Annotated in this window: 99 protein-coding genes and 2 pseudogenes (1 of these 101 running past the window's edge); 53 read left to right on the top strand and 48 right to left on the bottom strand. The window is 72.7% G+C overall.

What is annotated here, in order from left to right; genetic code table 11:
• Nucleotides 1–240: 240 nt before the first annotated feature.
• From ACFZCP_RS22260 to ACFZCP_RS22315, 12 genes and pseudogenes are all read left to right on the top strand, one after another.
• Nucleotides 241–501 carry a hypothetical protein gene (locus tag ACFZCP_RS22260; RefSeq protein WP_391429179.1) on the top strand — a complete coding sequence of 87 codons (261 nt, stop codon included), beginning with the start codon at nucleotides 241–243 and terminating at the stop codon, nucleotides 499–501.
• A gap of 75 nt (nucleotides 502–576) precedes the next feature.
• Nucleotides 577–897 carry a hypothetical protein gene (locus ACFZCP_RS22265; protein WP_391429181.1) on the top strand — a complete coding sequence of 107 codons (321 nt, stop codon included), beginning with the start codon at nucleotides 577–579 and terminating at the stop codon, nucleotides 895–897.
• A gap of 134 nt (nucleotides 898–1031) precedes the next feature.
• Entirely contained in the window at nucleotides 1032–1568 is a 537-nt protein-coding gene (locus ACFZCP_RS22270) for a DUF5994 family protein (protein WP_391429183.1), read from the top strand.
• A gap of 71 nt (nucleotides 1569–1639) precedes the next feature.
• Entirely contained in the window at nucleotides 1640–2095 is a 456-nt protein-coding gene (locus ACFZCP_RS22275; protein WP_391429185.1) for an STAS domain-containing protein, read from the top strand.
• Nucleotides 2092–2508, top strand: a complete 417-nt coding sequence (locus tag ACFZCP_RS22280; protein ID WP_362689234.1) for a DUF5994 family protein — start codon at nucleotides 2092–2094, stop codon at nucleotides 2506–2508. The genes ACFZCP_RS22275 and ACFZCP_RS22280 overlap by 4 nt, the downstream gene beginning before the upstream one ends.
• 211 nt (nucleotides 2509–2719) lie before the next feature.
• Nucleotides 2720–3058, top strand: a complete 339-nt coding sequence (locus ACFZCP_RS22285; protein WP_391429188.1) for a MerR family transcriptional regulator — start codon at nucleotides 2720–2722, stop codon at nucleotides 3056–3058.
• A gap of 242 nt (nucleotides 3059–3300) precedes the next feature.
• Nucleotides 3301–3504, top strand: coding sequence for a cold-shock protein (locus ACFZCP_RS22290; protein WP_069779708.1), 204 nt, complete (start codon nucleotides 3301–3303; stop codon nucleotides 3502–3504).
• A gap of 207 nt (nucleotides 3505–3711) precedes the next feature.
• On the top strand, nucleotides 3712–5208 hold the full coding sequence (locus ACFZCP_RS22295; RefSeq protein WP_391429191.1) for a DEAD/DEAH box helicase: 1497 nt from the start codon (nucleotides 3712–3714) through the stop codon (nucleotides 5206–5208).
• A gap of 151 nt (nucleotides 5209–5359) precedes the next feature.
• Complete coding sequence (locus ACFZCP_RS22300; RefSeq protein ID WP_391429561.1) at nucleotides 5360–5695, top strand: CBS domain-containing protein; 336 nt, start codon at nucleotides 5360–5362, stop codon at nucleotides 5693–5695.
• 34 nt (nucleotides 5696–5729) lie between these two features.
• Nucleotides 5730–6017: an SCO5918 family protein gene (locus ACFZCP_RS22305; RefSeq protein ID WP_391429193.1), complete on the top strand. Its 288-nt coding sequence runs from the start codon at nucleotides 5730–5732 to the stop codon at nucleotides 6015–6017.
• 14 nt (nucleotides 6018–6031) lie between these two features.
• Nucleotides 6032–6237 (top strand): annotated as a pseudogene (locus ACFZCP_RS22310) (type II toxin-antitoxin system VapB family antitoxin).
• On the top strand, nucleotides 6234–6428 hold the full coding sequence (locus tag ACFZCP_RS22315; protein WP_391429195.1) for a hypothetical protein: 195 nt from the start codon (nucleotides 6234–6236) through the stop codon (nucleotides 6426–6428). Before ACFZCP_RS22310 ends, ACFZCP_RS22315 begins: the two are co-directional and overlap by 4 nt.
• 111 nt (nucleotides 6429–6539) lie before the next feature.
• Here ACFZCP_RS22315 and ACFZCP_RS22320 read toward each other — a convergent pair whose 3' ends face one another.
• Nucleotides 6540–6704: a hypothetical protein gene (locus ACFZCP_RS22320; protein WP_391429197.1), complete on the bottom strand. Its 165-nt coding sequence runs from the start codon at nucleotides 6702–6704 to the stop codon at nucleotides 6540–6542.
• Between the two features lie 19 nt (nucleotides 6705–6723).
• Here ACFZCP_RS22320 and ACFZCP_RS22325 point away from each other — a divergent pair, with 19 nt between their 5' ends.
• Both ACFZCP_RS22325 and ACFZCP_RS22330 read left to right on the top strand, forming a co-directional pair.
• Nucleotides 6724–6924, top strand: coding sequence for a hypothetical protein (locus tag ACFZCP_RS22325; RefSeq protein ID WP_391429199.1), 201 nt, complete (start codon nucleotides 6724–6726; stop codon nucleotides 6922–6924).
• Between the two features lie 41 nt (nucleotides 6925–6965).
• Nucleotides 6966–7493: a TetR/AcrR family transcriptional regulator gene (locus tag ACFZCP_RS22330; protein ID WP_391429201.1), complete on the top strand. Its 528-nt coding sequence runs from the start codon at nucleotides 6966–6968 to the stop codon at nucleotides 7491–7493.
• 289 nt (nucleotides 7494–7782) lie between these two features.
• Here the strand turns inward: ACFZCP_RS22330 and ACFZCP_RS22335 are convergent, their stop codons facing one another.
• Nucleotides 7783–8331: a DUF4232 domain-containing protein gene (locus tag ACFZCP_RS22335; RefSeq protein WP_362689206.1), complete on the bottom strand. Its 549-nt coding sequence runs from the start codon at nucleotides 8329–8331 to the stop codon at nucleotides 7783–7785.
• Between the two features lie 627 nt (nucleotides 8332–8958).
• Here ACFZCP_RS22335 and ACFZCP_RS22340 point away from each other — a divergent pair.
• A complete protein-coding gene (locus tag ACFZCP_RS22340) occupies nucleotides 8959–11109 on the top strand; it encodes a PQQ-binding-like beta-propeller repeat protein (protein ID WP_391429204.1) in 2151 nt (716 codons plus the stop codon).
• A 144-nt stretch (nucleotides 11110–11253) separates the two neighbouring features.
• Here the strand turns inward: ACFZCP_RS22340 and ACFZCP_RS22345 are convergent, their stop codons facing one another.
• The 4 genes from ACFZCP_RS22345 to ACFZCP_RS22360 all read right to left on the bottom strand — a co-directional run bounded on the left by ACFZCP_RS22345 (nucleotide 11254) and on the right by ACFZCP_RS22360 (nucleotide 15913).
• The gene (locus tag ACFZCP_RS22345; RefSeq protein WP_391429206.1) at nucleotides 11254–12093 is read right to left on the bottom strand and encodes a hypothetical protein; all 840 of its coding nucleotides are present in this window, start codon (nucleotides 12091–12093) and stop codon (nucleotides 11254–11256) included.
• A 183-nt stretch (nucleotides 12094–12276) separates the two neighbouring features.
• Nucleotides 12277–12516 (bottom strand): acetolactate synthase small subunit, encoded by a 240-nt coding sequence (gene ilvN, locus ACFZCP_RS22350; RefSeq protein ID WP_391429208.1) that lies wholly within the window; start codon nucleotides 12514–12516, stop codon nucleotides 12277–12279.
• A gap of 7 nt (nucleotides 12517–12523) precedes the next feature.
• On the bottom strand, nucleotides 12524–14404 hold the full coding sequence (locus ACFZCP_RS22355) for an acetolactate synthase large subunit (protein WP_391429211.1): 1881 nt from the start codon (nucleotides 14402–14404) through the stop codon (nucleotides 12524–12526).
• 477 nt (nucleotides 14405–14881) lie between these two features.
• Nucleotides 14882–15913, bottom strand: a complete 1032-nt coding sequence (locus ACFZCP_RS22360) for a hypothetical protein (RefSeq protein WP_391429213.1) — start codon at nucleotides 15911–15913, stop codon at nucleotides 14882–14884.
• Between the two features lie 375 nt (nucleotides 15914–16288).
• On the opposite strand from ACFZCP_RS22360, the gene ACFZCP_RS22365 reads away from it, so the two are divergent.
• Nucleotides 16289–17806 carry an MFS transporter gene (locus ACFZCP_RS22365; RefSeq protein ID WP_391429563.1) on the top strand — a complete coding sequence of 506 codons (1518 nt, stop codon included), beginning with the start codon at nucleotides 16289–16291 and terminating at the stop codon, nucleotides 17804–17806.
• On the top strand, nucleotides 17806–20382 hold the full coding sequence (locus ACFZCP_RS22370) for an AMP-binding protein (RefSeq protein ID WP_391429215.1): 2577 nt from the start codon (nucleotides 17806–17808) through the stop codon (nucleotides 20380–20382). The genes ACFZCP_RS22365 and ACFZCP_RS22370 overlap by 1 nt, the downstream gene beginning before the upstream one ends.
• 190 nt (nucleotides 20383–20572) lie before the next feature.
• On the opposite strand, the gene ACFZCP_RS22375 is transcribed toward ACFZCP_RS22370, so the two are convergent.
• The 5 genes from ACFZCP_RS22375 to ACFZCP_RS22395 all read right to left on the bottom strand — a co-directional run bounded on the left by ACFZCP_RS22375 (nucleotide 20573) and on the right by ACFZCP_RS22395 (nucleotide 25416).
• Nucleotides 20573–21217, bottom strand: coding sequence for a response regulator (locus ACFZCP_RS22375; protein ID WP_391429217.1), 645 nt, complete (start codon nucleotides 21215–21217; stop codon nucleotides 20573–20575).
• On the bottom strand, nucleotides 21205–22455 hold the full coding sequence (locus tag ACFZCP_RS22380) for a histidine kinase (RefSeq protein WP_391429219.1): 1251 nt from the start codon (nucleotides 22453–22455) through the stop codon (nucleotides 21205–21207). The genes ACFZCP_RS22375 and ACFZCP_RS22380 overlap by 13 nt, the downstream gene beginning before the upstream one ends.
• A gap of 671 nt (nucleotides 22456–23126) precedes the next feature.
• On the bottom strand, nucleotides 23127–23615 hold the full coding sequence (locus ACFZCP_RS22385; protein WP_391429221.1) for an FAD-dependent oxidoreductase: 489 nt from the start codon (nucleotides 23613–23615) through the stop codon (nucleotides 23127–23129).
• Between the two features lie 347 nt (nucleotides 23616–23962).
• Nucleotides 23963–24337, bottom strand: coding sequence for a hypothetical protein (locus ACFZCP_RS22390; protein WP_391429223.1), 375 nt, complete (start codon nucleotides 24335–24337; stop codon nucleotides 23963–23965).
• A 212-nt stretch (nucleotides 24338–24549) separates the two neighbouring features.
• Nucleotides 24550–25416 (bottom strand): helix-turn-helix domain-containing protein, encoded by an 867-nt coding sequence (locus ACFZCP_RS22395; protein ID WP_391429225.1) that lies wholly within the window; start codon nucleotides 25414–25416, stop codon nucleotides 24550–24552.
• Nucleotides 25417–25668: 252 nt separating this feature from the next.
• On the opposite strand from ACFZCP_RS22395, the gene ACFZCP_RS22400 reads away from it, so the two are divergent.
• Nucleotides 25669–26928, top strand: coding sequence for a S8 family serine peptidase (locus ACFZCP_RS22400; RefSeq protein ID WP_391429227.1), 1260 nt, complete (start codon nucleotides 25669–25671; stop codon nucleotides 26926–26928).
• Between the two features lie 193 nt (nucleotides 26929–27121).
• Here the strand turns inward: ACFZCP_RS22400 and ACFZCP_RS22405 are convergent, their stop codons facing one another.
• The 4 genes from ACFZCP_RS22405 to ACFZCP_RS22420 form a co-directional block, all read right to left on the bottom strand.
• Nucleotides 27122–29383 carry a transglycosylase domain-containing protein gene (locus ACFZCP_RS22405; protein ID WP_391429229.1) on the bottom strand — a complete coding sequence of 754 codons (2262 nt, stop codon included), beginning with the start codon at nucleotides 29381–29383 and terminating at the stop codon, nucleotides 27122–27124.
• 95 nt (nucleotides 29384–29478) lie between these two features.
• Nucleotides 29479–31698 (bottom strand): glycosyltransferase, encoded by a 2220-nt coding sequence (locus ACFZCP_RS22410; RefSeq protein ID WP_391429231.1) that lies wholly within the window; start codon nucleotides 31696–31698, stop codon nucleotides 29479–29481.
• A 14-nt stretch (nucleotides 31699–31712) separates the two neighbouring features.
• Nucleotides 31713–32450: a hypothetical protein gene (locus ACFZCP_RS22415; protein WP_391429233.1), complete on the bottom strand. Its 738-nt coding sequence runs from the start codon at nucleotides 32448–32450 to the stop codon at nucleotides 31713–31715.
• A 155-nt stretch (nucleotides 32451–32605) separates the two neighbouring features.
• Nucleotides 32606–33124, bottom strand: a complete 519-nt coding sequence (locus ACFZCP_RS22420) for a DUF1877 domain-containing protein (protein WP_391429235.1) — start codon at nucleotides 33122–33124, stop codon at nucleotides 32606–32608.
• Between the two features lie 257 nt (nucleotides 33125–33381).
• Between ACFZCP_RS22420 and ACFZCP_RS22425 the strand changes: the two genes are divergently transcribed.
• Both ACFZCP_RS22425 and ACFZCP_RS22430 read left to right on the top strand, forming a co-directional pair.
• Nucleotides 33382–34014 (top strand): sigma-70 family RNA polymerase sigma factor, encoded by a 633-nt coding sequence (locus ACFZCP_RS22425; protein ID WP_391429237.1) that lies wholly within the window; start codon nucleotides 33382–33384, stop codon nucleotides 34012–34014.
• A gap of 87 nt (nucleotides 34015–34101) precedes the next feature.
• A complete protein-coding gene (locus ACFZCP_RS22430; protein ID WP_391429240.1) occupies nucleotides 34102–34986 on the top strand; it encodes a hypothetical protein in 885 nt (294 codons plus the stop codon).
• A 191-nt stretch (nucleotides 34987–35177) separates the two neighbouring features.
• Here the strand turns inward: ACFZCP_RS22430 and ACFZCP_RS22435 are convergent, their stop codons facing one another.
• The 5 genes from ACFZCP_RS22435 to ACFZCP_RS22455 form a co-directional block, all read right to left on the bottom strand.
• A complete protein-coding gene (locus tag ACFZCP_RS22435) occupies nucleotides 35178–36500 on the bottom strand; it encodes a M64 family metallopeptidase (RefSeq protein WP_391429242.1) in 1323 nt (440 codons plus the stop codon).
• A 350-nt stretch (nucleotides 36501–36850) separates the two neighbouring features.
• Entirely contained in the window at nucleotides 36851–38212 is a 1362-nt protein-coding gene (locus tag ACFZCP_RS22440) for a C1 family peptidase (RefSeq protein WP_391429244.1), read from the bottom strand.
• 318 nt (nucleotides 38213–38530) lie between these two features.
• Nucleotides 38531–39727: an FAD-dependent oxidoreductase gene (locus ACFZCP_RS22445; RefSeq protein ID WP_391429246.1), complete on the bottom strand. Its 1197-nt coding sequence runs from the start codon at nucleotides 39725–39727 to the stop codon at nucleotides 38531–38533.
• 93 nt (nucleotides 39728–39820) lie between these two features.
• Entirely contained in the window at nucleotides 39821–40765 is a 945-nt protein-coding gene (gene sigJ / locus ACFZCP_RS22450; protein ID WP_391429248.1) for an RNA polymerase sigma factor SigJ, read from the bottom strand.
• 153 nt (nucleotides 40766–40918) lie between these two features.
• Nucleotides 40919–42976 carry a cell wall-binding repeat-containing protein gene (locus ACFZCP_RS22455; RefSeq protein WP_391429250.1) on the bottom strand — a complete coding sequence of 686 codons (2058 nt, stop codon included), beginning with the start codon at nucleotides 42974–42976 and terminating at the stop codon, nucleotides 40919–40921.
• A 298-nt stretch (nucleotides 42977–43274) separates the two neighbouring features.
• Here ACFZCP_RS22455 and ACFZCP_RS22460 point away from each other — a divergent pair, with 298 nt between their 5' ends.
• Together ACFZCP_RS22460 and ACFZCP_RS22465 are read left to right on the top strand one after the other, a co-directional pair.
• A complete protein-coding gene (locus ACFZCP_RS22460; protein WP_391429252.1) occupies nucleotides 43275–43487 on the top strand; it encodes a hypothetical protein in 213 nt (70 codons plus the stop codon).
• Between the two features lie 285 nt (nucleotides 43488–43772).
• Nucleotides 43773–44333, top strand: coding sequence for a hypothetical protein (locus tag ACFZCP_RS22465; protein WP_391429254.1), 561 nt, complete (start codon nucleotides 43773–43775; stop codon nucleotides 44331–44333).
• A gap of 148 nt (nucleotides 44334–44481) precedes the next feature.
• On the opposite strand, the gene ACFZCP_RS22470 is transcribed toward ACFZCP_RS22465, so the two are convergent.
• Nucleotides 44482–45759 carry a serine hydrolase gene (locus ACFZCP_RS22470; RefSeq protein ID WP_391429256.1) on the bottom strand — a complete coding sequence of 426 codons (1278 nt, stop codon included), beginning with the start codon at nucleotides 45757–45759 and terminating at the stop codon, nucleotides 44482–44484.
• Between the two features lie 354 nt (nucleotides 45760–46113).
• On the opposite strand from ACFZCP_RS22470, the gene ACFZCP_RS22475 reads away from it, so the two are divergent.
• The gene (locus tag ACFZCP_RS22475) at nucleotides 46114–47574 is read left to right on the top strand and encodes an FG-GAP-like repeat-containing protein (protein ID WP_391429258.1); all 1461 of its coding nucleotides are present in this window, start codon (nucleotides 46114–46116) and stop codon (nucleotides 47572–47574) included.
• Nucleotides 47575–47745: 171 nt separating this feature from the next.
• Here ACFZCP_RS22475 and ACFZCP_RS22480 read toward each other — a convergent pair whose 3' ends face one another.
• Together ACFZCP_RS22480 and ACFZCP_RS22485 are read right to left on the bottom strand one after the other, a co-directional pair.
• Nucleotides 47746–48735 (bottom strand): NAD-dependent epimerase/dehydratase family protein, encoded by a 990-nt coding sequence (locus ACFZCP_RS22480; protein WP_391429260.1) that lies wholly within the window; start codon nucleotides 48733–48735, stop codon nucleotides 47746–47748.
• 141 nt (nucleotides 48736–48876) lie between these two features.
• Nucleotides 48877–49935, bottom strand: coding sequence for a helix-turn-helix domain-containing protein (locus ACFZCP_RS22485; RefSeq protein WP_391429262.1), 1059 nt, complete (start codon nucleotides 49933–49935; stop codon nucleotides 48877–48879).
• A 245-nt stretch (nucleotides 49936–50180) separates the two neighbouring features.
• Between ACFZCP_RS22485 and ACFZCP_RS22490 the strand changes: the two genes are divergently transcribed.
• The gene (locus tag ACFZCP_RS22490) at nucleotides 50181–52487 is read left to right on the top strand and encodes a flotillin family protein (protein ID WP_391429264.1); all 2307 of its coding nucleotides are present in this window, start codon (nucleotides 50181–50183) and stop codon (nucleotides 52485–52487) included.
• Between the two features lie 238 nt (nucleotides 52488–52725).
• A complete protein-coding gene (locus tag ACFZCP_RS22495; protein ID WP_391429266.1) occupies nucleotides 52726–57588 on the top strand; it encodes a DNA repair ATPase in 4863 nt (1620 codons plus the stop codon).
• 81 nt (nucleotides 57589–57669) lie between these two features.
• Here the strand turns inward: ACFZCP_RS22495 and ACFZCP_RS22500 are convergent, their stop codons facing one another.
• Complete coding sequence (locus ACFZCP_RS22500; protein WP_391429268.1) at nucleotides 57670–59613, bottom strand: protein kinase; 1944 nt, start codon at nucleotides 59611–59613, stop codon at nucleotides 57670–57672.
• A 197-nt stretch (nucleotides 59614–59810) separates the two neighbouring features.
• Nucleotides 59811–60146 (bottom strand): hypothetical protein, encoded by a 336-nt coding sequence (locus ACFZCP_RS22505; RefSeq protein ID WP_362689097.1) that lies wholly within the window; start codon nucleotides 60144–60146, stop codon nucleotides 59811–59813.
• Between the two features lie 225 nt (nucleotides 60147–60371).
• On the opposite strand from ACFZCP_RS22505, the gene ACFZCP_RS22510 reads away from it, so the two are divergent.
• On the top strand, nucleotides 60372–60665 hold the full coding sequence (locus tag ACFZCP_RS22510; RefSeq protein WP_391429271.1) for a hypothetical protein: 294 nt from the start codon (nucleotides 60372–60374) through the stop codon (nucleotides 60663–60665).
• Between the two features lie 26 nt (nucleotides 60666–60691).
• Here ACFZCP_RS22510 and ACFZCP_RS22515 read toward each other — a convergent pair whose 3' ends face one another.
• Together ACFZCP_RS22515 and ACFZCP_RS22520 are read right to left on the bottom strand one after the other, a co-directional pair.
• Entirely contained in the window at nucleotides 60692–61804 is a 1113-nt protein-coding gene (locus ACFZCP_RS22515; RefSeq protein ID WP_362689091.1) for a HAMP domain-containing sensor histidine kinase, read from the bottom strand.
• Nucleotides 61805–61806: 2 nt separating this feature from the next.
• On the bottom strand, nucleotides 61807–62763 hold the full coding sequence (locus ACFZCP_RS22520; protein ID WP_391429274.1) for a response regulator: 957 nt from the start codon (nucleotides 62761–62763) through the stop codon (nucleotides 61807–61809).
• A 105-nt stretch (nucleotides 62764–62868) separates the two neighbouring features.
• Here ACFZCP_RS22520 and ACFZCP_RS22525 point away from each other — a divergent pair, with 105 nt between their 5' ends.
• From ACFZCP_RS22525 to ACFZCP_RS22535, 3 genes are all read left to right on the top strand, one after another.
• The gene (locus tag ACFZCP_RS22525; RefSeq protein ID WP_391429276.1) at nucleotides 62869–63603 is read left to right on the top strand and encodes a glycosyltransferase; all 735 of its coding nucleotides are present in this window, start codon (nucleotides 62869–62871) and stop codon (nucleotides 63601–63603) included.
• 443 nt (nucleotides 63604–64046) lie between these two features.
• Nucleotides 64047–64658 (top strand): DUF2064 domain-containing protein, encoded by a 612-nt coding sequence (locus ACFZCP_RS22530; protein WP_391429278.1) that lies wholly within the window; start codon nucleotides 64047–64049, stop codon nucleotides 64656–64658.
• Nucleotides 64655–65395: a methyltransferase domain-containing protein gene (locus ACFZCP_RS22535; RefSeq protein WP_391429279.1), complete on the top strand. Its 741-nt coding sequence runs from the start codon at nucleotides 64655–64657 to the stop codon at nucleotides 65393–65395. Before ACFZCP_RS22530 ends, ACFZCP_RS22535 begins: the two co-directional genes overlap by 4 nt.
• Here the strand turns inward: ACFZCP_RS22535 and ACFZCP_RS22540 are convergent.
• Together ACFZCP_RS22540 and ACFZCP_RS22545 are read right to left on the bottom strand one after the other, a co-directional pair.
• Nucleotides 65284–65742: a hypothetical protein gene (locus ACFZCP_RS22540; protein ID WP_391429282.1), complete on the bottom strand. Its 459-nt coding sequence runs from the start codon at nucleotides 65740–65742 to the stop codon at nucleotides 65284–65286. The genes ACFZCP_RS22535 and ACFZCP_RS22540 overlap by 112 nt on opposite strands.
• A complete protein-coding gene (locus tag ACFZCP_RS22545; RefSeq protein WP_391429284.1) occupies nucleotides 65742–66986 on the bottom strand; it encodes a molybdopterin-dependent oxidoreductase in 1245 nt (414 codons plus the stop codon). The genes ACFZCP_RS22540 and ACFZCP_RS22545 overlap by 1 nt, the downstream gene beginning before the upstream one ends.
• A gap of 155 nt (nucleotides 66987–67141) precedes the next feature.
• On the opposite strand from ACFZCP_RS22545, the gene ACFZCP_RS22550 reads away from it, so the two are divergent.
• The 3 genes from ACFZCP_RS22550 to ACFZCP_RS22560 all read left to right on the top strand — a co-directional run bounded on the left by ACFZCP_RS22550 (nucleotide 67142) and on the right by ACFZCP_RS22560 (nucleotide 69456).
• Nucleotides 67142–68485 (top strand): hypothetical protein, encoded by a 1344-nt coding sequence (locus ACFZCP_RS22550; RefSeq protein ID WP_391429565.1) that lies wholly within the window; start codon nucleotides 67142–67144, stop codon nucleotides 68483–68485.
• 168 nt (nucleotides 68486–68653) lie between these two features.
• Nucleotides 68654–69118 (top strand): hypothetical protein, encoded by a 465-nt coding sequence (locus ACFZCP_RS22555; protein ID WP_362689074.1) that lies wholly within the window; start codon nucleotides 68654–68656, stop codon nucleotides 69116–69118.
• The gene (locus ACFZCP_RS22560) at nucleotides 69115–69456 is read left to right on the top strand and encodes a transcriptional regulator (protein WP_391429287.1); all 342 of its coding nucleotides are present in this window, start codon (nucleotides 69115–69117) and stop codon (nucleotides 69454–69456) included. The genes ACFZCP_RS22555 and ACFZCP_RS22560 overlap by 4 nt, the downstream gene beginning before the upstream one ends.
• A 23-nt stretch (nucleotides 69457–69479) precedes the next feature.
• On the opposite strand, the gene ACFZCP_RS22565 is transcribed toward ACFZCP_RS22560, so the two are convergent.
• From ACFZCP_RS22565 to ACFZCP_RS22575, 3 genes are all read right to left on the bottom strand, one after another.
• Nucleotides 69480–70418 carry an MIP family channel protein gene (locus ACFZCP_RS22565; RefSeq protein WP_391429289.1) on the bottom strand — a complete coding sequence of 313 codons (939 nt, stop codon included), beginning with the start codon at nucleotides 70416–70418 and terminating at the stop codon, nucleotides 69480–69482.
• Between the two features lie 109 nt (nucleotides 70419–70527).
• Nucleotides 70528–71193: an SDR family NAD(P)-dependent oxidoreductase gene (locus ACFZCP_RS22570; RefSeq protein ID WP_362689065.1), complete on the bottom strand. Its 666-nt coding sequence runs from the start codon at nucleotides 71191–71193 to the stop codon at nucleotides 70528–70530.
• 216 nt (nucleotides 71194–71409) lie between these two features.
• Nucleotides 71410–72081, bottom strand: coding sequence for a DUF4328 domain-containing protein (locus ACFZCP_RS22575; RefSeq protein WP_391429292.1), 672 nt, complete (start codon nucleotides 72079–72081; stop codon nucleotides 71410–71412).
• Between the two features lie 290 nt (nucleotides 72082–72371).
• Between ACFZCP_RS22575 and ACFZCP_RS22580 the strand changes: the two genes are divergently transcribed.
• Nucleotides 72372–73106 (top strand): DUF4232 domain-containing protein, encoded by a 735-nt coding sequence (locus ACFZCP_RS22580; RefSeq protein ID WP_391429294.1) that lies wholly within the window; start codon nucleotides 72372–72374, stop codon nucleotides 73104–73106.
• A gap of 91 nt (nucleotides 73107–73197) precedes the next feature.
• Here the strand turns inward: ACFZCP_RS22580 and ACFZCP_RS22585 are convergent, their stop codons facing one another.
• A complete protein-coding gene (locus ACFZCP_RS22585; RefSeq protein ID WP_391429296.1) occupies nucleotides 73198–73905 on the bottom strand; it encodes a DUF6445 family protein in 708 nt (235 codons plus the stop codon).
• Nucleotides 73906–74178: 273 nt separating this feature from the next.
• Between ACFZCP_RS22585 and ACFZCP_RS22590 the strand changes: the two genes are divergently transcribed.
• Entirely contained in the window at nucleotides 74179–74922 is a 744-nt protein-coding gene (locus ACFZCP_RS22590) for a DUF4142 domain-containing protein (protein WP_391429567.1), read from the top strand.
• On the opposite strand, the gene ACFZCP_RS22595 is transcribed toward ACFZCP_RS22590, so the two are convergent.
• A complete protein-coding gene (locus ACFZCP_RS22595) occupies nucleotides 74919–76598 on the bottom strand; it encodes an alpha-amylase family glycosyl hydrolase (protein WP_391429299.1) in 1680 nt (559 codons plus the stop codon). The genes ACFZCP_RS22590 and ACFZCP_RS22595 overlap by 4 nt on opposite strands.
• Before the next feature lie 102 nt (nucleotides 76599–76700).
• Between ACFZCP_RS22595 and ACFZCP_RS22600 the strand changes: the two genes are divergently transcribed.
• Nucleotides 76701–77048, top strand: coding sequence for a nuclear transport factor 2 family protein (locus ACFZCP_RS22600; RefSeq protein ID WP_391429301.1), 348 nt, complete (start codon nucleotides 76701–76703; stop codon nucleotides 77046–77048).
• Here ACFZCP_RS22600 and ACFZCP_RS22605 read toward each other — a convergent pair.
• The gene (locus ACFZCP_RS22605; protein WP_391429303.1) at nucleotides 77045–78010 is read right to left on the bottom strand and encodes a nucleoside hydrolase; all 966 of its coding nucleotides are present in this window, start codon (nucleotides 78008–78010) and stop codon (nucleotides 77045–77047) included. The two genes, ACFZCP_RS22600 and ACFZCP_RS22605, sit on opposite strands and share 4 nt — an antisense overlap.
• A gap of 220 nt (nucleotides 78011–78230) precedes the next feature.
• Nucleotides 78231–79445: a threonine--tRNA ligase gene (gene thrS, locus ACFZCP_RS22610; protein ID WP_391429569.1), complete on the bottom strand. Its 1215-nt coding sequence runs from the start codon at nucleotides 79443–79445 to the stop codon at nucleotides 78231–78233.
• A gap of 471 nt (nucleotides 79446–79916) precedes the next feature.
• Here thrS and ACFZCP_RS22615 point away from each other — a divergent pair, with 471 nt between their 5' ends.
• Entirely contained in the window at nucleotides 79917–80699 is a 783-nt protein-coding gene (locus tag ACFZCP_RS22615) for a hypothetical protein (protein ID WP_391429305.1), read from the top strand.
• A gap of 115 nt (nucleotides 80700–80814) precedes the next feature.
• On the opposite strand, the gene ACFZCP_RS22620 is transcribed toward ACFZCP_RS22615, so the two are convergent.
• Complete coding sequence (locus ACFZCP_RS22620; RefSeq protein WP_391429307.1) at nucleotides 80815–81627, bottom strand: L,D-transpeptidase; 813 nt, start codon at nucleotides 81625–81627, stop codon at nucleotides 80815–80817.
• Complete coding sequence (locus ACFZCP_RS22625; RefSeq protein WP_362689037.1) at nucleotides 81617–82120, bottom strand: SigE family RNA polymerase sigma factor; 504 nt, start codon at nucleotides 82118–82120, stop codon at nucleotides 81617–81619. The genes ACFZCP_RS22620 and ACFZCP_RS22625 overlap by 11 nt, the downstream gene beginning before the upstream one ends.
• A 202-nt stretch (nucleotides 82121–82322) precedes the next feature.
• Here ACFZCP_RS22625 and ACFZCP_RS22630 point away from each other — a divergent pair, with 202 nt between their 5' ends.
• The 3 genes from ACFZCP_RS22630 to ACFZCP_RS22640 are packed head-to-tail and all read left to right on the top strand — an operon-like array spanning nucleotide 82323 to nucleotide 85034.
• Nucleotides 82323–82784 carry a sigma factor-like helix-turn-helix DNA-binding protein gene (locus tag ACFZCP_RS22630; protein ID WP_391429310.1) on the top strand — a complete coding sequence of 154 codons (462 nt, stop codon included), beginning with the start codon at nucleotides 82323–82325 and terminating at the stop codon, nucleotides 82782–82784.
• Nucleotides 82774–83448, top strand: a complete 675-nt coding sequence (locus ACFZCP_RS22635; RefSeq protein ID WP_391429312.1) for a hypothetical protein — start codon at nucleotides 82774–82776, stop codon at nucleotides 83446–83448. The genes ACFZCP_RS22630 and ACFZCP_RS22635 overlap by 11 nt, the downstream gene beginning before the upstream one ends.
• Nucleotides 83445–85034, top strand: coding sequence for a transglycosylase domain-containing protein (locus ACFZCP_RS22640; RefSeq protein WP_391429315.1), 1590 nt, complete (start codon nucleotides 83445–83447; stop codon nucleotides 85032–85034). Before ACFZCP_RS22635 ends, ACFZCP_RS22640 begins: the two co-directional genes overlap by 4 nt.
• A gap of 21 nt (nucleotides 85035–85055) precedes the next feature.
• Here the strand turns inward: ACFZCP_RS22640 and ACFZCP_RS22645 are convergent, their stop codons facing one another.
• The gene (locus ACFZCP_RS22645; protein WP_362689025.1) at nucleotides 85056–86399 is read right to left on the bottom strand and encodes a tetratricopeptide repeat protein; all 1344 of its coding nucleotides are present in this window, start codon (nucleotides 86397–86399) and stop codon (nucleotides 85056–85058) included.
• 202 nt (nucleotides 86400–86601) lie between these two features.
• Here ACFZCP_RS22645 and ACFZCP_RS22650 point away from each other — a divergent pair, with 202 nt between their 5' ends.
• Complete coding sequence (locus tag ACFZCP_RS22650) at nucleotides 86602–86787, top strand: hypothetical protein (RefSeq protein ID WP_391429318.1); 186 nt, start codon at nucleotides 86602–86604, stop codon at nucleotides 86785–86787.
• Between the two features lie 162 nt (nucleotides 86788–86949).
• The gene (locus ACFZCP_RS22655; RefSeq protein WP_391429320.1) at nucleotides 86950–88191 is read left to right on the top strand and encodes an amidohydrolase; all 1242 of its coding nucleotides are present in this window, start codon (nucleotides 86950–86952) and stop codon (nucleotides 88189–88191) included.
• Between the two features lie 70 nt (nucleotides 88192–88261).
• On the opposite strand, the gene ACFZCP_RS22660 is transcribed toward ACFZCP_RS22655, so the two are convergent.
• Both ACFZCP_RS22660 and ACFZCP_RS22665 read right to left on the bottom strand, forming a co-directional pair.
• Nucleotides 88262–89989 carry a hypothetical protein gene (locus ACFZCP_RS22660; RefSeq protein WP_391429322.1) on the bottom strand — a complete coding sequence of 576 codons (1728 nt, stop codon included), beginning with the start codon at nucleotides 89987–89989 and terminating at the stop codon, nucleotides 88262–88264.
• 65 nt (nucleotides 89990–90054) lie between these two features.
• Complete coding sequence (locus tag ACFZCP_RS22665) at nucleotides 90055–91197, bottom strand: SpoIIE family protein phosphatase (RefSeq protein WP_391429571.1); 1143 nt, start codon at nucleotides 91195–91197, stop codon at nucleotides 90055–90057.
• A 153-nt stretch (nucleotides 91198–91350) separates the two neighbouring features.
• On the opposite strand from ACFZCP_RS22665, the gene ACFZCP_RS22670 reads away from it, so the two are divergent.
• Both ACFZCP_RS22670 and ACFZCP_RS22675 read left to right on the top strand, forming a co-directional pair.
• Nucleotides 91351–91812: a hypothetical protein gene (locus ACFZCP_RS22670; RefSeq protein ID WP_391429324.1), complete on the top strand. Its 462-nt coding sequence runs from the start codon at nucleotides 91351–91353 to the stop codon at nucleotides 91810–91812.
• 228 nt (nucleotides 91813–92040) lie between these two features.
• On the top strand, nucleotides 92041–92979 hold the full coding sequence (locus ACFZCP_RS22675; RefSeq protein ID WP_391429326.1) for a hypothetical protein: 939 nt from the start codon (nucleotides 92041–92043) through the stop codon (nucleotides 92977–92979).
• Here the strand turns inward: ACFZCP_RS22675 and ACFZCP_RS22680 are convergent.
• Nucleotides 92879–94225, bottom strand: coding sequence for an aminotransferase class I/II-fold pyridoxal phosphate-dependent enzyme (locus ACFZCP_RS22680; protein WP_391429328.1), 1347 nt, complete (start codon nucleotides 94223–94225; stop codon nucleotides 92879–92881). The genes ACFZCP_RS22675 and ACFZCP_RS22680 overlap by 101 nt on opposite strands.
• Before the next feature lie 104 nt (nucleotides 94226–94329).
• Here ACFZCP_RS22680 and ACFZCP_RS22685 point away from each other — a divergent pair, with 104 nt between their 5' ends.
• The 5 genes from ACFZCP_RS22685 to metG (ACFZCP_RS22705) all read left to right on the top strand — a co-directional run bounded on the left by ACFZCP_RS22685 (nucleotide 94330) and on the right by metG (ACFZCP_RS22705) (nucleotide 102859).
• A complete protein-coding gene (locus ACFZCP_RS22685) occupies nucleotides 94330–95124 on the top strand; it encodes an alpha/beta fold hydrolase (RefSeq protein ID WP_391429330.1) in 795 nt (264 codons plus the stop codon).
• 298 nt (nucleotides 95125–95422) lie between these two features.
• Complete coding sequence (locus tag ACFZCP_RS22690; RefSeq protein WP_391429332.1) at nucleotides 95423–97399, top strand: FUSC family protein; 1977 nt, start codon at nucleotides 95423–95425, stop codon at nucleotides 97397–97399.
• 100 nt (nucleotides 97400–97499) lie between these two features.
• Nucleotides 97500–99239, top strand: coding sequence for a VWA domain-containing protein (locus tag ACFZCP_RS22695; protein ID WP_391429334.1), 1740 nt, complete (start codon nucleotides 97500–97502; stop codon nucleotides 99237–99239).
• A 242-nt stretch (nucleotides 99240–99481) separates the two neighbouring features.
• Nucleotides 99482–101197 carry a methionine--tRNA ligase gene (metG, locus tag ACFZCP_RS22700; RefSeq protein ID WP_391429337.1) on the top strand — a complete coding sequence of 572 codons (1716 nt, stop codon included), beginning with the start codon at nucleotides 99482–99484 and terminating at the stop codon, nucleotides 101195–101197.
• Between the two features lie 45 nt (nucleotides 101198–101242).
• On the top strand, nucleotides 101243–102859 hold the full coding sequence (gene metG / locus ACFZCP_RS22705) for a methionine--tRNA ligase (RefSeq protein ID WP_391429339.1): 1617 nt from the start codon (nucleotides 101243–101245) through the stop codon (nucleotides 102857–102859).
• Between the two features lie 4 nt (nucleotides 102860–102863).
• Here the strand turns inward: metG (ACFZCP_RS22705) and ACFZCP_RS22710 are convergent, their stop codons facing one another.
• The gene (locus tag ACFZCP_RS22710; RefSeq protein ID WP_391429341.1) at nucleotides 102864–103088 is read right to left on the bottom strand and encodes a DUF397 domain-containing protein; all 225 of its coding nucleotides are present in this window, start codon (nucleotides 103086–103088) and stop codon (nucleotides 102864–102866) included.
• A gap of 220 nt (nucleotides 103089–103308) precedes the next feature.
• Here ACFZCP_RS22710 and ACFZCP_RS22715 point away from each other — a divergent pair.
• Both ACFZCP_RS22715 and ACFZCP_RS22720 read left to right on the top strand, forming a co-directional pair.
• Nucleotides 103309–103617: pseudogene (locus tag ACFZCP_RS22715) on the top strand (Uma2 family endonuclease); the annotation flags it as partial.
• A gap of 179 nt (nucleotides 103618–103796) precedes the next feature.
• Complete coding sequence (locus ACFZCP_RS22720) at nucleotides 103797–104486, top strand: nucleotidyl transferase AbiEii/AbiGii toxin family protein (RefSeq protein WP_391429343.1); 690 nt, start codon at nucleotides 103797–103799, stop codon at nucleotides 104484–104486.
• Between the two features lie 84 nt (nucleotides 104487–104570).
• Here the strand turns inward: ACFZCP_RS22720 and aspS are convergent, their stop codons facing one another.
• On the bottom strand, nucleotides 104571–106334 hold the full coding sequence (aspS, locus tag ACFZCP_RS22725; protein ID WP_391429345.1) for an aspartate--tRNA ligase: 1764 nt from the start codon (nucleotides 106332–106334) through the stop codon (nucleotides 104571–104573).
• 333 nt (nucleotides 106335–106667) lie between these two features.
• Here aspS and ACFZCP_RS22730 point away from each other — a divergent pair, with 333 nt between their 5' ends.
• Nucleotides 106668–108842: a SpoIIE family protein phosphatase gene (locus tag ACFZCP_RS22730; RefSeq protein WP_391429347.1), complete on the top strand. Its 2175-nt coding sequence runs from the start codon at nucleotides 106668–106670 to the stop codon at nucleotides 108840–108842.
• 178 nt (nucleotides 108843–109020) lie between these two features.
• On the opposite strand, the gene ACFZCP_RS22735 is transcribed toward ACFZCP_RS22730, so the two are convergent.
• The gene (locus ACFZCP_RS22735; RefSeq protein ID WP_391429349.1) at nucleotides 109021–110067 is read right to left on the bottom strand and encodes an AI-2E family transporter; all 1047 of its coding nucleotides are present in this window, start codon (nucleotides 110065–110067) and stop codon (nucleotides 109021–109023) included.
• Between the two features lie 247 nt (nucleotides 110068–110314).
• Here ACFZCP_RS22735 and ACFZCP_RS22740 point away from each other — a divergent pair, with 247 nt between their 5' ends.
• Nucleotides 110315–110740: an SRPBCC family protein gene (locus tag ACFZCP_RS22740; RefSeq protein WP_362688983.1), complete on the top strand. Its 426-nt coding sequence runs from the start codon at nucleotides 110315–110317 to the stop codon at nucleotides 110738–110740.
• Nucleotides 110741–110832: 92 nt separating this feature from the next.
• On the opposite strand, the gene ACFZCP_RS22745 is transcribed toward ACFZCP_RS22740, so the two are convergent.
• The 3 genes from ACFZCP_RS22745 to ACFZCP_RS22755 all read right to left on the bottom strand — a co-directional run bounded on the left by ACFZCP_RS22745 (nucleotide 110833) and on the right by ACFZCP_RS22755 (nucleotide 112886).
• Nucleotides 110833–111099 carry a hypothetical protein gene (locus ACFZCP_RS22745; RefSeq protein WP_362688980.1) on the bottom strand — a complete coding sequence of 89 codons (267 nt, stop codon included), beginning with the start codon at nucleotides 111097–111099 and terminating at the stop codon, nucleotides 110833–110835.
• Nucleotides 111100–111294: 195 nt separating this feature from the next.
• Nucleotides 111295–112266, bottom strand: a complete 972-nt coding sequence (locus tag ACFZCP_RS22750; RefSeq protein WP_391429352.1) for a pirin family protein — start codon at nucleotides 112264–112266, stop codon at nucleotides 111295–111297.
• Between the two features lie 146 nt (nucleotides 112267–112412).
• The gene (locus tag ACFZCP_RS22755) at nucleotides 112413–112886 is read right to left on the bottom strand and encodes an SseB family protein (protein WP_362688974.1); all 474 of its coding nucleotides are present in this window, start codon (nucleotides 112884–112886) and stop codon (nucleotides 112413–112415) included.
• Between the two features lie 143 nt (nucleotides 112887–113029).
• On the opposite strand from ACFZCP_RS22755, the gene ACFZCP_RS22760 reads away from it, so the two are divergent.
• A protein-coding gene (locus tag ACFZCP_RS22760; protein WP_391429355.1) for an acyl-CoA dehydrogenase C-terminal domain-containing protein crosses the window boundary here: on the top strand, nucleotides 113030–113742 show its 5' portion. It continues 1114 nt past the right edge of the window; the window shows 713 of its 1827 coding nt (coding positions 1–713); the start codon lies at nucleotides 113030–113032; its stop codon lies beyond the right edge, outside the window.

A 113742-nucleotide genomic window follows, 5' to 3' on the forward strand; every position in this document is an offset into this window, starting at 1 on the left:
GGGCGGTCGGGCGGTCGGGCGGTCGGGCGGTCGGGCGGTCGGGCGGTCGGGCGGTCGGGCGGTCGGGCGGTCGGGCGGTCGGGCGGTCGGGCGGTCAAGGAACGCATGGCCGGCCTCAACCGGCATATCCTTCAAAAGGGGGCGGCCGTGGAAACGCGACGCAGCCCCCGCACCGTCGCCCGGTGTTTCGGGCAGCGACCGGAGTCATGGTTCGTATCCGTCGCCTGCCAGGAGGTCCTTATGGAGCACGAGCCCCTGCCCTCCGAGGGCCACGCCGAGGTCCGCATCGTCGCCGCGACGCCGGACGTCGCCCGTCGCGTCGCCGAAGTGCTCCGGCGCTGCTTCGACTCGACCGAGCAGCGCAGCTACCCTGCCGGGCGCGAAGGAGGGACCCGGCTCCATCTCACCCTGGACACCGATCACGCCGCAGAACCCGCACGGTCCTGGCTCGCGACCAGCAAATCGACAGAGCAGGCGCACGCTCACGCCGACGAGGTATGAACCGGGTCCGTGAGGCCACGCGGATCCACCGTCGCGTCCGTCCCCGCGCGGCCGTCACCCCGGAGAACGACAGCCATGACGAAACTCCGCGAACGCAAGAACAACCGGGAGGCGGTTCTGCGGTCCCTGTACGGGGCCGTCGCATTCAATCGCCCCGAGGTCAGCGGATCGGCGCTCCACGCCGAGCTGGGCCTGCCCGACGAGGACCTCTCCGCCGCCTGCGCCTATCTGGCCGACGAGGGCTTGATCAGCGTCGACTGGACCTCGCACCGGACCCCCGCGGCCGTCTCGCTGACCCATGAGGGCATCTGCCTGATGGAGGAGCTGGAGGAAGAACAGGAGGAAGAACAGGAGAAGGAACAGGAGAAGGCGGAGACGACGGAGCCGGACGGCTGACGCGGCCGCTTCTGCTCGGCCAGGAGTAGCCTGAGCGCACCGAGGGCTTTTCGCGCAGCGCTTCCGGCGGTGCCGTTCCCGGTGACGGACGAAACGGGCAGTCGTCCCCACGGCTCCCGGGACGGGACCGCACGATGGAACCCACCAGAACGCCGGCCGAAGGCGCGTCCGGTGCCGACGCGCAGACGTACCGCATGCCCCTGCCCCGTCCGACCCTCACCCCGGACGTCAGCCACGGCCCGCTGGACGGGGCCTGGCGGCCGCGCTGCGACGCGCTGGAACTCGAACTTCCCTCGCTCGTCGGCTCGTTGGAGCCGGAGCCGGAGCCGGAGCCGGGAGCCGCGATACGGGTCACCGTGGACCCGGCCGCATGGCCCGACGCCCCGCACACGGTCATGGCGCCCGGCCGGACGATCGCCGTGGAGTCGGCTGGGCCCGGAAGCGACGCGCACGTGATCACCCTGGACTGCGGCACCGTGGGACGCTGGGTGCTCCTGGTCGTCCCGCCCGAGGAGCCCGCCGGAACAGCCGCCCGGTTGCTGGCCGCCGCCGCCGACCCCGAGAACCCGCTGACCGCCGCGCGCATGCTGAACCTCGCCTGGGGGTGCCCCCAGGCCGTTCAGACACTGGGGGAGGGTCGCCCGGTACGCGCGACCGGAGAGACGGAATGAGGCACGGGGCCCCTCTGGAGCCCTCGGCAGGGCCGACCGACCGGCCCCAACCACCTTCCTCGCACGAGCCGTTGCCCACCCAGGACGAAGCGCCTGCGCTCTTCGAGGAGTGCCGCATCGTCCGCGCACACGGCGAACTGGACGCGCGGACCGTGGCCCCCCTGGTCCGCGCCTTGGCCGAGGCCCGCGCGGCCCGGCCCGGACGGCTCCTCCTGATCGTGGACCTGAGCGAGGTGACCTTCACCGACTGCAGCATCCTGACGCCCCTGTGCGAGGCGTGGTCCCACTGCCGCGCCCGCGGCGGCTGGATACGCATCGTGTACGACAACCACACGACCGACCTGGTCTTCCGCCACACCGGCCTGCTCGACCGCTTCCCCGCCTACGCGAACGCACAGGACGCCTGGGAGGGCCGAACGGCCGACGCCGCACTCCGCCTCACCGCGAGCGCGCTCCTGGCCGCCGAGGCGCACCGTCCGGCCGAGGACGACGTACCGCGCCGAACCACTCGACAGGACACCTCATGAGCGAACGACTACGGCGCCCGCCGCCGGCCCCGCCCCTCCTCCGCCTGTACCTCGCGCCCGAGAGCACCGTGCCACGCCGTATCGACGGGGCCTGGTGGCCGCGTACCTTCGATCTCCTGGCAGAACTCCCGCCGCTGCTCTCCGGTCTGCCCCGCGCCTGGGGCCAGATCACCGGTGTCCTGGTGAACGACACGGGGTGGGCCGGGGCGCCGGGCCGCATGCTCGTCTGCAACCAGGTCGTCCGGCTGCGCAGGACCCCCACGGCGCGCGCGCCGAGCACCATCGTCCTGATGGCTCCCGCCCATGGGCGCCGGGACCTGCTGGTCGTGCCACCGGAGGCCACCGAGCGGGCCGCCGGATCCCTCATGTCCGCAGTGGGACTCGCACCGGAGCAGGACCACTTCGCGAGCTGAGCGCGCGGGTTCGGTCCATCCGGCGGCACGGGCAGGGGGAACTGCGGCGACTCGTCCGGCTGTGCGCGGAAGGAGATCTGTCACGGCGAGTCCACATCTCCGTGCCTGCCGGAGTTAGGGTTGTCGCGCGACGCGGATGGCGCTGAATCCTTCGGAGACCGGCGCCAGGCACGTCCGGGTCCGTCGCCGCGTCCCCGAAAACGAAGGTGCCATGCCCGCTGAGAACATCTCTGCCGCAGGCAGCCTCGACGATGACGACTATCCCGCCTACACCATGGGGCGAGCCGCAGACGTTCTCGGCACCACCCCCGCCTTCCTCCGCGCCGTCGGTGAGACCGGGTTGATCGCTCCGCTGCGTTCGGAAGGCGGTCACCGCCGCTACTCCCGCCGTCAGTTGCGCGTCGCCGCCCGCGCCCGGGAGCTGGTCGAGCAGGTCACCCCCGTCGAGGCCGCGTGCCGCATCATCACCCTGGAGAACCAGCTCGACGACGCCCTCCGCCTGAACCGGGAAATGCGACGGAGGCTGGAGGAGCGCGGCGCGAATATCTAGTCTCACCAATGCAGATACACGGGCGCCAGCGGGATGAGAATGGGCGGGCGATCCCGAAAAAACATGACCGCTTCCACCTGCCTGTGTTAGCGTGATACCAGTTGCAGTTTTGGTTGCCAGAGATGTTGCTGGAAATTTTTTTCTTTGCAGAGCTTTCCGGATCTTTCCGGAGGGATGATCATCGCGGCGACTCGGCTCCGCAAAGTGCGGAGTCCGGCACTGCCCCTCAAGGGAGATTCAATATGGCATCTGGCACCGTGAAGTGGTTCAACGCGGAAAAGGGCTTCGGCTTCATCGAGCAGGACGGCGGCGGCGCTGACGTGTTCGCCCACTACTCGAACATCGCCACCCAGGGCTTCCGCGAGCTTCAGGAAGGCCAGAAGGTTACCTTCGACGTCACGCAGGGCCAGAAGGGCCCGCAGGCCGAGAACATCGTTCCCGCCTGACACTGACGTGAACGTCGCGAGCCACCGGCTCGCGCATCATGTGGCTGGGGCCCGCACTCTTGGGGTGCGGGCCCCAGCCCATTTTTTTTCTACTCCGTAAGGCCGTGAGGAACGTCAACCCGAGGTCTTCGGATTTCACTCGGCCATTCCTGTGATTCCCCCCTCAAGGAATTCCTCGATACGTGCCGCATCGAGGAAGGCCCCATCGTGCACCGCACCCGTTCCAGTAGCTCCAGCAGCTCCAGCCGCTTCCGGGCCCAGGAACCGCACCGTCGAAATTCCGGTCCGGGCCCCCGGCACAGGAGCGGCCAACGAGCACACCCCGCCGCGCGCCGGCAGGAGTTCGCCCTGCCGGTCACCCTCACCGAGCCGCTGCCCGCGGTCGGGACGTTCGCCGAACTGGACATGCCCGCACGGCTGTCGGCCGCGCTCCGCGCCGAGGGCATGACCGTTCCCTTCCCGATCCAGGCGGCCACCCTGCCGAACGCACTGGCGGGCCGGGACGTCCTGGGGCGGGGTCGTACGGGCTCGGGCAAGACGCTCGCCTTCGGCCTGCCGGTACTGGCCCGCCTCGACGGGCAGCGGGCCCAGCCCAAGCAGCCGCTCGCACTCGTCCTCGTCCCCACCCGGGAACTGGCCCAGCAGGTCACCGACGCACTCGCCCCGTACGCCCGCGCCCTGCGGCTGCGTCTCGCCACCGTGGTGGGCGGCATGTCGATCGGCCGCCAGGCGAGCGCGCTGCGCGGCGGAGCAGAAGTCGTCGTCGCCACGCCCGGCCGGCTCACGGACCTCATCGAGCGGGGAGCCTGCCGGCTGGACCAGGTCGCCGTCACCGTCCTGGACGAGGCCGACCAGATGGCCGACATGGGCTTCATGCCGCAGGTGACCGCACTGCTCGATCAAGTCCCCTCCCGCGGCCAGCGGTTGCTGTTCTCGGCCACCCTGGACCGCAACATCGACCTCCTCGTGCGCCGTTACCTCCATGACCCCGTAGTGCATTCGGTCGACCCGTCCGCGGGAGCCGTGACCACCATGGAGCACCATCTGCTGCACGTGCGCGACGCCGACAAGGAAACCGCCGCGACCGAGATCGCCGCCCGCGACGGACGCGTGATCATGTTCCTGGACACCAAGCACGCGGTGGACCGGCTCGCCCAGCGCCTGCTGTCCGTCGGGGTACGCGCCTCGGCCCTGCACGGCGGAAAGTCCCAGCAGCAGCGCAACCGGACGCTCGCCCAGTTCAAGGACGGCCACGTCACGGCCCTGGTGGCCACCAACGTCGCCGCTCGCGGAATCCACGTCGCGGGCCTCGACCTCGTCGTGAACGTCGACCCTCCCGGCGACCACAAGGACTACCTGCACCGCGGCGGCCGTACCGCCCGTGCCGGCGAGTCCGGCACCGTCGTCACCCTCGTCCTGCCGCACCAGCGGCGCGCGGTGGACCGCCTGATGGCCGACGCCGGCATCACTGCGCGTACCGCGCAGATCCGTCCGGGCGAGGCCGAACTGCAGCGCATCACCGGCGCCCGGACCCCCTCCGGCCTGCCCGTCACCCTCACCGCGCCGGTCGACGGACGAAGCGAGGGCAGACGCGAGGGCAAGGGATCCGCCGGCCGGAGCCGCAGGGGCCGGGCCGCCGGCAACGGCGGGAGCGGCCAGGCTGCCGCCCGCGCCCGTCGCTCCGCCCCGAGGAACACCCCGTAGCCCAGGTACGGGGATGTACTCCCAGCAGTCAGGCAGATCCGTCGCCCGTCCCGCCCGCCCCGACGAAGAGGAGAAGCCCTTGACGCAGAATCCGTCCCGAACACAGCAGACCGACAATGCCGACGGCACCGGTCTGACCGCCCGCGACGCCATGCACGCTCCCGGGCCCCAGGTCGACGACCACATGACGGTCGATGTGGCCCTGTCCGTGCTCATCGGTGCCCGCGTCCCGCACCTGCTCCTCCAGGACGAGGACGGGCGGTGCGCGGGACTGGTCACCCGGGCCCAGCTCACCGCGCACCGCGGCGGCTCGTGGTACAGCGACCGGACACGGCTGCGGGACATCCCGCTCGACCGCGGACCGTTCACCTCGTCCGTCGCCGTACTCGGCGAGGCGGAGACCGCCATGCGGAACCGGACCCTGGACGCGTCCCCCGTGATCGACGAACACGGCTACGCCCTGGGCGTCCTCGCCCTCACGTCCTGAGGCATCACCCCCTGACCGCCCTGCGGAGGCATCCATGCGCTGTGTCATCGCCCGTTTCCCCTTCGACCTGACCAAGATCGAGGTCGAGCAGTCGCTGAGCGGCATCACACCCGAACCCGCCACCGGCGTGTGCGTGACCATCGGCCGCCGCGTCTACCCCGTGATGCAGGTCGGGGAAGCGATCACCAGGCAGAGCCGCCGCGACTTCACCTCGGTCGAGATGCACCGAGCACTGACCCGCCTCGGCTTCACCTGCCACGACGCGCGCCCGGTCACGCCGCACTGGGACGCGCGAGCCGACGAGCGTGCGCTCGACTGGTGACGTCTTCCCGTGCGATGCAGCACCGCGTCGACGCGCTCGCGGACGCGTGCATCCTCAGTGCCCTCGGCACCAGCACCAAGAAGGAGACGGTGAACACGGCGCTGCGCGAGGTGCTGGAGAACCGAGGCGGGCCCTGGCGCTCACCCGCCTACGGGCGTCGGCGGGAGAGGGCGCCTTCGACCTCGGCCTCTTCGAGGACAAGGGGAACTACCGCCGGTGAACGCCGCGCAATGCCTGATCGACACCAGTGCGCTCGCCCGACTGCTTCACGGCGACGCCGAGCAGTACGGATGGGACCAGGCGGCAGCCGCCGGGCTCATCGCCACCTGCCCCACCCCCCGGGATTTCGAGTGCATCGCCGCCGTCACTGGCCAGGCACTCCAGTGGTACGGCCCTGAAGCCGGCAAGTGAACCAGGTGCAGGCGGGACACGTCGCCGGATGGCTCTGCACTCGCGAAGCGCTCCCCGAACCGGACATGCGACAGTGGTGAACGGTGCCGACAGCTAGGCCTCTGTCTCCTTTTAGCAGTTGAACTTCTCCACCTTGCCGTTGTGGAGGTACCAGAAGTCGGCGGTCGGCGCGTCGACCTTCGCGCCGGTCGGCTCGACGGTGCCCGCCGGCGTCCGGAGCGGCCCCTCGAACGTGCCCTGGATCGACAGCTCGAGGCTGACCACGTCGCCGTTCACGGTGATGCGCTGCGAATGTTTGATTTACCTGCTGGGACGGCTGTCGCGCCCCGAGGGTGCGGGCTTCGGCCTGGAGTTCTGCGGTCGCCCGGCGCGCCGCCCGTCGGGCGACCGGCTGCTTGACAGCAAAATCAAGCAGCTGTTTGAGTTCTGCGCATGGCGCCAGAACGGACAGATCAACGCCGCGAGGCAGGCCGGCGGACGCGGGACGGCCTGCTGACCGCCGCGCAGGAGTTGCTCGCGCGACGCGGCCAGGAGGGGGTGACCCTCCGCGAGATCACGGATCGCGCGGGAGCCAACGTCTCCGCGGTGAGCTACCACTTCGGGTCGCTGAAGGGGCTGTGCGATGCGGCGATCGAGAACGCGCTGGAGCGGTATCTGGACGCGCAGATCGACGAGGTCGCCTCGCTCGACACCGCATCCGGCCTCGAGGATCTGGCCGCGGCGTTCGCCGGGCCGATGATGCGTGCGCTGGCGGCCGACGGACGGGATCTGGCGGTCATGCGGACGGTGGCTCGCGTCGGGATCGACCCGCCGGAGGGCTGGGGCCGGCTGACAGCGAAGTTCCAGCAGTCCCGGCGGGACATCGTCCGGCATCTGTCGGCGAGGATTCCCGGAGTCGACGAGCGGGAGCTGGAGTTCCGCATCCGGTGCGCGGCCGGCCTGCTGAACTGGCTCGTGCTGGCGCCCCTAGGTAGCGAACTGGCCGCCGAGCCCCCTGAGCAGATCGAGCGGTGGCTGGTCCCCGTGCTGGCCGGGGCGTTCCGCGGCTCCCCGAGCACCGGCTGAACCGGGCTGACACGCCGGCCCGGACGGGAGATTCAGGAGAGCGGGGCACGCCGTCGAGGTGTGCATCCGCGACGACGCCGCCCGCTGGCCGTACGAGCCGAGGTCACCCGTGACCGGGCAGGCGCCGCCGCTTCCCGGGCCGAGAGCGCGCGTTCGGTTCTCGTCCCCCGCTCCACAGAGAAGCCCCAGGTCGGTGGCCTGGGGCTGTTGTCGCTACTCCGCGTTGTGGGGCGCCCGCTGCGTCATCGCCGTCGTCGGCGGGGTGGACCGGCCGCGAGAGCCGGGGCGACTACCAGGAGAGGGCGTCCTTGGCGTTGTCCTGCCAGTAGGTGACGATGGCACCGCTGTTGAAGAAGACACCGTTGTTCGGCAGCTGCAGGGTCTTCTCCTTGTCGGTCGCGTTGCCGTTCCTGTCGGTGAAGATCACGCCCAGGGTCTTCTCCTTGGCTCCGCCTTCGCCTTCGGGGGTGGAGGTCGTGATGCCCGCGTACGCCGACTGGCCGTGCTGGAGCGTCACCACGGCCTGCGGCGTGGTCTCGTCGGCCCACGCCAGGGGGGCCTGGGCGTCGGCGCCGGCCCTCAGGTCGGGGGCGATGTAGGCGTAGCAGGGCTTGGTGCCGGTGTTGGTGGCCTTGAGCAGCAGGTGGTTGATCGGGCGGGACACCTCGGTGACGGTCAGCTTGGTGTTCGCGGCGGTGCAGGTGACGACCGAGGGGGCCTTCACGGTGGCGGCGGACGCGGTCTGCTCGGTGGCCTGGAAGCCGACGAGCGCGAGGGCGGCGGCGGCGACCATGGAGGAGGCGGTCGCACGGGAGACGAAACGAGGGGCGATACGCATGGGTGGGCTGCTTTCTCTGAAATATCCGGAAGAGGATCTTCCGACTGTGGGCTGTACCGGTCGGTCTTGTGCTGGTTGTGCTGCGTGTGGTGTGCGTGGGCGCGCCGGAAGTGCGGCCATGAACGCGGAGTCGAGCGAGGACGATCACCAGGTCCGGTGAGGCGCCGCGCTTGGACGACCCGAGCCTGTGCCATGCGGCGTTCCATCCGCCATTCCCTGCGGGAGTTTCGGGATGCTGGAATGCTCGCACCAGCTCTGACCTGCGCAAACGCGGCCTTCCTGGGATGCCGAATGGAATGCAGGACGGTGGGCGCGGGCGACGGGACCGCCGTCCGTGGGGAAACGGGCACACAGGAACACCTCGGCGCACCTCGGCGCAGCTCGACGTACTTCGGCGCACCTCGGCGCAGCTCGACGTACTTCGGCGCACTTCGACATCGACTTCGACAGCGACTTCGACAACAGCCTGGACGGGCGGGAGTTGAGCCCTCGTCCGGACGGACGACCCGTCGCACGGCTCAGGGACCCAGGGACACCGCGGCGCGATATGCGCTCCTCCGTTCCCTGGGCGGCAGGGCCTAATCTGATCCCGATGAGGCAGACAGGCGCTGGGAAGGACGATCGGCGATGACGCCCCTGAGCACCGGGGACCCGGAGTCCATAGGCGGGTACACCCTTCTCGGTCGGCTCGGGGCGGGCGGCATGGGAGTCGTCTATCTGGGGGTCTCCGCCTCGGGACGGCAGGTCGCGGTCAAGCTCGTGCACGGGCCGTATGCCCAGGAGGAGGAGTTCCGGACGCGCTTCCGGCAGGAGATCGCGGCAGCGCGCAGGGTGAGCGGTGCCTTCACCGCACCTGTCGTGGACGCCGACCCGGACGCCGACCGGCCGTGGATGGCGACGCTCTACGTGCCGGGGCTCAACCTTGCCGAAGCCGTGGAGAAGGACGGCCCGCTGAACCAGCGGGAACTGCGCGCACTGGGGCTGGGGCTCACCGAGGCGCTGCGCGACATCCACCGGGCGGGCCTGGTGCACCGGGACCTCAAACCGCGCAACGTCCTGATGACCGGGGACGGGCCGCGCGTCATCGACTTCGGCATCTCGCGCACTTCCGACAACCAGGGCCTGACCACGACCGGGCGGATGATCGGCACTCCGCCCTTCATGTCGCCGGAACAACTGGAAGCCCCCCGGGACGTCACCCCGGCCTCGGACGTGTTCTCGCTGGGGTCACTGCTGGTGTTCGCGGCCGTCGGCACGGGACCGTTCGACGCCGGCAGCCCGTACATAACCGGCTATCAGGTGGTGCACGGGACACCGGACCTCGGCGGGGTGCCCGAAGCTCTCCTGGGCATCGTCGAGCGCTGCCTGGACAAGGATCCGGCCGCACGGCCGGAACTGACGGACATACACCGCATGCTCCGGGCGCTGCCGGAGTCCGACGCCGCCGAGTCCCCGACGACCGGACAGTCCGCGCAACCCCGGCGCCGCCCGAGCGCGGCCGGCACCTCCCCGGGTGCCACGACCGGCACCGGCACCGGCACCGGCAAGCGCCGCCGGGCCCGGATGCTCACCGGCCTCGGCGTGGCGCTGGCCGTCACGGGACTGTGTGTCGGGGTGGGTGTCTTCGTGGCCGACCGGGACACCACCACCTCCTCCGAGACCGCCGCCACGGCCACCGCCCGTGCCTCGTCACTGCCCGACGGCTGGCGGCCGTGGCGCACGGAGCTGCGGCACGACGTGAGGGGTGTCCCTCTCGACTACGACAGCCCCGGATGCTCGGCGGAGGGAACCGCCCTGTTCTGCGGCGGTACGGGCTACACGGTCGCCAGGATCGACGCGGCCTCCGGCCGCACCCTGTGGCGGACCGGCACCCGCCCTCAGGGGGCGCAGCCGATCGGGGTTCGCGACGGGCTGGTCTATGTGTACGAGGATCCCAACGACAGCATCAAGCGTGTGGTGGCTCTCGACGCCACTACCGGGAACCGGCGGTGGCAACGCGACATCAGCAAGTCCGAGGACGCGGTCCTGTACGACGGCGGGCTGCTGACCCTGTCTCCCGACCACGCGTCGTTCGTGGCCTACGGGCCTTCCGGCAAGGAACTGTGGCGGGCGCCCTCGCGGGACACGTACTGCGCTCCGTCGGCGCTGGGAGGCGTCCCCTATGCCCTGTGCTATCGGGGCACCGAGCCCGACCAGTCCCCGTTCGAGCTGATGAAGCTCGGACCCGGCAGCCTGACGGGGACCGCCAGACTGCCCGAGAAGGCGCAAGCGCTCGGCACGGTCGGCGGGCAGCCCCTGTTCCTCGCCCCCCAGACCGCGAAGGACGTGTACGACGCCGGGTACGAACGGCCGTACAACGCGCTGCTGCGGGTGGCCTCGGAAACCGGGCGGATCAGACGGATACCGCTGGAACGTCCGCTGACCGGCGCGGCCACCCTGGTGGACGGCGTCGTCTACTTCGTCCGGTCCGACGGGCTGGTCACGGCGGTGTCGGCGGACAGCGGCAGACAGCTGTGGCAGAAGGTGACGGACGTGGAGAGTCTGTCCGCGCCCGCGGTGTCGGCGACGTACCAGCGGGTCTATTTCTCCAACCGCTTCGGCCGTCTGCTGGCACTGGACAGCCGCACCGGAGCGCAGGTCTGGCGCACCTCCGCACTGGACGACCCCGGGGACAAGACGCAGGACTACCCGCCGCGCGTGCTGCTGGTCAAGGACGCGATCGTGGCGATGGCCGGCGACACGGCCTTCTCCCGGAGCCCGGACGGGCCGCCCACCTGACCGTGGCGCCGCAGGAGGCCGTCGGTGTCGTAGGGGAAGACCTGTTCGTCCGGTTCGTCGCCGGGTGCCGGCCCCGACTGCCGTCTCGGCGGTCCTCGGGGCAAGACCGGGTGAGCCGGGTCCGGCGCAAGTGTCCCGGCGCTCTCACAACACCTGGGGAAGCACGCTGAGCATGTTCGGCTCCGTGGTGAGCTGGGCGATGATCAGTGCTGACCCGATGGGAGTCAGGACATGCCTGACCGCCTTGCCCACACGATGCGTGGCGACGAGGCCGCCGTTGCGCAGAGCGGCGACATGCACCGACGCCGTGCCGGCGCTGACGCCGAGCCGGTCCGCCAGATCGCCGGTGCCACAGCCGTCGCCGATGTTGAGGAGCGCCGCCGCACGTCCGCGCCCGAGCAGGGCGCCGAGCCGGGTGGGGGCGACCACCTCGTCGCGGTCCCACAGGCTGCGATGCCCGGAGGCCGGGTAGGTGATCACGGTTCCCGTCCTGTTGGCCAGGAGCACGCGCGTCGACCGGAAGACGGAGGGCACCAGGACCAGGCCGCCCGCCCCGCCCTCGATCCCGTCCCGGGCGTCGCGGACGGTGAGACCGGGCAGACGATCGACGACGTGACGCACTCCGTAGGCGGCCAGGTGGTGAGCGCGCAGCGCGACGTCCGACTCCAGGACGGTCCTGATACGAGGCCAGTCGCCCATCAGACAGTCCTGGAAGAACGCGCGCGCCGGCTCCTCCAGCGGCCCCAGGGCAGTGATGTCGAGCTCCTGACGGCGTGCTGCCGCGTCCGGGCGGTGGAGCAACTGCCCGGCCACGGAGCGGATCTGCTGACGCAGTGCGGCCGGCGGAAGGCTCGTCGCGTGACGCTGTGCCGACTCCATACCGCGCCGGCGCCGCCCCTGCCGGACCGGGTACTGCCCGCGCAGGACCTCGGCTGCCGACAGCACCTCCAGGAGCGGCGAGACCAGAAAGCGGCATCCGGACAAGGCACTCGTCGTGATGGCCAGCGGTACCGGACCGTGCGACCCCGGCCGGCCGGGTTCCCGGTCCGTTTCTCGTCCGCGGACCTGTCCCGGCAGGGGACGGGTGGGGGCAGTGGGCATCCGGTGCGGTCCTCCTCCGCTCGGCCTGCGTGACTGTCGGCGACCTGCTCCTTTCGACAGGGAGGGCTATGCGCTCCGTTCCTGGACCGAGATGACGTTCACCAGCTTGTCGAGCTGCTGGATGATCTGCTCCAAAGGACGCTCGTCCACGTCGACGACGATCGACATACGGGACGTGGCGGGCTCGTCGGACGGGCCCACGGACAGCGACTCGATGTTGAATCCCCGGCGGGAGAAGAGTCCGGCCACCCGTGTGAGGGCTCCGGCCTTGTTCTCCAGGCTTATGGTGAGGGTGTGTTTCGACATGGTGCGCCTATTCCTCGTTGTCGCCGAAATCGGGCCGGACGTCGCGAGCGGCCATGATGTCGTCGTTGGAGGTCCCGGCGGCGACCATCGGCCAGACCATGGCGTCCTCGTGCACGATGAAGTCGATGACCACCGGCGCGTCGTTGAGTGACATCGCCTTCTCGATCGTGGCGTCGAGCTCGTCCGGAGATTCGCACCGCAGCCCGTGGCAGCCCATGGCATCGGCGAGTTTGACGAAATCCGGAATGCGCGTACCGGTGTTGGGGCCGCTCGTCGTCGTTTCTCCGGCGTGGAGCACGGTGTTCGAGTACCGCTGTCCGTAGAACAGGGTCTGCCATTGGCGCACCATGCCCAGGACGCCGTTGTTGATGATCGCGACCTTGATGGGAATCCTGTTGAGTGCGCAGGTGACGAGTTCCTGATTGGTCATCTGGAAACAGCCGTCGCCGTCGATCGCCCAGACGGTTGCCTCCGGCTGCCCCAGCTTTGCGCCCATCGCGGCCGGAACGGCGTACCCCATCGTGCCGGCCCCACCGGAGTTGAGCCAGCTTCGCGGCCGTTCGTGGTCGATGAACTGGGCGGCCCACATCTGGTGCTGGCCCACGCCCGCGGCGAAAATGGTGTTCTCGCCGGACAGCCGGCCGATGCGCCGGATGACGTGCTGCGGGGAGAGGGCACCGGCCGGGGCCGGTTCATGGCCCAGCGGATATGTCCTGCGCCAGGTGTTCAGCTGCTCCCACCAGGCCGTGTAGTCGAAGGCGTTCTGCTCGCGCTCCTGTTCGTCGCGGACGGCCGGTACGAGGCCGGCGAGCACTTCACGGGCGTCACCGACGATCGGGACGTCCGCGGCCCGGTTCTTCCCGATCTCCGCCGGGTCGATGTCGGCGTGCACGATCGTGGCGTGCGGCGCGAAGCTGTCCGGCTTCCCGGTGACACGGTCGTCGAACCGGGCGCCCAGAGCGAGGATGAGGTCGGCTTTCTGAAGGGCCGTGACGGCCGTGACGGTGCCGTGCATGCCCGGCATGCCCAGATGCTGGGGATGCGTGTCGGGAAAGGCACCGAGACCCATGAGTGTGGTGGTGACAGGGGCACCTGTGAGTTCTGCCAGCGTTCTCAGCTCGTCGGTGGCCTGCGCCTTGAGCACACCACCGCCGACGTAGAGGACCGGACGCTCGGCTCGGGCGAGCAACCGGGCGGCCTCGCGGATCTGCCGGGCGTGCGGTACGGCGGACGGGCGGTAGCCGGGCAGCCGGTGCTCGGCCGGCCAGCGGAAGACCGTGTCCCGCTGCAGTGCGTCCTTGGTGATGTCGACCAGGACCGGCCCGGGGCGGCCGGTGGAGGCGATGTGGAAGGCCTCGGATATCGCACGCGGGATGTCGTCCGGATCGGTGATCAGGAAGCTGTGCTTGGTCACCGGCATGGTGATGCCGCAGATGTCGGCTTCCTGGAAGGCGTCCGTGCCGATCGCGGAGCTGATCACCTGTCCGGTGATGGCCACCAGGGGAACCGAGTCCATGTAGGCGTCGGCGATCGGAGTGACGAGGTTGGTCGCGCCCGGGCCGCTGGTCGCCATGCAGACACCGACCCTGCCGGTGGCCTGCGCATAGCCGGTCGCGGCGTGGCCCGCGCCTTGTTCGTGCCGCACCAGGACGTGCCGCACCTTGGTCGAGTCCATGAGGGCGTCGTACGCCGGAGTGATCGCTCCCCCCGGGATGCCGAACGCGGTGTCCACACCGACCGCTTCGAGGGACCGCACGAGGGACTGTGCACCTGTCATGGGTTCTTCGAGGTGGTGGGGGGCGGGAGTTTCGGCGATCTGCGTCATCGGTTCTGTTTTCCCTTGCTGGTGTCGCTCCTGGCAGGAGGGGCTGCCCGGGCGGCGGCGCATGTGTTCGGCTGCGAGCCCTGGATCGAGGTCGTCCGGGGCTGCTGGGCCGCCGGTGAGCCAGGGGCTGCGGCACGGGAGGGCCCGGACGTCATGCGTTGCTTGTGCGGATAGGCAAGATGAGCCAACACTGCGGTCCGTAGGCCGACGCGTGGTCCGCGCGCATACCGGACGAGGAGCACGACAGAGCAAGTCCGTTGCCGCGCAAGGTGTGTATCCGCTGGTGAGCGGGTTTTGATTTAAACATAGTCGATCTTGGTGCCGTCCATGGCCGTCTCAGATGCCGGAAGCTCACCGGCCACTCTCGGCCACGGCCGACCGACGCCCTCCCCTCTCGACGGGAACCCGCATCTTGTTTGCGACAGGTAATTCCGAGGGCGTTGCGGGAGCCGCCCGACAGCACAGGGCCCCCGTGCCGCCACAGGGCCGGGTGGCCTCGACGTGACGGCACGAGGGCCTCGTTGGCGGTGTCCGAGCGGTTCAGCCGTTGATCAGGTGGTCGGTGCCCGGCACCAGATGGGGCTGATGAGGCGCCATGTCGTCCACGTTCACTGTCTTGATGATCCAGCGGGTCTGCAGCGCCTCGGGGTCGCCGACGTTGACGACTTCCTTGGCGTGGATCGTGTGGTTGTTGTAGGTGATGACGAAGTCGCCGGGCTCGATGAACACGCGCTCCTTCAGCCTGTGCAGGGTCTCGGCGACCTTGGGGACGATGGCCTTGGCGGCGTCCGTGACGCCCACCGTCCGGTTCTCGAAGAACCGGAGATCCTCCGGGCCGCGACCGCCGATGATCGGGTGCAGGTCCGCCTCGCCGAGCTGCACGCGGCCGCCGCCCATGGTGCTCAGGTCGTCGAAGGGCGTGTAGAACTCGGCGGAGCGCAGCAGCGCCAGCTCGTCCTCGGTGAAGGACTCGATGACGTCGATGTTGCGGACGAAGGAGGTGTAGACCTCGTTCACGGGGTTGCTCCGCATACCGACCATGTACACCTGGTCGGGGCGGACGAAGTGGTTGGCGAGGTCCTTGTGGAAGTGGATCTGCTTGAGCGCTTTCTGCGACTGGCTGGCCTGCAGCCGCCGTTGCGGGTAGATGTCCTGGAAGACGTCGCCGTCGTTGACGTTGACGTACCCGATCGCCGGCGTGCCCGCCAGCAGGGCGAACAGCGCGAGGAACCCCTCCGCGACGAACGTCGTCTTCAGCTCGTACTTGGAGCGCACGGGCTGGTCGAAGTCGAACACCGGCACATCCCGGTCGTACGGAACGTTCTTCAGGACGACGACGGGCTCGACGGTCCGGTCACGGGTCGTCAGAGAGTCGACGTACGCACGGAATCGCTCCGGTACCACACCACCGGCTATGAGCTGTCCCACCTGGAAGCGGTGGGCCTCGTAGAGGCGGTACGGGTTCGCGGTGACGCCCTCCAGCGCGGCCTCCAGGGCTTCGCGCTCCGCATCGGTGAAAACGAACTCAGGAGTGATGGTCCAGCTGGTCCCGGCAGTGGCTTCGACAGTCATGTGTACCCCTTTGACGGATTCCCCCACCGGCAGTGGGGCCGGCACTTGTTGCTGCGCGCAGCCGTATTCCGGGCTCCGCGCCTCGGCGACGGAGTCAATCCGGCCACTTACCTGCTGTCCATGTATTTGAGACAGAGTCAAAACCTTCGCGCGGGCACTGTGATGCAAGCCACCCACGCATTGATCTTCGTCGCTGCCGACTGCTAGGTTCTGAATCCAGCGCGGCGAAAACCGGCTCGCGCGAGCGGGGTGCACAGGACCACGACCCAGGAATGTGCCCCAACTGCTGCGGCGTAGAACAGCGACACTTCTGTTTCAACCGCTCAACATCCGCATGTTCACATGGCCGGAACCGAGAAACGAATGTCGCTGACAATGAGCCGCCCCAGAACAACGCCTCGTACGCGCGGCGTTGTCGCCACCGCCTACCTGAGCCTTTTCATGGTCTCCGCGGACAATTCCATCATCAATACCGCGGTCCCCAGAATATCGGCGTCCTTGGGTGCGGGTACGCCGGACGTGCAAATGGCGATCGACGCCTACATGCTGGTGTTCGCCTCGTCCCTGATCATCGCCGGCAGTCTCGTCGACCGGATGGGCGCGCGGCGCTCCTACGCCCTGGGGGTCGGCGTGTTCACCGCCGCCTCGCTGCTGGGGGCGTGCGCGCCCTCGGTACCCGCGCTGGTCCTGTCCCGCGCCGGAATGGGGGTCGGGGCGGCGTTCGTCGTGCCGAGCATCTTCGGGCTGTTCGCCGCGGAGTTGACCGACGACGGCAGACGGCGGGTCCTGGCGCTGTGGCCGGCGGTCGTCGGTCTGGGCGTGGCCGTCGGCCCGGTCCTCGGCGGTCTGCTGCTGACCCGTTTCTGGTACGGATCCATCTTCCTGCTGAACGTCCCCGTGGGGGTGCTCGCCCTCATCGGTACCGCCGTCCTGATCCTGCCCGTTGCCCCGGCACCCGCCGCGCGGCGTCCCAGCCCCGTCGGAGCGGTGCTCCTGCTCATCGGTATCGGCCTGTTCGCCTCGGCCGTCATCTTCGCCGTCGACGACCGGGTCCCCGGCTGGCTGCGGTTCGGCCTCGGCGCGGCGGGCCTGCTGACACTGGTCGGATACACGGTCCACGAGCGGCGCACGGACCGGCCGCTGTTCGACCTCGGCTACTTCCGCGAGCGGAAGTTCACCGGCGCCGTCGTGGCCATGTCCGGGCTGTTCTTCGCCCTCTTCGGCACGGTGTTCCTGGCCGGCCAGTTCACCCAGTACGGGCTGGGCTGGAGTCCGCTGCAGGCCGGTGCCGGTCTGCTCCCCCTCGCGGTGGGGCTGACCTTCGCCTCGCTGACCTGCGTCAGGTTCACCACGTGGCGCGGCCCCAGGGCGGTCGTGGCCACCGGGCTCGGCCTCGGCGCCCTCGGCTGTGCCCTCTGCGCGGCTGCGGCCACGGATCTGCGCTACCCGCTGCTCGCCGCGGGGCTGCTGTCCTGCGGACTCGGCATGGGATGGTCCGTCGGCCCCGCACTGACGCTGATCGTCACCAGCCTCCGGCCGGCCGACGCCGGTGTCGGCTCCTCCGTGAACGCCATGTTCCAGCAGATCTGCGGCGCCGGCGGTGTTGCGGTGATGGGCCTGGTCTTCTCCGCCGGGTACGGAGCGAAGATCGCCGACACGCCCGGCCTGCCGACGGCGGCGCGAACGGTCGGCGGCGGCTACGACCTGCTCGCCCACGGATCGCGGCAGTCCACGTCGTGGTTCGTCCACGGGATCGGCTCCGGCCTTCTCACCGCCTGGATCATCGGCGCCGTGGTGGCATCGGCCGCCGTGGTCACCGTCCTGCTGGTCCTGCCCTCTGCCCCCACGACCGCGGCCTCCCTCACTCCCGGATCGCGAAAGGTGAACGTCTGATGACTTCCGAAACGGGCGCCCTGCTGTACTCCGCGATCGCCGGACATGCGCACGAGAGGCCCCACGCCACGGCGTTGTCCCACGGCGATCACCGACTGACCTACCGTGAACTCGCCGATGCGGCCGATTCCCTGGCCCTGCGGCTGGGCGGTCTCGCCGTTGCGCCGGAGACCGTGGTGGTCATCGATCTCCCGGTCGGTCCCGAGACCGTCGTCGCGATGGCCGCGGTCAGCAAGCTCGGCGCGGCCTTCACTCTGCTGGAGCCGGATCTGCCGGAGCCCCGCAAGCAGTTGATCATCGAGGACTGCCTCCCCGTCGCGTTGATCACGGAGTCCGGGGTGACGCGTGGTCCGCGGCCCGGGTCCCCGCTGGACGAACGGCTGGTCCGCCGCACCTCACCCGCCGCGTACATCGGCTACACGTCCGGCTCGACCGGTGTCCCCAAGGGCGCCGTCATCGAGCAGGCCGCACTGGAGAACCACGTTCGCGGAACGGTCGACTGGTACGGCCTGGGGCCGTCCGACAGGCGGCTGTTCTTCTCCTCGATCGCGTTCGACCTCGCGCTGGAGCAGATCTGCACGTCCATGGCCGTCGGCTGTGAGCTCGTCTTCCGGGACGAGACCTTCGTCTACGGCGGAGCCGACGACTTCCTCCACCACTGCCGCCGCCTCGGTGTGACCGTGCTGAGCCTGCCGACCGGCGTGTTCAACGGGTTCGGCGCCGAACTGGCCCAAGCGGCCGATCACTCGGCTCCCGACGTGCGGCTGGTGATGGCCGGCGGCGAGGCACCGACGCAGGCGGCGGTGGCGGCGTGGGCGAGGATCTCCCCCACCGGCACCCGCGTGGTCAACGGGTACGGCCCGACCGAGACGGCCGTCGTCGTCTGTTACCGGGATCTGATGCCCGGCGATGCCGTCGCGATCGGCGCACCGCTGGACAACATACGCTTCCGGCTGGAACCCCTGGACGCTCAGAGCGGGGCGACCGGGCTGGTCATCCAGGGTGTCGCGGTCGGCCGTGGCTATCTGGGGCACGCGGCGTCGTCCTCTGCGTTCTGCATGATCGACGGGGAATGGTCCTACCGCACCGGGGATGCGGCCACAGCGCGCAGCGACGGCGGCTACGACCTGCACGGCCGCTTCGACTCGCAGGTCAAGGTGCACGGCGGATTCCGCGTGGAACTCGGCGAGATCGTCTCCCGGCTGCTGTCGGTGGACCACGTCCTCGATGCGGTCGTCGTCCCCTTCGACGGCGTCGGCAGCCGCCTGCTGGCCGCATGGGTCCGGCTCGACAGGACCCTCGCGCCCCAGGGGAACACCGAGACGGACCTGCTGCGGCGGCTCTCCGCCACGCTTCCCGAGTACATGGTCCCCTCCCGCGTCACCGTGCTGGACGAGTTCCCGCTGACGTCACGCGGCAAGGTCGACCGCGCCGCGCTGCGCGAGCTCGCACAGGCCCGGGCGGGCGCCGGCGCCGAGGAGGACGCCGACCCGGCCGACGTGGGCGAACAGCTCCGTCTGGCATGGCGCCACGTGCTGGGCAGTCCGCCCCCGGACGAGTCGGCCAGTTTCTTCGCGGTCGGCGGCAACTCGGTCAGGGCCATCGAGCTGATCACCCAGGTGCGCGTCAGGCTCGGCGTGCAGCTGCGCGCGGCCGAGCTGTACCGGACCCCCCGTTTCGACGCCCTCGCCCGCCTTCTGACCGATCGCCGTGCGGGGATACCCACCGCGCACCACACCACCGGCACCACCCTCGTGACGATGCGCCCGGGGGACCGGGACAGGTTGTGGGTCTTCCTTCCACCGCTGTCCGGGGCCGTCACCCGGTACGCGGCGATGTCCCGGATGCTGCCCGCGGGAGACACCGTGTGGGCCATGGAGACTCCCCCCGAGCTGTCCGGCAAGGGAATGGCGACGCTCGCCGACGGGCTGGCCGAAGTGCTCCTGGCCCAGGGCGCCGACCGGTTCGGCAGCATCTGCGTGTCCGGATTCTCGCTGGGTGGCGTGTTCGGCTACGAGGTCGCCCGCCGGCTCCGTGACCGCTGTGGTGATGCGGTGCGCGCCCTGCTCATCGACCCGCCGGATCCCGGTGCGCACCGCGTGAGCGTGTACGACGCCTTCGACATCTTCGTCCGGGTCGGGTGGTCGATCCCCACGCCCGCGCAGCAGTTCGTCCACGAGGACGGCGGCTTCGACCTCGCCGCGGTCACGGTCGCGGCCAAGGACGCGGGGACGCTGGCCCGGGACGCCGACCAGCAGGAGATCGCGGACGCCTGGACCGTGTACGAGTCCAACGCGCGGATTCTCGACGGCTGGGTGCTGAGCCGGCCCGACGGGCTGCACGTGCGCCTCCTGCAGGGCGACACCGGTGGCGAGATCGACTACAGCCGCCGCGGCCCGGCCACCGTCGCCGGCCACGGGGACCGGCCGTGGACGCGGGGACGAGCCATCGGCCAGTGGCGGGACATCCTGCCGGACGACGTGGTGGACAGGCTGCCGGTCGACCACTTCGCCCTGCTGGAGGCCCCCAACGACGAACTGGTCCGGGACTGGCTCGCGGCACGGGCGCACCGGTGAGAGCAGCGAGGCCGATCGCCCTGGGCCCGTCCGGTCCCGGCAGGACGTCCGATGGCCCCGGGCCGCGGTGGACGCTCCCCGCGACGTGAACCGTCCCCGGCGCCCGGGCCGGGGGACAGGCTGGTGGGGACGGGTACGGCCGGGGTAGTCCGTGGTCGACCGGGATGCCGGCGCTGACGCTCGCGGTTTCTCAGGACACACCGAGGAACCGCAGTACGGCCAGCACCCTGCGGTGGTCCGCGTCCGCCCGCGGCAGATCGAGCTTGGCGAAGATGCTGTTGATGTGTTTCGCGACCGCGCTCTCGCTGACCACGAGCTGTTCGGCTATCCCGGCGTTGGACCGGCCGCCCGCCATGAGCTCCAGGACCTCGCGTTCCCGAGGGGTGAGCCGGTCCAGCGGATCGCTGTGGCGGCGCACCAGCAGCTGGGAGACCACCTGCGGGTCCAGCGCGGTGCCGCCCGCCGCCACCCTGCGCAGCGCACCGGCGAACTCCTCGACGTCGGCGACGCGTTGCTTGAGCAGATAGCCGATGCCCGACGTGTGGGCGGACAGCAGATCGGCCGCGTACCGCTCCTCCACGTACTGGGACAGGAGCAGGACCGCCGTGTTCGGCCACTGCCGCTTGACGACCAGCGCGGCCCGCACCCCCTCGTCCGTGAAGCCGGGAGGCATACGGACGTCCACCACCGCGATGTCCGGCCGGTGCTCCTCCACCACCGACAAGAGCGTTGCGGCGTCGCCGGCTTCGGCGACCACCTCGAACCCGGCCATCTCCAGGACCTTGACCACGCCGATCCGGAGCAGCACGGAATCCTCGGCGATCACGGCACGCACGGCAGCTCCACGGTCATCACGGTCGGCCCCCCGACGGGGCTGTCGACCGACAGAGTGCCATCCACCGATGCGACCCGCTTGGCCAGCCCCGCGAGCCCGGTGCCACCGGCGGGGTCGGCGCCGCCCACACCGTCATCGCTGACGGCGACCAGCAGGACGGACCCGAAGCGCTCCACGGTGACCTCGGCCCGGGACGCCTCGGCGTGCTTCACCACGTTCGTCAGCGCTTCGGAGACGACGAAGTAGGCGACGGCCTCGATCGTGGGCGACGGCCGCGACGGCAGGTCCACCTTCACCCGTACCGGAAGGGGCGCCCTGGCCGCGACACCCGAGAGCGCCGCGTCGAGGCCACGGTCCTCCAGGACGGCCGGGTGCAGCCCGCGCACCAGCCCGCCCAGCTCCTCCATCGCCTCCTTCGCCTCCCGGTGCGCCTCGTCGATCACGCGGCGGGCGTCCTCGGGCAGGTCGACGAGCGTTGCCCGGGCCAGTCCGAGGTTGACCGCCAGGGAGACCAGCCGCTGCTGGGCGCCGTCGTGCAGGTCCCGCTCGATGCGCCGCCGTTCGGCGTCGACGGCGTCCACCAGGCCGGCCCTGCTCTCGGTCAGGTCGTCGACCCGGCGTGCCAACTGCTCCTCACGGCTGGGCCCGAGCAGGACGGTCGCGATGCGGGTGTCGAGCCGGGAAAGGGCGCCGGACAGATACGCCGCCGCGTAGAGCAGAGCGAGGCCGGCAGCGGTGACATAGGCCGCCCAGGTGGTGTACCCGGGGAGGTCCAGGCGCCAGTCGAGGGGCACCAGCCACAGCCACGCGTAGACCGAGACGGCCGTGGCGGCCGCGCCCCACATCAGGAGGACGAGGGCCGCCGCGAGGGCCAGCAGGGGTCCGTCCAGCAGGTGGTACATGAGCTGCCGCCGTCCCGCCGGGGTCCGTATCCATGCGCGCGGTGCGGGACGCCGCCCCGCGTGGGGCGAGGGGATGTCCACGCCGAGCCGGTTACGGAAGCGGCCGTGCTGCGCCGCGGTCACCAGCTGCCCGGCCAGCACGACGGCGGTCAGCGGGACGAGGACCGCGAGCAGAATGGCCCACATCGCTGTCGGCACGAAGAGCATCCATGGCAGTGCCATGACGAGCAGCACACCGAGCTGGATCAGGACACCGGTGGCAAGGAACGCCACCGCGCGGCCGACTCCACGGAACGGCCGCAGGATCACGTGCCGCAGACGGGCGGTTGTTTGCATGGGAAGACGGTATGTGGCGGGCTCAGGGGTGTTCCATGGCGCAGACATCCGCCCCGGGGGTGCAACTGGTGCCACCCCGGAACGGACATCCGGGTTACTGACTGTGATCGCCGCGCGGTGAAGGCTGGAGGTCGCAGCCAGAGCCGGAAACGCGAGGAGACCGATCCGATGAGCGCGCCGAGTGACCGTCGAGGACATGATGCCGGGTGCCGGCCGGCGGCGGGGCCCGCCGCCGGTACCGGAGGGAACACATCCTGGTCGTCTGCGGGCTGGCCCTGCTGCCCTGGCTGGTCGCGTTGGCCGAGGGCCTGCCCGGAACCGCCGACGCGGAAAACGGGCACCTTGTCTGGATCGGTCTGGACGCCTTGGAGGCCCTGGGCCTGATCGCCACGGGGCTGCTCGCCGGACGCGGCCACCGCCTGCACCCGCTCACGGCGACCGCCACCGCGACGCTGCTGGTGGTCGATGCCTGGTTCGACACGATGACGGCGGCGCCGGGCACGGACCGGATCTCCGCGGTGGCGATGGCACTCGGTGCGGAGCTGCCGCTGGCGGTGCTGTGCGTCCTCATGGCGGCACGGGGGCTCACCCGCACCGTGGCGGACGGGCCGCTTCCCGGTCCGGCTCCGGGTGACGGGCACGGGCGGGAGAAGCGGCACGTCGCCCGCGTGTCAGGCGGGGACCACGGGTGCGTGCCAGTCGATGCGGTAGCGGTGGGCCCAGCCGAACATCCGCTCCGGTTTCAGGAACGTCCGTGTCGCCAGGGGCATCAGCAGGGAGATGGCCTTCGTGGCGAGCGGGCCCATCGACTTCTGGCTGTTGGTCCTCACTCCGGTCAGCCGCTTGCCGTACACGGTCGGCACGCCCGTCGCGGCGGCCCGTTCGCGCACGGCCCGGTACAGGTCGGCGCGCCACATCACCCGGCTGGGCGGCAGGCCCGTCAGCCCGCCGAACTCGCCCATCCGCCCGCCCCGTCCGTCGGTCATGACCATGCGGCGGATCGGCTGACCGGCCAAGCCCCGGTCCACACCGGCGACTTCCCGCGCGCCGAGCCCGTTGGGTGCGACCATCAGCATGCCGCCGAGGCCGTCCGCCGTGTTCTCGTAGGCCTCGTAGACGGTGGCCTCGATGCCCGCCCTGCGCAGTGCGAGGGCCGTCACCGGTCCGGCTATGCCGCTCCGACGACGGCCGCCGGTACCGGCCCTCGCCGGTGCCCGGCGGATCCGGACCTGCGCAGCGGCCGGCTCAGCTGGACCTTCGAGGAACTGACCGCTTTCGCCCGGAGCACCGGGCAGCAGGCGCCGGCCGGCCGGACACCCTCGAAGCCGGACGCCGACCTGCGCTGACCGCGCGCCACGGCGCAGGCGCCGTAGCCACCCGGCCCGGGGGGTGAGGGCACGAAGCCGGCCCCGACCCGGGGATGGACAGGAAGCCGGCCCCGGCCCGAAAGGAAGGCACGAAGCCGGCCGGGGGCGAAGGCGTCGGCTCCGGAGGTCTCGGCGGTGTGTCAGTCGGGCACGCAGCCGAACCAGTTCAACGTGTCCTTGTCGGTCGTGTAGCCCATGCACCTGACGGTCCGGTTGTGCAGGGTCTCGGTCCGGTCGATCCCTCCGTTCACGTACTCCGTCTTGTAGCGCGGCTGGACGAGGGTGTCGATGTCGACGACGTACCAGCGGCGGCCGTTGTCGGGCGCGCTGCAGCCGTGGCCGGTCATGTTGCGGCTGGGGTCGTCGATCCATATGGGCCGCTCGACACGGTCGCAGTGCGCGTGATGGCCGTCGCCGTCGGCGGCGGCACTGCCCGCGCCGGCGCCGAGCAGGGCCGTGGCGCCCATGGCCGCTGCCGCGGTGGCGCCGAACAGGCGCCTGAGAGTGGGGGTCATCGGTGAGGTCCTCCTGCCAACTGTGGTGACGGCCCGGAAGCGCCGCGCCATCCTGGTGCGATAGTCACACTTGTCCGGGATGTCCGGCCTGGCGAGGTGCGGCACAATCCCCCGACCCGGTGACGCCGGTCATGCCAATGCAGCAGGCCACCCCCTCGTCGGCCGGGTCGGCCGACCCGGCCGGCAGGGCAACGAGCCCGGCTTCGGGCCGGTCAGCGAGGCAGAGGGTCCGGGGCAGGGTCCGGGCCGGGGTCCGGGCCGGGGTCCGGGCCGGGGTCCGGGGCCGGGGTCGCGTCCTTCCACACCGTGTGGAAAGCCAGTCGCAGGCAGGCCGCCAGGGCCGGGTGCTCGATGAACAGCGTGGTGGTGGAGCCCGCGCCGGCCACCGGGTCGGGCATGTCGCACAGGACGAGGGAGGCGTCGGCGACGACGAGTTTCAGCGGGAGTTCGCGGGCGAAGCGGGCGTCCTCCCCCGCGGCGGCGAAGCGGCGCACATGCTCCACCGTCCCGGGGTCGCCGAGGGCGTCGTCGAGGTAGATCGCCCGGACGGTGCCGCCCGCCCGGTGGAGCCGGCGGACCACCGCTATGCCCTCCGTGTTCTCGGCGGGGGCGACGAACGGCGGCTTGCAGAAGGTGAGGAGTTCGTGCCGCGCCTGCCGCTGGATGTCGGCGAAGCGCTCGGCGATGGCCTTCGGGTCGCGCAGGATCTCGATGTAGTCGAGCGGATCGGTGTGCTCCCGCCCCTGGGACCAGAGCGGCTGCAGGACTCCGGCCAGCCCCTGGGAGACCCGCTCCAGCCGGTCGAGGGACTCGCGCTGCAGGGCCATGAGCCGGGCGAGCGCCAGCTCGGGCGTGACGGCGGAGTACGTGGCCACGCGCCCCGGGTGGGTGGTGGCCAGTTGCCGCCGCACGAGCGCGTCCAGCACGTCGTAGACCCGCTGGCGCGGTACGTCGGCCTCCCGGGCCACCTCCGCGGCCGTGTAAGAACCGCGCCTGACGAGTGCCAGGTAGACCCGCGCCTCGTAGCGGGCCAGGCCCAGTGACATCAGGTCGTTGATGGATCCCTCTTCCAGCTCCATGGCTGCACAAGGTAGCGGCGCGCGCGAAGGAGTCGAGGGAAAGCTTTTACCAACTGCCTCTATTCCGGCGGACAAGTTGTCCATAGCCTCATCCGTAGCCACCACTGACCGGGGTGGCAACAACCAACAGCATGCCCGGAAGTCGGCTCCCCCACGGCCACCCCCAACGGGCGATTGTCATGCTCACGACAGTACTGACGCTCACCCGGCCGCCGTCCCGGAGCCGCCCATCCCCCCACGGAGGGCAGTTCATTGCGTTCTCATCGCCGTAGGACCTCGATACGTCGCGGCGCCCCCGCGCTGCTGTCCGCAGCAGCCCTGATCACCGGCGGCCTCGCCGTCGCCACCCAGACGTCGGCCTTCGCGACGACGACCACCGCATCCCCCGCGGTCTCCTCCGCCTCCACGGTGCACACCCACCGGCTCTGCTCGGAACCGAGCAAGCCCGGCTACATGGCGTGCCAGTCGGTCGTGCGTACCGACGTGAAGGCGCAGAAGACCCTCGGCCGTCACGACACCCCCAAGGGCTTCGGACCGGCCGACCTGCAGGCCGCCTACAACCTGCCCAAGGACGGCGGCAAGGGCGCCACGGTCGCGATCGTCGACGCGAACGACGACCCCAACGCCGAGAAGGACCTGGCGGCCTACCGGTCCCAGTACGGCCTGCCGGAGTGCAGCACGGGCAACGGCTGCTTCAAGAAGATCGACCAGGACGGCGGCACCAACTACCCGACGCCCGACGCCGGTTGGGCGGGCGAGATCTCCCTCGACGTGGACATGGTCAGCGCAGCCTGCCCGCAGTGCAAGATCCTGCTCGTCGAGGCCAAGTCCGCCAACATGGAGGACCTCGGCGCGGCCGTGAACCAGGCCGTCAAGCAGGGCGCCAAGTACGTCTCCAACAGCTACGGCGGCGGCGAGGAGGCCAACGACACCACCGCGGACGACCAGTACTTCAAGCACCCCGGCGTCGCCATCACCGTCAGCTCCGGTGACAGCGGCTACGGCGTCGAGTACCCGGCCTCCTCGCAGTACGTGACCTCCGTCGGCGGCACCTCGCTCAAGAAGGACAGCAGCACCCGCGGCTACTCCGAGTCCGTCTGGGGCACGTCGGCCGGCGGCGAGGGCGCGGGCTCGGGCTGCTCGAAGTACGACGCCAAGCCGTCCTGGCAGAAGGACACCGACTGCGCCAAGCGCGCCGTCGCCGACGTCGCGGCCGTCGCCGACCCGGCCACCGGTCTCGCCGTGTACGACACCTACCAGGCCAGCGGCTGGAACGTGTACGGCGGCACCAGCGCCTCCTCGCCGTTCATCGCCGGCGTCTACGCCCTCGCGGGCGCCCCGGGCTCCGGTGACGTCCCGGCCTCGTACCCCTACGCCCACCCGGACAAGCTGAACGACGTCACCGACGGCTCCAACGGGTCCTGCAGCAACTACCTGTGCAAGGCGGGCAAGGGCTACGACGGCCCGACGGGCCTCGGTACCCCGAACGGTGTCGCGGCCTTCACCAAGTAGGCCGGGCAGGAAGGCGCCGCGCAGGGCGGCCACCGGCAGGAGACCCTGCGCGAGCGTGAGCGCTCAGCAACCACCACGGGCCTGAGGCGACAGCAGTGGCCGCTGTCGCCGGTACCGGGCCCGTCCGCTTCGCCCCGTCGGTCCGACCGGCGGGGCGAAGTGCTGTGCGGCGGCCGTCCTCGGCGCGCACCGGTCAACGGCACCTGTGGTGGTGGCACTTGGGCGCTGCCGTCGGAGCGGCCGGCGTGGCGGCCGCGGTGCTGGACGGCCGCTTGCCGGGCCTGCCCGTCCTGTCCGTTCTGCGGGTCCTGTCGCCCTTCTTGTCGTGACTCTCGGACGGGGAGGGCCGGGGAACGCCGGGCTCGTCGGCGCCGCGGCCGAGGGGGGCGGGGGCGGGGAAGGGGGTGTCGGGGAGACCGGTGAGGGCGTCGCCCATGTACCGGGTCCAGATGTCGGTGGGGATGTCGCCGCCGAACACCTTCTGCAGACCGCCGACGCCCACCAGGGACTGCAGCTGCGGGTGGGCCGGGTCCTCGCGGAAGAGGACCACGGAGGTGGCCAGTTGGCGGGTGTAGCCGACGAACCAGGCCGAGCGGTAGTCGTCGGTCGTTCCGGTCTTGCCCGCGGCCGTCCTGCCGAGGGCCGCGGCCTTGGTGCCGGTGCCCCGGGCTATGACGCCCCGCAGGACGTCGGTCACGTTGTCGGCGACGGCCGCCGGCAGCGCCCGTACGGGGGCGGGGGCCTTGAAGCCGGGCAGTGCGGAGCCGTTGCGGGTCACCTCGGTCACCGAGTAGGGGGTGGCCTGCACACCGGAGGCGGCGAAGGTCGCGTAGGCGCCCGCCATGCGGATCGCGCTCGGTGTGGAGGTACCGATGTAGAAACCGGCGCTGGGGGCGGCGAGGCTGTCGGAGCGCAGGCCGAGGGCCTCGGCCGTCCGCGCCACGTCCTGGTAGCCGACGTCCTCCCCCAGTTGCACGTACGGCGTGTTGACCGACTGCTCCATCGCCTGGCGCAGGGTGATGTAGCCCCAGCGCCGGGGGGTGTCGTTGTGCTGGTGGAGGAGGCCGGTGGGGTCCTTGTCGTCGGTGACGTAGGTGCCCTGCTGATCCTTGATCCTGATGCCGTCGTCACCGTCGAACCTGCTGGCCGGGGTGATCGACGCCGGGGGCTCGCCCGGCCGCAGTACGGCTCCGTGCTGGAGCGCCGCGGCGAGGACGACGGGTTTGAACGTCGAGCCCACCGGGACGCCGACGGTGTCGGCGTTGTCCGAGTAGTGGGCGTGGTCGAAGCCGGGGCCGCCGTAGACGGCGAGGATCCGGCCGGTCGCGGGTTCCACCGAGGCGGCTCCGACCTGGACGTCCCGGTCGGCGGACCGGTGGGCGGGGTCGAGGCGAGCCGCGCGGACCGCGGCGACGGACTTCGCCAGCTGGGCGGTCCGCTTCCTGTCGAAGGTGGTGTGTATCTGGTAGCCGCCCCTGCTCAGGCTGTTGTCGGTGATGTCCCGGTCGTGCGTCTCGGCATACGACCTGGCGAGCTGGACCAGGTAGCCGGTCTCGCCGGTGAGCCCCGAGCCGGAGGTCCACTTCCCGGGTGCGGGGAATCCGGCGGCCGCGTACCGCGCCCGCTGGGCAGGCGACAGCTTGCCGATCTTCACCATCCGGTCGAGCACCCAGGACCAGCGCGCCTGGGCCCGCGCCCTGGCCGTGGGGTCGGAGTCCGCGTGCTGGAAGAGGCTCGGTTCGTTGACCGCCGCGGCGAGGAAGGCTCCCTGGCTCGCGTCGAGCTTCTCCACCGGGCGGTTGTAGTACATGCGGGCCGCGGCCTGGATGCCGTTGGCCTGGCGGCCGAAGAAGCAGGTGTTCAGATACCCCTGGAGGATCTGCTGCTTGCTCATGGAGGCGCCGATCTTGGTGGAGATCAGCAGTTCCCTGAACTTCCGTGACACCGTCTGCGACTGGTCCAGGTAGGTGTTCTTGACGAACTGCTGGGTGATCGTCGACCCGGACTGGACGGAGCCGCCCGCGGCCATGTTCGCGACGGCGCGGAGGATGCCCTGCGGGTCGATGCCCGGGTCGGTGTAGAAGGACGAGTTCTCCGCGGCGATGAAGTCCCACTGCACGTCGGCGGGGACCTGCGCGAGCGTGATGTTCTGCCGGTTGACGGTGCCGTCGGTCGCCAGGACCGTGCCGTCGGACCAGTAGTAGACGTTGTTCTGCAGCAGCGTCCTGGGGTTCGGGTCGGGGATGGTGATCGTGGCGTACGCATAGCCGACGGCCGCCGCCGTGGCGCCGAAGCAGAGCAGGAAGAGGCCCAGCAGCTGCCGCACCGACGGCAGCCAGCGGCGCGGTCCCGTCCGGTCCCGGTGCGGGTAGTCGATCCAACGTTTCTTCTGCGGCGCCGCTCTTCGCGCGCCGCTGTTGGAGCGCTGCGGCGGCCGACGGCGGTGTCCGCTCATGGGCTTGGATCACTGTCCTTTCGGTACGACTCGGTACGACTGCGGTGTCCCGTACCGGTACGACTGCGGTGTCCCGTACCGGTAGGGCGGCGATGTCACGTGCGGTACGACGGCGATGTCACGTGCGGTACGGGCTCCCGGAAACCGTCGTGGGACGTCCCGTCGCCCGCCGGGGCGGCCTGGAGGCTGCCGTACCGCTCCATGCGCTGCCATCGCAGCCGAGATCCCGACACCGCGGTGAAGACGGACTGGATCACCACCAGGTACATCAGCTGCCGGTAGACGAACTGCTGCAGCGGCAGGCTCCACAGCGGGCCCGGGCGCTCCCCGTCCAGGCGGAACGCGTACAGACCCATCAGGAGTTGCATCAGCAGGAAGGCCAGCCAGAGCCCGGTGATCCGGACCGGGTCGAGGAAGAGCAGCCCGTACAGGGCGAAGATGTCCACGACGGGGGCGAGCAGCGGCAGCAGGACCTGGAAGAGGAGGAGATACACCAGGCCGCGGCGGCCCAGTTTGCCGGCGGCGCCGCGCTGGACCAGCGCGCCGCGGTGCTTCCACATCGCCTGCAGGGTGCCGTAGCACCAGCGGTAGCGCTGGCGCCACAGGGCGCCGAGCGACGCGGGTGCCTCGGTCCAGGCCACCGCGCCCTCCTCGTAGACCACACGCCAGCCGTCGCGGCACAGCGCCATGGTGAGGTCGGTGTCCTCGGCGAGGGTGACGTCGCTGACGCCTCCGAGGTCCAGCAGCGCCCGGCGGCGGAACGCACCCACCGCTCCCGGGACCGTCGGCATGCACTCGGCGAGGTCGAACAGACGGCGGTCCAGGTTGAAACCGACCACGTACTCGATGTGCTGCCAGCGGCCCAGCAGACCACCGCGGTTGACGACCTTGGCGTTGCCCGAGACGGCGCCCACCCGGGGGTCGGCGAAGGGCTGCACGATCGTCCGCACGGTGTCGGGTTCGAAGACCGTGTCGCCGTCGACCATGACCACCAGCTCGCAGGTGGCCGCGGCGAGTCCCGTGTTGAGCGCGGCCGGCTTGCCCGCGTTCTGCTGCCGGATCACCCGCACCCCCGGCAGGCGGAGCGACTCCACCAGGTCGGCGGTGCCGTCGGTGGAACCGTCGTCCACCACGATGATCTCCACCGGATGGTCCGAGGCTGCCAGGGAGCGCACGGCCGCCTCGATCCCGGCACTCTCGTTGAAGGCGGGGACGACGACGCTGACCGGCTCGTTCACCCGCGGCCCCCGGGGCCCGCCGCGGCGCCGCGTGCGCAGCCGGCGGTGCCGGCGGGCCGCGATCAGGACGGCCGCCGCGCGCAGCACACTGATCGCTCCGGCCGCGAACATCAGCCCGCCCAGCAGCCGCACGACCCAGTCCCCGGCCTGCAACAGGCCGATGAGGACCATCCCCTGCAGATGGTCGCCGAGCCCGGCGCGCTGGACGGGCCCGGCCATGCCGACCGCGGCGCCGACCGTCGCGAACCGGAAGCCCTGTGCCTTGAGCCGTGGGATCAGGGCATCCAGCGCGGCGACGGTCTGCGACCGGTCACCTCCGCCGTCGTGCATCAGCACGATCTGCCCGCTGTGGCCGTGCGGTGTCGCGTTCGCAAGGACGCGGTCCGCACCGGGTCGCTGCCAGTCCTCGGCGTCCTGTGTCGAGAGCACCGTGACGTAGCCCGCCGCGGCGGCCTGCCGGACGACGGCCCAGTCGGCGTCGTCCAGCGCGTCGTTCTTCGACGAGTAGGGCGGCCTCAGCAGTGCGGTGGTCTTCCCCGTGGCGCCGGCCACCGCCAGCTGCGTCTCCCGCAGCTCCAGGGATCGCTGCCACGGGGCGAGGCGGGACAGGTCGGGGTGGGTGAAGGTGTGGATGCCGATCTGGTGACCTTCGGCGACGATCCGGCGGACCAGCTCCGGATGGGCCACCACCTGGGTTCCCACGACGAAGAACGTCGCGTGCACATGGTTGCGGCGCAGTACGTCCAGGATGCGCGGCGTCCAGACGGGGTCGGGGCCGTCGTCGAAGGTGAGCGCGACGGTGCGGGCATGGACGTGGGCGGTGTGCGCGGAGGTGGCGGCGTCCGCGATCACGGGGCCCCCGTGGGCCACCTGGCGGGGCACCGCGTCGCTCCGGCCGCGGGCGCCGGTCACGTCGTCCGAGGTGATCCCGAACATGTGGTGGGTGTACCCCTGCAGCAGGAGGGCTGCCGACAGGGTCACCGTGAGCACGCCCAGCAGGAGCCAGTGGGTGCGGGGTGTGCTCCGGCGGGTGCTGCCGCGGCGGCCGGAAGGAGCATGGTGTCGGCGATCGGTCACGTCAGGGCCTCGGGTCACTTCACGGGCCGGTGGGACGAACCGAGGGCGCGCCCCTTGGAGGAGGGGGCAGGGGCGGCGGTCGGGGCCGGGGCCGGGGCCGGGGCGGCGATCGAGGTCGGCGCAGCCGTGGACCGGGGCGTGGCCGCGGGGGCGGTGGAGGCTGCCGACCGCTCGGCGGGGCCGGGGGTCTTCCGCGCCGCGGCGCCGGAGCTGTTGTGTCCCGCACCGGGGCCCGCGCTCCTCGCCGGGTGTCCGGTGCCGGACGAGGTGCCGGGTGCGGTCGCCCGCGGCGTGGCCGGGTGCGTGGAGCCCGCCTGCGGGACGAACGGAGAGCTGATGCTGGGGCCGCCCAGCAGCGTGCTGATCAGCAAAACGACATAGACGCCGGCAGGGATCACCAGCAACCGGGCGGCGCGGCGCACGCGGCGCTGGCGCCGCCCCGAGGAATCGACGAAGACGGGCCGCCCGGACTCGCTCTCGGGCGTGTCCGGTTCTGCCCCGGAAAGGCCGGTGGCGTCGAACACCGGGAGCTGCGCGGTGAGGACGTCACCGTGCGGGGAGTCCCACGTCGTCGGGGTGTGACCCGTCGGCTGCGTCCACTGCGCGGCCCGCACCGCGTCCCAGGGCTGCGGTGCCGTGTCGGTGGTGACACTCCCGCCGTACCCGTGCTCGTGGCTGTAGGCACGCACGTACCCGACGCCGTCGTACGGGTCCTCGCCGTACACCGCTCCGCTTTCGTCTGTCCACCGCACGAGTCGCGTCCCCTTGTCCTGGCCGACCGGCACGGCCGCCCCCATGGAAAGAGCGAACTCGGCCGGAAGTGTTACACCTGAGGCTCACGGGGCGGACGAAGCATTCCGAAAGACCTGATCCGGACCAGGGGCGTGCAGATGTGCCGATACCTGCCTCAGGCCGCCAGCCGCTTCACCACCGCCTCTCCGCACTCGGCCGCCTGCGCGTAGAACGCCCTCAGCTCCTGGTGCGCCGCGGCGAACGCCCCCCACGTCTCGGGCTCCGCCGCCGCGCCGCCGTAGCGCGGCAGCAGTTCGTCGCGGGCGAAGCCCCACAGCGCATCGAAGTCGGCCTCGCCCAGGAACCCGGCCACCCGGCGCGCCTGGGCCGCCGTCAGCACCAGGAGCCGCGGCTTGTGCCGGCCGGGGCGGAACACCGGCCGGCCGCCGAGGACGACCTGGTCCTGGGGCCGGTCCTGGAGCCGGTCCCGGGGCCGGTCCTGGGCACCGTGCGGAAGAGCACCGGCGTAGATGCGCTCCTGGTCCAGACAGCGCTCGTCCAGCGCCTCCTCGCGGTGCCGGCCACTCCGGTACCGGACCACCTCCACGTCGTCCTCGAACTGCCGTTCAAGCCAGGTCACGCTGTTGCGCAGCGCCGGGGGCGGCACCGCTCGCATACGGAGGTACGCACTCATGTCAGATGGAGCGCACTCGGGCTCCGAAGCATTACGCGGCAAGCGCGGACGTCGTCGGCAGGCCGCCCGCACCGCCCCGCCAGGGCCCCTTCGCCCCGGCGGATGCGCGGCGGGAAACCGGCGGAGCGGTGAAGGATCACAGAGGCGTTGTGACATTTGTGTGAGGACGGACGCTGTTTTCCAAGGGGCCGTCGATGCGACCGGAGCGCGACGGACGACACGGACTCGCGATGAACCCGGTGCGAACGAGGACAGTCTTGGGCCAGGTACGGCAACCCCGGCGTGTACAGGCGTACGACGGGGAGCTGGGCGCTGCGGTCGCGCGGGCCCAGGACGGCGACGAGGCCGCTTTCGCGGTGGCCTACCGGATCGTGCAGCCGGGCCTGCTCGGCTATCTGCACGGGCTGGTCGGCGAGGACGCGGAGGACGTGGCCTCCGACGCCTGGCTGGAGATAGCCCGCGACCTCGGGCGCTTCAAGGGCGACGGGGCCGGGTTCCGCGGCTGGAGCGCGACCATCGCCCGGCACCGGGCACTGGACCATCTGCGCCGCCAGCGCGTGCGGCCCCGGGCCGGCGGGACCGAACAGGACCTGCTGCACCTGCCCGGCCCGAACGACACCCACGACCAGGCCCTGGAGTCCCTCTCCACCGAGCAGGCCCTGGAACTGGTCCGCGGGCTGCCGCGGGACCAGGCCGAGGCCGTGCTCCTGCGGGTCGTCGTGGGCCTGGACGGTCCGGCCGCCGCACGCGTCCTCGGCAAGCGTCCGGGAGCGGTTCGCACGGCCGCCCACCGGGGCCTGAAACGCCTCGCCCGTCAGCTGGGCGTCGGCGGCGAGGCGGACGAGGGTGTGACGGATGAGGCTTCCCGAACGCTGGGGCAGTCGAAATGAACGACAACGTCGACACTGGGCGGCTGGCAGGCGCCAGGCCCAGTACCTCGAACGAATCCAAACGGTCGGACGGAAACGGAAGCGGACATGGGTGAACGGCTGAGCGGCGACGGAGTTCCGGTCCGTCACCGGCATGGGCACCCTGGCGGCACCGCGTCCGGCCCCTGGGACGGGCACGACTCCGCCACGCTGGAAGCGGTGCTGGCCACCGCCCTGCGCGCGGGCCGTGCCGACCCCGAGGCCGAGCAGCGGGCCCTGACCGCCTTCCGGTCGGCCGGCCACGGCGACGGTGTGCGCCGGGCCCGTACCCGGCGCCGGGACGACTGGCGGCCGTCCGGGGAGAAGCGTTGGGGACGCCCTGCGCGGATGACGTTCGGCGTGGTGTTCGCCAGCCTCACCCTGGGTGGTGTGGCGGTCGCGGCCATCGGTTCCGCCGGCTCGTCCTCGGACGGTGCCGGTGCCGGCCGGGGCACCGCGCGCCCGTCGTCGGCGGCCGCTCCGCACCGGCCGGGCGCCACGGGCTCGTCGGCGTCCTCCGGCGGCCCGGGCCGGACGGGCCACCCCTCCACCGCCCGGGACACCGAGGCCCACTGCCGCGCCTACGAGCGGGTCGGCAAGCACGGCAAGGCACTTGAGGCAACGGCCTGGCAGCGGCTCGTCGCGGCTGCCGGCGGCAAGGACAAGGTCGCCGCGTACTGCTCCGAGCAGCTGACGCGGGCGACGTCCGGGCCGAACGGCACGCGCAGGTCCGGCAAGGACGGCGCGCACGCCGGCAACGGCACGGCGGGGAACAGCGGCGACTCCGGCAACGGCACGTCCGGTACATCCGGTACATCCGGCACGTCCGGCACGTCCGGCACGGGGAACTCCGGCGCCGACCACGGCAGCACGCACAGCCCGACCGGGAACGGCCAGTCGGGCGGTGCGAACGGCGGGGCGGACGGCGGCAAGGGCAGCGGGAAGCACGCGTAGCACCACGCCCGTGCCCGCGGCCGTGCGCGCACCGGGGCCTGCGCGCACCCTGGCCTGCGCGTGCACCCGGGCCTGTGCGCAGACGCGTACCCGGGCGGGCGCCCGGGTGCATGCCCGCCGCCGCGTCCTGCGGGCGCCAAGGGCCTACAGGTCAGGAGGGCAAGGAGAGGAGGCCGGGACAGGCCTGTGCCTCACCGCACCGTCCAGGTCAGCGAGTCGGACGTCAGCGCTCGGACCGCAGGGTCCCGTACGGCCGTCGTGCGGTCGGTCACGGTCGCCGTGATCTCGTGGCCCCGGCCGTGGACGCCCAGCCCGTGCGGTGTCACCGACAGGTCGCCGGTGGCCCGCGGCACGGGTCTGCCGTCGACGTACCAGGTCAGTTCGAGGTCGGCGAGGCCGGTCAGCGGGGCGAGGCGCACGGTGATCCGCCGCCCCTTCCCGACCGGACGGGACGTGGGGACGGAGGAGGTCAGCGCGTCCGCGTCGGCGTAGAAGCCGGCGATCATCGCCTCGCGGCCGACGACGTTGAACTCGGTCGAGGTCAGGGAGCGCATGATGGACGTCTCGGTCGGCCGGTAGATGCCCGTCTCGTAGTAGCCGCCGCCTTCGTAGGTGCCCACGACCGAGCCCGTCGGGTCCTGGGCCCCGAGCCAGCGGTACCACTTCGTCGTGCCCGGGTCGCGCAGGAGGGTGAGGTTGGCCTCGGCCGGTTCGTCGGCGGACGGGTAGGCGCCGTAGCCCGCGTACTGGTACTCGTCGGCCAAGTGGCCTATGGAATGGCCCAGTTCATGGGCGCCGATGAGGTACGACCGGTCGTTCCCGGACGACATCGTCGCCACGCCGTGGAAGGGCGAGCCGGGCGGCAGGTCGCCGGCGGAGTAGCCCGCGCCGCCGTACTTGGCGGAGTTCGCGAGGACGAAGACGATGTCGGCGTCCGGGGCCAGGGCGGCGTAGTCGGCGACCTTGTCCGTGTCGACGCACAGCAGGCGTTCGAGGTCGTCGCAGAAGAAGCGGGCGCCCAGCGCGGTGTCCTTCGCGACCTCGGCCGTCGGGTCGCCGGAGACGCCGGACTCGTGGGAGACGGCGTTGACCAGCCACACATTGAACAGGCCGCGGTAGCTCCGGTACGGCTCGATGCCGAAGATCGCGTCCAGTTTCTCCTTGGCGTCCGCGGCGAACCGGCCCTGTTCGTCCGCGGTGTAGCCGTCGCCCATCACCACCAGGTCGAGCCGTCCGGTCACCGGTCCGGTCCGCCCGAGCGGCCTCACCGCGGGCGTGGCGCCTGCGGGAGCCGGCGTGCGGCGGGCCGTCGGGGCAGGGGTGCCCACCGGGACGGTCACCCGGCTGGGCTCCGCCCCGGGACCGGGGAAGTACTCGACGCGCTGGGCGCGAAGGGGGGCGCCGGCCGCCTGGGCCGAACCCGGGTGCGCCCCGACGACGAGCGCAGCGGCGGCGGCCAGGGCGGCTCCGGCGGCGGCGGTCCGGCGTAGGGCGGCTCTTGCACGGTGCGGCACGGAAACCTCGCTTAAGCATCCAGTTAAGTGGACTTAAGATCGCACTTAACTTAGGGAGCCGGACGGGAATCGGCAAGCCCTGCACGATGATTGACGGTCCGTCAGCGCATCAGTGCGGATGGACTACACGCACTGCGGGGGTATCGGGCGGTCAGCCGCGGCCGGTGGCCATGGCCCAGGACCCCGTCGGCGTCGGGCAGTCACCGGGACCGGGCATGCCGCGCGCCCCGGGTGGTTGCCCGGCAACACCGCGACGTGGACCGTCAAGCCCGCTCTCTCAGCGGCGAGGACTCCCATGGGGGCACGGGGTTTCGGACGACGAGGGCTCCTACGAGGCCTGAGGTGGGGCCTCAGGCGGCCAGGGCTCCCATGGGGTCCCAGGCGGGCAGGACGATCGGCGGCCGGCCGAGGGCCTCGGCCAGCTCCGGCGGCAGCGCGGAGCGACGGACCGCGATCTCGAAGACATGCTCGCCGAACCAGGAGTCGTTCATGGTCCAGAAGCCCTTGTCGGCCCTGTCCTCGCCCCAGCTGTTCTCCACCCGCCAGCGGCGCGCGCTCCCGTCCACCACGTCGACCCCGGTGAACAGCATCGCGTGGGTCATCTGGGTGTCGCAGTGCAGCAGGCGGGCGGCCTTGTCCATGGTGAAGGGAGTGTCGTAGACGGCCGCGTAGTCGAAGAGTGCGGCGTCCCAGACCCCGGCGTCCGCACGCATCATCTTCTCCACGTCGCAGCCGAACCACACCGGCTCGCCGCCGACGATCGCGTCCATGGCCAGCCGCTTCATCAGCTCCATCGGCACGTTGAGATAGACCACCGGCGGGGCGTCCACGATGTTGCCCAGGTACTCGACGGTGAAGGTGCGGCCGACCGGGCTCGACTCCCGCGGGTCGTGCACCAGGCAGACGTACTCGTCCAGCGGGAGCTGCACGTACGAGGCGGCGAACTCGGCCGGGGTGAGCCAGCCGTCGCGGTGGAACGCCTTGTCCTTGTCCTCCCACTGCCACAGGAACCGCTGCGGAGGCGTGCCGAGGTGGATGCTGAGCACCCGGTGGACGGCGGCCAGCACCTCCCGCTTGCGCTCGCGCTGCGCGCCCGCTCCGTCGGCGGCCCGCAGGCGCAGGTCACGGGCACCCTGGCGGAGCAGGGTCTTCAGGGCCCGGTTCATCGCCCGGGTCGCGGAGGAGCTGTCGGTCTCCGGCATGGCCGACTTGGGCACCAGACCGTGCCGGGCGACCAGCGCCACGAACATGTTCCACTGCCCGCCGTCACTGATCGGGTCCGCCAGCAGGTACGCCACCGTGCGGTCGTCCACGTCCCGGTCCGAGGTCTCGATGACCGCCTCGAGGAAGTGGTTGGCGCGCTCGAACTTGTCCCACCACATGAGGTGGTTCTGGGAGAACTCGAAGTCCTTCACGCCCAGCTTCCGCGCGGCGCCGACCCGGAGGAGGTTGAGCCCCGCGAACATCCAGCAGCGCCCGCTCTGCTTCTGGTTGGTGGCCTTCCAGTCGTCCAGGTGGTGGGAGACCGAGTGGTCGGTGCCGGTGAGGACCCGCCGGTCCAGGGCGACGTCGTCCACCGGCGTCTGCGTGACGGCGTTCTGCATCAGCCGGTTCAACGGCCGTGACGCGAACTCCTTCTCGAACAGCTCGATCTGGTCCGGCGTCACACTGCGCCCCATGGCCTGGCGGGAGTCGTCGTTTCCGAAGGTCACAGCAGTTTTCCTCCAGTTCCCAGCGGTTCTGCAAGGAGCGCGTCCTCACCGTCGCACGGCCGTTCAGCCGCGTCAACGGCGCGGCGAGGGCGAGCCGTCGGCGCCGCCGGGTGCCGCCGGGTGCCGCCGGGTGCCGCCGGGTGCCGCCGGGGCATCCTCGCCGCGCGGACCGGCGGCGAGGCGGGCGCCCTCGCGCCGAGGGCACCCGTTCCACCGCACCGCCGGACCGACGACTGATCGCCGCCCCGCCACCCCGCCACCTCGCCGGACCGGCATCTTGACCGCCACCGTTCAAGCCGACACTCCGACCGCCACCGTTCAGGCCGACGCCTCGACCGCCGTGCCCGCCTGGGCCGGCTCCCGCACGATGCGGCGGCGCCGGGCCGGCAGCCCCACCGTCGGGTTGGCGACGGCCCAGGCCGCGCCCTTGCAGACCAGTTCCTTGTAGACCGCGGCGAGCCGACCGGTCAGGGCCGCGCTCACGGCGCGGTCGTCGGCGGTGACGTACTGGATCAGGCCCTCCTTGCGGCCCAGCGAGATGCACTGGTTGAAGTAGCGCAGCGGCACCTTCGGAAGCTTCCCGCCGGTCAGGCGTGCAGCGATGGCGTCGGCGGCCTGCCAGGCCATGGGGGTGCCGGAGGCGCACGACATCCGCAGCGGCTTGCCGGCGGGGCCGACCGCCATCGCCGCGTCACCGACGGCGTACACGTCCGGGTGCGAGAGCGAGCGCATGGTGCGGTCGACCATGATCTGACCCGTGCCGGTGACCTGCAGGGTGGTGGCCTTCGCGATCGGGTGGACGGCGAACCCGGTGGTCCACACGGTGACCGCGGCCGGGATGGACGTGCCGTCCGCCGTGGCGATGCTGTCGCCCCCGACGCCGGTGACGGCGGCGTGCTCGTGCACGGTGATGCCGAGCCTGCCGAAGACCTTGTGCAGGTGCCGACGGCCCCTGGGCGAGAGCCAGTCGCCGAGGCGGCCGCGGGCGGCGAGGGCGACGTCGAGGTCCGGGCGGGCCTCGGCGATCTCGGTCGCGGCCTCCAGGCCGGTGAGGCCGCCGCCGACCACGACCACGGGCTGTCCGGCGTCCAGGCCGGCCAGGCGCTCGCGCAGGCGGAGCGCGCCGGGGCGGCCGGCGATCTCGTGGGCGTGCTCGGCGGTGCCGGGGACGCCCTGGTCGTTCCAGCCGCTGCCGAGGGCGTACACGAGGGTGTCGTAGGCCAGTTCCTCGGTGCCGTCCGCGGCGCGGACGGCCACGGTCCTGCGGTCGACGTCGATGCCGGTGACCTTCGCGAGCTTCAGTTCGACGGCGGTGCCCGCGAACATCTCGCCGAAGGGCCGGGGCCTGAGGTCCTGGCCGGCCGCGAGCTGGTGCATCCGGACCCGCTCGACGAAGTCGGGTTCGGCGTTGACGAGGGTGAGGGCGACGTCCTCGCGGCGCAGCCGCTTGGCGAGCCGCCCCGCGGCGATGGCTCCGGTGTATCCGGCGCCGAGGACGATGATGCGGTGCTGCATGTGGGCGCTCCTGTCTCGGGCGGTTTCGCCACCTGAACCGGGCAGCCCGCCGTTTCCTGACAGCAGCGCGATGTGAAGCAGCTCACATTGCGATCAGAAGGCGGTGAGCAGGGGTCCGCCGTGGTCGCCGGCCGCCCACCGCCGGGTCGCGCGGCCGAGCTTGTCGGGGTTGACCTGGTTGCGGAACGCGGCGATGCCCTCGGCCGTGATCTCCAGGCACATGACGCCGACGACCCGGCCGTCGAGGACCGCCACGGCGGCGGGGCCGCCGTTGGCGGTCGTGGCGTAGACCTCGGGAGAGCCGCCGACCAGGTCGCGCTTGGCCTTGCTGGGCTTGAACAGGCCCCGCATGAACGTGGCGACCGCGAGCGCGCCCTCGAACGCCTTGGCACGGGCCGGGACCTTCCCGCCGCCGTCGCCGATCGCGATGGCGTCCTGGGTGAGCAGCCGCACGAGCGGCTCGGTCCGGCCGCTGGTGGCGGCCGCGAGGAACTCGTCGATGATCCGCCGGGCGGCGGCCTCGTCGATCTCGGTACGGGCCCTGCCGTCCGCGACGTGCTTCCTGGCGCGGTGGAAGATCTGCTGGCTGGCGGCCTCGGTGATGTCGAGGATCTCGGCGATCTCCCGGTGCGGGTAGGCGAAGGCCTCCCGCAGCACGTACACCGCCCGCTCGCCCGGGGAGAGGCGCTCCAGCAGGGCCAGGACCGCGAACGACACCGATTCGCGCTGTTCGGCGGTGTCGGCCGGGCCGAGCATCGGGTCCCCGGCGAGCAGCGGCTCGGGGAGCCACTGGCCCACATAGGTCTCGCGGCGCGCACGGGCCGAGGTGAGCTGGTTGAGGCACAGGTTGGTGAGCACCTTCGTCAGCCATGCCTCGGGGACCTGGATGTGGTCGACGTCGGCGGCCTGCCAGCGCAGGAACGTCTCCTGCACGGCGTCCTCGGCCTCGCTCGCGGAGCCGAGGAGGCGGTAGGCGATGGCTTCCAGGCGGGACCTGGAGGCCTCGAACCGCTCCACGTCGTTCATGGTCAGGGCCATGGCCCGGATCCTAGCTCCGGTCGCCGGGATGTACGGCGGTGAGTCGGTGTCCGGCCGTGACGGCCCCGCGCGACGACCGGGGCCCGGTGGTCCGCCGGAAGGCGGGGGACCACCGGGTGCGGGTGTGGGTGCAGGTGTGGACCGGTGCCTCGGTCAGCGGGCGCTGTGCGCGTCGCGTGCGGGCAGGTGCCGGCCGGGCACCACGGTGGGAACGGCCGTCGGACGGGCGGCGCTGCCGGGAGAGGCGAGGGCCGGGACCCGGGACTGCGGCGCCGCGGCGGCCGGTGCGGGCAGGTTGCCGTTCGCCGCCCAGTAGGTGGACGTCCAGGCGCTGCTCGCGGCGATCGCCGAACCGATGGCGGTGCGGTTGGCGGGCGGGTACGACGTGTTGCCGCCGAAGGTCTGCACCACCCAGATGCTCGCGGCTTCCTGGCCCAGGTAGTACGCGGCCGGTGCCGAGAGCGTCGCCCGGCTGGACCACAGCATCGGTCCGTAGGTGGCGCTGGCGGACCCGCCGGCGACGGCGTTCTGCCAGGTCCAGGTGTCCTCCACGACGGCCTGCGTCGGTGCCGACCACCAGAACCGGGCCAGGTTGACGGCGACGTCCTCATGGGTCTTGCCGCCGATGGTCCAGAAGTTCCAGACCTTGTCGAGGGGCGCGTGCTCCATCGCCTGGGTGGCGTTGTAGCCGACCGTCACCATGTTCGTGGTCTTCGGGTTCAGGGTGTTCAGGAAGTTCCTGACCGAGGACGGGACGGACTTGCCGTCCGTCAGCAGGACCACGCCGGTGCCGTGGTAACCCAGCGCACCGGCGGCCGTGGAGGCGGCGATCGGGTCGTGGTACTCGTTGCCGTCGGCGACGAAGATCCAGCTCGGGGTCGCGCTGATCTGCTTGGCGACGCGGGCCGACAGCGCGGAGAGGTCGGTGCCGTCCAGCCGCAACGGCTTGTAGCCGAGCGCCTGCACCTGGCTCGCCACCTTGGAACCGAGGATGCGGGTGCCGCCGTTCAGGTACACGGTGCTGCCCTTGGGCAGCGAGCGCTTGAGCTCGGCGGCCGCGGAGGAGTCGAGCCCGCTGCCGGAGGTCATCAGGACCGGCCCCTGCTTCTCGGCGGCGAGGGCGATCGCGGGGGCCGAGTACGTGGCGTTGCCCTTGTTGACCAGCACCGCGGACCTGGCGGCGACGAGGCCCGGGACGTGCCTGCCGCCGGACGTGTCGAACGTCCAGCGGGAGGCGGCCCCGTCGATGCCGATGGAGCCGGATCCGTAGACCCGGACCAGGGAGTTCTTCCGCAGCGGCTGCCAGGCGGGCCTGGCGCCCTTGCCCGCCCCGGTGACCTGGGTCGACGTCCCGCTCGCCAGGTCGAGGATCCGCACCGTCTGCACGTCGTCGGACGAGCCGGCGTGCGAACCGTGCGCTTCGTAGGCGATCCGTCCGCCGGCCGGGTCCCAGGTCGGGGCCAGGTGGTCGGAGGGATCGGTGGTGACCTGCTGGACGCCGGAGCCGTCCGCGGCGGCCGTGAACAGCTGTGTCCAGCCGTCGACCGAGCGCGTGAAGGCCAGTTTGCTGCCGTCCGCCGAGAACACCGGCGAGGAACCGGACGCGATGATCTTCGTCAGTGCCTTGGTGTCCGGGTCGTACGTCCAGATGCCCGGACTGTCGTTGCAGCCGCCGGAGCGCCGCTCGAAGGCCAGCGTGCCCGACGCGCCGGCCGTCGGGTGGGTGTCGCAGACCGTCGACGGCTCCTGGGCGCCCGTCAGCAGCGGCTCCGGCGCCCACGATCCGTCCGAGGGCCCGTAGACGAGCTGGCCGGCCGTGGTGAACACCACATACTGGCCGTCCAGCCAGAACGCCGGGTCCTCGTAGGACGCGCTGGAGCGCACCTTGGTCGCCCACGGCAGGGTGACGACCGAACTGGTGCCGGTGACCCGGCCGGTGGCCAGCTGGCTCCAGCCGGCGACCACCCTGCTGCCGTCCGGCGACCAGTTGGGCGTGTACCCGAAGTTCGGGATGTTGGGGACGGAACGCAGCCCCGTTCCGTCCGCGTTGACGGTCTCCACACCCGTGGAACCGCCGTGGAGACTGATCTGACCGCCCGTGATGTCATTCGGTGCGGCCTGCGCGCCCGGTGCGGCCGCACCGAGCAGGCCGGCCGCCAGCGAGGCGGCCGAGGTGAACGCCGCGAGATTGCGGCGCGAGCGAGAAATCAACGAGAAGCCCTCTCCCCATAAGAGTGCCTGCTTGTCCGTGGCGAGCGTCCCGACCCGTCCCGATCCGTTCTGTCCCGTTCCGTCACGTCCCGGACTACCGGTGTACGGCCCGGGCGGCTCCGGCGCGCGCAGGTGTCGCGCGGCGCCCCGGGTGTCGGCGATCACTCGTCGGCAGCAGGACGGTATGTGAATGTCACGAGGAACACCGGAACGGATGTTTGAACAGTGAATGAACAAACGATCCGGAGGGAACCCTCCCGGTCCGCACCGGACTTCCGCCTCCCGTCCGCTGCGGACGATGCCGTCGGACCACCTGCCCGCCGGGATGCTCGCCGCGGGCTGGGAACCCTGGCGGGCGGCGGGGCTGGTCGAGCTGTACGGGCTCTACGCGTCCGGCGGCGCGGCCGCCGTCGCCAGCGACGTGGAGAAGCCGACGGGCCGGCCCGCCCGGCCGTTCGCCGCGTTCGCCACCGAACACGCAGCCGCCCTGCGCGGGGAGCCGGGCAACTGACACCCGGCCGGGCCTGCCCGCGGAGCCCGGGCAGGCCGGGCAGGCCGGGCACGCGGCCGTCATGGCCGGGGAGCCAGGGCAGTTGGCACTCGGCCGTCCTACCCGGAGCCTGGGCAGGCCGGGCGATCCGCCACCCGGCCGCCATGCCCGAGCATGCCGGGCAGGCCTGTACGCGGCCGGTCCGTCCGGAGAAGCGGGCGGCCGAGCGGCTCACGGTCTTAGGAGCGAGCGCGCGACACGCCACCCCGGGGGATCCGTCCGGCCGTCCGTTACAGTGCGCGTTCGATGACCCGAGGGGGAGACGTGTTCGGAAAGCGGCTGATCGTGGCCGGGGTGACGGCGGTTCTGATAGCCGGGCTCGGCGCATGCGGGGGCGGCGGGAGCGCGGGCGCCGGGTCCGCGAGCGGCACCGGCCAGAGCGGCCCGGCCGGCACCGGGCAGGCCGGCCCGAGCCCCACTCCCGACGCCGTCTCCGGGCTGCGCGACCAGGTGCGGCACGTCACCGCGCGGACCACCAGGGCGACCCGGCCGCACATGGTCCGCAGGTGCACGACCGGCACACGCCGCGTCTCGCACACGTCGAGCAGCGGAACGGGCTCCCGGCGCCGCACCCACACCTCGTACACCACGGAGCACTACCAGCACTGCACGAAGGTGCGCAGCGGAACCGAGACGTACAAGCGGCTGGTCCGGCCGGAGCGGTGGTGCGTGAGCCTGGACGACGTCGACCGGAACACCGCACGGGACGACGTCTGGTACCAGGTCGACCGCTCGGCCTACGACGAGGCCGTCGCCGCGGACGAACACGCTCCCCTGACGTTCGTCCCGAAGGATCCCGGCTGCTGATCGCCGGCCGGCCCGTCACCCGGCGGCGGTCAACCGTCCGGTCACAGCCGGCCGCGCTCCACCGCGCGCAGGGCCGCCTGGAAGCGGGGGGGCGCCGAGGCGGCCCATCAGCTCGGCCCACACCGGGTGCGCCGTGCCGGCGACGGTCTCAGCTTCCGGCCGGGACCAGCGGCCCGAAGGAGGCCCCGGCTATCTGCTGGATGTACCGCATCTCGGTACCTTCGAGGCCGGTGGGGTTCAGCGAGTAGACGATCTTGCGGGAGAGGTCCCGGGTGGCGAAGACGCCGCTGGTGTAGCCCGGGCGGGAGCCGGTCTTTCCCCAGACCTCCACGCCGTTGGCGGCCCTGACCCGCATCAGGCCCATGGACATGCACGCCCGGCCGGCGTCGGACTCGGTGCGGCACTGGCTGCTGTGGAAGCTCGGCACGTCCGGGACGGTGAAGAGCTTCGCCTGCTGGGCGGCCGGGAGCAGACGGCCGCGGAGCAGCGCGGTGATGAAACGGTCGAGGTCCGCCGGAGTCGAGATCATGCCGCCCTCGGCCCAGGGCCAGGGGCTCTGCTCGGTGACGTCCGCCGGGTGCGTGGTGCCGTCCGCCGCCTTGACCGTCAGATAGCCGTGGGAGTGCGGGGCGGGCAGGCGCGGGTCGTCGGCGCCGGGGACGTAGGTGTCGTCCAGGCCGAGCGGCCGGGTGATGCGGGACCGCACCTCGTGGGCGAAGCTGCGGCCGGTGATCTTCTCGACCAGCAGGCCGGCGACGTAGTAGTTCTCCCCGTTGTACTGCTGCGCGGTGCCCGGTGCGAACTCCATCGGCTGGCCCGCCATCAGGTCGATCGCCCGCTGCGGGCTGAAGCTCTTCAGGCGGTTGGCGGCGAACCATTCGGGGCTGCCGTCGCCGAAGTCCGGGGTGGAGGCGCCGCGCGGCAGGCCGCTGGTGTGGTCGAGCAGCTGGCCGACCGTGACGGGCGGGATACCGGCGGGCAGAACGCCCGGAAGATACTGCTGGACAGGCGTGTCCAGGTCGATCCGGTGCTCGGCGGCGAGCTGCAGAACGATGGCGGCGGTGAAGACCTTGGAGATGCTGCCGATCCGGATGTGCGCATTGCGCGGAACACCCTGGCCGGTCTCCAGGTCGCCCACGCCCGAGGTGCCCGACCAGTGACCCGCGCTGCCGGTGATGCGCAGCAGCGCGCCGGTGACGTCCGCGTCCGGCAGGCCGGCGATGGACGCCCGCAGTGCTGCCGGGTCCAGGGTGGGCAGCGGCGCGGTGGCGGCAGCGGACGCCGGGCGAAGGGTGGCGGCCGAGGCCGGGGCGGCGGAGGCCGGGGCGGCGGAGGCCGGGGCGGCCATGCCCGCGGCCAGGGTCACCAGCAGGGCGCCCGAAGCGGCCATGGCGGTCCAACGGCTGTGCCGGACAGTGCGGTTCACGAAAAGATCTCCCCGTGGAAGTGGCGGTCGGACCGGCGAGCATCCGGCCCTGCCACGAGTCTGCGGCGCAACGGCGTACCCGCTCATCAGGGAACTCCCCTGAACAGCCCCTGAGATGGAACCCCGACGCCCCCTGGGTGCCACGGGCCCCTCGGCGGCTTTCCGCATCCCGCGGCGTCCCTCCGCATCCCCCCGTTCCTTGCACCTCCTGCGGCACAAGGGGTGCAGCAACCACGCAGGACCCCGAGATCCAACCGAACTCACGTACAACCCCTGCCTTTTCTTGGCGGTCTCTTCATCGCGCCACCGGACGGCCGGGATCCGCCCGACATCTGCCTCTCGACGGGAGCCAACGTGAAGCACCCCCTGCGCAACAGCACCGCGCTCGCCGCCCTGCTCGTGGCGGGCCTGACCCCGGTGGCCCTGCCCGCCCCCGCCTCGGCCGCTCCTTCCGGCCTTCAGGGCGACTTCAACGGCGACGGCTACCGGGACGTCGCCCTCGGCGCCTCCTTCGCCACGGTCGGCGGCCAGGCCCGGGCCGGCCAGGTCGCCGTGGTCTACGGCACGGCGAACGGACTGAACGCGGCCAAGCACCAGCTGATCAGCCAGAACACCGCGGGCATCCCCGGTGAAGCGGAGAAGGAGGACCGGTTCGGCGACCAGATCGCCACCGCCGACCTCAACCGCGACGGCTACAGCGACCTGGTCGTCGGGGCGCAGCACGAGAAGTCCGGCCGCGCCGAGGACGCGGGCACGGTCGTCATCGTCTGGGGTTCGAAGAACGGTCTGTCCGGCGGTACGACGGTGAAGAACCCGCAGACTCTGTACGGCAGTTACTTCGGGCTGAGCATCGCGGCGGCCGACTTCACCGGCGACGGCAAGCCCGACCTGGCGATCTCCGCGCAGAGCGACACGCAGAACCCCAGCAGCTGGCGGGTCAGGCTGATCCGGGGCCCGTTCACGAAGTCGGGCTCGACGGGCAGGGTGTCGTCGTACTCCCCGGGCATCGACAGGCCGGTCCTCACCCCCGGCCGGGTCAGCGGCGACACCAAGGCCGACCTGGTGGTCACCGGGCAGAAGCCGGGCGGCGACCACCTCGCCACGGCCGTCTACTACAAGGGCACCCCCGACGGCATCGGCAAGGCTGCGAGCCTGCGCGCCGCGTCGACGGCCGCGATCGGCGACCTGAACAAGGACGGCTTCGGCGACATCGTCCTCGGCAACCCCGAGGAGCCGACGGACGACCCCTCGGGCTCCACCGGCGGCAAGATCCACGTCATCTACGGCACCTCGTCAGGGCCGAGTGCCACCCACCGCGTCACGCTCAGTCAGAACACGACGGGCGTCCCGGACTCCTCGGAGGAGGAGGACCACTTCGGCGAGGCACTGGCGATCGGTGACTTCGACAAGGACGGCTACGGGGACCTGGCGGTCGGCGCGTCGGGCGAGAGCTTCGGCGACGACTCCCACTACGTGCCGTTCGCCGGCGCGATCACCCTCCTGCACGGGTCGTCCTCCGGTCTCACCACCACGCGTGCGGTGTTCCTGACCCAGGACAGCCCCGGCGTGCCGGGCGCGACGGAGGGGGCCGACGGCTTCGGCCACACCCTCCTCGCCTCCGACGTGAACCGTGACGGCCACGCCGACCTGACGGCGATCGCCGACGGGGAGAACGACCCCGAGGGCGCGGCCTGGTTCCTGCCCGGCGCCTCGTCCACGCTCTACTCGCAGACGGCGTCGACGACCTTCGGCCCGACGAAGGTGGGGCTGCCGGCCGGCCGGTACAGCGACTTCGGGGGCGAGCTGGCGGGCTAGTCCGCGCGGGGTGGGCGAGCCGACGAGCGACTCGCCTTCGATCCGTGGGGCTGCACCTCGTACCGGTCCGTGCCGATGTCCGCCGCGCTCCGCACACCTCCGAGGGTGGTCCGGCTCATCACGGCCGGACGGCACATGTGACCGGAAGAGCGGTAGCCGTGGCCTGACAGCTCACCGGACCCGCGCGAACTCGGCCATCCCCTCCGCGAATTCCACCTCCGCCTTCCATCCCAGGTCCGTGCGCAGCCGGGACGAGTCCGCGGTGATGTGCCGTACGTCGCCGAGGCGGTACTCGCCGGTGACCAGCGGCTCGGGACCGCCACAGGCGGCGGACAGGGCGCGGGCCAGGTCGCCGACCGTGTGGGGGGTGCCGCTGCCGGTGTTGTACGCCGTGAGGGTGCCGGGGCGCGGCCCGGCCTCCAGCGCGGTGACGTTGGCGGCGGCCACGTCACGGACGTGCACGAAGTCCCGGCGCTGGTGTCCGTCCTCGAAGACACGCGGGGCCTCGCCGCGCGCCAGGGCCGAGCGGAAGAAGGAGGCCACCCCGGCGTACGGGGTGTCGCGCGGCATCCGGGGGCCGTACACGTTGTGGTAGCGCAGGGAGATCGCCGTACCGTCGGTGGAGCGGGCCCAGGCGGCCGACAGGTGCTCCTGGGCGAGCTTGGTGGCGGCGTAGACGTTGCGTGGGTCGGCCGGGGCGTCCTCGCCGACCAGGCCGGGGGACAGCGGTGCTCCGCAGACGGGACAGCCGGGGTCGAAGCGGCCCGCCTCCAGGTCCTTCCCGGCGCGCGGGCCGGGGCGTACGACACCGTGCTCGGGGCACTCGTAGCGGCCCTCGCCGTACACCACCATCGACCCGGCCAGCACCAGGCGCCGCACGCCCGCCCCGGCCATCGCGGCGAGCAGCACGGCGGTGCCCAGGTCGTTGCGGGAGACGTACTCGGCCGCGTCGGCGACGCCGTTGCCGAGGCCCACCATGGCCGCCTGGTGGCAGACCGCGTCCACACCGGCCAGGGCGGCGGCGACCGCCACGGGGTTGCGCACATCGGCTCCGGGATCGTCCCGGACGTCGTACACGACCGGCTCGTGCCCGCGCGCCCGCAGGGCGTCCACGACATGGGACCCGATGAATCCGGCACCGCCGGTGACCAGTACACGCATGGAGCCACGCTAGGTCCGCGACCGCCCGCGGCCGGGCACGACGGGCGGTACGTCACCTCTCCGTAAGGAGTCCGCTCTCCGTAGGAAGACCGCAACGGCCGTGCGCCCTCCGGGAGGAGTCCGCAACGGCCGTGCGGAGACTCACAGGGGCTTGGCGGGCCAGTCGAGCAGGCGGGCGCCGATCACGGCCGTCTGGAGCATGTAGCGGTGCGTCGGGTCGGCCGGGTCCGCGCCGGTCAGCTTGTGGATGCGCTCCAGGCGATAGGTGAACGCGCGCACGCTCAGGGAGAGCCGGCGAGCGGCCTCGGTGGCCACGCAGCCGGAGTCGAAGTACACGGTCAGGGTCTCCAGCAGCGGCTCGGCGCCGCCGCGTGCCATGGTGAGCGGGCCGAGGGTGTGGGAGACCAGGTCGGCCATCGCCTGCCGGTCGCGGGCCAGCACCGGGTAGACGAGCAGGTCGGCGGCGCGCAGCAACGGCTCGTTCAGACTGAGCCGTTCGGCCATCTCCAGGGTGGCGAGGGCTTCCTCGTACGACTGGACGACGCCGCCGGCACCGGGCTGCGGGCGGCCGACCGCGACCCGCCCGCCGTCCATGGCCGCGTACGCCTGCTTGGCGAAGTAGGTGAGGACGTCGTCCTCGTCGCCGGGCGCGATGCACAGCAGCCGACCGTTCTTGGTGGTCAGCAGGATGCTGCGGGCGTCGAAGCGGCCGAGGACCGCCCGTTCCACCTGCCGGGTCACCGGGTCGCCCTCGATGTGGGCGGCTCGGCCCTGCGCGACGGCGACCACGTGCGCCCCGGACAGCCGCAGGCCGAAGCGCTCGGCACGCTCGACGAGCCGGCCCAGGTCGCTGCGGCCGTAGAGCAGGTCGTCGATGAACTCCCGGCGCGCGGCCTCCTCCCGGCGCACGGCGAGCCGCTGGGCGCGTTCATAGCCCTCGGCGAAGGCGTCGACGGCCTGCTGCACGGCGGCCAGGGTGCTGTCGGCGGAGCCGCCCTGGCCGGGCCAGGCGGCGCGGGCGGCGGCCAGGTGTGCGACGACCAGGGCGCGCAGTCCGTGGCCGGCGTCGGCGGCCTGCTCGCCCAGGGAGCGGCGCACCGCCAGCTCCTCGCGCGTCAGCCGGCGGCCGGTGGCCGCGACCTCGGCCAGAGTGCCTGCATAGCCGTCCAGATAGTGCTCCGGTATCGGATGTTCGGTCACGCCGTCCCCGTCCCCCCGTGCTCCCCCGTGATTTTGACGCCCCGGTGACGCTTTCTTAGCGCTCCTCCGGCATCGAGAACATAGTGAACCCTGCCGGAGACCGGCAGTGCGCGGGGGTACGCCCCTCATGCACCATCGCGCAGGGGAGCACTACGGAAAGGTTCCGGTGCCGGACGCCGGAAGGCGACCGGCACCGGGACCGGGGCTCTTCCGACTTCATCGTCTGACCCACAAGGACGTATGCCATGGAAGCCCTCGGCGTGCTCGTCGCCGTCTGTCTCGTCATCGTGCTGCTCGCGCTGCTGGCCTTCTCCCGGCTGTACCGCAAGGTGGACCAGAGCCAGGCCCTGATCGTGTCGAAGACGCGGCGGGTGGACGTGTCGTTCACCGGGCAGGTCGTGCTTCCGATCCTGCACAAGTCCGAGGTCATGGACATCTCGGTGAAGACCATCGAGATCAGCCGTTCCGGCCGGGACGGGCTGATCTGCCGGGACAACATCCGTGCCGACATCCGGATCCTGTTCTTCGTGAAGGTCAACAAGACCGTCGCGGACGTCATCAAGGTCGCCCAGACCGTCGGCACCGAGCGGGCCAGCCACCAGGACACGCTCCAGGAGCTGTTCCACGCGAAGTTCTCCGAGGCGCTGAAGACCGTCGGCAAGCAGATGGACTTCACCGACCTCTACACCAAGCGCGAGGAACTCCGGTACCACATCATCGAGTTGATCGGCATCGACCTCAACGGCTACCACCTTGAGGACGCGGCGATCGACTACCTGGAGCAGACGCCGCTCACCCAGCTCGACCCGGCCAACGTCCTCGACGCCCAGGGCATCCGCAAGATCACCGAACTGACGGCGATCGAGCACGTGCGCACCAACGAGGCGCAGCGCAACGAGCAGAAGGAGATGACCCGGCAGGACGTCGACGCCCGCGAGGCCATCCTGGAGCTGGAGCGCCGGCAGGCCGACGCCGAGATCAAGCAGAAGCGGGAGATCGAGACGTCCCGGGCCCGCGAGGAGGCGGAGACCGCGCGGGTCGTCGAGGAGGAGCGGCTGCGCGCGCAGGGCGCCTTCCTGCGCACCGAGGAGCAGCTCGGCGTCCAGCGCGAGAACCAGGCCCGCGAGATCGCCGTCGCCGCCAAGAACCGCGAGCGGGTCATCGCCGTGGAGAGCGAGCGCGTCGAGAAGGACCGGATGCTGGAGGTCATCGCCCGGGAACGGGAGACCCAGCTGACGAAGATCGCCGCCGAGAAGGAGGTCGAGGCGGAGAAGCGGGAGATCGCCGAGGTCGTCCGGGAGCGGGTCGCGGTGGACCGTACGGTCGCCGAGCAGGAGGAGTCCATCAAGAAGCTGCGCACGGTCGAGCAGGCCGAGCGCGACCGGCAGGCCATCGTCATCGCCGCCGAGGCGGAGGCGCAGGAGAAGCTGGTCAAGGACATCAAGGCCGCCGAGGCCGCCGAACAGGCCGCCACCCACCGCGCCGCCGAGGAACTCACCCTCGCGGAGGCCCGGTTGAAGACGGCCGATCTGGACGCCCGGGCCAAGCTGCGGCTCGCCGAGGGCGTCCAGGCCGAGGCCGCCGCCGAGGGGCTCGCCGCCGTGCAGGTGCGCGACAAGGAGGCCGAGGTCACCGTGAAGGCCGGCCGTGCGGAGGCGGAGGCCACCGAGGCCCGGCTGCGCGCCGAGGCCGAGGGAGCCCAGGCCAAGGCACTCGCCGAGGCCGAGGGTGCACGGGCGAAGGGGCTCGCGGAAGCGGAGGGCGCCAGGGCGGCGGCGGAGGCCACCACGGCCCGGCTCAAGGCCGAGGCGGAGGGCGCACGGGCCAGGGGGCTCGCGGAGGCCCTGGGCGCCAAGGCGGCGGCGGAGGCCACCGAGGCGCGGCTGAAGGCCGAGGCCGAGGGCGTGCGGGCCAAGGCGCTCGCGGAGGCCGAGGGCGCCAGGGCGATGGGGGCGGCCGCGGCGGAGGGCGCCAAGGCGAAGGCCCTCGCGGAGGCCACCGCCATCGGCGAGAAGCTGAAGGCCGAGGCCGAGGGTCTGACCGAGAAGGCCGCCGCGATGGCCGCCCTCGACGAGGCCTCGCGCGGACACGAGGAGTACCGGCTGCGGCTCGCGGCGGAGAAGGAGATCCGGCTGGCCGGCCTGGAGACGCAGCGGCAGGTCGCCGAGGCGCAGGCCACGGTCCTGGCCACCGGTCTGGAGCACGCCGACATCGACATCGTCGGCGGGGAGTCCGTCTTCTTCGACCGGCTGGTGTCGGCGATCTCGCTCGGCAAGGGCGTGGACGGCTTCGTCGACAACTCCCGTACGGCGCAGGCGCTGGCGAAGCCCTGGCTGGACGGGTCGGGCAGCTTCACCGACGACCTGAGCCGGATCCTCGGCTCGCTCGGCACGTCCGACGTGCAGAACCTCACGGTGTCGGCGCTGCTGATGAAGCTGATGAACTCCGGCGGCCCGCAGGCCACCCAGTTCCGTCAGCTCCTCGACCGGGCCGGCGAACTGGGCCTGGCGGACACCCCGGTCGCCGCGCTGAACGGCACCGCCCGGGCCTGACAGACGTGGCCGGGCCGCTGTACGGGGGTCGGCGGCCCGGCCACCTCCCACCTTCCGCCTCCCACCTCCTGCGCCTTCCCTCCCCCGCGCCTGCTTTCCACCTCCCGCCGCCCATTCCGCTCCCGCTTCACGTAGTACCGAGCGTCCTCGAAGCACCGGGCCTCCTCGAAGCAGCGAGCTTCCCCGAAGTACCGAACGCCCTCGAAGCACCGAACGCCCTTGAAGGGATGCACGCCCCATGGCCACCGCCCCGGAGACGGGCTCGTACGACACCGTCGACGCCGGCACCTACGAGGTGCTGCGCGACCGGCTGGCCGCCCAGGCCGCCGATCTGGCCCGCCGGGCCGAGGCCCTCAACGCCCGCCGCGCCGAGGAGTTCGGCTCCGCCGGGCTCGCCCTGCGCGCCACCGCGCAGCTGCGCACCGGGCACGCGTGCGTGCCGTGCGACGTCGTCGCCGTCGGGGACGTGCTGCTGTTCGGCAGTACCGGCCGCACGGCCGACGGGACCGCAGCTGCGGTGGCCGACGTCCTCGCCCTCTACGACCGGGACCTGAACCGGCTGCCCGAGGACGCCGCGCCCGGGCTGCTCGACGACCCCGCGTTCGTACGGGAGTTCACGGCGCTGCACCGCTACTACCAGCAGACCCGGCTGCTGCGGCTGCGCCGCGTCGACGGCCGGCTGCTCGCGGTGTTCCGCACCGGCGAGAAGGCCGACGACGTCCGTGCCCTGCGCTGGAGTCCGGCCGCGGGCGGGCGCACCCGGTTCCTGGACGCGCGCGGCGACCGTGACGACACCTTCCCGCCGGCCTACGACTTCGCCTGGACCGACACCACCCGCGAGGACCACGTCCTGGGCCGGGACCCGTACGTGGCGGTGCCGGGCGGGGCGGGTGTGGCGACGGTCGGCGGGCGGCTCGCGGTGCGCGGCCCGGAGGGCGAGGAGCTGTACGCGGAGCCGGTCGAGGAGCCGCTGCAGTCGCTCGCCGACGCCGCCGTCGCGCACGCGCGCGTGGGGGAGCTGGTCCTGCTGCGGGTGCGGCCGTACAAGGAGGACGCGGACCGGTACCTGGTGTTCGACACGCTGAGCCGGTCGGTGGTCCGGCTCGACGGCATCGGGCAGGCCTGCCGCCGGCTGCCCGAGGACCGGGGCATCGTGTTCCCGGGCGGGTACTGCCTGGCCTCGGGCGGGCACAAGACGTATGAAATCGACGCCCGGGGGCTGGAGTTCGAACGGGAGGTGCGTTCACCCAACGGTGAGGACGTGCTCTACGCGTTCCGCTCGCGGGCCGAGGGGCGCACGCTCCTGCTGTCGTACAACACCCTGCGCAAGGAGGTCGCCACCCCGCTGTCCTGCCGGGGCTGGGCCCTGTTCGAGGACGGCACCCTGGCCGTGCTGCGCGCAGGGGGCGACGAACCCGCGCATGCGCACCCCTTGCAGTGGTGGACCTCGCCGTACGTGTCCGACACGCACGCGGCCGCCCTGCGCACCGGGACCGGCGCGCTGGCCCGGGCCGGCAACGCGGACCTCGTGCGCGGGCTCGCCGACTGCCTGTCCGTCGCCCGGCTGGTCACCGAGGGCATCGGGACGGGCGAGGGCTACCGGGCGCTGGCCGCCGCCTGCGTACGCGCCGCCGACACGCACCACTGGCTGCGCGACCCCGAACTCGGTGAACTGAGCGTCCCGTTGGACGCGGTGCGGGAGACCGCCGAGCAGGTGCTGGCCGAGTTCGAGACGGTACGCGCCCTGTCCCGGCAGGCTTCCGAGGCCCTGGACGAGGCCGCGGAACGGATCGCCACCGTGGTGCGCCGGCTGCGCGGCGAGGCCCCGCGGGACGCCGCGGCCTGGGTCCGGGGCCTGACCGAACTCAGGCACGCGCACGGCCATCTGCTCACGGTGAAGGAGCTGCGGTACGCGGACCTCGCCCGGGTGGACGAGCTGGCCGCGCGGGCGGAGGCCGATCTCGCGGCGTTCGGCCGGCGCGCGGTGTCCTTCCTGGCCCGCGAGGACGCCTTCGCCACCCACCACGCGGACGTCGAACGGCTCGTGGAGCAGGCGGGCACGGCCGGGTCCGTCGCCGCGGCGGCTCCCGTTGCCGCCCGGCTGGACGAGCTCGCCGACGGCCTGCGCACGGTCACCGAGGTCGTCACCGGCCTCGACATCGCCGACGCCACCGTGCGTACCGCCATCCTGGAGCGGATCGCCGAGGTGCTCGGCGGTGTCAACCGGGCCCGCGCGACCCTGGAGACCCGCCGCCGCAGCCTCCTGGACCGCGAGGGCCAGGCCGAGTTCGCCGCCGAGACGGCTCTGCTGGCCCAGGCGGTCACCGCCGCGCTCGCCCGGTCCGGCACGCCCGAGGCCTGCGACGACCAGCTGGCCGCGGTGCTCGCCCGGGTGGAGGACCTGGACGCCCGGTTCGCCGAGTTCGACGACTTCCTCGCCGAACTCGACGGTCGGCGCACCGAGATCTACGAAGCCTTCGCCGCCCGCAAGCAGTCCCTCGCCGACGCCCGCGCCCGCCGCGCCGAGCAGCTCGCCGCCTCCGCCGCCCGGGTGCTCCTGACGGTCGCCCGGCGCACGGCCACGCTGGCCGACACCGACGCGGTCACCACCTACTTCGCCTCCGACCCGATGGTCGCCAAGGTCCGCCGCACCGCCGACGAGCTGCGCGCCCTCGGCGACAGCGTGCGCGCCGAGGAACTCGACGGCCGTCTCAAGGCCGCCCGTCAGGAGGCCGACCGCGCCCTGCGCGACCGCGGCGACCTGTACGCCGACGACGGGCGCACCCTGCTGCTCGGCGGCCACCGCTTCGCCGTCAACACCCAGCCCCTGGACCTCACCCTGGTCCCGCACGGCGAGGGCCTCGCCTTCGCGGTCACCGGCACCGACTACCGCCGCCCCGTGACGGACCCGGGCTTCGCCGACACCCGCCCGCTGTGGGAGCGCCACCTGCCCTCCGAGTCGCCCGGGGTCTACCGCGCCGAACACCTCGCCGCCCGGCTGCTGGCCGAGCACGGACCGGCCGCCCTCGCAGCCGCCGACCTGCCCGCCCTGGTCCGGGAGGCGGCGCAGGCGTCGTACGACGAGGGCTACGAGCGCGGGGTCCACGACCACGACGCCACCGCGGTCCTCACCGCCCTGCTCCCCCTGTACGAGGGCGCCGGCACCCTGCGCCACGAGCCCGCCGTACGCGCCGCCGCCCAGCTCTTCTGGGCCCACGGCACCGCCGGGGAGGCGCGGGAGAACTGGACGCGGCGTGCGGTGTCGCTGGCCCGCGCCCGGGAGGCCTTCGGGCCGGTCGCGGGGATCGCCGGGCTGGTGGCGGAGCTGGCCGGAGCGATCGGGGCGTGGGAGCCGGATGCCGAGGCCGCGGGTGCCGCCGCGTATCTCTTCGACGAGCTGACGTCCGGCGGGGCCTTCGTCCTGGGCGCGACCGCGCGCACGCTGCTGGAGAAGTTCCGGCACACGGTGAGCGGCACGGAGTACGCCGCGGACCTGGAGGCGCTGCCCGGCCCGGCCGAACGCCGTCAGGTCGCCGAGGCCTGGCTGTCGTCCTACGCCACCGCCTCCGGCGCCGGGGTCGCACCCGGCGAACTGGCCGAGGCCGTCGCCGCCGAAGTCTGCCCCGGCCTGCCCCGCTACGACGGCGACGCCCCGCTGACCGCGACCGCCGAGGGACTGCTCGGCACCCATCCGCGGGTGACGGACGGCCGGATGGCGCTGCGCCTGGACGAGTTCCTGGCCAGGACGGCGCGCTTCGCCGAGCGGGAGGTGCCCGCCTTCCGCGCCTACCAGCGCCGTCGCACGGCCCTGGTCGCGGCCGAACGCGACCGGCTGCGCCTGGACGACCACCGCCCCCGGGTCATGTCCGCCTTCGTCCGCAACCGGCTCGTCGACGAGGTGTACCTGCCGCTGGCCGGCGACAGCCTGGCCCGGCAGCTCGGCACCACCGGCGCGTCCAAGCGCACCGACACCGGCGGACTGCTCCTGCTGGTCTCCCCGCCGGGCTACGGCAAGACGACGCTCATGGAGTACGTCGCCGACCGCCTCGGCCTGATGCTGGTCAAGGTCAGCGGCCCGGCGCTCGGCCACGCCGTCACCTCGCTGGATCCGGCCGACGCCCCGAACGCCACGGCCCGCCGCGAGATCGAGAAGATCAACTTCGCGCTGGCGGCCGGCAACAACACGCTGCTGCACCTGGACGACATCCAGCACACCTCACCGGAGCTGCTGCAGAAGTTCATCCCGCTGTGCGACGCCACCCGCCGCATCGACGGCGTGTGGGAGGGCGAGCCGCGCACCTTCGACCTGCGCGGCAAGCGGTTCGCGGTCTGCATGACCGGCAACCCCTACACCGAGTCCGGCGACCGCTTCCGGGTGCCCGACATGCTCGCCAACCGGGCCGACGTGTGGAACCTCGGTGACGTCCTCACCGGCAAGGACGACGTCTTCGCGCTCAGCTTCGTGGAGAACGCGCTCACCGCCAACCCGGTCCTCGCTCCGCTCGCCGCCCGCGACCGCACGGACCTGGACCTGCTGGTCCGGCTGGCCGCCGCGGACCCCACGGCCCGCCCCGACCGCCTCACCCGTCCCCTGCCGCCCGCGGAACTGGACGGCGTCCTCGCGGTCCTGCGCCATCTGCTGGCCGTGCGCGGGACGATCCTCAAGGTCAACGCGGCCTACATCGCCTCCGCCGCCCAGTCGGAGGCGGCCCGCACCGAGCCGCCGTTCCGCCTCCAGGGCTCCTACCGGGACATGAACCGCATGGCCCAGCGCCTGCGCCCGGTCATGAACGACTCCGAGCGCGAGGCCGTCGTCACCGACCACTACACGGCCGAGGCCCAGACCCTCACCAGCGGCGCCGAGGCGAACCTGCTGAAGCTGGCCGAGCTGCGCGGCACCCTCGGCACCGAGCAGGCCGCCCGCTGGGCCGAGCTGAAGACGGCCCACGTCCGCGCCCGCAGCCTGGGCGGCCCCGAGGACGATCCTCTGACCCGGGCGGTGGCCGCCCTCGGCCTGCTCGCCGACCGGGTGGCGGCGGTGGAGGCTTCCATCGACCGGGCCGTCGACCGGGCCACCGGGCAGCGGCAGGAAGAGGACTGAGGGGGACTCGACGCGGACTCGAAGGGGGCTGAGGGGAACTCGGAGGGGACTGGCAGGGGCTGAGGGGGACTCGCGGCCCTGCTAGGCCGCGTTGCGCCACACCTTCACGTCCAGCGTGGCGTACGTCGTCCCGGACGAGCCCCGGTACGTCACCAGCCCCACGTGTCCCGTCCCGCTGATCACGCACATCTGCCGGCCCACGGCCAGGTCCCTGACCCAGAGGTAGCTCTTGTAGCCGGTCGCCGCCTTGCACGCGTCCAGGGTGCCCTGCCGGCCCGCGGGCAGCAGGGCGAGCGAACTGCCGGAGGTGGTACCGGGGGCGAGGACCGCGCCCGAGGAATAGACGGCGTAGGTCAGGTCCTCGTCGGAGGTCCCGGTGTCCGCCTTGGCCCGCACCGGGGTGTCCGCCAGGTACAGGTCGTGGCTCTTGGTCATCCGGATCCCGGCGTACGTCACCGGGGCGGGTGCCTGCGGAGCCGCCGGCTTGCTCGCCGCGGTGGCCGGCGGGGCCGAGGACGCGGTCCGCGTGGGCGTCGGGGGCCCCGAAGGGCTGGGCGGCACGGCCGACTCGGTGGCCTTCGCCTTCTTCGAGGTCTGTGCGCTCGGGGAGCCGGACGCGGTTCGCGACGGCGCGGCGGAGGTGGCCGACTGCGAGGCCGCCACGTCCTGGGCCCGCTCACCGCCCTTGTCGCCGTCGCCCGGGACGAACAGCAGGGTGAGAGCTGCCCCGCAGGCGACGAGGACGACGGCCGCCGCGGACAACAGCCAGGCCCGTCCCCTGCGACGCTTGCCGACCGCGGCGACCGGGGCGGTCTGTGCGCCGGCCGCACCGTGCGGCTGCGGACCGCCGGCCGGAGCGTACGCGCCCGGTGCCGCCCCCGGCCCCATGACGAAGGGTCCGGGCAGCGCGGCGTGGGAGGGCGGGGTCGGGGCGTAGGCCGCCGGCGGCCCGAACTCACCGGGGCCGGCGGGCAGGAAGGCGCCGGGAGTGCCCGGCGCGTGGGGAGCGGCGGGAGTGCTTGTCGCCCCGAAGACGCCAGGAGCGCCCGGAGCGCCTTGAGCGCCGAGTGCGTCCGAAGGGTGCGTGGTCGGCGCCGTGGCCGCGACCGCGGCGCCCGCCCCGGACGCCGCACCCGCCCCGGCCACCGCGCCCGCCCTGGCCCGGTCGGCGCCCGCGGTCCGGGCCTCTATCCCCGCGGCCAGGTCGCCCGGGAGCCACGCACCGGACGTGAACCGCGCCTCGTCACCGCGATACGCCTGGATCTCCTGGACGGAGCGGATGACCTCCTCGACGGTGGGCCGGTCGGCGGCGGGCTTGCGCAGACACCGTGCCACCAGCTCCTGTATCGCGGCCGGTACGCGGCTGAGATCGGGCTCCGCGTGCACCACCCGGTACAGCACCGCGTGCGGATCCCCGTCGCCGAACGCGGCGCGGCCCGTCGCCGCGAACACGGCGGTCTGCCCGAGCGCGAACACGTCGGCCGCGGGGGCGGCCTCCGCGCCGAGCACCTGCTCCGGCGCCATGTAGGCGACCGTGCCCAGGGCCGTACCGCTCTGTGTCAGGGACGTGGTGTCCGCAGCCCGCGCCACACCGAAGTCGATCACGCGCGGGCCGTCGGCGGCGAGCAGCACGTTCGACGGCTTGAGGTCCCGGTGCACGATGCCTTCGCGGTGCACCGCCTGCAGTGCCTCGGCGACCCCGGCGATCAGCCGCAGCACGGTGTCGACGGGCAGCGGCCCGTGATCGCGTACCGCGTCGGAGAGGGAGGGCCCCGGCACATAGGCGGTCGCGCACCAGGGCACGGCCCCCTCGGTGTCGCTGTCCACGACCGGAGCCGTGTAGATCCCGTGGACCCGGCCGGCCGCGGCCACCTCGGCCCGGAACCGCCGGCGGAACTCGGGGCTTTCGGCCAGTTCGGCCCGTACCACCTTGACCGCGACGGCCCGTCCGCCCGGGGTGTGCGAGAGATAGACCCGTCCCATGCCGCCGGACCCGAGCCGGGCGACCAGGCGGTAGGTGCCCACGGTCCGCGGATCACCCTCGCCCAGCGGCTCAAAACTCAGTGCATCGGTACCGCCGTTGCTCAACACGCCCCACCCCACCCGGGATCCGCTCCGTCGCGCCCCATTGCATCATGGGCCCCTCGGGCCCCGTCCCGGCACCGCCCCGGACGTCGGGGAGGTGCCGGAGCGGGCGGCGGCCGGTGCGGGTGCGGGTATGTCTAGGGGGTGCCGAACTCCACCGAATGCGGGACCGAGGCCCCTCCGTAGGCACCGCTCTGTCCGGGGCCGAGGGAGTCCTGGAGGACGGTGCAGTTCTCGTCCCGGTACAGGAAGGCGATCGCGTTCGTCCTGTTGTCCACGATGCCCGCGCCGCCGCCCAGCAGGAGGCATTCGTTGTTCGGCGGACTGCTGATCGCGTCCCTGGCGCCCGTGTCCGCGCGGTTGAAGAACAGCGTGCCCGAGGCCGCCTGCGCGCTGGTGGCCGGGCCGGCGACCAGCACGGCCGCCGCCCCCGCGATCAGGCCGATCCTGCCGAGCCGCTTGAGTCGATACATCAGGGTGTACCCCTTCCCTCCCTAGCGATCCTGTTCAGGAGGGTCTGGGAACCTTTGATGTGATCGGAAGACTTCCCCCCGAATGTCACCCGAATGGCCTCGGGCCGTCGTGGCGGGCATCGCCGAGGGGATGCGGACTCCGCTCGGACCAACCGGGCGTGTCCCCCCATGCAGGACGCCCTTGAGCTTGGTATCTATCCGGACGAACCAGACGAAAGGACCACCATGTCACGACGGACCCGCCCCTCGGCCCGCATCTTGATCGCAGCACTGCTCACCGCGCCGCTCCTCGGCGTGGGCCTCCTCGCCCCCTCGGCCTCTGCGGACACGCCGCCCGCCCCGAAGGCCGAGAACAACGTCCTCGGCAGGATCTGCGAGCACGCGAGGGCCGACGACGAGGACGGTCCGGCCCTGTCCTGCGAGAGGGACGTCGCGCCGATCGTCTCGCGGTTCCTCGGCCCGGGGATCTCCTGCGTGGACCAGTCCCCGAGCGCCATCGTCTGCCGCCCGCAGAAGTAGCCGCTCACCTCACGACGGACCGCCTCTCACGCCTCCGCCGCCGGCAGGGTCACCTCGAACCGGCAGCCGCCCGGGATGTTGCGCACGGTCGCCCGGCCCCGGTGGGCCTCGACGATGCCCCGGACGATCGCCAGGCCGAGGCCCGCACCGGCCGGCGGTGTGCGTGCGTCCGTGCCGCGCCAGCCGGTGTCGAAGACACGGGGCAGGTCCTCGTCGGGGATGCCGCCGCAGCCGTCCGTCACCGACAGCACCACCCCCTCGGGTGCCCGCTCGGCGGCGATGGCGACCGTGCCGTCGACGGGGGTCCGGCGGATGGCGTTGACCAGCAGGTTGGCCAGCACCCGGCTCATCTCCTTGCCGTCCACCTCCACGGGCACCGGCTGCACCCCGTCCCCGACCAGCCGTACGCCGTGCTCGCGGGCGAGCGGGCCGACCCCCGCGAGGGCGTCGCCGACCAGGTCGTACAGGGAGATCCGGGCCGGGCTCAGCGGGAGCGTCCCGGCGTGGATGCGGGAGAGTTCGAAGAGGTCGCCGACCATGTCGTTGAGACGCTCGACCTCGGTGCGCATCTGCTTGAGGTAGCGGTCCGGGTCGGCGGCGACGCCGTCCTCCAGCGCCTCCGACATCGCGCGCAGCCCGGCGAGCGGGGTGCGCAGGTCGTGCGAGATCCAGGCGACCAGTTCGCGCCGGGAGGCCTCCAGGGCGCGCTCCCGCTCGCGCGAGGCGGCGAGTTTGGCACTGGTGGCCGCCAACTCGCGGCTGAGGGCGTCCAGTTCGGCCGTGGCGGGGACGACGGGTGCGGCGAAGGCGCCGCCGTCCCCGAAGTGCCGTGCCGCGTCGGCGAGTTCGCGGCTGCGGGCGACCACCCAGCGGCCGAGCAGCAACGCGGTGGCCAGGGAGACGACGGCGGCCATGGCGACGACCGTCGTGACGACCCTCAGGTCGTGCGAGGACAGGAGCATCGCCTCGGCCACGGCCAGGGTCCCGGCGAGCATCGCGACGACGCCGACGGCGGCCACCACGGCGATGGACGTGATGAGCGAGCGCCGGCGGATCAGGCGCAGCACCGCGGCTCCGGCGAGGCCGGTGGCGGCGGCGCCGAGGAAGGCGTAGAGGGCGATGAGGAGGGTGTCGCGCATGGTCAGCCGCGCTCCTTCCCGTACTCCGCGGGCTTCGCACCGGCTGCGGGCTCCGCACCCTCGCCGGCCTTCGCGCCCACTGCGGGATCGGCGCCCGCAGCGGGAGTCGCGTCCGTCCCGAGCTTCGTGTCCGTCCCGAGCTTCGTGTCCGTCCCGAGCTTCGTGTCCGCCCCGGGACTCGCGCCCGTCCCGGGACTCGCGTTCCCGGTGTCCTTCGGGTCCTCTCCGGCCGGGTCGAAGCGGTAGCCGACCCCCCAGACCGTCCGGATGAGCCGGGGGCTTGCGGGGTCGTCCTCGATCTTGCCGCGCAGACGGCGGACGTGGACGGTGACGGTCGACAGGTCACCGAAGTCCCAGCCCCACACCTCCCGCATCAGCTCCTCGCGGCCGAAGGCCCGGCCCGGGTGCCGCAGGAAGAAGGCGAGCAGATCGAACTCGCGGAGGGTCAGGGCGAGGTCGGTGCCGTTCTTGGCCGCGCGGCGGGCCGTCGCGTCGACCGTCAGACCGGCCGCGCCCAGCGGGCCGCGCGGCACGGCGGGCCGGGCGCGGCGCAGCACCGACTCCACCCGCAGCACCAGTTCGCGCGGGCTGAACGGCTTGGTGACGTAGTCGTCGGCGCCCACCTCCAGGCCGAGGATGCGGTCGTCCTCGTCGCCGCGCGCGGTGAGCATGACCACCGGCACCGGGCCGCTCTCGCGCAGCCGCCGGCACACCTCCAGGCCGTCCATGCCGGGCAGCATCAGGTCCAGCACCACCAGGTCGGGCCGGTGGGCGGCGGCCCGGGCGAGGGCGGCCGGGCCGTCGGCGGCCCCGTCGACGGCGTACCCGGCGCGCTCCAGGTACCCCGTGACGACCTCGGCGACCGTCGGGTCGTCGTCGACGACGAGGATCCGGCCCCGGGAGCCCGGCGGCTGCCCGGTGTCCGGTCCGGCGTGTGGGGATGCGTACGGCTGCTGCATGCCTTCCACCCTGTCACCACGTCGCCGCCGCGGCTCGGGCCGGGCTCCGACGTCCGCGTTTCGTAAGGAGGCGATGCCCGCTTTGCCCCGGTTCTGGTTCGTAGGGTGAACGCCGTGACGACCTTCTCCCCGCCCCCGTCCGACGTGGATGTCGTGCTGCCCTGCCTGAACGAGGCCGAGGCCCTGCCCTGGGTTCTCGCCCGCATCCCGGCCGGCTGGCGCGCCCTCGTCGTCGACAACGGCTCCACCGACGGCTCCGCCGAACTGGCCCGCGCACTCGGTGCGACGGTCGTGCACGAGGAGCGGCGGGGCTTCGGCGCCGCCTGCCACGCCGGGCTGCTGGCCGCCACCGCCGAGGTGGTGTGCTTCTGCGACTGCGACGCCTCCCTCGACCCCGCGCAGCTGGTCCCGTTCGTCCGCGAGATCCGGGCCGGCGAGGCCGATCTGGTGCTGGGCCGGCGCCGCCCGCAGAGTCGCGGGGCCTGGCCGGCCCACGCCCGTGCCGGCAACCTCGCGCTCGCCCGCCTCCTGCGGCGCCGCACCGGGCTGCGGCTGCACGACCTCGGCCCGCTGCGGGCCGGCCGCCGGGTCCCCCTCCTCGGCCTCGGCCTCACGGACCGGCGCAGCGGCTATCCCCTCCAGATGGTGGTGCGCGCCGCCGACGCGGGGTGGCGCATCGCCGAGCACGACGTCCCGTATCTGCCCCGCACCGGTGCGTCGAAGGTCACCGGCACGTGGCGTGGGACCTGGCAGGCGGTGCGGGACATGAGCGGGGTGCTGAAGGAGCCCGCGCGGGTGCCGGTCGGTGGGGGCCGGTCGCGCAGTTCCCCGCGCCCCTGACGAGTCGCAGCACCGGCTGCCGCGAAGGCGCCGCGACCGGCTCGCCGTGGGGCCGCCACCCCAGAGCAACCACCGGCCGGTGGGGGCCCCTCGCGCAGTCCCCCGCGCCCCCGAGGGGGGGCGACCCCGCCGGCTGCAAGGGCGCCGGAGCCGACCGGCTGCGGGTTCGCCGCAGTTGCTCAAGTGCCGGTCCGTGGGGGCCGGTCGCGCCGTTTCCCGCGCCCCTGAGGGGGTGCAGCACCGGCTGCCGCCAAGGCGCCGCGGCCGGCTCGCCGTGGGGCCGCCGCCCCAGAGCAACCACCGGCCGGTGGGGGCCCCTCGCGCAGTTCCCCGCGCCCCTGACGAGTTGCAGCACCGGCTGCCGCGAAGGCGCTGTGGCCGGCTCGCCGTAGGAGCCCTCGTATGACCTCCATCCGACCGCACCACACCCCAGGAAGGCGCAGATGACCACTCTTCTCGTCATCGCCAAGGAGCCGAGGCCCGGGCGGGTCAAGACGCGGCTCACCCCGCCCTTCTCCGCCGAGCAGGCCGCCGCCCTCGCCGAGGCCTCGCTCGTCGACACCCTGCGCGCGGTGGCCGGGGCCCCGGCCACGCGCCGCGTGCTCGTGCTCGACGGCCGGCCGGGCCCCTGGCTGCCGCCCGGCTTCGACGTCCTGCCCCAGTGCGAGGGCGGTCTGGACGCCCGCCTCGCCGACGCCTTCGGCCACTGCTCCGGCCCCGCCCTGTTGATCGGCATGGACACCCCGCAGGTCACCCCGGAGCTGCTCACCGTGGACTTCGCGGACTGCGACGCCTGGTTCGGCCCGGCCGAGGACGGCGGCTTCTGGGCGCTGGGCCTGGCCCGCCCCGAACCCGCGCTGCTGCGGGGCGTGCCGATGTCCACGCCGCGGACCGGGACCGTGCAGCGGGAGCGTCTGCTGGCCGCCGGGCTGCGGGTGCGGGACCTGCCCCGGCTGCGGGACGTGGACACCGCCGCCGACGCCCGCGCGGTGGCCGCCCTCGCTCCGCACGGCACGTTCGCCGCGCGGCTGGCCGACTGCGCGGCCGCGCGATGAGCCGCCCGACGGGTGTCACCGTCGCCCCGCCCGCCTGGGCCGCCTGTGACCCGTACGCCGTCGCCCTGCGCACCGGCCGCGGTCCGCTGTTCCTGCGCCGCGCCGACGGCTGGCTGCTGCCGCTGGAGGTGGAGCGCTGGTGCGCCGGCGCGGACGCCGTGGACCGGGCGGTGCTGGACCGCTGCGAGGGCGCGGTCCTGGACGTCGGCTGCGGCCCGGGCCGGCTGGTGGCGGAACTCGCCGCCCGGGGCCGTACCGTCCTCGGTGTCGACGTCAGCGAGGCCGCCGTGACCCGCACCGTCACGGTCGGCGGGCAGGCGCTGCGCCGCTCGGTCTTCGATCCGCTGCCCGGCGAGGGCCGCTGGGGCACCGTGCTGCTCATGGACGGCAACATCGGCATCGGCGGCGACCCCGGCGCGCTGGTGCACCGGATGGGCCAACTGCTGCGCGCGGGCGGACTGTTGATCGTCGAGACCGCGCCGCAGGATCTCGACGAACGCGCCGAGGTGCAGGTCGTCGACATCGACCACGGACGGGCGAGGAGGGGCGAGCCGTTCTGGTGGGCGCGGGTCGGGACCCCGGCCCTGCTCCGGCTGGCGGACCGGGCCGGGTGGCGCACGGACGCTCAGTGGACGGCCGGCGAGCGCCGCTTCGTCGCCCTGCGCACCTGCACCGCGAGCACCAGCGCCGAGCCGCCGAAGAGCAGGGCGGTGATCAGCAGCCAGCGGCCGAGGTAGACGTCCGCCGACTGGCCGGCGGCCAGTCGGTAGCGCGGGCCCACCAGGTCGAGGATCAGCGGGAACCAGACGAGCAGCAGCAGTCCCGACAGCGCGGCCGGTACCCGCACGTACGGCGTCCACGCGCGCCGCCCGGCCGCGTCGAGCCCGTGGACGAGGACCCGGTCCGCCGCCGCGTACAGCGGCACCAGGACGAGGTCGTGCAGCAGGGCGGCCCCGACGATCCACAGGGCCACCCCGAACCAGTCGCCGGCGAACAGCCGTACCCCGGCATACCCGGCGAGCGCGAACGAGCAGGCGAGCAGCAGCAGTTGGAACGGGCTGCCGAGCGGCAGGCGGCGCAGCATCACAGGTCTCCGAAGGTCAGCCGGGCCACCCACTTGGTGTTGAGCACACCGGGCGCGGCGGGGACGATGATCCGCGCCGGGTAGCCGTGGTCGGGGGACAGGTCCTCGCCGTTGACGGTCAGGGCGAGCAGGGAGCGCGGGTCGGCCACCTGGTTGGACCTGAGGGCCGCGCGGCGGAAGGCGCCGTGCCGTTGCACCGACTCCACGAACACGTCCGGCGGGTCGCCGTCGTGGCCGACGAGCGCCGCGAGGTCGCGCAGCCGCACCCCGCGCCACCACTGGTCGGCGGTGGACCAGCCCTCCACGCAGGCGATCGGCAACGACGAGCTGTGCAGGGGCATCTGCAGCAGCTGGGCGCGGCTGAGGCGGACGGTTCCGGTGCGTCCGGTGACGACGAGCCGCCACGCCTCCTCCCCCGTCTCCGCCGCGTCGATCCCGGCGTAGGCGGCCGTCTTGTTGATCTGGAAGCCGTTGGGGCCGCCGTTCGGATCGGTGCCGCCGTGCGGTGCGAGCAGGGCCGTGCGGCGGAAGGGGCCGCCCAGGCTCTGCCCGACCGTGGTCAGGAACAGCAGCAGCGAGCCGCCGCCGACCAGCCACAGCGCCCCGCGCCGGGAGACCGTGGCCGGGGCGGGGTCCGGGGAGAGGAGGTCGTCGTCCTCGTCCTCGGCCTCGCGCAGCCGCCGTCGTACGGCCCGCATCGCCTTCGGGGTCTTCAGTACGGCGTGGACCACGAACGCGGCGAAGAACACCCAGGCGCCGTAGAAGTGCAGCGGGTAGAAGGAGCCCGGGAAGACGTAGTCCAGCTGGACGTTGAGCACGCCGGTGGTGAACTCGAACAGTCCGCCGCCGACGAGCAGCAGCAGTGAGATCCGCTCCAGCGCGTGCGCGAGGGAGCGGGCCGGCGGCAGCGTGAACAGCTTCGGCACCACCGACCACAGCTTGGCCAGCAGCACCGGGACCAGGGTGATGCCGAGGGTGACGTGGACGCCCTGGGTGAACCGGTACAGCCACACCGGGCCGGTCGGCCACGGGAAGAGGTAGAAGCCGAGGATCCCCTTGTCCGGGGTCGTGTCGTTGACCCGGGACAGGCCGGGGTTGTAGGCCGCGTAGGACACCAGGCCGGTCACGAACAGCACGGTGATGCCGGCCAGCAGCACGAGGCCGAGCACCGAGGTGAACCAGGTGCCGCGCAGGGGGCTGCGCCAGAAACCGGGGGAGGTGGGGAGCCGGGGATGGTCTCGCATGTCCCGACCGTAAGCCGCGAAACACCCCGGAAGGGGGGCGCAACCCATGACGAAACGCTGACGTCCGGCCCGTACGACGACTCCCGCGCGGCCATGCGGCCTAGCGTGCCGATGTGATCCGCTCCCGCCCCGACGCACCGCACGCCCCGTCCGCCGTGCCCCCCTCCCGGCCCGCCGCACGGGCCCTGCGCGGCGACCTGTACGCCGCCGCGGCCGCCGCCCTGCTCGTGACGGTGGCCGTGCTGGTCGGCCGCCACATCCAGTTCACCCGGCACACCCTGTTCGTGCGCTGGCCGCCGGTGTTCGCCGACTGGGACCCGCACGTGGGTCCCGGCACCCCGGCCGCCGTCCTCCTCGCGGCGGCCGGCGTGGCGTACGGGCCGACGCTGGCCGCCCGGCTGTCCTGGCGCGCCCTGCTCCCGGTGTCGTGGGCGGCCTCGACGGCCTGGATCCTGTCGCTCGCCCTCGTCGACGGCTGGCAGTGGGGCGTCGCGACCCGCCTCACCAGGCGCGAGGAGTACCTGCGGGTGATCGGCCGCTTCCACGACATCCCGGCCGCCCTGCGCGACTTCACCCACCACATCGTCGACGGCACCCCGAGTCCCTGGCCGGCCCATGTCGCCGGTCACCCGCCCGGTGCCACGCTCACCTTCGTCCTCCTGGACCGGATCGGGCTGCGGGGCGGGGGCTGGGCCGGGATGTGGTGCATCATCGTCGGCGCGACGGCCTGCGTGGCGGTGCTGGTCGCGGTGCGGGCCCTTGCGGACGAGGCGCTCGCCCGCCGCGCGGCCCCGTTCCTGGTGCTCGCTCCGGCGGCGGTCTGGCTGGGCACGTCGGCCGACGCGTACTTCGCCGCGGTGGCCGCCTGGTCGGTGGCCCTGCTCGCCCTCGCGGTCACCCGCAGCTCCCTGCCCTGCGCGGCCGCCTCCGGTCTGCTGTTCGGCCTGACCTGCTATCTGTCGTACGGCCTCACGCTCATCGCGCTGACCGGCGCGGTGGTGCTGTTCCTGGGCCGGGCCCAGGTGCGTGCGCGCCCGGCGCTCCTCGCGGCCCTGCTCGCCGGACTCGCCGTCGTGCCGCTGGCGTTCACGCTCGCGGGGTTCGACTGGTGGACGGCGTACCACCTGCTGGTGACCCGTTACTATCAGGGCATCGGCGGCACCCGCCCCTACGGTTACTGGGTGTGGGCCAACCTGGCCTGTACGGCCCTGATCACGGGCCTGGCGACGGCGGCCGGGCTGCACCGCACCGCCCTCGCCCTCACCCGTCGCGCCTCACCCGCCCGCACCCGGCTCGCCCTGCTCGTCGCCGCCGCGTTGCTGGCGCTGCTGATCGCCGACCTGTCCGGGATGAGCAAGGCGGAGACCGAGCGCATCTGGCTGCCGTTCGCGATGTGGTTGCTCCCGGCGTGCGCGTATCTGCCCCGTCCACGGCTCTGGCTCACCGCCCAGGCGGTCCTGGCCCTGCTCCTCAACCATCTGCTGCTGACCGGCTGGTGAGGGCGCGGTCCACACCCTGTGGACGACGGCCCGGACCTGTTCTTCCGCCCGGCCCGCCAAGCCCTGGTCCGCACGCGGAAAGTACTTGCATTCTTGGAAAGTATTCTCCATGCTGACGGTACACGGGGCGGCACGACCGGCCGCCCCTCGCGCACAGGAGGCGGCAACGTGGACAGCACGGGGGAATCCATGGACGTACGGCGGGCGCAGGACGCGCTCGACGCCGCATGCGCCGCGCGGGCCGCGGCACGCGCGGCGAGCGACCGGCGGACCAGGCCCCGGGGCTGGGCCGTCGGCCAGGCCCTGACCTTCGCCGCCGCCTTCACGGCACTGGGCCTCGCCGACCGCCGGCACCAGTGGGCGCCCTGGCTCGCCACCGGCGCGCTGCTGAGCGCGATCGCCTTCCTCGCCCTGGTCTGGCTCGGCGCTCACCACGGCGGGGTGACGCGCTGGTTCGAACGGAGGCGCGACCTGGGCCGGTGGGCCTGGCGCAGCTGGCTGTTGCCCCTCGCCACCGTCGCCGTGAGCCTGCTGGCCGCGATCCCCTACGGCACGACGGGCTGGCTGGTGGCCTTCGGCCTGGCCGGCGGCGTGGAGCACCTGCTGCGCGCGAGGGGGACGGCGTCGGCATGACCTGCACACCCGAGCCCCCCGCCCTGGACCGCGAACTCCACCACCCCACCCGGCTGGCGCTGGCCGCCTACCTCTCCGCGTGCGGCGAGGCGGAGTTCGCCGTCCTGCGGGACTACTGCCAGGTGTCCGACTCGACGATGAGCAAGACGCTCGCCGCCCTGGAGAAGACGGGCTACGTCAGCATCCGCAAGGGCTACTTCGGCAAGCGCCCGCGCACCTGGGCCGCCCTCACGCTCTCGGGCCGCCGGGCGCTCGCCCGCCATCTCGCGGCCCTGGAGGAGATCGCGTCGGCGGCCCGCAGGGCGGGAGCGGAGACGGGCGATCCGCCGGGCCTTTGAGAGGTGCCGGCCCGCGCCGCTCCTCACTCCTCCTCGACGGGCCGCGTGCGTCCGGGCTCGGGCAGTTCGGCCATCTGCTGGCGCACCACCAGCACATCGCCGATGAACAGGTCGTAGACCAGGACCCCGATCACGCCACCGACCAGCGGCCCGACGATCGGGATCCACCAATAGCCGCTGAACGAACCGGCCACACTGCCCGGGAAGGCCAGGCTGTCCCATCCCGCCAGCCAGGTGAACAGCCGCGGGCCGAAGTCGCGGGCCGGGTTGATGGCATACCCGGCGTTGGCCCCGTAGGACATGCCGATGGCGGCGACCGCGAAGCCCACCAGCAGCGGGCCGAGGTTGGCCTTGACGGCCTGGTTGCGCAGGTCGACGAGAGCGACGATGAACATGACCAGGAACGCCGTGCCGACGATCTGGTCGATCAGGGGACCCCAGACGCCGCCGTGGAAGTACGGGGCCGGGAAGGTGGCGAAGATGGAGAACGTGGCGTTCGTGTGCCCGTTCACCTTCGGCCCGGTCACGGCATGGTCGTAGGCGTTGATCGCATGGTGGTAGACGAGGTAGACCAGCGCCGCCCCGGCGAACGCGCCCAGGACCTGCGAGAAGATGTACGGCAGCACCTTGGCCCAGGCGAACCCGCGGCGCACGGCCATCGCCACGGTCACCGCCGGGTTGAGATGGGCACCGCTGACGCCGCCGGCCACATACACGCCGAAGGTGACGGCGAGGGCCCAGCCCCATGCGATCAGCAGCCAGTCGCCGGCCGCGAGGAAGATCGTCGTGGGGGTGGCCGCGCGGCCCGAGCCGGGCAGTGCCGCGACCGCCATCGCGACCACGCCGCAGCCGAAGGAGATGAGGACGAAGGTCCCTAGGAACTCCGCCGTGCATTCGCCCAGCAGACCGCCCCGGCTTCTGAACCGGGACGGCTTGATGAGCGAAGGGATTTCGACAGCCATGGAGGCCCCCTTGATAGAGAGCTATGCGGCCAACATCACCATATTGGCGCATAAACTCTCTTCACGCAGGACGACGCGATCTCCGGCCCGGGCGCCCCGGCGCCCGCGGTCAGATGTCCAGGTCGTCGGCGTAGTGCCGGAAACCGTGCCGGTCCTGGTGCATGCCCCACAGGGTGTCCGCGAGCGCGGAAGGGTCCTTGCGCACGTGCCCCGGCGTGATGGCCCCCGGAATCACCAGCTGCGCGACATGGATCCCCTCGGCGGCGAGCCGGTCGTGCAGCAGATGCCCGTACGCGCTCTCCGCGGCGAAGGCGATGGAGGTCCCGGCCCGGTCCGGATGCGGTACGGCGGCCGACCCGCCGTTGACGAAGAAGATGGTCCCGCGGCCCAGCGCGCGCATGCCCGGCAGCACCTGCTGCACCGCCGCCACCGGCCCGTAGACCGAGAACTCGATCGGCCCGAGCAGGTCCCGGTGCCGGGTCTCCAGCACGGGCCGCATGAAGTCCCGGTGCGGGACGGGGCTGTACTGCAGCACCTCCACGGTCCCGAGCGCGGTGGCCGCGGCCTGAAGGGCGGCCGCCAGCTGCTCCGGCCGGCGCACGTCGGCGGGGAACCCGCGCGCCGTGACGTGATGGGCCGCGAGTTCGTCCACCAGGTCGTCCAGCCGCTGCCGGTCCCGGGCGACGAGGGCGACACCGAATCCCTCCCGCCCGAACCGGCGTGCGACGGCGGCGCCCAGACCGGGCCCAGCGCCCACGATGGCAATCGTGCTCATGGGGAAATCCTTGCCCCTGCCGCGGGACGCCACCACCCGCACGCCTCCGGGTGACCCGCACGCCGCACGGCACCCGCACCCGCACGCGGCCCGGCGCCCGTCGCAGGACGCCGCTGGGCGCTCGTCGCACGGTGCCGCACGGCGCCAGTCGTACGACGACGGCGCCGCACACGCCCCGGAGCCCACGCCCACGCCCTGTGCCACCGCACCTTGCTCCTACCGGATCCGCTCCGCCTGTACGGCGGTGACGGCCCGGACGACGAACGCGCCGGCCACGGCGGCGCCGACGACCGCGGCGTCGGACAGGAGCAGCGGCCAGACCTCGTGGTACGCGCGGGCGATGATCTCGTCGGTGGAGTCCGAGTAGACGAACCCGACCCCGCTGAGCATCCCGATCAGCCAGAGCCCCCACCACACGTTGACGCAGGCCGGCAGCTTCCGCCCGGGCGCCGTGGTCCGGTACGCGTCGGCGACGATCCCGCGCGGGAACCACAGGTTCACGACGGGCACGATCCACCCGAGCAGGACCCAGATCCCGGCGTACTTGGGCGCTTGCCCGGACAGCGTCTGCGCGTTGTCCCGCACCCTCCACAGCCAGGAGAGAAAGAGGAGCGCACACAGCAGGGCGAGGCCGCCCCCCAACGAGCTGACGAGGTGGTACGAGTCCTCCAGCGCGTTGAGCGGCCGGTGCACCCCCTCCCCCTGGTCCGGCGGTCCCGAGGCGGGCTCCCCCGCCATGGCCAGCCTGATCTCCCACACACCCCGTAGGGCCCACCCGAGGCCCGCGAGCAACAACGCCCCGACGGTCAGACGCTCCGCCACCCGAACGGGCCGCAGGGCGAGGGGCGGTACGGACCGGTCCGCATGCTCGGCTATCTCTTCGTTCACCGGCCCATCGTGGCGCACGCCGGCCCGCACTCGCCAGCCGGTCCCGGCGCTGTGCGGCCCCTCGTTCCCCCGAAGGGAGCTTCCCCGTATGTGCGGGACCGAAGGCCGGTCGACACTGCTGCTCGGGCGGGTTCGCCGGCGCACGCTCCTCGTTACGGACGTGACGTACCCGGGACGCCCCCGTGACAGCAATCTCCGAACTTCCGCCCGGAGGGCCACATCAAATGGGTTGTCCGACACAGAGCCGGACCGAAGTCCGGAACACCACCACACCACAGCTGGGGGACCCCATGCCCAACCGTCGCGTGCACCTTCGCCTTCGCCGGAGCGCCCTGGCCCTGACCGGTGCCGCCGCCCTGATGGCGATGCTCACGGCCTGCAACGGCGGCGGCAGCGCGCCGAAGTCCGTCTCCGGCGACGCCTCCCCGGCACCCGCCGGCTCGCAGACGCCGGCCTCCGGCGGCTCGGCTTCCGGCGGCTCGGCTTCCGGCGGCTCGTCCTCCGGTGCTTCGTCCTCCGGCGGCTCGTCCTCCGCGGGTTCGGCCGGCACCACCGGGAGCAAGAACGGCGGCACCGGCGCGGCCGCCGGCGGCCCGGCGGCCGCGGGCTCGACGCCCTCCTGCCAGGCCTCCCAGCTCGGTTACTCCTGGGCAGGCACCCGGGCGGCGCCCTCCGGCGGCGGCCAGAAGCAGGCCGTGGTGGCGCTCACCAACAAGAGCGGGCACGCCTGCGCCCTGTACGGCTTCCCGGGCGTCGACCTGGTCAACGGCGGCGAGCAGTGGTCCCTGCAGCGCTCGGGCACCACACCGCAGCCGGTCACCGTGGCCGCCGGCGCGTCCGCCCACTTCACCATCACCTATCTGGCATGGCAGAAGGGCGACTCCGCCCCGTTCCAGCCGACCACCGTGGTCATCACCGCGCCGAACCAGCGCACCTCCTACGACCTGCCCTGGCGGTTCGGGGCGGTCCTGAAGCAGGACGGCGCCACCCACCCCGGCACCTTCGTCGGCCCGGTCGGCAAGTGACGGCTGCTGTCACCCGGCCGGGCGACGAGTACTGGACCCTCCACGGCATGCCCCGGTGCACCGCCACCAGCGCCGGCGGTGGCGGACCGGGTCAGGCCATCCAGAAGAAGACCGCCGTCATGCGCTTCTCCTCCAGCTCCTTGCCGAAGTAACCGGTCGCGCTGTGCACGAGGTTGGCGTTGTAGAGGAGCAGGCGGTTGTACCGGTGCGGGACGCGGACGTCCTCCTCGAAGGCGTCCGGGGCGACGAAACGGGTGCCGAGGGCCTCGACGAGGTTGTTGTGCGGGGCCTGCACGACGTTGCCGCCGAGCCGGCCGCCGGGCAGCGACTGGCGGTAGAAGCTGGTGCCGCAGTCCTTGGGGACGTGCGGGTTCAGGTAGAGCACGGCCGCATACCGGCACAGCGCGCGGGAGTCGGTGTGCGGACGGGGCTCGCTCTCGCCCTCGCCGACCACCTGCACGCAGTTGTGGTTGAGGGTGCCGCCGCCGGGCGCCTGCTGCACCCACAGCTCCCCGGCCCCGGTCGCCTTCTTCACCAGCCGCTCGATGCGGGCGAGTTCACCGGGTTCCAGACCGGGCATGGCGCGCAGTCCGGGCCACGTCTCGGAGGTGTACGGATACCCCTCGACCCAGTCGTCCTTGGCCAGACACCTCGTCCGCACGGCGTCGACGTCCGGCAGTACGTCGTCCAGCACCCAGTAGTCGCGGCCCTTGGTGGGCTTGCGGTAGGGCAGGACGGGGAGCGCGGCGGGAGCCGGCGGGCGTGAGGCGGGCCTTCTGGGCGGGGGCTGTGGGGGCATGCGGCGAATCTAGGCCTGCGTACCCCCTCCTGCTCCCGAGGAATGGTCAACCTTTCGCCAACGGCCGCCCAAGCGGCGCCCGGTGGATCCCGGTCCTCCGCACCCGCCCGGACGACGGCCCCGGCGAATCTTTACCCGGATCACCGATACGAATCGCCTCCGCATCCGTACTGCTGTGCGTCCCATCCGCCTCCGGGCGGGATCCACGACCGGACAGGAGTCACGGTGCGCATTTCGCGGAACGCGACGGGAACTCTCTTCGTGGGCGGTGCGATGGCCCTGACCCTCGCCGCCCTCGTCTACCCGAGCATGCTCGGGGTGAGCACCGTCTCCACCTCGCCGGACCGGGTCATCGCCCAGACCCAGTGGGGACCGCTCACCGAGTCCGACCGGGACTTCGTGGTCAAGGTGCGGGCGGCCGGGCTGTGGGAGTACCCGGTGGGCCAGATGGGGCTGCAGAAGGGCACCACGAAGGGCGTCATCGAGGCCAGCAAGCACCTGGTCGACGGACACGCCGCACTGGACACCACGTGCCGCAAGATCGCGCCGATGCTGAACATCACGCTGCCCAACATCGCAAGCCCCCAGCAGGAGGGCTTCGTCAACACGCTGCAGTCGGACGGCGGCAAGAAGTTCGACAGCGACTTCGCCAACATCCTGCGGATGACCCACGGCTCGATCTTCAACACGGTCGCGAAGATCCGGTCCACGACCAAGAACTCGCTGGTGCGCGCCCTGGCCGACCAGGCCAACGACACCGTGCTCGACCACATCACGGTCATGGAGAGGACCGGTCTGGTCGACTTCGACCAGACTCTCTTCCAGCAGACCACCCCGCCGAAACTGCCCTCCTCCGACCTGACCCCGCCGCCTCCGCCCGCGGGCCAGCCGGAGGTGGTGCTCACACCGCCGCCGAACGCCACCTCCACTCCGGTGGACATCAACGGCATCGCCGGCGGCTCGGGCGCCGGCGGCAACGCCTCACCGGGCCCCAGCCCGACCCCCACCGCCGGCTAGATGCAGCCTCCCGGTCGGACGGCCGGGCGCGGGGCGAGCCAGACCGTGGTGTCCGGCGGGAGGGTTCCCGCCGGCGCCGACGGGGTGCTGCTCAGCAGGACCTCGCCCGGCGGCAGCGGCACCGGTCGGGTGGTGAGGTTGGTGACGCACCGCCAGGTGTCGGTGCGCGCGAAGTCCAGCACCCCGGGCGGGGCGCCGGGCGTCCAGGTGAGCGTCTCGCCCTCCAGGAGCTTGCGGCGCAGCCTGAGGGCCGTGCGGTACAGCTCCAGGGTGGAGCCCTCGGTGCCGGCCTGTGCCTCGACGGCGTACGGCGCGAAGGACGCCGGCTGGGGCAGCCAGGCCGCGCCGGGCCCGAAGCCGTACGACGGTCCGGTCGTCGTCCACGGCAGCGGCACCCGGCAGCCGTCCCGGCCCTTGCGGGCATGGCCCGTCTGCTCCCAGACCGGGTCCTGCAGCAGTTCGGCGGGCAGGTCGGCGACCTCGGGCAGGCCGAGTTCCTCGCCCTGGTAGACGTACGCCGATCCGGGCAGCGCCAGCATCAGCAGGGTCGCTGCCCGGGCCCGGCCGAGGCCCGACTCCGGGTCGACCGCCGGGGTCCGGCCGCCGGAGAGCAGCCAGGCGTTGTCGTCGGCGCCGGGCGGCAGCATCAGCCGGGAGGCATGGCGCACGACGTCGTGGTTGGAGAGCACCCAGGTGGCGGAGGCGCCTGCGGTACGGGCGGTGGCCAGGGAGCCGGCGATGACCTCGCGCAGCTCGTCCGCATCCCATCCGGCCTGGAGGTACTCGAAGTTGAAGGCCTGGCCGAGTTCGTCCGGGCGCGCGTACAGGGCACGGCGGGCGTCCGGGACCCAGGCCTCGGCGACGGCGGTGCGCGGCGGGGTGTAGGCGTCGAAGATCTTGCGCCAGTCGCGGTAGATCTCGTGGACCTCGTCGCGGTCCCAGTAGGGGTGTGTGCCGGGCGCCACCCGCTTCAGGGCCTCCTCACCCGTCGCGCCCAGGCCGGCGACGTCCCGCAGCGGGTCGGTCAGGTCCTTGGCCAGCCCGTGGGCGACGTCGATGCGGAAGCCGTCCACGCCGCGGTCGGACCAGAAGCGCAGGGTGGTGCGGAAGTCGGCGCGGACCTCCTCGTTCGCCCAGTTCAGGTCGGGCTGTTCGGGGGCGAAGAGGTGCAGGTACCAGTCGCCGTCGGGGGTGCGCCGCCACGCGCTGCCGCCGAAGACCGACTGCCAGTCGGTGGGCGGGAGTTCGCCGTGGGTGCCGCGGCCGGGGCGAAAGACGTAGCGGTCACGGGCGGCGGAGCCGGGCCCCGCGCGCAGGGCCTCCCGGAACCAGGGGTGCCGGTGCGAGGTGTGGTTGGGGACGATGTCGACGACGACCTTCAGGCCGAGCCGGTGGGCCTCGGCGGCCAGCGTGTCGAAGTCGTCCAGGGTCCCCAGGCGCGGGTCGACGTCCCGGTGGCCGGCCACGTCGTAGCCGCCGTCGGCGAGTTCGGAGGGGTAGAAGGGGCTGAGCCACAGGGCGTCGACGCCCAGCGTGGCGAGATGACCGAGGCGCTCGGTGACGCCCCTCAGGTCGCCGAGACCGTCGCCGTCGGCGTCGGCGAAGCTGCGCGGATAGACCTGGTAGATGACGGCCTGGCGCCACCAGTCGGGGTTGCGGGAGGAGAGGTCTGCCATGCGGGCTCCCTTCGGACGGGACGAGCGTGGGTCCACCGCTGACTCTGTCCACCTTGCCCGGAAAGGGAACCTTCGCCCTGTGCGCGGGCGTACGGTGGCCGCATGACCGACAGTCCGGCAGACGCCGTCGAGGCCGCGTTCCGGCACTACCTGGCGCAGGACCGGGCCGCGGCCCGCCCCCTGTACGCCGACGACTTCACCTTCACCAGCCCGCAGGACGACCACATCGGCAAGGCCGCCTTCTTCGACCGGTGCTTCCCGACGGCCGACCGGCTCCGGGAACAGCGGATGCTGCACGTCACCATGGCCGACGACGAACTCGTCCTCGCCCACTACGAGTACGAGCTGACGACGGGCGACCGGTACCGCAACGTCGAGGCGATCACCGTACGCGACGGCCTCATCCGGGAGGTGCAGGTGTTCTTCGGCGGCAGGGTGGGCAGCCGCTAGGGCCGCTCCACGGTCTGCAGGTACAGCTTCACGTACCGGTCCACGTCCACGTCCAGCGCCACGTCCACCAGGGCCTGTTCGCGGGCGCCCTCGTGGATCTCGGACTCACCCGGACGCGGCCTGCGGTCCACGATCGTCTGGCCCCGGGCCGGGCCGGGGGCGAGGGACACCTCGACGGGCAGCAGCCGGGTGGTGAGGCCCTCCGGGTCCGCGACCGCGCACACCGCGCCCGCGTCGCCGAGGCCGCCGGCCGGGTCGTCGCCGTCGAGGTCGGGCGCGGACGGGCGGTGGGCCAGCAGTTCGCCGGCCAGCCGGGTGCCCGGCTCCGCGCTCTCCCGCAGCCGCCGTACGTCCGCGCCCGGGACGACGACCCGGGTGAACACGTCGAGCCCGTACATGGTGATCGGCACCCCGGCGGTGAGCAGGACCGCCGCCGCCTCCGGGTCGTGCCAGACGTTGAACTCGGCGACGGGCGTGGCGTTCCCGGTGGCGACCGCGCCGCCCATGAAGACGATCCGCTCGATGTTCCCGGTCACCTCCGGGTGGGTGCGCAGCAGCAGCGCGATGTTGGTGAGCGGTGCGGTCGGGATCAGGGTGACCGGGCGCGGGGAGGCGAGGATCTCCCGGCGCAGCAGGGTCACCGCGTCCACGTCGACGGGGGCGCGGGTCGACGCGAGCAGGCCCAGGTCGCCCATGCCGTCCGCGCCGTGCACGTGCCGGGCCGAGCGGGCCGGCTCGATCAGCGGGCGGGCGGCGCCCCGCGCCACCGGGATGCCGGGGGCGCCCGCGTGTTCCAGCACGGTCAGGGTGTTGCGCACCACCCCGTCGACGTCCGTGTTCCCGGCCACACAGGTCACCGCCCTCAGGTCCAGGCCCGGGTGGCGCACGGCGAGGAGGAGGGCCAGGGCGTCGTCGACGCCGGTGTCGCAGTCGATGATCACGGGGATGGGCTGTCCGGTCACGGCGGACTCCTTCCGTCGTGACCGACCCTAGTGCCCCCACAGGCAACGTTCGCCCCGTCGCGACGCCCGGCACGCCCTCTCGCCGCACCGGCCGGAAGCCCGAGTACATCCAGTACGAGGACTTCCGGACGGCACTCCCCCAGCCTTCGGCCGGGGGACCCCCGGAGCACGCACCGGACGCCGCTCCATCACGGGCAGACGGTGCCTGCCGGGCACCGGATCAGGTCCAGAGCGCGGTGCCCCGTGCCGCCACCCGTTCGGCGATCCGGTCCAGCAGTTCGGGTACGGGCAGGGCGCCGGGGCGCCGCCCGTCCCGCAGGCGTACGGCCGCGAGGTCCGCGCCGGCCTCCCGCTCGCCGATCACCGCCTGGTACGGGACCAGGCGGGCCGCGCGGACCCGGGCGCCGAGGGTGCCCTGCGCGGGGGTGGCGAGGTCGGCGCGCAGCCCCCGGGAGACGGCCTGGCGGACCACCGCCGCCGCCGGCTCCACCTGGTCCTCGCCGACCGGCAGCACGACCAGCTGCACGGGCGCGAGCCATGCCGGGAAGGCCCCGGCGTGGGACTCGACGAGGTGGGCCACGGCCCGCTCCACGCTGCCGATGATGCTGCGGTGCACCATCACCGGACGGTGCCTGGCCCCGTCGGCGCCGATGTAGTGCAGGTCGAAGCGGGCGGGCTGGTGGAAGTCGATCTGCACGGTGGACAGGGTCGACTCGCGTCCCGCCGGGTCCGCGATCTGCACGTCGATCTTGGGCCCGTAGAAGGCGGCCTCGCCCTCGACCTCCTCGTACGCCACGCCGCTCTCGGCGAGGACCTCCCTCAGCAGTGCGGTGGCCCGGCGCCACAGGCCGGGGTCGGCGACGTACTTGCCGCCCTCGCCGGGCAGCGAGAGGCGGTGGCGTACGGCCTCGATGCCGAGGTCGGCGTAGGCGCGGGCGATCAGCTCCAGGGCGGCGCGGGCCTCGTCGACGGCCTGGTCGGGGGTGCAGAAGATGTGCGCGTCGTTCAGCTGGATGGCGCGCACACGGGTCAGGCCGCCGAGGACGCCGGACCGTTCGGCGCGGTACATGGTGCCCAGCTCGGCGATGCGCAGGGGCAGTTCGCGGTAGCTGTGGGAGCGGGAGCGGTAGACCAGGGCGTGGTGGGGGCAGAGGCTGGGGCGCAGGACGACCTCCTCCGCGCCCAGTCTCATCGGCGGGTACATGTCGTCGCGGTAGTGGTCCCAGTGCCCGGAGATCTCGTACAGCTCGCGTTTGCCGAGCGCGGGGGAGTACACGTGCCGGTATCCCGCGGCGCGTTCCGCCTCCCGGACGTACTCCTCCAGGGTGTGGCGCACGACGGCCCCGTCGGGGAGCCAGTAGGGCAGGCCCGCGCCCATGAGCGGGTCGGTGTCGAACAGGCCGAGCTCGCGGCCCAGACGGCGGTGGTCGGGCATCCGGCCGTTCATGGGGTCGCCCATGGCGTCGCCCCCGAGGTCGTTCATGGCCTCGCCCCCGGGGTCGTTCATGGCATCGGCCACGGGGCCGTTCCTGGCTTCGCGCACAGGGTTGTTGCGTGCATGCATCGGGTCGTTCACGGGGGGGGCTCCTCGGTGAGGGAGGCGAACGTCCCGGAACACACCGAAGCCCCGGGGCGTTCGCCCCGGGGCTTCGGACTGGGTCAGGAGTCAGCGCGCCGGGACGGTCTCCGGCGTCGTCGTGCTCTTCGGGCACTGCTGGGCGCGCTGCATGCGGCGACCGTAACAGCGCCGCCCTCGCACGGGCCACGGATTTTCCTCCCCTCACCCCCTTGGCCCCCGCCGCCCCCGCGGCCCCTCACCCGGACGGCCCGGAGCGCTGGTGGGCGGGAGCGGGCGGTGGTGCCGTGAGAGCAGGCACCCCCCAAGCCCCGCCCAGGAGGCACCCCGATGACCGCTGCGATACGCACCCGCGTCCGCCCGTTCGCCGCCCTCACCGCCGGCCTCCTCTCCCTCACCGGCTGCGCGACCCTCGGCCTGGAGCACCCGCCGACCGCACAGCAACCCCTCCCGACGATCGACTCGCCCTCGGCCGCGCCGAAGACGTCGGCCCGCGGCGACGCCGCCGCGCTCACCGACGGCCAGGCCCGGGCCGCGCTCCTCACCGAGTCCGACCTCGGCGCCCCCTGGTCCGCGACGCGCGGAGCGGCGACCTGGCGGGACAGCCTCCTGAAGGCCACCACCTCGGCCGGTGAGTGCCAGCGCCTGCTCGACACCCTCTACACCGACGAACTCCTCGGCGGCCCCGCCCGCGTCGCCGTCGGCCTGGACGACGCCGACACCGACGCCCAGCTGCGCTACCAGATCGGGGCGCGCCGCCCCGCGGACGTCGACGCCGAGCTGAGCTGGCTGCGGACGATGCCGGCCCAGTGCGCCCGGTTCACGGCGAAGACCGAGACCGGCCTGATCGAGGACGTCCAGGTCGGCGAAGCCCCGCTGCCGGAGGTCGGGGACGTGCGCCAGGGGCTGCGCGTCGTCCTCGCCACCACCACGGAGGACGGGGAGCAGATCGTGCTGACGATGGACGTGGCCGCCGTCCGCGTCGGCCAGGACGCCTTCGCGCTCACCAACGGCGGGCTGGGCGACGTACCGAACGACGCGACCCAGGCGGCCGTCCAGGTGGGCGCGCTGCGCCTGGCGGACGTGCGCAGACAGGGCCGCGTCCAGGTGTGACCCGGGCTCGGGCGCCGTCGCCCGCGCCACGCTCCGGACCACGCCCGAACGCCCCTACCCGCTCCGTACCCGAGCGCCCGCGGTCCAGCCGGACGACGCCCCGTCGGACACCCTCCTAGGGCGTCGGCGACGGGGTGGCCCCCGGCGTCGGCGTCCCTCCCCTCACCACGACCACCGAGCCCTTGTGCAGCCGGGAGTACAGCGCCTTCGCGTCGGCCACCCGCAGGCCGATCCATCTGCCGGTGAAGACGTGGCCGCCGGGCGCCGTCGGGTCGTGGGCGAGGGCGATGACGAACTTGAGCTCGCTCGTGCCCTTGTCGAGCACTTCGATCGTCCAGGGAGCCGTCAGCTCCCCCGCACCGCTGCTGCCACCGCTGCCGGTGCCGCTGCCGCTGCTTCCTGCGCTCCCGGTCTTCGACGGCGGTTCCTGGTACGTGTCGATGACGGTGAACCGGCCCGCGGGCGCGGGAGTCTTCGGCGCGCCGTAGAAGACGGGCAGGACCTCCCCGTCGACGGTCATCGTCATCCGGCCGAGGTCGATGACGGCGTCGATGGTGGTCGGCGTCGGGGAGGGGGACGGCGTCGCGGTGGGGGACGGCGTCGCGGTGGGGGACGGTGTCGCGGTGGGCGGCGGGCCGGGGTGCGCGTTGCGGCCGGTGGCCGGGGTGGTGCGGCCGGGGCCGGAGCCGGACTCGTGGCGCAGACCGACGGTCAGCGTGACGGCGACGGCCGCCGCGGCGGCGACCCCGGCGACCGCGACGGCCGTACGCCGGCGACGGCCGCGCCGTACGGCGCGGCGGCGGATCTCGGCGCCGTGGACGGCCGGGGCCGACTGGTTCTCCCCGGCCAAGGTGTGCAGCGCGCCGGACAGTTCCGAGGGGTGCCCGGTGTCGTCGGGGCCGGCGTCGTAGCCGCGGTCATCGGACACGGTCGCCCTCCCTCTCCCCCTCGCCCGGGGCCAGCACCCGCGCCAGTGCCGCGCGGCCACGGGACAGACGGGCCTTGACCGTCCCCACCGGTGCCCCGGTTTCCGAGGCTACTTGCTCCACGCTCAGGTCGCACAGATGGTGCAGGACGACCGCCATCCGCTGGGCCTCGGGCAGGGTGCGCAGCGCGTCGACGAGCGTCGCCCGCTCGGGGCCGGGCCCGGGCACGGACTCCGGCGGGGGGTTGCGCCGCACGAGCTCCAGCCACCGCCTGGCGCGCCGCCACCGGCTGACGGCGAGCCGCATCGCGACGGTCCTGACCCACGCCTCGGGCGCCCCGTCCGCGAGGAACTCGCGCCGCCGGTCCCAGGCCCGTACGAACGCCTCCTGCACGACGTCCTGCGCCTCGCCATGATCCCCGGTGAAGGCATAGAGCTGGCCGGTCAGCCGGGGGAACGCGGCGGCGTAGAACGCGTCGAACTCGTCCTCGGTCATGCCGCCCCTGCCATCGCTGCCCCAACTTCCCCGAAACACCGTGCAACCCGGCCCGCCCCGCTGTGCGTACAGGTGCCGTACGCCGCACATGGAAGCACATCGCAGGGGGGAACCCGATGACCACCAGAACCAGCAGCCGCCGGCCCGCCACCCGTGCCCTCCTCCCCGGCACGGCCTGCACCCGGGCGGGGGACGCGCCGACGTGAACCGCCGACCCCACCCCCGCCATCGCGCCGGACACTCCGGCCGACGGCCCGAGTTCGGCGGCTACGCCGCCGTGACCTGGCCGCGGCTGCTGCGCACGGCCCACCTGCTGACCGGCGACCCGGCGGAGGCCGACGCCCTGGCGCGCACCGCCCTGTCCGACGCGTACGCCCACTGGCGGCGCATCCCGGGCGGCGACACCGACTTCTACGTACGGCGCATGCTGGTGCGCCGCCATCTCGGCCGCCGGCCGCGCCGCACGGGGCCCTCTCCCCGGGCCCCGCTCGCCCGTGCCCTCGCCGCCCTGCCCGCCCGTCAGCGGGTGGTGCTGGTCCTGCGCCTCGGCGAGGACCTGGGCCGGCTGGAGATCGCCGAGATGCTCGGCTGGTCCGTCGGCGCGGTGAAGTCGTACGAACGACGGGGGCTGAAGGCCCTGGGGCAGGTGACCGATGAGAAGTAGGCAACCCGGGCCGGTGCCACAGGAGCTGGCCGAGGCCTTCGCCTCGGCCGTCGCCGACGCGCCCCGCACGCCCCTCCCGCTGCCCGCCATCGAGCGCGAGGGGCGCACCCGCCGGCGCCGGCGTCGTGCGGCGGTGGCTCTGGTCTGCTGCCTGCTGGTGCTCGGCCCGCTCGGCTGGGCCGGCCGGCGGCTGGCCGTCGCGTCCGGGTCCGGGCCGGTGACGCCCGGAGCGTCGGTGGCCGCCGGGGCCGTGCGGGTGGTGGCCGCCGGTGAGCGCGTACGGCCGCTGTCCGGGGCGGAGTTGTGGCTGACGAAGGACGGGGCGCACTGGTCGGCGCCGAAGGGCGGGGGCGAGTTCCTGCCGGTCGCGGGGCTCTCCTCGAACACCCCGGCCGTCACCCTCCGCCTGGAGGCGGCGGACGGGCGGCTGCTGCTGTCCGGCATCCACCACGGCGGCGGACCGGCCGCCCGCGTCGAGGTCAGCACGCCGTCGGGCCGCGTCCCCGGGACCGTGCTCACGCTGGCGGGCGACCCCGGCTGGGACGTCTGGTACGCGACCGTCCGCTTCGACGTCACCCGGGACAAAGGGATGCTGATGAACACCCGGGTCACGGTGTACGGCGCGGACGGCAAGGTCCTGGCGAGGGGCGGGGTGGGCTCGTGAAACGACTTCTCGTGCATCTGCGCCGACGCCGGGGCCGCTGGCTGAGGCGGGTCCTGGCGGCGCTGCTCGCGCTGTTCCTCGCGCTCCTCGGCACGGTCTGGGTGGCGTACGAGCTCACGACGATTCCCGCCCCGCACCCGGAGACGGTGAGCCAGAGCACGGTCTTCCTGGACACGGAGGGGGAGTACCTGGGCCGGCGCGGGCCGGTGGACCGGCAGGACGTGGACCTCGCCGAGGTGCCGCAGCACGTCCAGGACGCGGTGATCGCCGCAGAGAATCGTTCCTTCCGTACGGACTCGGGCGTCTCGCCCAGCGCGATCCTCCGCGCGGCCATGGCCACGCTGTCCGGCGGGGAACGCCAGGGCGGTTCGACGATCACCCAGCAGTACGTGAAGAACGCCCTGCTGAGCCCCGAGCAGTCCCTGGGCCGCAAGGCCCGCGAGGCGCTGATCTCCGTCAAGCTGGACCGCACCCGCTCCAAGAACGAGATCCTGGAGGGCTACCTCAACACCGTGTACTTCGGCCGGGGCGCGGCCGGCATCGAGTCGGCGGCACGCAACTACTTCGGCGTGGACGCCAAGGACCTCACGGTGTCGCAGGGCGCGGCGCTCGCCGCCATCATCAACCGGCCGACGTACTACGAGCGGGCGGGCTCGGACGCGACGGCCACCGCGACGCTCCAGAAGCGCTGGCGCTGGGTCCTGGACGCGATGCGCTCCTCGGGCAGCATCACGGCCGCGCAGCGCTCCTCGGCCGTCTTCCCGGCGTTCCGCTTCTACCCGCCCGGCGACACGGACGGACAGCGCCAGTACCTGATCGACGCGGCCGCCGCGGAGGCCGCCCGCCGCCTGGGCATCTCGCAGGACCAGCTGGCGCGCGGCGGCTACACGGTCCGTACGACCTTCGATCTGAGCAGGCAGTACGCGGTCTCGGAGCGGGTGCGCGAGCGCGAGCACGCGATGGGCCTGGCCCGGGGCACCCGGCTGCACGCGGCCGTGATCGCCATGGTCCCGGGCGACGGCGCGGTCCGCGTCCTGTACGGCGGCACGGACTACGCCCACCAGCCCTTCAACGACGCCCTGTCCGGGGCGGTGGAGGCAGGTACGGCCCTGAAGCCGCTCGCCGGGATGCGGCTCGGCGCCCCGCTGACCCGGCTGCCGGGCACGGCGGCGCCGACGCCGCTGACCGTGGCCTCGGCGTACGCGGCGGTGGCGGCGGGCGGCACCTACGCGGCGCCGTACACGGTGGCCCGGATCACCCGGGGCGGTCACACCGTCTACACGGCCGCCCCGGACGGACACCGGGTCATGGCGTCCGGCGCGGCCGCGGTCGCGGCGAGGTACGCCGCCTCGCCCCCGCTGCCGACGTACACCGGCGGCGCGGGCACGGGCCCCGGCACCCGGACCCTGTGGCAGACGGCGTTCACCCCCCGGCTCGCCCTGACCACCGCCGTGTTCGCCGAGCGTCCGGCGACCAGGGGGCACCCGGCCGGACCGGCCCACCTGCCCGTGTCGGCCGTGGATCTGGCGGCAGGGGTCCGGTCCGACGTCCTGGCACCCCCGGCGGCGTCCCCGGCGCGCGGGTGAGCGGTGGGGCTCCTCCCGAGGTCACAGGGGCGGCTGGGCCGGCGCCGGTCCCAGGGTCGTGGTGCCCGGGGCCGTGCGGTGGCCCAGGCCCGTGCGGTAGGCGTCCAGGGCGGCCTCCACGCGGCCGGTGCGGCGCAGCAGGTCGCCCAGGAGCCGGCACAGGTCGGCGAGGTCGCCGGCGGCGCCGGCCCGCTCCAGGAGGCTGAGGGCGCGGACGTAGTGCTCCTCGGCGGCCTCGGTGTCCCGGGCGTCCTCGGCGATGATGCCGAGCAGCCGGTGCGCGGCGGCCGCGTGGACGGCACCGCGCTCGGAGGAGAACTCGCCGAGGACCCCGCCCAGCAGCTCCGCGGCCTGATCGGACTTTCCGCGCCGGTGCAGGACGTCGGCGAGTTCCACGGCGGCCTGGCTGCGGTAGAGCGCCGCCCGGGTCTCCGAGAGCATGGTGTGGGCCTGCCGCAATTCGGCCTCGGCGCGCTCCAGTTCACCGTCCTGGGCGCAGACGTAGCCGCGCATCCAGTGGCAGTTGGCGAGTTCGGTGCGCAGTTGCAGCCGGCGGTAGAGCTCGGCCGCCTTGGCGAGCGAGGCGTCGGCCTCGGCGACCCGGCCCTCGGCGAGCAGGGTGCGGGCGACGGAGCGGTGCATCCGGGCGATCAGCGCGGGATCGCCGGCCTGCGGGGCGAGCGCGAGGGCGAACTCGGCGGCCTGGGCGGCCCGGGCGTGGGCGCCCATGTCCATGTAGGGCCCGATGACACTGGCGTACAGGAGCAGCAGGGCGTCGGGGTCGTGCAGTCCGCCGCGGTTCAGCTCGTCGAGCGCGGACTCCAGGAGATAGACGGCGTAACGGAGTTCACCGGCGAGGTAGTGGGCGACGGCCCGGCCGCGGACGGCGGGCACCCGGGCGGGCAGGGACTCCCCGGCGAGCTGCTCCTCGGCCCGTTCGAAGTACGCGTGCGCCTGCTCCAGCCCGCCGGTCTCCAGGGCGCATTCGCCGAGGCCGAGCAGGGCGGTGGCCTGTTCGGCGCCGAGTCCGTGCGTCCCGGCCTCCGCGAGCAGATCGGCGTACTGCGCGGCCGCCTCCTCGGCCCTGCCGTCGGCGAGGGCGCGCTGGGCTCCGGTCAGGCGCAGCCTCAGATCGGTGGCGAGGCGGGCGGGCCGGCCCACCGCCAGCTCCTCGAAGGCGACCCCGAGCCGGCCGGCGATGTGCCGCAGCGCCTCGTCGGAGGCGCGCACCCGGCCCGCCTCCAGGGTGGAGATGTAGGCGGGCGTGTAGGCGGGCTCGGCCAGCTGCCGCTGGGTCAGCCCGCGTTCGGTGCGCAATTGCTGCACGCGCCGCCCGACGACCTCGGGATCGTCCCTCTCCCGCATCCGCTGTACCCCCAACTCCCTTGGTGCCCCTTGCCGTTAGGGTCCGACAGCCCCTAGGTTAAACGGCGGATTAAGCATGTTTAACACGTCGCTTTGTTGCGAGGTCGCCGTGCTCGGTCGCACATCCGCCCCCCACGGGCGCCCCACCGCGCTCCCGCACTCCCGGCTCCGCTCCGGCGGGGGGACCGCCACCATGAGGGGGGTGGCCGCGGCCGTGCTGGCCGTCGCGGCCCTGATCACGGCGGCGAACGCGGTCCCGGCCCGGGCGGCGGACGCCCCGTCGGACCGGCCGTCCGTCCAGCACGCCGCGTACACCCAGCACGCCGCGTACGCCCAGCATGCCGCATACACCCAGCACACCGCGTACGTCCGGCACGCCCGGCCCTGAGCAGTCCGGCAGGAGCCGACCGGACTCGACCGGCCCTTGCGGCCCTTGCCGAAGGCGGGCCGCACCGGCCGGTACCGGGCGGGCCCGCGGCGGCCCCGGGCCGCATCGACCGGCCCCGGCGGGACACTCCCCCTCGTCCCGCCGGAGGCCTATCTTTGCCCCGTGACCTCTGCCGCAGCGCGCACCGCCCTGGACCTCACCGACTCGCTCCCGGTCCCGGACCTGGAGGACTTCTACCGCGATCTGCACCGCCACCCCGAGCTGTCCCTGCACGAGCACCGCACCGCGGGGAAGCTGGCCGCCCGGCTCGCGGAGGCCGGGTTCGAGACGGCCGAGGGGATCGGCGGCACCGGGGTCGCGGGGGTGCTGCGCAACGGGGACGGGCCGACCGTGCTGCTGCGGGCCGACATGGACGCGCTGCCGGTCGGGGAGGAGACCGGGCTGCCGTACGCCTCCGAGGCGGACGGGGTGATGCACGCCTGCGGTCACGATCTGCACGTCGCCTGGCTCGCGGGTGCCGCCGCGGTGCTGGCGGCCGGGCGGGAGACCTGGAACGGCACCCTGCTGGCCGTGGGCCAGCCCGCCGAGGAGACCGGACAGGGCGCGGCCCGCATGGTCGCGGACGGTCTGTACGAACGCTTCGGGCGGCCGGACGTACTGCTGGGGCAGCACGCCGCCCCGGGCCCCGCGGGCCTCTACCCCCACGCACCGGGCCTGATCATGTCGGCGGCGACCGACGTGGACATCGTCGTGCACGGCCGGGGCGGGCACGGTTCGCGGCCGGAGTCGACCGTGGACCCGGTGGTGACCGCCGCCTACCTGGTCACCCGGCTGCAGACGGTGGTCTCCCGGGAACTGGCCGCGCGCGAGTCCGCGGTGCTGACCGTGGGCCGCATCGAGGCGGGCACCCGGCACAACATCATTCCGTCGACGGCGCGCATCGCCCTGAACCTGCGCACCCAGTCGGAAGAGGTGCGCGAGCGGATGCTGGCCGCGATCCGGCGCATCGCGCAGGGCGAGTGCCTGGCCGCCGGCTGCCCCCGCGAACCCGACGTCATCGTCGGCAGCACCTTTCCCGCCACGGTCAACGACGCCGGCATGGATGCCGCGGTGGCCGCCGTGCACCGCGAGGTGTTCGGCGCGGGCACGGTGTTCGACCCCGGCCCGGCGATGGGCAGCGAGGACTTCCCGCAGCTGGCGCCCGGAGCGACCCCGTACGCGTACTGGTTCGTGACCACCACCCCGGCCGAGGTGTGGGAGAAGGCGCCCGGCGCGGGCTTCGAGGAGAAGTTCGCGGCCGTGCCGGGCAACCACAGCCCGCACTTCGCGCCGGACCTGTCCACGATCGCGCCGGGTGTCCGCACGCTGGTGTCGGCAGCCCTGGCATTCCTGCCGGTGGCATGACCTGACGGCCGGCGCTCCTGGACGCGCCCGGACTGCGGCGCCGGCCCGTCCGGCGAGCGGGCGAACCCCGCTACTGGAGCTGCAGCTGCCGCAGGTGCCGCTGGACGTTCTCCAGCGCCCCCTGCCGGCGGCCGGGCACCTTGAACCTCAACTCGGCGATCGCGGGACCGAGTTCACGGGCCCGCGCCGAGTCCTTGATGCATCCCCACTGGTGGTGGGCCCGGTCCGCGGCCGCCTCCACGGCAGGTGCGTCCACCGCCTGCCCGGCGGCCAGCCGCACCCCCGCGACACCCAGCCAGGCACGGCAGCTGCCCACCGCGTCGCCCGCGAACATGGCGAGATCGGCGCGGACTTCCGACCAGTGCAACGCCTCGTCGGAGGCGGCCCCGTGTGCGCGCACGGCATCCTGCTCGAACCGGGCGGCAAGCCCGTCGGCCTCCGCATGCCGCCCGCCCTGGACGGCAACGCTGATGGCCGCATGGGGATCATCCCCACCACCGGACAACACCCCACCCGACGCCGGGGGATGCCCGGCCTGCACACCCGCACCGCCGTCCGCTCGAACCCCCGCACCGCACACATCCGGCCCACCCGGAGCTTGCCGCAGTCCGGCCGACGGACCGGATGCACCGTGCCTTTGAGGATCAACAGTCAACCCGGACGGCCCGGGCGGCACTTGGACGGAAGCCAACCCGACCGGCCCGCCCGGGACTCGCGGACCACCCGCCAACACACCTGAGCCGTCCGGACCTTGCTGACCATAGGTCAACACGCTTGCTGCGGCCGGGACTTCCGGACCACCTGCCAACAAGCCCGACTCGCCGGACACTTGCGAACCCCCGACCAACACGTGTGCTCCGCCCGGAACTTGCGGACCACTGGCCAACACGCCGGACCCGCCCGGTACTTGCGGACTCCCGGCCAACGCATCTGGCCCGCCCGGCACTTGTGGACCCCCGTACAACACACCGGCTTCATCCGGCAGTTGAAGCATCTGGGGCACTTGAGGACGTACAGCCACCGGATCCAGCCCGTCCGGCGTTTGAGGACGAGGCCGTTCAGGCCGGTATGGGGGGCTGGGGGCGAAGCCCCCGGAGACGACGCTTCCGGGAACGCCGACTCCAGACACGACGGCTCCAGGCACGCCTGCTCCGGGGACGACGCCCCCCACACCGGCCAGCACCAGGTCCCGCCCCGCACTCACCTCGGCGATCCGCACCAGCGCCTGCTCGTGCAGCTGCGCGAGCGGCGGCCGGTGCCCACTGCGCAGCAGCGTCGCCACCGCCTTCATGTACGCCGGTTCGGCCATTCCCCGCCGCCCGGACGCCGGAGGCGCAACGCGCCCGTACACCGACACGGTGCGCCCCGAGTCCAGCGGGCGCTCGGCCAGGTGCCGCCAGGCCTCCGCATCCGCGTGCAGGTCGACGACGAGCGCGGTGTCGGCCGCGGAGCGCAGTCTCAGCTCCTCCCGGATCCAGTGCCAGGGCAGCGCGGTGTAGCGGACCGTGGCCGGGGTGGTGCGGGCCAGCGCGAGATGGGGCAGGTGCTGGCGGCGGTCCAGCTGCAGTTGCCCGGCGATGTACACGGTGAGCGGCCCGGGCGCGGCCGCGGCGGCGCGCAGCCGGGTGAGGACGGCCTGCGGCTCCAGCGGATCGGCGAGTTCGACCACGTTGGCGGTGTCGGTGCCGGACAGCACGGGCGGGGCGACCGCGGCCAGCACGGGCAGCACCCCGGCCGCATCCACCAGGCGTCCCCTGCCCAGCGGTGAGGCCGCCAGCAGCAGCACGGTTCCGGGCATCGTCCCCTCCCCTGTAGATCGCTCTCCATCCAGCACCGTAACCGCTGCTGCCGTACGGGCGAGGCTCAGGACCGTAAACGTCCCTGTACGGGGCCTTCGCCCACCCTGCGCATGGCGAAGACCGTCGTGTCGTCCGCCAGGTGGCCCCTGCTGTGGCGCAGGACGCCGTCGCGGACCCGGCGTACCAGGCGCCGGGGCTCGGCCAGCCCCGGGTCGGCCGCCACGGCCCGGGCCAGTTCCCGGCCGGGTTCGTAGAACTCCCCGGCCCGGTCGCGCGCCTCGGTCACCCCGTCGGTCATCAGCAGCAGGGTCTCCTCGTGGCCCAGCGGCACCCGGTGCACCCGGGGCGGTTCGTCGACGAGGTCGCCGAGGCCGAGGGGCAGGCCGTCGGCGTCCGGCAGGGCGCGCAGGCCGTGCGGGCCGACGGCGAGCGGCGGCTCATGGCCGAAGTTGACCAGCTCGACCGTGTCCGGGTCGTCCGGGGGGTAGCCGAGCAGGACGGCGGTGGCGAAGCGGTCGGCGTCGTCGTGGCCGAGGGAGGCGGAGTGCAGCCGGTGCCGGTGCATGCGTACCTCCAGCCGCTCGGCGACGGTGAGCAGGTCCGCCTCGTGGTAGCCGGCCTCCCGGAAGGTGCCGAGCAGCGCGGCGGCCGCCTCGACCGCGCCCAGGCCCTTGCCCTGCACGTCACCGACGAGGACGCGGGTGCCGTGCGGTCCGGGCTGGATGTCGTAGAAGTCGCCGCCGACGCGGGCGTCGACGTCTGCGGCCAGGTACACCCCCGCGTGTTCCAGCCCCGCCCAGTTCGGCGGCAGCGGGCGCAGCACGGTGCGGCGGGTCGTCTCGGCGATGTCGAGGATGTGCAGCCTCTCCCGTTCGCGGCGCACCCGCACGGCGGAGGCCAGCGTGGCCAGGGCGCCACCGAGCGCGACCAGGATGAAGTCGGCCAGTCCGGCCTGGTACTCGCCGGGCCAGGCGCTGTCCACGGCGACGTACGTCACCACCGACACCACGCCGAACGCGGCCGTCGTCCACACTCCGCAGATGGCGGCGGCGATGCCGGGGACCAGGACGATCCAGGAGATGATCCGGAACCGCTCGGGGGTGTTGACGTCCAGGAGCGCGATGGCGGCGAGCAGCAGCAGGGGCAGCACCCAGGCGATGCTCCGCCCCCGGACACGCAGAAGCTGCCGCCGGCGCCGGTACTCCATCTCGGTCACGGCGGGCAGCCCTCCATTCCCTCAGGGAAGCACGGGAGGAATCCGGTCGCATCCGGGCACTCCTCGTCCTGCCGGCCGACTTGCCAGGCGGTACCCGCAGGTGTGCCCTGGAAAACGGGGGCGAGGAGAGGAAGGAGTGCTCTCATGGCTCAAGCGGCACCCGCATCCGGCGGTATGTCCCAGCCCACGCGCAAGGCTGTGACCAGGGGCCCCGTGCCCAACGTCTTCGACGAGCGCACCCACCGGATCGCGCGGCTGGCGGTGCCGGTCGTGCTGGGCCTGGTCTACGGCTACTGGGCCGCGGCCAACCGCCGCAGCGGCGGTCCGATCACCGGCTGGAACCTGCTGTTCGGGTTCGTCACGGCGATCGTGTTCGCGGTGGTGCTCATGGCTCTGCTGACCGCGGCCCCGCGCATGCGGCGTGAGGTGCGGGCGCTGGCCTGGACGGCGTTCATCGGCTGTGCGTTCGGATTCCTGTACAGCCAGTCCGGCGAGTCGGTCCTGAGGTCCATCGGCATGTCGCTGGCGGTCTCGGCGGTCGCCTTCGCGGTGGTCTTCTACCACTACTACACGCACGAGGACGCGGCCGGGCACCGGGTGCGCTGAGCATGCGTCACGCGGCGCGTGGGCCCCGGCCGGTGTCCGGCCGGGGCCCACGCACTCCCCTGTGATTCCCTCCACCATCCCCCACCAGGAAACACCCGTTCGGGTGAGCCCTCCACCGGAGAGCGGAATCACCGGCTCCGCCAGGCGTCGCAGCCGTTCGGCTCGACTTTTCGCCCGAATGCAGTCGTACCGCTCGCGCACCGGTGCGCGGCGTCCTTGCCTTGAAGCGTGTCCCCACGCCTCAGGAGCGCCCTGTCGGCCGTACTGATCGCCCTGTCCTGCCTGCTCGTGCCCTTCGGCGCGCTGGCGGCCTGGGCGGCGTACGGGCTCACCGACACGGGCCGGTACGTCACCACGATGGCCCCGCTCGCCACCGACCCGGCCGTGCGGGAGGCCGTCGTGGCCACGGTCGGGGACGACATCGTGCGCGAGGTGGACCACCGCATCGACGTCCGCCGGATGCGCGGATCGGTCGCCCCGTTCGTGCACGACGCCGTGCGCTCCTTCACCCAGACCCGCGCCTTCCGGCTGGCCTGGGACACCGGCAACCGGGTCACGCACGACGCGGTGCTGCGCGCCCTGCGTGCCGAGGACGCCGGCGACGAGCAGGCCCGGCCCCTCACCGTCGACCTCGCCCCCGTCACCGACCAGGTCAAACGCCAGCTCACCCAGGACCATGTGCCGCTCGCCGCGCGCATCCCGGTGCAGCACACCACGGTCCCGGTGCTCCCGGCGGCCGAGGTCACCCAGCTGAGGAAGGGTTTCCGCGTGCTCGAAGTCGCCGGCTTCTGGCTCCCGGTCGCGGCCGTCGTCTTCGCCGTCGCCGGGATCGCCCTCGCCGTCCGCCGCCGCCGCGCCGTCGTCGCGACCGCGCTGGGCACGGCCCTGGGCGGCGGCCTGCTCGCCCTCGCCGTCACCGTCGGGCGCAGTCTCACCCTCGCCGGCCTTCCGGACGATGTGTCGCACCCGGCCGCGGGCGCGGTCTACGACGCCCTGACCTCCACCCTGCGCACGGTCTGCTGGGTGCTGCTGGGCCTCGGCCTCGCGGTGGCGCTGACGGCCTGGCTCACCCGCCGTCTGCGTCCGGCCCGCCGCGCGCGAGGGCGGCGAGGGTCCGCAGCGCCCGCGTCAGATCCTTCTCCGGAGCCGACGCGAGTCCGAGCCTGACGGCGTTCGGGGTCCGGCTCGGGTCGACCGAGAAGGCGGTGCCCGGTGTGACGGCGATGCCGTGCGCCCGCGCGGCCGCGGTGAAGGTGTCGGCCCGCCAGCACGCGGGCAACTGCCACCAGGCGAAGTAGGCCGCCGGATCCGACCGTACGGCGAAACCCTCCAGCTCCTCGGCGACCAGCCGCTGCCGCCGCCCCGCGTCCTGCCGCTTGGCGGCGGCCAGCCGGGCCACGGTCCCGTCCCCGATCCACCGCACGGCCGCCTCCAGAGCGAAGGCCCCCGCGTTCCACCCCCCGGACCTGACGGCCCGCGCCACCGCTTCGGTGCGGTCGGCCGGTGCGACGACGAATCCGACGGTGAGCCCCGGGGCGACCCGCTTGGACAGCCCGTCGACGAGGTGGACGAGGTCCGGGACGAGCGCGGCGAGCGGGGGTTCGCCGCCCGGGTGCAGGAAGGACCAGATCCTGTCCTCCACGACGGATATCCCCAGGCTGTGGATGACGTCGGCCAGGTGCGCACGCCGCTCGGCGCCCAGGGTCAGCGAGGTCGGGTTGTGCAGGGTCGGCTGGAGATAGAGGGCGGACAGGGGAGCGGTGCGGTGGGCCGCGGCGACCGCGTCGGGCAGCGGTCCGCGCTCGTCCGCCGCGAGCGGGACGAGGGTGTGGCCGAGCCGCGCCGCGATCTCCTTGACCAGCGGATACGTCAGCGGTTCGACGCCGACCCGGCCACCCGGCCGGACCAGGGAGGCAAGGGTTGCGGCGATGGCCTGGCGGGCGTTTCCGGTGAAGAGGATCCGGCCCGGATCGGGCCGCGGTCCGCCGGCGGCCGCCAGCGCCGCGACCGCCTCACCGGCCGCGGGGGTGCCGGCGGCCGGGGCAGGCCGCAACGCCTCGGCCAGCGCGTCCGGCCGCAGCAGCGGCGCCAGGGACGGGGCCAGCACCTCGGACTGGCCGGGCGCGGACGGGTAGTTGAGCTCCAGGTTCACCGGCGCCGTACCGGTCGCCTCGGTCAGCGCGTGCCCCGGCTGCCGGTCCGGCTCGCCCGCGCGCACGAACGTGCCGCGCCCGACCTCGCCCACCACCAACCCCCGGCGGACGAGTTCGGCGTACACCCGACCCGCCGTCGAGGCGGCGATCCCGTGCCGGCGGGCGAACGCCCGCTGCGGCGGCAGCCGCCCGCCCGGGCGGAGCCGGCCGCGGGCGATGTCGCCGGCGATCCGGTCGGCGATCCGCCGGTAGTCGTCCATGCGTCCCCCTGTCCTCCCGGCGCACCGCACCGCACCACACCACATTGCACCGAGGGCAAAGATTTTATTGCACCGAGGAGTTGGGGCTGCCTAGGGTCGATCGTATGAGCCCCTTCCTCGCATACGAGGACAAGGCGGACTCCGGTGCCTCCTCCCGGACCCCCCTCGTCCTCGTCCACGGCCACCCCTTCGACCACACGATGTGGGCCCCCCAGCTGGCCGCGTTCTCCGCCGGCCGCCGGGTGATCGCCCCCGACCTGCGCGGCTACGGCGCCTCCCCGGTGACCCCGGGCCTCGTCCCGCTCGCCCGCCACGCCCAGGACATCGAGGAACTGGTGGATCACCTGGGGCTGGACTCCTTCGTGCTGGCCGGCCTGTCGATGGGCGGCCAGATCGCCATGGAGTGCCACGGCCGCTTCGGCGACCGCATCAGGGGCCTGGTCCTCGCCGACACCTTCCCCGACCCCGAGACGCCCGAGGGCAAAAAGGGCCGCAACGCCCTGGCCGACCGGCTGCTCGCCGAGGGGATGCGCGGCTACGCCGACGAGGTCCTGGACAGGATGGTCGCCCCGTACGCGGATCCCGAGGTCAAGGCGCACGTCCACCGCATGATGACGGCCACGCCCCCCGAGGGCGCCGCGGCCTCCCTGCGCGGCCGCGCCGAACGTCCCGACTACCGCCCCCTGCTGACCGGGGTGGCCGTCCCCGCCCTCGTCGTGACCGGCGCCGACGACACGTACACGCCGGTGTCGGACGCCGAGGCGATGCACTCGGCGATCCCCCACTCCGCGCTGCACGTGATCGACGGAGCCGCCCACCTGCCGAACCTGGAACGGGCGCCGGAGTTCAACGAGATCCTCGGGCAGTTCCTGGCCGGCATCGACACACACCCCTCCTAACCGGAGGACGAACCCCGGGGCAGCACAACCCGCCGCCGAGAACGCCCGCCCGGGCGGACCCGGGCAGGCGGTGCTCCCTTCGGGCCGGGCCGGACGGCATTCCAGGCGAGCCGGAGCGGGCGGAAACCGGCCAGGGCAGTCCCGGGCAAGTCGAGGCGGGCCCTGGGGAAGCCGGACCCGGGCAGCCCGGTGCGGACCGAGGCGGGCCGGAGCGGACCGGGGCAAGCCGGTTCCGAGCAGGCCGGAGCAGGCGCGGACGGGCGAGGATGGGCCGGGGCGAAGTGCCCATAATGGGCGCATGTCTCGCGAGTTCCCCATCGGCCTGACCCCACCCGACTGGCTGGTCCGGAACCTCCAACCCCACCGGGCACCCCTCAACCGGGCCGCGATGGCCCGGGCGGCCGTCGGCATGTCGGCTCCCCTGGCGATCGGCCTCGCGGCCGGGCAGCCCGCCTACGGCGCACTCGCCTCCATGGGCGCGCTGAACGGCGTCATCGGCGACACCGCCGACGCCTACCGCATGCGCGTCATCAACATGGCCGTCCCACAGCTCGTCGGCGCCGTCGGTGTCGTCCTGGGCGCGCTGGTGTACGGCCGCGGGTGGGTCGCGGTCGCCACCGTCACCTGCGTCGCCCTGCTGTCCGGAATGATCTCGACGATCGGCGCGGTGGCGTCCGTGTCCGGACTGCTGCTGCTCCTGAACGCCGTGATCGGCGCGGGACTTCCGCTCCCCAGCCCCTGGTGGCTGCCCCCGGCCCTGATGACCGGCGGCGGTCTGCTCGTCCTCGCCCTGGCGCTGCTCGCCTGGCCGCTGCGGGCGGGGGTGCCGGAGCGCGCGTCGGTCGCGGCCGCGTACCGGGCGGTGGCCGACCTGCTGGCCGCCTGCGGCGACCCGGACCGCTACATGACCACCCGCTTCGACGTCACCCAGTCCCTCAACCGCTCCTACGACCTCATCCTCGCCCACCGCGCCCGTCACCACGGCCGCAGCCGCGAACTCACCCGTCTGCTGGCCCAGTTGAACGCGATCACGCCGGTGGTCGAGGCGGCACCCGCGGTCCATCTCTCCGGCCGCCCGCTCCCGCCGGAGGTACCCGAAGAGGTCCGCCGCCTGGCCCGGTCCGTCGAGACCGGAGACACCGGGCCGGCAGCCCTGCCCGCCCTTCCCCTCCCCGCCACCGAGACCGCCCGGGCCGTCGACCACGCCCTGCGTCACGCCACCGAGGTCGTCACCCACCCGGACATCGGCCCTCCCCCGTTCCCGGCCTCGGCCAAGCGGGGGGACCGCCATGGCGGCGACGACCGCCTCGGCCGCCCGTCCGCGCTCGGCATCCGCACGGCCCGCGCAGCCCGCAGCGCCGTCCTCTCCGCCAACTCCTGGCGCTACGGCCTGCGCCTCGCCCTCTGCATCGGCATCGCGCAGGCCCTGGTCTCGCTCGTCCCGGTCCCCCGCTCCTACTGGGTGGCCCTGACGATCACCTTCGTCCTCAAGCCCGACTTCGGCTCGGTGTTCTCGCGGGCGCTGCTGCGGGCGCTGGGCACGGTGGCGGGCCTGGTGATCGCGGCGGCGGTCCTTGCGGAGGTGCCCCGGGGCTGGTGGGACGTCCCCGTGATGTTCGTCCTCGCCCCGCTGATCCCGGCCCTGACCCCCCGCGGCTACGGCTACCAGACGGCGGCGATCACCCCGGTGATCCTCCTCCTCTCCGACAACCTGAACCACCAGGGCACGGCCCTCCTGCTGCCCCGCCTCCTGGACTCCCTCATGGGCTGCGCGATCGCCCTGGTCGCGGGCTACCTGCTGTGGCCGGAGAGCTGGCGCACCCGTGTCGGCGACCGCCTCGCGGACGCGGTGGCCGACACGGCGGCGTACGTGGAGGCGGCGTTCGGCCCGCAGACCGACCCCGCCGCCCGCGCCCGTATGCGCCGCCGCCTGTACCGGGATTTGTCGGTCATCCGCACGGAGTTCCAGCGCGCCCTGACCGAACCACCGCCCACCGGACGCCGGGCCGCGGCCTGGTGGCCGCTGGTGGTCGCCGTGGAACGCATCATCGACGCGACGACCGCGGCCCGAGTCCGCGTCCGCCACGGCGCGGAGCCCCCGTCGGCCGCGGAGATCGACCAGGTGGCCGGCCAGCTGCGCGAACTGTCCGAAGGCGTACGGCGGTCGGAGACCCTCACCGCGGTCCGCACCCGTCTGACCGGCCCCTCGGACAGCGTCCTCGAACCGCTGCGCCAGGAGGTGGCCGCGGCGCGAGCGATCACGACACCGCACTGACGCCCCGGGCAGCGACCGAAACGCAATGTGGGGCCGCTAACCTTACGTGTCCGTCCTGGCCAGGGATCGACGGGAACAACTCACGCGAAGGGTTGCGCACATGGGCATTCTCACTCTCCTGCGGAACGCGTTCGGCCGAGGGCGCAAGACGCGCACCGCCGAGGCAGAGGGTGCGGACCGTCGCCCTTCGCCGGCCCCGGCTCCCGAGCCGACGCCCGCCGCCGAAGAAACCCCGACCTCGACCGCCCAGGTCCCCGAGCCCCGTACGTCCTCCCCGGACGAGCACGATCTGGTGTCGGCGGCCTTCGACCACGTAACGGTCCCCAGGCAGGCGACAGAGCCCGCCCACCACCAGCAGCCGACAGCCGAGACCACCCCGACAACTGCGCCCGAGCAGACGGCCGAGGCCGAGCAGGCGGCACAGGCCGAGCCGACCGAGCAGGCCGCTGAGGCGGAGCCGACGGCTGAAGCCGAGCGGACCGCTGAAGCAGAGCCGGAGGCTGAAGCCGAGCGGACCGCTGAAGCAGAGCCGGAGGCTGAGGCTGAAGCAGAGCAGACCGCTGCGCCGGCGGCTGAGGCCGAGCCGGAGACTGCCGCACAGGCGGAGCCGAAGCCGGTGACCGAGGCGGAGCCGGTGGCTGAGGCGAAGCTGGTTCCCGAGGCAGAGCCGGTGACCGAGGCGGAGCAGACGGCGGCCGAGGCCGAGACGCAGGCCGAGGTGGAACCGCAGCTCGCCCCCGAGCCGGTCGCCGAGGAGCCCGAGCCCGTGGCGGAAGCCGAGCCCGACCCAGCGGCGGAAGCCGAGCCCACGGCAGAGGCCGAGCCCGCAACCGAGGCCGAGCCCGAGCCGGTCACCGACGTGAAGTCCGAGCCCGCAGCCGAGCCCGAGCCGGTCGCGGACGTGGAGCCGGAACGGGAGCCGGCCGGTGAGCCGGAGCCGGTGGCTGCTTCTGCTTCTTCTGCTTCTTCTTCTGCTGCTGGAACGGTCGTGGCGGAGGAGACCCCGGACGAGCCGCAGGCCGCCGACGGCGAGGACGCCCCACAGGAGTCACCCGCAGCCGACGACGAGAGCCGCACGGGTGGTGCGGGTGGGGACGAGAACAGCGCCGAAGGCGAAGCCGAGGCGGGGCCCGCCCCGGAGACCGGGACGGGCCCGGCCAAACCCGCCCTCCCCCTCACCCGTGTGAAGGCCCGCACCCCCTCCCTCACCACCGCCTACAAGGCCGCCACCACCACCCTCAAGAACTCCGACCTCACCGGCGCCCGAGCGAAGCTCTACCTCGTACTCGACCGCTCCGCCAGCATGCGCCCGTACTACAAGGACGGCTCCGCCCAGGCCCTCGCCGACCAGACCCTCGCCCTCGCCGCGCATCTCGACCCCGAGGCCACGGTCCACGTCGTGTTCTTCTCCACGGAGGTCGACGGCACCACCGACCTCACCCTCACCGCGGACCACGAGACGAAGATCGACGACGTCCACGCCTCCCTCGGCCGCATGGGCCGTACCAGCTACCACGCCGCCGTGGAGGCCGTCCTCGCGCACTACGAGAAGAACCACCAGCAGGACGCGGACCCCGCCACCCCGGCCCTGGTGGTCTTCCAGACGGACGGCGCCCCCGACGCGAAGACCCCCGCCACCCAGTCCCTCACCGAGGCCGCCGGGAAGCACCCCTCCGTCTTCTTCTCCTTCGTCGCCTTCGGTGAGCACGACAACAAGGCCTTCGACTACCTGCGCAAGCTGAAGACCGGCAACACGTCCTTCTTCCACGCGGGCCCGGCCCCGCGCGAGCTGACGGACACGGAGCTGTACGAGGGCGTGCTCGCCGCCTGGCGTCCGTAACGCCTCCCGCCCCACCCTGCCCGCCCGCCCCCGTCCCGGCCCTGCCGGCCCTCGTCCCGGCTCTCCCGGCCCTGCCGGCCCCCGCCGATCCCCTCCACCGGTGCCGTCCGCTTCTCACCCCGTAAAACGGGAGGCGGGCGGCACCCCCGTTTCGGCTACGCTTTCAAGGTTCGAAGACGACCGCGGACACCGACAGACACCCGCGGCCATCACCCCGCGTAGCAACCTGGGAGCAGCCCGCGATGGCTCGACACCTCATCACCAGCGCCCTTCCGTACATCAACGGAATCAAGCACCTGGGCAACATGGTGGGGTCCATGCTCCCGGCGGACGTGTACTCCCGGTACCTCCGCCAGCGCGGCCACGACGTCCTGTACATCTGCGCGACGGACGAGCACGGCACCCCCGCGGAACTTGCCGCCAAGGAGCAGGGCCTCCCGGTCGACGAGTTCTGCGCCCAGGCGCACGACGCCCAGAAGGCGGTCTACGACGGCTTCGCGCTGGCGTTCGACTACTTCGGCCGGAGTTCCTCCGCCGAGAACCGCGAGATCACCCAGCACTTCGCCCGCAGGCTGAACGAGAACGGCTTCATCGAAGAGCGCGCGATCCGCCAGGTCTACTCGCCCACCGACGGCCGCTTCCTGCCGGACCGCTATGTGGAGGGCACCTGCCCCCACTGCGGCTACGACAAGGCCCGCGGCGACCAGTGCGAGAACTGCACCCGGGTCCTCGACCCCACGGACCTGATCAACCCCCGTTCGGCGATCTCGGGCTCCACGGACCTGGAGGTCCGTGAGACCAAGCACCTCTTCCTCCTCCAGTCGAAGCTGGAGAGCGAGGTCCGCGAGTGGGTCGCCCGCCACGACAAGGACTGGCCGCAGCTGGCATCCTCCATCGCCCACAAGTGGCTGACCGAGGGCCTGCACGACCGGGCGATCACCCGTGACCTGGACTGGGGCGTGCCGGTCCCGGCGGACACGTGGCCGGAACTGGCCGCCGAGGGCAAGGTCTTCTACGTCTGGTTCGACGCCCCGATCGAGTACATCGGCGCGACGAAGGAGTGGGCGGACCAGGACCCGGAGAACCGGGACTGGAAGTCCTGGTGGTACGAGGCCGACGACACCGTCCGCTACACGGAGTTCATGGCGAAGGACAACGTCCCCTTCCACACGGTGATGTTCCCGGCCACCGAGCTGGGCGTGCGCGAGCCGTGGAAGAAGGTCGACTACGTCAAGGCCTTCAACTGGCTGACGTACTACGGCGGCAAGTTCTCCACCTCGCAGAAGCGGGGCGTCTTCACCGACCAGGCCCTGGAGATCCTCCCCGCCGACTACTGGCGCTACTTCCTGATCGCCAACGCCCCGGAGTCGGACGACTCGTCCTTCACCTGGGAGCACTTCACGGCCACGGTGAACAAGGACCTCGCGGACACCCTCGGCAACTTCGTCAACCGCGTGCTGTCCTTCTCCCGCAAGCGCTTCGGCGACGACGTGCCGGCCGGCGGCGAGCCGGGCGAGGCCGAGATGCGCCTCGGCGAGGAGATCGCCTCGCTCCTCGCCGAGTACGAGTCGCACATGGAGACCCTCCAGTTCCGCAAGGCGGCCGCCGCCCTGCGCGCCCTGTGGTCGGCCGGCAACTCCTACCTGGAGGAGAAGGCCCCCTGGCTGGAGATCAAGACCGACAAGGACGCCGCGGCCCTCACCCTGCGGACCGCGATGAACCTGATCCACCTGTACGCGGTGGTGTCCGAGCCGTTCATCCCGGCGACGGCGAAGACCATGCGCGAGGCGTTCGCGCTGGCGGACGACACCGCGGCCTGGGTCACCGCCGAGGAGGCGAAGTCCCTCGCCTTCGTCCCGTCCGGCACCGCCTTCACCGTCCCGCCGGTCCTGTTCGCCAAGCTGACGGACGAGGACCTGCAGGCGTACAAGGAGCGCTTCGGCGGCGCACCGGAGTAAAAACGCCGGAACCCCCCGCATGCGCCGCGGCTAAGCTTGCCGGGCATGCAGACCAGGGGACCGCAGTCCGAGGATGCGGAGTCGTTCTACGTGACGACTCCCATCTACTACGTCAACGATGCTCCTCACCTGGGCCACGCCTACACGACCGTCGCGGGCGACGTGCTCTCCCGCTGGCACCGTCAGCGCGGCGAGAGGGTGTGGTTCCTCACCGGCACGGACGAGCACGGTCAGAAGATCATGCGCACGGCCGAGGCGAACGGGGTCACCCCCCAGCAGTGGGCCGACCGGCTCGTCACCGATGCCTGGAAGCCCCTCTGGGAGCACCTGGAGATCGCGAACGACGACTTCATCCGCACCACGCAGCGGCGGCACACCGACCGCGTCCAGGAGTTCGTGCAGGACCTGTACGACAAGGGCGAGATCTACAAGGGCGGCTACGAGGGGCCGTACTGTGTGGGCTGCGAGGAGTACAAGCTCCCGGGTGAACTGATCGACGGCGAGGGCGAGTTCGCGGGTCTGAAGCTGTGCCCGATCCACCGCAGGCCGGTGGAGATCCTCAGCGAGGAGAACTACTTCTTCCGCCTGAGCGCGTACGCCGACCGGCTGCTCGCCCACTACGAGGCGAACCCCGGCTTCGTCCGGCCCGAGTCCGCGCGCAACGAGGTCGTGAACTTCGTCCGCCGGGGCCTGCAGGATCTCTCCGTCTCCCGCTCGACCTTCGACTGGGGCATCCCGGTCCCCTGGGACGACCGGCACGTCATCTACGTGTGGGTCGACGCGCTGCTGAACTACGCGACGGCGGTCGGCTACAACGAGAACCGGGAGAAGTTCGAGGCGACCTTCCCGGCCGACGTCCACCTGGTCGGCAAGGACATCCTCCGCTTCCACGCGGTGATCTGGCCGGCGATGCTGATGGCCCAGGGCCTGCCCCTGCCCGGCACGATCGCCGCGAACGGCTGGCTGATGGCCGGCGGCGAGAAGATGTCCAAGTCCAACCTGACCGGCATCAAGCCGCAGGACCTCACTTCGCACTTCGGCGTGGACGCCTACCGCTGGTACTTCCTGCGCGCCATCGCCTTCGGCCAGGACGGCTCCTTCTCCTGGGAGGACTTCTCGGCCCGCTACACCTCCGAGCTGGCCAACGACTACGGCAACCTCGCCTCCCGCGTGGCCGCCATGGTCGGCAGGTACTTCGGCGGCGAACTGCCGGCGTCCACGGACGACGGGGAGGCCGAGCGGGCGGTCCACGAGGGGCTGGCGAAGGCCGTCGCCGAGGCCGACCGGCGCATCGGTGACGAGCTGGACTTCCAGGGCGGCATCCTGGCCGTCTTCGACTTCGTCAAGCAGGTCAACGGCTACCTCACGGAGCAGGAGCCGTGGAAGGTGGCCAAGGACACCAGCGACGAGGGCAGGGCCCGCCTGGCCGCGATCCTCTACACGGCGGCCGAGTCGCTGCGCGCGATCGCCGTCCTGCTGAACCCGGTCATGCCGGAGACCTCCCAGAGGCTCTGGGACTCCCTCGGCGCCGAGGCCGCCCTCGGCTCCCTCGCCGAGCAGCGGGTCCAGGCCGCGGGCGAATGGGGCAGGCTGCCGGCCGGATCCACCGTCACCAAGGGAGCGGTCCTCTTCCCGCGCCTGGAGGAGAAGCCGACGCAGTAAGACGTCAGGTCCCCGACGCGTAGGTCACGAAGCTCGTCCAGACGCTGAGCGTGGGTGCCAGGCGGGGACCTTCGACGTTCTTGGAGTCACGGACGTGCACGGTGCCGGGGGTGACGGCAAGCTCAACGCAGGAGTTGCCGTCGTTGCCGCTGCTGTAGCTGCTCTTGAACCACGCCGCGGGAACCTGCCGACGGAACCCCTGATCCGTCCGGCCGCCTTCCTGGCTCACCGCCTGGCCGCGCAGCTTCCGCCGCCGCCCCCGTTCGACTCTCCGATGTCACAGGCACCGGCCCTCAGACACCCGCTCCGCAACTGCGACGGCTGCGACCGTGCCTTCCGCTCGCCCGCACCGGGCGGTCGCTGCGGCGACTGCCGATCCGATCGCCCGGAGGCCGCCTAGCATGAACGTGACGATCCTTGCCCCCGGGCACAGACGAGGAGCGAGCGCCATGACCATCGCCCCGGACGACGCACAGCAGGGCGCCTCCCACCGGTACCGGGCCATGCGCGACTTCGTTCAGTCCATGGACGACACCCTGCCCGGCAAGTTCGAGGTCACCGAGGAAGGAATCGTCCACGACATGATGGCGCCCGTCGGCCCGCACCAGCTGACCACCCTGCACCTGCGGAAACGCCTCGAAAAAGTGATGCCGGACGAGATCGTGGCCCACACAGGCGAGCCGGACGTGGAGGACGAGTCCGCGGGGATCATGCGCCGCCCCGACGTGATGGTGATCGCCCTCGCCGACATGGAGGTCCGGCGACTGGACCATCTCGACCCAGAACCTGCCGCGGTATGAAAGCAGGACCGGCGAGCAGCAGTGAACCCCGTGCATACAGCAACGGGCCCTGGCGAAGGGTGCAATGACGAGTCACCGCACGGGAAGTTCCCGCGCGGGACCCACGGCTACGGCGGGAAGCCGGAGAAGATCGTCCCGTGAACATGCCCGAACCCCATCGGCGGCTCCTCGCGGACGTCGTCGCCGGCGGCCCGTTCGTCCTGGTGCTCGCCGGCGGTTACGCCCTCCAAGCGCACGGCCTGGTGCAGCGCCCGCATGCCAACCTCGACTTCGCCACCGAGAGTCCCGAGTCCACCGAGAGGATCGCCCGTGCCGTCGGTGCGGCCCTGGAGGCCCGGGGGCGGCAGGTGCGGGCGGGGGCCGGCACCGCGCTCACCGCACAGCTGACCGTCACGGACCCGCCGACCGGCGAGCCCTGCGCGCTCACTCTGCACAAGGAGACCTTCTGGCAGCCGCCCGAGCTGACCGGGTACGGCCCCGCCCTCTCCCTCGAAGACGCCGTCGGCACGAAGATCCGGGCGCTGTACGACCGGGGCTCGGCCGTCGACCTGATCGACGCGCAGGCGGCGGCGACCCGCTTCTCGCTTCCCGAACTGGAGGAACTGGGCCGCCGCCACGCCCACGACCCCTTCGACCTGCCCACCCTCCAGTCCCGCCTCACCGGGACGGACTGGTACGCGGACGTGGACTTCCTCCGGTGCGGTCTGACCGAACCCCAGGTCACCGCCCTGCGCGCCTGGGCCCAGCACTGGTCCGACGACATCGCCGAGCGGCTGCTGGAGGACGGAGCATCCCCCGACACGGAGACCGAGCAGGACGACGAATAGGCCGCCCTCGCGCCCGGTGCGGGCGCGTAAGCGGAAGGGCCCGGAACCGCATCCGGTTCCGGGCCCTTCCTGCCGAACTGTGCCCTACTTCGGCTGCGGCTTGCGGACGGACAGGTGCAGCTCCCGCAGGCGGCTCTCGTCCAGCTCGGTGGGCGCGCCCATCATCAGGTCCTGGGCGTTGCCGTTGAGCGGGAAGGCGATCGTCTCGCGGATGTTGGGCTCGTCCGCGAGGAGCATGACGATGCGGTCCACGCCCGGGGCGATGCCACCGTGCGGCGGAGCGCCGAAGCGGAACGCGCGCAACATGCCCGCGAACTTCTCCTCGACGGTGTCACGGTCGTAGCCCGCGATCTCGAAGGCCTTGAGCATGATCTCCGGCTCGTGGTTCCGGATCGCGCCGGAGGACAGCTCGACGCCGTTGCAGACGATGTCGTACTGCCAGCCCAGGATGTCCAGCGGGTCCTGGGTCTCCAGGGCCTGCAGGCCGCCCTGCGGCATCGAGAACGGGTTGTGCGAGAAGTCGATCCCGCCGGTCTCCTCGTCCTTCTCGTACATCGGGAAGTCGACGATCCAGCAGAAGCGGAAGACGCCCTCCTCGAAGTGGCCGGCCCGCTTGGCGGCCTCCACCCGGACCGCGCCCATGATCTTGGAGACCTCGTCGAACTCACCCGCGCCGAAGAAGACGGCGTGGCCGGGGGCCAGGGAGAGCCGCTTGGTCAGCTCGGCGACGTTCGCCTCGGTGAGGAACTTGGCGATCGGACCGGAGAGCGAGCCGTCCTCGGCCACGCGCACCCAGGCCAGGCCCTTGGCGCCCTGCTCCACGGCGTAGTCACCGAGCTGGTCGAAGAACTTGCGGGGCTGCGCGGAGACGTCCGGCACCGGCAGCGCGCGCACGTGCTTGCCGGCGAACGCCTTGAACTCCGAGCCCTCGAAGACGTCGGTGATGTCCACCAGCTCCAGCTTGGCGCGCAGGTCCGGCTTGTCGGAGCCGTACTTGAGCATCGCCTCGCGGAACGGGATCCGCGGGAAGGGCGAGGTGACGTGGCGTCCGCCGCCGAACTCCTCGAACAGCTCCGTCATGAGCTTCTCGATCGGCTGGAAGACGTCCTCCTGCTCGACGAAGGACATCTCGACGTCGAGCTGGTAGAACTCGCCCGGCGAGCGGTCCGCGCGGGCGTCCTCGTCACGGAAGCAGGGCGCGATCTGGAAGTAGCGGTCGAAGCCGGAGATCATCAGCAGCTGCTTGAACTGCTGCGGGGCCTGCGGCAGCGCGTAGAACTTGCCCGGGTGCACACGGGAGGGGACCACGTAGTCACGGGCGCCCTCGGGGGAGGTGGCGGACAGGATCGGCGTCGCCATCTCGTTGAAGCCCATCGCCACCATCTTGTGGCGGATCGCGGAGATCACGGCCGTACGCAGCATGATGTTGCGGTGCATGCGCTCGCGGCGCAGGTCCAGGAAGCGGTACTCCAGGCGCCGCTCCTCGTTGACCCCGTCCTCGGCGTTGATCGTGAACGGCAGCGGGGCGGCGGCGCCCAGCAGCTCGACCTCGCCGACCTCGACCTCGATCTCACCGGTGGGCAGGTCGGGGTTCACGTTCTCGGTTCCACGTGAAACAACCTGGCCGTCGACGCGGACCGAGGACTCCTTGGAGATCTTGTCCAGGGCCTCGTAGGCGGGCGTGCCGGGACGGGCCACCAGCTGGGTGATCCCGTAGTGGTCGCGCAGATCGATGAAGAGGATGCCGCCCAGGTCGCGCCGATTGTGCAGCCAGCCACTCAGCCGGACATCGGTACCGACGTCAGAGGCGCGGAGCTGGCCGCAGGTGTGGGACCTGTACCGATGCATCGTCGTTCATCGTCCTTCGTGGTGGGGTGATGAGTGCCGGGGCTGCCGCCCCGACGGGAGCCGGGCACGGGGCCCGGACCCATCAAGGGTACCGGGCAGCCCAAGATCGGCTCCCCACCCTTTTACTCACCCGCCCATCGGGTTTCCGCCCCCACCCGCCCGGCGTCCCCGGCTCACCCCGCCCGGCTTCCGGCACCCGCTCCTCCGGCCCCCCGCACCCGCACTCCCGGCACCGGCTCCGGGTCCTTGGCGGCACCTCCAGGCACAGGGGCGCTCATCAATCAGAACTTCGCACACTGGCATCCATCCATAAGATCTTCTTAAAGTGGGGCAATGCGCACTGGCGAGCCCCTACCGTCCGTAGGTGACGTCCTCGGCGCCCTCGCGACCGGACTGTGGCGCTGGGACACGGCCACGGGCCTGGTCACCGTGGACGCGGAGGCGGCGCGGCTGCTCGGGCTGCCCGCGGAGGCGACCACCCTCACGGAGGGCCAGACCCGGGCCCGTTTTCATCCGGTCGACTGGAACGAGATCACCGGGGTGGTCCGGCTCGCGGCCGCCGAGGGCACGCTCGCCGAGGTACGCATCCGGATCATGGACGAGCAGGGGCGGGTCGTCCGGGTCGTCCGCAGCCGTTCGAAGCCGTCCTACGACCCCGAGCGGCAGGCGTACGAGCTGATCGGCACCCTCCAGGAGGTCACCGAGCCGACCCCGGGCACGACCGCGGCCCGCTCCGCGGTCACCGGGGACTGGCGGCGCTCCCGGGAGGCGTTCCTGCTGGACGCGGGCCGGGCGCTGGCCGAGGCACGGTCCACCGCGGAGGTGCTGCGGGTGGCGGGCGGCCTGTCGATGCCGGGGTTCTCCCCGGACGGGCTCGTGGTGTTCGGGGCCGAGGGCGACCGGCTGACGATCATCGGCCAGCACGGGCACGAGCCCGGCGACATGAACCCCTTCTCGCACATGCCGCTGACCACCGCCTACCCGGCGGCCGAGGTCGTGCGCACCGGCCGGGCCGTGTACATGTCCTCGCCGGGCGACTACCGGACCCGCTACCCGATCACCTGGCCGCTCGCCCGGCCCTTCGGCCGCCACTCGTGGGCGTTCCTGCCGCTGACGGTGGCCGGGCGCACCATGGGCGCCTGGATGGCGGCCTTCACCTATCCGGTGGCGTTCACCCCGGACGAGCGCGCCGTCCTGACGACGGTGGCCCGGATGCTCGCCCAGGCCCTGACCCGGGCGGGCGCGGCCGAGTCGGAGCGGGAGCTGACCGAGGGCCTGCAGCGCTCCATGCTGCCCTCGCTGGGTCCCGAGATCCCCGGGATGCAGGTGGCCGCCCGCTACATCCCGACCGGCGGCGGGCTGCAGGTCGGCGGGGACTGGTACGACCTGATCCCGCTGCCCGGGGGCAGCCTGCGGACGAAGGCCCGGGGAGGCAGGTTCGCGCTGGCCATCGGGGACGTCCAGGGGCACGACGTCCGCGCGGCGGGCCTCATGGGCCAGCTCCGCATCGCGCTGCGCGCCTACGCGTCCGAGGGCCACCGCCCGGACGCCGTACTCACCCGCGCCTCCCGCTTCCTGCACGGCATCACGCACGACGAGCACCTGACCGACCTGCGCTTCGCGACCTGCCTGTACGCGGAGGTGGATCCCGCCACCGGCATGCTGGAGATCGCCCGCGCAGGGCACCCGGACCCGGCGATCCGCATGGCCGACGGCACGGTGATGATGCGGCCGACCTCGGGCGGGCTGCCGCTGGGCGTCGACCCGGACGCCGACTATCCGACGACCCGGTTCGCGCTGGAGCCCGGCGAGACCCTGGTGCTGTGCACCGACGGCCTGATCGAGACCGGCGGCCACGACCTGGAGAGCGGCTGGCGGCGCATCCGCACGATCCTGGAGGACTTCGAGGGGTGCGACGCGGATCCCGGGCGCGGCCTGGAGGTGCTGGCCGACGCGCTGGTGCAGGGCGTGCACGGGCCGTCCTCGCACCACACCACCGGCCCGCTGGCCGACCGCCGCGAGGACGACATAGCGGTACTGCTGCTGTCCCGGCCCGAGGCGGACCCGGCCCACGGCGGCACGGTCGCGCCGGGGTCACGGGTGCGGCGCACGCTGCTGTCGGTGGCGCAGGACGAGCCCGAGCGGATCGCCGAGGCCCGCCGGCACCTGCGCGAGCTGCTGCACGACTGGACCGGCGCCGAGCAGGTGGACGCGGCGGTGCTGCTGGTCTCCGAGATGGTCACCAACGTCCTCGTGCACACCGACGCCGACGCGCTGCTGCTCGCCGAGGTCACCGGGGGACCGGCCGGGCGCCGGCTGCGGGTGGAGGTCACGGACGGCGGCGACGACCTCCCGCACCTGCGCCGCCCGGGGGAGCTGGCCTCCTCCGGACGCGGCCTGGTGCTGATCGAGCTGCTCGCGGACGGGTGGGGGGTGGATCCGCGCGGCGAGGGCAAGAGCATCTGGTTCGAGCTGTACGAGTCCGACGGGGCCCGCGCCGGTCCGTAGCCCCGGCAAGCCACGCGTCCGAGCGGGCCGCACCGGCCGCAGCACCCCCGAAACCACGACTCCGGCAGGCCGGCACGGGCCGCAGCGCACCGAAGCCACGCGTCCGACGGGCCCCACCGCCCACAGCACCCCCGAAACCACGACTCCGACAGGCCCGCACCGGCCACGCCCCGCCGGGCTAGGGGTCCGACGGCTCCGGCACCCCGTAGCGCACCCGCAGTTCGTGGACGACCGCGAAGGCGGCCGCGGTCAGCGGCACCGCGAGCAGCATGCCGAGGATGCCCGCGACGGACGCCCCGGCCGTGATCGTCAGCATCACCACCGCGGGATGCATCTGCACGGTCCGGCTCTGGATGGCCGGCTGGAGCACGTGCCCCTCCAGCACCTGCACCGCGAGGACGACCCCGAGCGCCCACAGCGCGATGACGAACCCGCGGTCGGCGAGGGCGACCAGCACGGACACCGCGCCGGAGAGGAAGGCGCCGAGGTAGGGGATGTAGGCGGTGACGAAGACCAGCGCCGCGAGGCCGACCGCGCCGGGCACCCGCAGGACCAGCAGGCCGACGCCGATGCAGACGGCGTCGATGAGGGCGATGAGGGTGGTCCCGCGCATGAACCCCTCGACGGCCCCGTAGGCGCGCCGTGCGGTCGCCTCCAGGAGGTCGGCGGTGTCGCCGGGCGCGAGGGAACGCAGACTCCCGACCACCCGGTGCGAGTCGCGCAGGAAGAAGAAGACGAGCAGCAGCGCGAGCACCGCGATCGCGAGGGACTCGCCGACCACGCTGACCCCGCTGATGACATTGGAGGCGGCGGTCCCGCCGAACCTGCTCAGCAGTGTGCGCGCGTTGCGGGCGAGGTCGTCGAGCCCGGTTCCCGCGGCTCCGAAGTGCTGGGCGACGGCCCTGGCGGCGCTGCGCAGCGAGGCGACGATCTGGTCCCCGGTGTCGATGAGGGCGGCGACGACGATGTAGACGGCGCCGCCGACGACGACCACCACGGCCACACAGGTCAGCCCGGCCGCGAGCGAGCGCTGCATCCCGGCCGTGACCAGTCTCCGGTACAGGGGGCCGAGCAGCGCGGTGCCCAGCAGGGCGAGCAGCACGGGCGTGACGGCGGTGCGGAACTCCGCGCACAGCTGCACCCCCACCCACCCGACCCCGGCGACGAGCAGCAGCACGGCGCACCAGGCGGCGAGTCGGCGGACGGGCTCGGGCAGCAGCGACACGCTTCCAGCGCACCACGCGGTGCCGCGGCTGTCCCGCCGCGCGGGTCCGGCCGGGTGAGGCCGCGCCTGCCGGCCGACCCTGCCGATCGACCCCGCCGGTCGGTCCCGGCGATCCCGCTGCCAGTCACGCGCGGGGACGGGCCCGCGGGGCGCCGTGCGGGTCTGTGGTTGCCGGGGGTCCGGACCGCGGCGCAGGCTGGAAGGACCCGAGGGGCCCGGTCCACCGGGCCAGGAGGTGAGGTTCGCGATGAGCAGGCTCGAAGAGCACATCGACATCGACGCCCCCGCCCGGAAGGTCTGGGACCAGCTGCACGACGTCGAGTCCTATCCGACATTCATCGACGGCGTCCGACGCGCCTATGCGCGGGGCAGCAATCGCGCCCGTCTCGACGTCCAGACCGGAGGTGTGCAGCGGGAGTTCGAGGCTGTCCTCGCCGACCGCGGCAACGACCAGATCATCACCTGGCAGACGCAGGGCAGCCCGGAGCTGAAGGGCGCCTTCTCGGTGCGGTCGCTGGACCAGGACCACAGCCAGGTGCAGATCCGGATCGAGTACGAGCCGGCGGACATCCACGACGCCTTCGGCGGTCCGGGAGGAATGGCCCAGGTCCACCGGATCGAGAACACGGTGCGTGGCGACCTGAAGCAGCTCAAGACCCTGGTGGAGGGATAGCGGCAACCCCCGAGGGGCCGGGCCCTTCGGGGGTTGCCGCACAGGGGATCAGCCACTTGCCACCGGACAAGCGGTGCTGAACCGTCCTCTTGTCACCAGCCCCGGTCGTCGCAGCCCATGCTGGAGCCGTTGTGGGTGTACTGCGCGCCGGGGTTGCCCTCGCCGTTGAGCGCGTTGCCCAACAGGCCGTTGAGGATCCCGACCTCGCCGAGGAGGTCGAGGTCCAGGTCGTGCGACTTGCAGTTGGAACTCTGCATGACGTGGCGGCCGGAGCCGTCGGCGTGGGCGGTGCCCGCGCCGAGGAGTCCTACGCTGCCGAGGGCAACGACCAGAACGGCGGTCTTGCGAAGCTTGTGCATGTCATCTCCATGGAGTGGGTGGATACGGTCTGCCACAGATCGACCCCTTACAGTCACGGAGATTAATACGAAATACACACAAATCGGATCACGACACGCCGCCCCGGCGTGTCGGTACGACGAAAGCCCCGCCCGGGACCACAAGGTCCCGGGCGGGGCTTCGCCGAGTGCCGGCCGACTCGGTCGCCGAAGGGGTTACAGCCCGCCCTCGGTCATGCCGTGCACGGCCGGGATCGTGCCGAGGCGGCCCTTCTGGAAGTCCTCGAAGGCCTGCATCAGCTCGTCCTTGGTGTTCATGACGAACGGCCCGTAGTGCGCCATGGGCTCACGGATGGGCTGCCCGCCGAGGAGGACGACCTCCAGGTCCGGCGTGTGCCCGTCCTGCTTCTCGTCCGCGCGCACGGTCAGCGAGGATCCGCTGCCGAAGACGGCGGTCTGGCCCATGTGGACGGGCCGGCGCTCCGCACCGACGCTGCCGCGGCCCGCGAGGACGTAGGCGAGACCGTTGAAGTCCTCGCGCCAGGGCAGGGTGACCTCGGCGCCCGGGGCGACGGTCGCGTGGATCATGGTGATCGGCGTGTGCGTGATGCCGGGACCCTGGTGGCCGTCCAGTTCGCCCGCGATGACACGGAGCAGCGCGCCGCCGTCGGGGGACGCCAGCAGCTGGACGCTGCCGCCGCGGATGTCCTGGTAGCGCGGGGGCATCATCTTGTCCTTGGCCGGGAGGTTCACCCACAGCTGGAGGCCGTGGAAGAGGCCGCCGGAGACGACGAGGTGCTCCGGCGGGGCCTCGATGTGCAGGAGGCCCGAGCCCGCGGTCATCCACTGGGTGTCGCCGTTGGTGATGGTGCCGCCACCGCCCTGGGAGTCCTGGTGGTCGAAGATCCCGTCGATGATGTAGGTGACGGTCTCGAAGCCGCGGTGCGGGTGCCAGGGGGTGCCCTTGGGCTCGCCCGGCGCGTACTCCACCTCGCCCATCTGGTCCATCATGATGAACGGGTCGAGGTGGCGGTAGTTGATCCCGGCGAACGCCCGGCGCACCGGGAAGCCCTCGCCCTCGAAACCGCTCGGAGCGGTCGTGACGGCCAGTACGGGGCGGGCCACGGCGTCGGCCGGGGCGCCCACCCGGGGCAGCGTCAGCGGGTTCTCGACGGTCACTGCAGGCATGGTCGTACCTCCTTGTGCGCCCACTTTAGTTGAGCATTGAACTTTCCGCCACTCCCAACAGAGAAAGCCCGGAGGGAATTCCCTCCGGGCTCCACCGTGGCGGGCGGATCCGGGCGTCCCGGCCGCCGTCCGCGCGAGGGCGGTACCTAGCCGTACATCCGGCGCATCGCGAAGTCGACCATCTGCTCCACCGCCTTGGCGTCGAACACCATCCGGTGCTCGCCCTCCATGTCCAGGACACAGCCGTAGCCGGTCGGCAGCAGGTCGATCACCTCCGCGCCGGTGATCACGAAGTACTTGGACTCCTTGCCCGCGTACCGGCGCAGCTCCTTCAGCGAGGTGAACATCGGGATCACCGGCTGCTGGGTGTTGTGCAGGGCGAGGAAGCCGGGAGTGTCACCGCGCGGGCAGTACACCTTCGACGTGGCGAAGATCTGCTGGAAGTCCTCGGCGGACATCTGCCCGGTGGTGAAGGCGCGCACCGCGTCCGCGAGCGAGGGCGGGGACGGCTCGGGGTACAGCGGCTGCTGACCGTAGCCGCCGACACCGCCCGCCATAGGCTGCTGCGGGGGCGGGGCGTACTGCTGCTGAGCGCCCGGGTTCTGGTCGTAGCCGTACATGGGCGTAAGCGTACTGAGTCACAGATGACCGGTTCGGGGTTGCTTCTTATTACCGACGGGTAGCATCATCGGAGCTACTTGTTGGTACGTGAACCAGTTGCGAGGAGTCAGTGCCTCGCCGAGTCCTATACGGAGCCGTCACCATGGGGCACTACAAGTCCAATCTCCGCGACATCGAGTTCAACCTCTTCGAAGTGCTCGGCCGCGACAAGCTGTACGGCACCGGCCCGTTCGAGGAGATGGACACCGACACCGCCAAGAGCGTCCTGGAGGAGCTGACGCGCCTCGCGGAGAACGAGCTGGCCGAGTCCTTCACCGACGCCGACCGCAACCCGCCGGTCTTCGACCCCGAGACGAACACCGCTCCGGTCCCGGCGTCCTTCAAGAAGAGCTACAAGGCCTTCATGGACTCCGAGTACTGGCGCCTGGGCCTGCCCGAGGAGATCGGCGGCACCACCGCCCCGCCGTCCCTGATCTGGGCGTACGCGGAGCTGATCCTCGGCGCGAACCCGGCCGTGTGGATGTACTCCTCCGGCCCGGCGTTCGCCCGCATCCTCTTCGAGGAGGGCACCGAGGAGCAGAAGAAGTGGGCGCAGATAGCGGTCGACCGCACCTGGGGCTCCACCATGGTGCTCACCGAGCCGGACGCCGGCTCCGACGTGGGCGCCGGCCGCACCAAGGCGATCCAGCAGGAGGACGGCTCCTGGCACATCGAGGGCGTGAAGCGCTTCATCACCTCCGGTGAGCACGACATGGAGGAGAACATCCTCCACTACGTGCTGGCGCGTCCCGAGGGTGCCGGCCCCGGCACCAAGGGCCTGTCCCTCTTCCTCGTCCCGAAGTACCTCTTCGACTT

This window comes from Streptomyces sp. NPDC007971, from assembly GCF_042958635.1.
Classification (GTDB): Bacteria; Actinomycetota; Actinomycetes; order Streptomycetales; family Streptomycetaceae; genus Streptomyces.

Excerpts from the sequence above, each read along its gene's own strand:
- ACFZCP_RS22260 (WP_391429179.1), top strand. The coding sequence starts at position 241 with ATGGAGCACGAGCCCCTGCCCTCCGAGGGCCACGCCGAGGTCCGCATC.
- ACFZCP_RS22420 (WP_391429235.1), bottom strand. The coding sequence starts at position 33,124 with ATGAGTGCGTACCTCCGTATGCGAGCGGTGCCGCCCCCGGCGCTGCGC.
- ACFZCP_RS22740 (WP_362688983.1), top strand. The coding sequence starts at position 110,315 with ATGAGCAGGCTCGAAGAGCACATCGACATCGACGCCCCCGCCCGGAAG.
- ACFZCP_RS22515 (WP_362689091.1), bottom strand. The coding sequence starts at position 61,804 with ATGCGCGACACCCTCCTCATCGCCCTCTACGCCTTCCTCGGCGCCGCC.
- ACFZCP_RS22755 (WP_362688974.1), bottom strand. The coding sequence starts at position 112,886 with ATGTACGGCTACGACCAGAACCCGGGCGCTCAGCAGCAGTACGCCCCG.
- ACFZCP_RS22405 (WP_391429229.1), bottom strand. The coding sequence starts at position 29,383 with ATGAGCGGACACCGCCGTCGGCCGCCGCAGCGCTCCAACAGCGGCGCG.
- ACFZCP_RS22595 (WP_391429299.1), bottom strand. The coding sequence starts at position 76,598 with ATGGCAGACCTCTCCTCCCGCAACCCCGACTGGTGGCGCCAGGCCGTC.
- ACFZCP_RS22360 (WP_391429213.1), bottom strand. The coding sequence starts at position 15,913 with ATGACTGTCGAAGCCACTGCCGGGACCAGCTGGACCATCACTCCTGAG.
- ACFZCP_RS22570 (WP_362689065.1), bottom strand. The coding sequence starts at position 71,193 with ATGAGCACGATTGCCATCGTGGGCGCTGGGCCCGGTCTGGGCGCCGCC.
- metG (WP_391429339.1), top strand. The coding sequence starts at position 101,243 with ATGCAGACCAGGGGACCGCAGTCCGAGGATGCGGAGTCGTTCTACGTG.
- ACFZCP_RS22600 (WP_391429301.1), top strand. The coding sequence starts at position 76,701 with ATGACCGACAGTCCGGCAGACGCCGTCGAGGCCGCGTTCCGGCACTAC.
- ACFZCP_RS22430 (WP_391429240.1), top strand. The coding sequence starts at position 34,102 with ATGGGTGAACGGCTGAGCGGCGACGGAGTTCCGGTCCGTCACCGGCAT.
- ACFZCP_RS22370 (WP_391429215.1), top strand. The coding sequence starts at position 17,806 with ATGACTTCCGAAACGGGCGCCCTGCTGTACTCCGCGATCGCCGGACAT.
- ACFZCP_RS22635 (WP_391429312.1), top strand. The coding sequence starts at position 82,774 with ATGAGAAGTAGGCAACCCGGGCCGGTGCCACAGGAGCTGGCCGAGGCC.
- ACFZCP_RS22690 (WP_391429332.1), top strand. The coding sequence starts at position 95,423 with ATGTCTCGCGAGTTCCCCATCGGCCTGACCCCACCCGACTGGCTGGTC.
- ACFZCP_RS22340 (WP_391429204.1), top strand. The coding sequence starts at position 8,959 with ATGACGCCCCTGAGCACCGGGGACCCGGAGTCCATAGGCGGGTACACC.
- ACFZCP_RS22520 (WP_391429274.1), bottom strand. The coding sequence starts at position 62,763 with ATGCAGCAGCCGTACGCATCCCCACACGCCGGACCGGACACCGGGCAG.
- ACFZCP_RS22745 (WP_362688980.1), bottom strand. The coding sequence starts at position 111,099 with ATGCACAAGCTTCGCAAGACCGCCGTTCTGGTCGTTGCCCTCGGCAGC.
- ACFZCP_RS22665 (WP_391429571.1), bottom strand. The coding sequence starts at position 91,197 with ATGGAGTACCGGCGCCGGCGGCAGCTTCTGCGTGTCCGGGGGCGGAGC.
- ACFZCP_RS22270 (WP_391429183.1), top strand. The coding sequence starts at position 1,032 with ATGGAACCCACCAGAACGCCGGCCGAAGGCGCGTCCGGTGCCGACGCG.
- ACFZCP_RS22510 (WP_391429271.1), top strand. The coding sequence starts at position 60,372 with ATGTCACGACGGACCCGCCCCTCGGCCCGCATCTTGATCGCAGCACTG.
- ACFZCP_RS22390 (WP_391429223.1), bottom strand. The coding sequence starts at position 24,337 with ATGACCCCCACTCTCAGGCGCCTGTTCGGCGCCACCGCGGCAGCGGCC.
- ilvN (WP_391429208.1), bottom strand. The coding sequence starts at position 12,516 with ATGTCGAAACACACCCTCACCATAAGCCTGGAGAACAAGGCCGGAGCC.
- ACFZCP_RS22395 (WP_391429225.1), bottom strand. The coding sequence starts at position 25,416 with ATGGAGCTGGAAGAGGGATCCATCAACGACCTGATGTCACTGGGCCTG.
- ACFZCP_RS22380 (WP_391429219.1), bottom strand. The coding sequence starts at position 22,455 with ATGCAAACAACCGCCCGTCTGCGGCACGTGATCCTGCGGCCGTTCCGT.
- ACFZCP_RS22365 (WP_391429563.1), top strand. The coding sequence starts at position 16,289 with ATGAGCCGCCCCAGAACAACGCCTCGTACGCGCGGCGTTGTCGCCACC.
- ACFZCP_RS22730 (WP_391429347.1), top strand. The coding sequence starts at position 106,668 with ATGCGCACTGGCGAGCCCCTACCGTCCGTAGGTGACGTCCTCGGCGCC.
- ACFZCP_RS22560 (WP_391429287.1), top strand. The coding sequence starts at position 69,115 with ATGACCTGCACACCCGAGCCCCCCGCCCTGGACCGCGAACTCCACCAC.
- ACFZCP_RS22285 (WP_391429188.1), top strand. The coding sequence starts at position 2,720 with ATGCCCGCTGAGAACATCTCTGCCGCAGGCAGCCTCGACGATGACGAC.
- ACFZCP_RS22685 (WP_391429330.1), top strand. The coding sequence starts at position 94,330 with ATGAGCCCCTTCCTCGCATACGAGGACAAGGCGGACTCCGGTGCCTCC.
- ACFZCP_RS22590 (WP_391429567.1), top strand. The coding sequence starts at position 74,179 with ATGGCCCTGACCCTCGCCGCCCTCGTCTACCCGAGCATGCTCGGGGTG.
- ACFZCP_RS22750 (WP_391429352.1), bottom strand. The coding sequence starts at position 112,266 with ATGCCTGCAGTGACCGTCGAGAACCCGCTGACGCTGCCCCGGGTGGGC.
- thrS (WP_391429569.1), bottom strand. The coding sequence starts at position 79,445 with ATGCCCGACCACCGCCGTCTGGGCCGCGAGCTCGGCCTGTTCGACACC.
- ACFZCP_RS22460 (WP_391429252.1), top strand. The coding sequence starts at position 43,275 with ATGCCGTCGGACCACCTGCCCGCCGGGATGCTCGCCGCGGGCTGGGAA.
- ACFZCP_RS22580 (WP_391429294.1), top strand. The coding sequence starts at position 72,372 with ATGCCCAACCGTCGCGTGCACCTTCGCCTTCGCCGGAGCGCCCTGGCC.
- ACFZCP_RS22585 (WP_391429296.1), bottom strand. The coding sequence starts at position 73,905 with ATGCCCCCACAGCCCCCGCCCAGAAGGCCCGCCTCACGCCCGCCGGCT.
- ACFZCP_RS22490 (WP_391429264.1), top strand. The coding sequence starts at position 50,181 with ATGGAAGCCCTCGGCGTGCTCGTCGCCGTCTGTCTCGTCATCGTGCTG.
- ACFZCP_RS22305 (WP_391429193.1), top strand. The coding sequence starts at position 5,730 with ATGCGCTGTGTCATCGCCCGTTTCCCCTTCGACCTGACCAAGATCGAG.
- ACFZCP_RS22540 (WP_391429282.1), bottom strand. The coding sequence starts at position 65,742 with ATGCTGCGCCGCCTGCCGCTCGGCAGCCCGTTCCAACTGCTGCTGCTC.
- ACFZCP_RS22480 (WP_391429260.1), bottom strand. The coding sequence starts at position 48,735 with ATGCGTGTACTGGTCACCGGCGGTGCCGGATTCATCGGGTCCCATGTC.
- ACFZCP_RS22695 (WP_391429334.1), top strand. The coding sequence starts at position 97,500 with ATGGGCATTCTCACTCTCCTGCGGAACGCGTTCGGCCGAGGGCGCAAG.
- ACFZCP_RS22465 (WP_391429254.1), top strand. The coding sequence starts at position 43,773 with ATGACCCGAGGGGGAGACGTGTTCGGAAAGCGGCTGATCGTGGCCGGG.
- ACFZCP_RS22265 (WP_391429181.1), top strand. The coding sequence starts at position 577 with ATGACGAAACTCCGCGAACGCAAGAACAACCGGGAGGCGGTTCTGCGG.
- ACFZCP_RS22495 (WP_391429266.1), top strand. The coding sequence starts at position 52,726 with ATGGCCACCGCCCCGGAGACGGGCTCGTACGACACCGTCGACGCCGGC.
- ACFZCP_RS22545 (WP_391429284.1), bottom strand. The coding sequence starts at position 66,986 with ATGCGAGACCATCCCCGGCTCCCCACCTCCCCCGGTTTCTGGCGCAGC.
- ACFZCP_RS22645 (WP_362689025.1), bottom strand. The coding sequence starts at position 86,399 with ATGCGGGAGAGGGACGATCCCGAGGTCGTCGGGCGGCGCGTGCAGCAA.
- ACFZCP_RS22680 (WP_391429328.1), bottom strand. The coding sequence starts at position 94,225 with ATGGACGACTACCGGCGGATCGCCGACCGGATCGCCGGCGACATCGCC.
- aspS (WP_391429345.1), bottom strand. The coding sequence starts at position 106,334 with ATGCATCGGTACAGGTCCCACACCTGCGGCCAGCTCCGCGCCTCTGAC.
- ACFZCP_RS22290 (WP_069779708.1), top strand. The coding sequence starts at position 3,301 with ATGGCATCTGGCACCGTGAAGTGGTTCAACGCGGAAAAGGGCTTCGGC.
- ACFZCP_RS22530 (WP_391429278.1), top strand. The coding sequence starts at position 64,047 with ATGACCACTCTTCTCGTCATCGCCAAGGAGCCGAGGCCCGGGCGGGTC.
- ACFZCP_RS22535 (WP_391429279.1), top strand. The coding sequence starts at position 64,655 with ATGAGCCGCCCGACGGGTGTCACCGTCGCCCCGCCCGCCTGGGCCGCC.
- ACFZCP_RS22565 (WP_391429289.1), bottom strand. The coding sequence starts at position 70,418 with ATGGCTGTCGAAATCCCTTCGCTCATCAAGCCGTCCCGGTTCAGAAGC.
- ACFZCP_RS22625 (WP_362689037.1), bottom strand. The coding sequence starts at position 82,120 with ATGACCGAGGACGAGTTCGACGCGTTCTACGCCGCCGCGTTCCCCCGG.
- ACFZCP_RS22445 (WP_391429246.1), bottom strand. The coding sequence starts at position 39,727 with ATGCAGCACCGCATCATCGTCCTCGGCGCCGGATACACCGGAGCCATC.
- ACFZCP_RS22670 (WP_391429324.1), top strand. The coding sequence starts at position 91,351 with ATGGCTCAAGCGGCACCCGCATCCGGCGGTATGTCCCAGCCCACGCGC.
- ACFZCP_RS22505 (WP_362689097.1), bottom strand. The coding sequence starts at position 60,146 with ATGTATCGACTCAAGCGGCTCGGCAGGATCGGCCTGATCGCGGGGGCG.
- ACFZCP_RS22335 (WP_362689206.1), bottom strand. The coding sequence starts at position 8,331 with ATGCGTATCGCCCCTCGTTTCGTCTCCCGTGCGACCGCCTCCTCCATG.
- ACFZCP_RS22300 (WP_391429561.1), top strand. The coding sequence starts at position 5,360 with ATGCACGCTCCCGGGCCCCAGGTCGACGACCACATGACGGTCGATGTG.
- ACFZCP_RS22280 (WP_362689234.1), top strand. The coding sequence starts at position 2,092 with ATGAGCGAACGACTACGGCGCCCGCCGCCGGCCCCGCCCCTCCTCCGC.
- sigJ (WP_391429248.1), bottom strand. The coding sequence starts at position 40,765 with ATGGCCCTGACCATGAACGACGTGGAGCGGTTCGAGGCCTCCAGGTCC.
- ACFZCP_RS22355 (WP_391429211.1), bottom strand. The coding sequence starts at position 14,404 with ATGCGCCGCCGCCCGGGCAGCCCCTCCTGCCAGGAGCGACACCAGCAA.
- ACFZCP_RS22615 (WP_391429305.1), top strand. The coding sequence starts at position 79,917 with ATGACCGCTGCGATACGCACCCGCGTCCGCCCGTTCGCCGCCCTCACC.
- ACFZCP_RS22660 (WP_391429322.1), bottom strand. The coding sequence starts at position 89,989 with ATGCCCGGAACCGTGCTGCTGCTGGCGGCCTCACCGCTGGGCAGGGGA.
- metG (WP_391429337.1), top strand. The coding sequence starts at position 99,482 with ATGGCTCGACACCTCATCACCAGCGCCCTTCCGTACATCAACGGAATC.